Origin of the sequence: Agrobacterium cavarae, assembly GCF_004310285.1 — a bacterium.
Lineage (GTDB): Bacteria > Pseudomonadota > Alphaproteobacteria > Rhizobiales > Rhizobiaceae > Agrobacterium > Agrobacterium cavarae.
Genome location: NZ_SISF01000026.1, coordinates 1 through 112,655, shown reverse-complemented (window position 1 = coordinate 112,655; position 112,655 = coordinate 1). Strand labels below are relative to the sequence as shown.

The following is a 112,655-nucleotide window of genomic DNA, read 5'->3' as shown; positions in this document are numbered from 1 at the left end:
GTGGATCCCACTTGCTCTGAGACAATCCGCTTCGGCGTCCGTCAGCCGTGTGTAATGCCACGCGCGGATTGTCCGGTGCTCCATCGCCGGCAACACGATCTCCTCGAGGATGTGCATCCGCTCAATGGCAAATGGGTTATCTGGAAGGGGAACCCACCTGTCCGCACCTTGCTGCTCCTCGTAATTCTTCCGGTCAACAAGCTCGTAGTCGAGGAGTACATCGCCATTATTTTGCAGGACAGCCATCAAATCCGCGTCAAAGGTGGTGATGTCCCAAACGTCGATCAAACTGGTCAACGGCGCAGTTCCTTTCGCCGGTTACAGCGGGAGTGCAAGTATGACCTCTTGCATGAGGAAGAGTCCGCGCCGAGTTTCAGAATTTCAGCTCACTATCATTCACCGATTTCAGAATGGGCGGCGCACCTTCAAGGCGAAAAGTACATATGTCTAATTGCACCATCGGGCCGCGCTGCGTGTGCATCGTCAACGTGTTGACCTCTACATCCAGCCCAGACTTATGCACGTCCCGGATCGCGTCATTGAGTTGGCGCAGCGCGGCTCCCAACCTATCCTCGTAGTGCTTCCGGCGTGCGTGTATCGAATCCATCATCTGGGCTCCCGCTGTTTGGATCGGCCGTTTCCATCATAGCGGCAGACTCAGATCAAGAGTGTTGGCGAGCTCGCTGAGCCTTTGCATAGACCGGATAATGTGATGATAGGCATGCTTACAACTCAATCAGAACACAAAAAAACTCACCGCTGCGGGTTTGAATAGGCGGACCCAATGAGCTCTGTTTGTTAAAAAACGTCAGCTTCCCTTAGCTAGAGGATCTCTCGGCACGTATTCGTAGACGAGATAACGCTACCCAATCCATACGATTATTTCGGCGGTCTCTTGATCATTCCTGCGCCAGGCTCAATGAGAAGTGCGTAGTTTAGACATTTGACCAAATGGTGCAAACGGTGCATCTCGCGAAAAAGCGCGAGAAGCCGATGCATGTAGTCGAGAAGGAGGATTTCGCGCTTCTTCTCTCGCTCCATGCCTTCCATCTTGGGATAATAAGTGATCACCTGCGAAACGTCATCATAATCGATTTTGTTGTGGGCTATCGCATTTCTAAGCTCATTGTCATGAGCCAGCGGATCAACCGTATACCACGCGCTGTCTAGGTCCTGTAGCTTGTTGCCGAGCGCCACATCAGCGTAATCACTTAAAGATGCTGGCTGTAGGTGCTTCTGTTGTCTGCTAACGCGCATTGCAAAAGCATTGTGATCGCTACGCTCGATCAGATTTCCGACACCAGCTACCAACACAAGCTGACGGTTAAGCACCTCCGCCATGTCCTTATAGACCTCGCGGTAGTCCAGAAAGTCTTGAGAGCTGACCCGCATAGCGGTCTTCCTATCAATGGAAGTCTTGTCGAAGTCCAGAAACAAGGCTGGCCGAAGCGGCAGCTCCGCTTCGAAAATTGGTTTGTACAATTTGAGACAATCGCGCTGAAGGTTTGAGAGGAAGTCAGTGTCGAACAGTTCCTGCAGAAAGGCTGCGATTGCCTCCGGCTTGCTTTGCATTAAATCGATGAGAACCTTGGTTAACATTCGGACAATTTCACTGGTATCATCTGGAAGCGTAAAGGGACGAACATAGTGGCTGACTACTTTGTAGAGCGTTGCGTTAACGTCCTCCATTTTGTCTGACTTCACCTGGATCTTGAACCGCTTTTTCGCATACTCCGCAAACGGCCCGTAGTACCCTTTTGCATACTTCGAGATGAGTTCAGCGACTTGCGGATACTTCTTGTACTCTTCGTTGATAATACCAAGTCTCACTCGATGAGCGTCTGCGTTAATTGGGCCCACTCGCGTAGCAGCCTGCAAATAGGGAGTTTGCCCCGGAACGTAAGTTCCGAAAGCTACTGGGAAATCCAAGTGCAAATCCACGAAGTCGTATTGGGGGTCGAAAGGGCCCATTTGAGCAAGTTGGGTAGCATTTGTAATCGACCAGTGAACGCCTTCGTGGGGGTTGAAGCCGCGTATGCCTTTCTTCATCGCCTCCATTGCTCTGGTGTCAAGCGTGTCAGCATTCTTGGCAGTCAAGTATATACCAATTAGAGTGCCGCACCGCTTGCAGGAAAACTTCAAGGGCTGTACGTCGCGGTTACTGAGGCCCACTCTACAGTTTGTTTGGTTCGAACATTCGTTGCATCTCAATTCCATATTGATGTTCATGACAGCCCCTGGATCAACTATATGTTGCATTCGTAAATGCAGATAAAACTGAGTTCAAGTCTGCATGCGGTTCATTTTTGGACATCTCCTTTGGCGACCGCGCTCTATGCCTTCGCCACGAAGCCAGCCTCCGGCCGTCTCCGCCGATACCGGTAACGATCGCTTGTCCTGACGCTACGCTGACACGGTGATCGCCGCTTTGCGCTCTCTTTCGCGCGGTGTAGCCGCTTCGCTTGCTGCCCTTCTTCCTGTCCGTTTCCCCGCTCTACGATGGTCCGCCGGTCTCGCCAATGGGCAAGCAGGCTTCGCCTGTCCGGCCGTCAGAAAAACGGCTTTCATCGCTTACGCGCCGAACCTTCCGTTTTTCAGCCGTCCGGACCCATGACTAGCCCGACAGACCAATGGGGAGCGGGCTTCGCCCTTTCCCCTTCGTTCCGGAGGATGTGAGAGCACATCCACCGGAACGGTGGGTAAAGGCTTCGCCCACTGCGGGGCTTGCTCTCTCGGATATCGGGAACCGTTGGAGACACCACCATGAAACTTGTCTGTGAAGCTTTTAGCCTGACCGCCTTTGTGAGCGCCGCGATCATCATCGCCGCCGCCTTTGCCTGACCCCGTTGCTTTGGGAGCCTTTGTCATGACCAATCAGAACACACAGTCCGAGATCATCACCATCGCACTCGACAAACTCGACCGCGATCCCAAAAACGTCCGCAAGACCTATCGCAAGGAGGGTATCGAAGAACTCGCCGCCAATATCCGGGCGGACGGTTTTCGCCTGTTGCAGAACATCGTCGTGCGCAAGGGCGACAAGCGCGGGCGCTTCTTCGTCATCGCCGGCGAACGTCGCCGCCTTGCCCTTACGCTCTTGGCCGAGGCAGGCGAGATGCCCAAGGATTTTGCCGTGGATGCCCGTTTGCGCGATGAGGCCGACGCAACAGGCATCAGCCTTGCCGAGAACGTCATGCGCGAGGACATGCACCCGGCCGATCAATACGAGGCCTTCAAGGTGCTGGCAGAGGAAGGCGTTTCCGTCATCGATATCGCCGCCCGCTTCGCAACCACCGAAACCATCGTCAGGCGTCGTCTGGCCTTGGCGCGGGTTGCCCCTGCCCTCCTGGAACTCTACCGCAATGAGGAGATGAGTTTCGAACAGCTGTCAGCCTTCACGATCAGCGATGACCATGACGAGCAAATGCGGGTGTGGGAGAGCATTCCATCATGGAACCGCAATAGCTACACCATCAAGGCAGCGCTTCGCCGAGATGCCATTTCCGCGTCAGACAAGCGCATTCGCCTCATTGGGGGCATGGAAGCCTATGAACAGGCAGGCGGCGAGGTAAAGCGCGATCTCTTTGACGAGCGCGCCCAAGGTTATGCCCTCGATGTCGCCCTTGTCGAACGCCTTGCCGCCGAGAAGTTGGAAACGCTTGCCGCCGATCTGCGCGCCGAGGGTTGGGCATGGGTGGACATTCGCCCGGAAATCGACTGGCGTGACCTGAACGGCTTTGGCCGTGTCTATCCCGTGCAGGAGGAGAAGACGGAAGCTGAGCAGGCAGAACTCGACCGCCTGCAGGAAGAACAGGACGAGCTGGAAGCAGTGGTTGAGAGCGGTGATGGTGATGAGGGGACTGAGGCGCGCATTGCCGAAATCGCAGCCCGCATGGAAGAACTTGAGCGGGAAGTCTATGCATCCGACGATCTGGCATGGGCGGGTGCTATCGTCTCGCTAGACTACGGAGGAAGCCCCATTGTCTATCGTGGCTATGTGCGGCCCCAGGACCGTGACAGCGATGGCGAAGCTGATCAGTCCCAAGGCAACGGCGATGATGCTACGGGAGAAAATGCAGGTGCCACACCGCAGGCTCCTGCCGCCCCTGCGCTCGTGCATTCCGCAACGCTTGTCGAAGATCTGACGGCGCAGCGCACGGCAGCACTGCGTCTGGAATTTGCCAACAACCATCATGTGGCGCTGGCAAGCGTCGTCCATGCACTCCTGTTGCAGACCGTTTTGACGCATTCCCGCGATCACACTTGCCTCGATATCGTCTTGACCAGCAGATCGCTGGAAGCCAGCATGAAGGCACCGGCAACCAATCTCGCCATCGCTGGCCTTGCCGAATTGGCAGAGCGCTTTGGCGATCATGTTCCCAGCAACCCTGCCGATATCTTCGAATGGTGCTTGGAACGCGATCAGCACGAGCTTGTCGAACTGCTGGCCTTCGTCGCGTCCCATGCCATCGACGCGGTCAAGGACAAGTACGATTACCGCAAAACGCAGCGCGCTCATGCCGAGGTTCTGGCGCAGGCGCTCGATCTCGACATGACCAACTACTTCGAAGCCACGGCAGAGAGCTACTTCAACCACCTCACCCGCGATGGCATCGAAGCGGCGCTGACTGACATCAAGGGACCGGAGTTTGCCAGCGGGATCGGGCGGATGAAGAAGGCCGAAGCCGCAGCCTATGCCGAGGCCCAGACCAAAGGCAGCGCATGGCTCCCCTCCCCTATCCGTGCCGCGATCGCCAAGACCGACACGGGCAAAGGGTCATCGGCGGTGGCTGGCGTAGCGCACACCACAGACGAGGCAGACGACAGCGTGATCGATGACGCTGACATGATCGAAGACCCCGACATGGTGGGCTTCCCCGAGGCGGCTGAGTAACGCCAGCCGTCGCCGGTCGCAGACACTCCAAGCTGCGACCGGCTTTCCGTCATTGATGTTGGCGGACTTGACAACAATGAGGAATGTTGGCATTATGGACAACATGAAGGCGCAGAAGATCACAGAGCATAAGAGCATTGAGGCGGATGGAAGCATTATCCAGTTTGTGATCTGGAAAGTGCCAACACCTGTACCGCCCACTGAGCACGGGTTCAAATACCGGCTGGTCTACATAAGGAACGGTGAACGCGTTGTGGGCTTCGACAATGAGAGAGGAAAAGGCGACCATATGCATTTGGACGGCGGGGAGTATCCCTATCAGTTCCAAACCATCGACCAACTCATCGAAGACTTTCTGTCGGAAGTAGAAAAGCGGAGGCAGTCATGAGAACACTGACGATCACGACAAATCCAGATTGGAAAACCGCGTTGCGCGCAGCAGGTAAGCGTGCCGTGACCGGCCTTAGAACTGGTGAGTATCAGGGTGAGACGCTTAATTTTGAGACACCCGGTGCGTTCTTCTCTCGCTTGACCGAGCGGCGTTGGGAGTTACTGGACGCATTGTTGGGTAGCGGCACAGTCGGTGTGCGTGAACTTGCGCGCAGATTGGGACGGGATGTGAAACGCGTTCACGAAGACGCTTCGACCTTGGTCGAGTTAGGCCTGATCGAGAAGGACGAACGCGGCGCTCTAAATTGCCCCTTCGAGAACATCCATGTCGACATGATGATGGCATCGTCCAGAAGAGTGGCGTGATTTCATCGAAGTGGCGCTGAAGCTTTCATTTAGCGCTGCGTGTTTGGGAAACCGCAGCGAGGGAACCCCCTTCGGCCCCTCCCCTCGCGCTCCCCTGCCCGCCCGTATGGAATTCTTCCGTCACCGGCATGACGATGATCCCGGCTTTTGGCCATGGGCTGTCGGGATGGTGTCTTAGACATGCGGTTACGGAGCCTCAGCATTAACCCCGCTGGACTGACAGGAAGCAGGCGTCGATATGCACGACATCAAGTTGCGAGAAGTGCAGTACACCAACGCGTTTCCTGCCGGTTCGCCTTCTGCCAATACCCTACACAGACGAGAAGCGGCCGGGTGTTTGTACTATGAATTTCTTATAAACTGTTCATGTTCCTCGGCGTTTCTAGAAGCCAAGCGACAGCCCTGTCTTTCGGCATCGCGGGTGCAAAAAGGTAGCCCTGCAACAGAGCGCAATTAAGCGTCTTCATTGTTTTAAGATCCTCCTCGGTTTCCACACCCTCCGCTACAACATCGAAGCCGTACGCTTGGGAAACGAGCAAGATGGCGTCAATCAGGGACCTCGAAGCCGATACAAGTGTTGTCCCCGTGACTAAGATTTTATCGATCTTGACGCGATCAGCACGGATGTCATGGAGTGAGCCAAGTGATGAGTACCCCGTACCGAAATCATCGATCGCGATACGGACACCGGCCTTAGAGAGCCGCTCGATTTTGGACTGGACAGCCCTCAGATCGATCCCGACATCCTCGGTTATTTCCACCTCTAGCGCTGAGGGGCTTAGCCCAGCTTCATTGAGCGCCGCGAAGATCAAGTCGTCTACCGCGAGTTGTGCAAGCTCCCGGGGAGACACATTGACAGCAATCCGTACGTCACCTGCGTTCATCTCCTTCACGACTAGCGCCATTTTGACCGCCTCGCTTATGATGAAGCGGAGCAGTGCCTCGGCAAGCCCTGTCCTGGAAGCTATCTCGACGACAGTCGGCGGAGCGACCCATCCATGTTGATAATGATGCCAGCGCAGGAGCGCTTCCAATGTATCTACCCGTTTTCCGCCATCGCCAACGATTGGTTGATAGTGAACTTCCAGCGCTTCGTTGAGCAACGCCTGAGCAAGATCCCTCTCAATGTCATGAAAGAGCTCGGCCTGCGTTTGTAGTTCCTGATCGAACAGGCGCCAACAGTTGCGACCTTGTTTCTTGGCGGCATAAAGTGCAGTGTCCGCATACACGAGAGCCTTTTCGATTTCGTTTAGTGAGCCGATGTAAATACCGACACTGGCGCCCACGCGCCCGACGTTCAGTTTCGGGAATGGCACGGAGATGGCCATCATTATCTGCTCGGCAATTGTCTCTGCATTTTCCTTCGTTGCTCGATGGTTGAGCAAGATCGCAAATTCGTCGCCCCCCATGCGGGCAAGTAGCACGTCATCCGGAATGACGTCTTTCAATCTTTTCGCCACTTCGATCAGGACCTGATCACCAGCTTTGTGCCCGAACGAGTCGTTGACCGACTTGAAGCCATCTAGGTCAAGGAGCATGAGAGAGCCAAAGTTATTTTGTCCAATCTTTTCTTCAAGCACTTCCATAAATCCACGACGATTCAAAAGACCGGTCAATGGATCTTCGGCTGCTCTTCGTTGCATCTCCTCAGCATACGAAGTCTTTTGTTGATTTGCGATCTCAAGTGATCGGGATAACGCAGTGGCTTGGTGCTTCTGTTTGATATCGTTGATGACAAACGCCTGTCCATCGCGTGTGCTGCGGACTTGCGCCACTAAATAAAGCGCTACGGCTGCTGCCAGCATGTATCGATCAAAGCCACCTGCTAACACCAGACACATGACGACAGAGAGCAGGGGTGGGGTGATGAAGCACACAGGAATACGAGCATAGGCAAATCCGTGCGTCACAGCGCCCGCGGTAATGCCGCAGACCACCGTCAGGTAAAAGAGAGTGTGAGGCGATGTATACCAGTTGCACAGAACGGGGATGAAGCCCCAAACTAGACCGGATACGAAAGCGAGGGCGGTGTGGATCCGAAGATGGCTCGAAACGCCGAGGCACGGCACTCCCAAGATCGTCGCGCCCGCCTGCCGTCCGCGCCGTTGGACGGGAAGCCGGCAGAGTGCCAAACGAAAAATATTAACAATGGACGAGCAGGCAAACCAAAACGATGCGATGACCGTCTTATTGTCGTGGATCGCCACCAGCAAAGATGCTAATCCCAGGAGCATGTTCACGGGAATTGATATTGCGACCGTTTTTCTGACGGCAAACAGTTGATCCGTGAGGACCGCATCACGCAAACTAATCTCATTCATGAAAATGCTCACATTAAATCGACCGTTCAGGCCGGAGGCTCGTAGTGCTGCGGTTGAAAGTCACCTCCGACAATTCCCGAACTACCTTCTTTGATGGCAACTGCAGCCGGTCTTCTGGTCTCTGTTAGTGGTAAGGAGTTAAAGATATTTATTGGTTATCACTATGATCTTACATAATGAGGAACTTCTCCCTATTGCGAACACAAGGGGAAAATTCAGAATGCTTCTGGAAGGTTTCGCGTTTCTTCTCTGCAACGCGGAATGCGTGCCTTACGGCCTGATTAGATGAAGCGTAGTGACCTTGCGGGACTGCTCTTCGACGCTACCTAGAACAACGTGAACTAAATATTTGGGGACACCATCAAAACCTTTTCGCAAGATGAAGACTTGGTGGAGTCCATCATGGAACCGCAACAGCTATACCATCAAGGCAGCGCTCCGCCGGGACGCCATTGCCGCGTCCGACTTATCGATGAAAGCGTCTGTTGTTTTTGCTGACAACGGGCATCTCTGTTGTTATGGCCAACAACATGAAAGCAGTTCTCATTCAGAAATCTTGCGTCGCTCTTTCCGAGCGCTCATTCTACGAGATCGTGTTGTGGGAATTGCCCAAGCTGGTTCCCGGTAGTGTCCATACTCAGGAAATATCGCCTTGCTCTTGTCGTGAAGGGCGTTTGTGTTCTTCGGTATGACAATGAGCACGGGAAAGGGACCATGCCACATAGAGGGACGCGAAGAACCAATCGAGCTCAACAATCTGCGCAGCCTGCTTAAGGGCATTCAGAACAGGCATCGAAAGGATTCTGGCATGACCAAACTGACCGTACGTTTGAGTACCTTCGATGATCTGGAAACTGAGATTCTCGCCAAGGCCGATCTCGCCAAGTCTTGAAAACTGACAGACGCTGCGCCCACCCTCGGATTTGAAACTTACGAGGACATGCATCGTATTCTCGCTCCGTTGCGGCTCGATATCGTAAAGGCGCTGACCGCTCAGGGACCACTTGCGATCCGCGAAGTCGCAAGACGTGTCAATCGCGATGTACAAGCTGTTCACCGCGACATCACGACGCTCATCAACAGCGATGTTCTTGAGCGACATGAAAAGGGTGTTGAGTTTCCTTATGATGGAATTCACTTTGAATTCGATGTGACCTTTAAGTTAGCAGCGTGAGGGCCGCTGACTCGGGCGAGGGGAACCCCCTTCGGCCCTTCCCCTCGCGCACCCCTGCCCGCCCGTATGGAAATCTTCCGTCGATGGAATGACGACGCCCCCGGCTTTAGGCCAGAGGCTGTTGGAATGGTGTTTTAGACATGAGCTACGGAGGCTCAACATCAACTCGGATTGGCGGTAAGGCTGGCGTCGAAATGCACGACAATATGTTGCGAGACTGCAGCAGACCAACGCCGTTCCTACCGGTTCCTCTTCTCCAAATGCCCTCCATAATAGACGAGAAGCGGTCCCGGAGCCTGAGTGGGCAGAGAGAAAGAGCTATTGCTTGGGTCATCGCGCTGGCAAATTCTTCACCGAAGATATCGCCCTTAATGAGCGGCGGATGATCCCGGTGAGCGTGTCGTTATCATCGAAGGGGATGAGACGTGATCGAGAGAACCCGGTCTCTCCTTGGGTCGCGTTGCCTCAGTCGATGGGTCACTGCGGCCGGCCAGTCTGACAGCAACCGCACTCATCAACGAATTTCCCCTGGCGGACGCCATTCCTCGCGAAGCAAATTCCTTGCTGCCTGCGGTGCTCCGCATCCGCTCTGCCCCTTCGGGTGCAATCAGCCCGTCTTCCGGCCGCTCTGTCGTGACCATCGGCAACGCAAACCAAGGAGACACCGCCATGACCGATCTCGTCAACTTCATCCGCTTCAACGACAACAACACGCTCACCGGCAACATCGCATCGCTCGCATACGACCTCGATATTTTCGGTGAAGAATTCGACAGCACCAACGCCAAGGCTCCGGTCTATCGCCTCTTCGCCAAGACGCCCCGTGGCCGCCGTGTCGAAATCGGCGGCATCTGGCAGAAGAAGAACCAGAACGGCGGCGACTACTTCACCCTCTCCGTTAACACAGGCTATGGCAAGCTCAACGCCAATCTCGGCCGCTATCCCGGACAGGACGATGACGAGCTGATGGCCGTCATCGCGTGGGACTGACAGCTCGACAGCCCCCCGGCCAAAAGCCGGGGGCATCGTCTTATCGTCGGTCGGCCTGAAGAAGGACCGCCAGTCGGCGGACATTACTTTTGTTGATAGCCGCGCTGCGTCTTTTTGCGCGCCAGCGCTGCAAGACGCGTGAACGGATCCTCGCCTCTGCCGATCAGCTCGACCTTGATTTGGCCGCGGCTTCCGATCCGGCCCCAACGTCGCTCGAGCCAGATCGTGCCAAACAGATCCTCGCAAACCTCAAGCGCGTAGAACCGCGCCATGTTGCGGGCAGGATCGAGGCGTTCGGCGTAAAAGGGCGAAGGCTGTATCGGCATGCGGCGATTCTCGCCGTTACGGCTGCTCGTGTCCAATCAGAGTTTTGAATCAGTTCGCTGGTCATGATTCACGTAAATGATCGATAACGGCATCAGACCATGAGCCACTGAGTGGTTCCTCAGAGAGACGACCCCGAGAGCGAGCGCTCCATTAAACAAAAAAGGGAGCGTAAGAACGCTCCCTTATAATTCTCTGCCTTGCTCAGGCCATGTCAGTCGAGAAACGGATTGTCATCGTCTGATGGGACCTTTCCATCGAACATGTGAAATAGGGTCCACTCTTCAACGACCTTCTTGCCTGGAAGATAGCACAGACCAATCTCGTCGCCTGATTTCAATGTCGCGGTTTCTGATCGTCCGCCCATTTCATTGCAGAAGGCGGAAGCAGGGTTGCCCATCGCATGGGCGATGGTGGAAGCACCCGCCATAGCAACGAATGTGGCTGCAGTAAGCATACAATGAAGACGGTTCATTTTACCCTCGTGGTTGCGATTAAGGCCGTGGACAGCTTCTTCAATTAAAATCTTTTCATAACAACGACGTGACCGCCCTCCGGCGCTCTCTTCCGCACGGTGCAGCTGCTCGTGCTTGCTGCCCTTCTTCCTGTCTGTTTCCCCGCTCTATGATGGTCTCCCGGTCTCGCCAATGGGCAAGCAGGCTTCGCCTGTCCGGCCGTCAGAAAAAGCGGCTTTCACCGCTTGCGCGCCGAACCTTCCGTTTTTCAGCCGTCCGGACCCATGACTAGCCCGACAGACCAACGGGGAGCGGGCTTCGCCCTTTCCCCTTCGTTCCGGAGGATGTGAGGGCACATCCACCGAAACGGTGGCGAAAGGCTTCGCCCACTGCGGGGCTTGCTCTCTCGGATATCGGGAACCGTTGGAGATACCATCATGAGCATCTACACAGACACAGCACGTTTCGACACTGGCCGCGCCTTGACCGAGGATGAAATGCGCAAGGTCGCGCCATCCATCTTTGCCTTGTCCGCACATGAAAGCCGTTCGGAACGCTTTCAGCCTATTCCGACCATCGAGATTTTGCGTGGGCTGACGAAGGAAGGTTTTGTGCCCGTCGGCGCTCGACAGGCCACCAGTCGCACCGAGGGCAAAGCAGAGTTTACGAAACATCTTATCCGTCTTCGCCGCATCGACGATGGCAAGACCTACAATGTTGGCGATACCGTCTGCGAAATCCTTCTGAAGAACGCGAATGACGGGACAAGCGCCTATGAATTGATGGCGGGTCTGTTTCGCATCCGTTGCCTCAACTCGCTTGTCGCCAAGACCGGCAAGGTGGAGGAAATCAAGGTGCGCCATTCCGGGGACGTGCAGGGCAAGGTGATCGATGGGACCTATACTGTCCTGAAGGCTGCCGAGCAGGCACTTGTTGCCCCACAGGACTGGTCGAACATGCAGCTCAATCGCGACGAGCGGGAGATCCTCGCAAGGAGTGCCCATCTTCTGCGCTTTGGCGACAGCAGCGGCGAAGTAACGACGCCCATCAAGCCTGAGCAGCTTTTGACGCAACGCCGCTCCGGCGATCTCGGAAATGATCTTTGGAGCACATGGAACGTCGTGCAGGAGAATGCGATCAAAGGCGGGATTCGGGCAGTTGGCCGCGACGACCTTGGACGCCCTCGCCGTGTCAAATCCCGTGCTGTCACCGGGATCGATCAGGATATCAGACTCAACAAAGCGCTGTGGCTTCTTGGTGAGGAGATGGCAAAGCTGAAAGGGGCGCGCTGATGCGCCCCGATTCCGCAACCTTCGCACCTAACATTCTGTTCAACTGCTGCACGGACCTGAAAGAGCCTGATTGGAGAACATTCTCCGATCTAGAGCTTGGCGGGTGCATCGATGCTGCCGAGGATGGCGAGAGCGGAACGATGATCGAAGGTGGAATATCCCGCGACGAGGCGCAGTTTTTCACGATCTACGGGAGGCTGATCGCTGGTGGTTGCGAAGCCATCACCGATTGCATCAGTTTCCATGACGCAGAATGCATCGCCGCGCAGCTCTGCGAGCGATCGTCGTTGACGCTGGAGATCGTTTGTTAGAGAACGAAGACAGGAACGCCATCAGGCGCGGCGGACCCGATCAGGCCGGGTTTTCACGACGAACCCGGCCGCCTTCGAAGGGCTCCCCCTGTCGGCCCCGCCCCTCGAACTCCCCACCCACCCTGTCACCCGAACAGATCAAGTGGCTTGCTCTCGTTCTCGACGGGAAGCAGCACCAGGCCATCGTCAGGAAGCGGGCGCTGAAGCACCTTCGACTTTTCGCACCGAACGCCGGCGCGGGGGCAGTCGGTCCCGGCTTCCGCTTCGTGGCGCTATGCTAAGTCTCCTGCGGCTGCCCTGTCTCCGCGCCAGCGTGCGAGAATTCCCGAAATCCGCCCGTCGGTCGCCGCTATGCTGATTTCTCCGATGCTCTCATTTTTTCTTAGGAGGAGGATGGGGAACGCTGCTCCCCATCCTCCACAAGGACAAATTCCGGTTTCCCCATCCTTCCTCCCGTCGCTGCGCTCCGGTCGTGCAGGACATGCGCAGGTCCGCGCTGCCCTTCGGGTGGGCGATCCCCCTACCGACTTTCTCCTTGCCCCCCCCAACCCCCGCTGTTCCGCACGAGATCGGGGAGCAGGAGCGCAGCCCCTGCCGAGAGGGGCAAGGAAAAGCCACTGGCGCGAACAATCGGGATCGGACGAGATGACACAATATACCCAATCCATCGTGAAGCTGTTTCAAGCGATGCGCTACAGCCATGACCTCTATACGGTCTTCGGCGACTGGTGCGATTGTGCGGCGATCTCGTTCAGCAACGCTGTCGATCTCCGTCACAGAGAAAAGCGCGAGAGCCGTTATATCGAAATCATCACGCGGTATGACTGCGAGGCGCTAGACCTTTTCCCACAGATCATGGGCGAACTCATTCAGGCTTTCGAAGCAAGCCCGACCGACATCCTCGGTCCGGTGTTCCATGCTCTTGAGCTTCACAACACGGCGCGCGGCCAGTTTTTCACCCCGTGTCCGATCTACCAGATGATGGGACAGACGATCACGCAGAAACTGAAGGGGAGGGGTTTCATGTGCGCCCAGGAACCGGCGTGCGGATCTGGCACCATGATCATCGCTTTGGCCGAGCCGTCAGGGAGGCTGGCTTCAATTATCAACAATGCCTTCACGTGACGGCGGTTGATGTTGATCGCCGGGTGGTCCACATGGCCTATATTCAATTCGCGTTGATGCACATCCCCGCCCTCGTCATCAAGGGTGATATTCTCAGAATGGAGTTTCGGGAGGAATGGGCGACCTGCGCCCATGTTCTCGGCGGATGGGCTGGTAAGCTCAGAAAGATGGACGATGCGCCAGAGGCAGCAGCGCGATTTGCGATCCGAGACGCCGGCACCGGAGATACCCCAAAGCCCACATCCACTACGGTTGCGACTTACACAGCCGATATGCGCGGCCAGCTCAGTTTGTTTTTATGTCGCGTACGGTCTGGTCGCCGCGATCTCACGGCCAGCCTTCGGCCGAAGCGTTACCGAGGGGTCCCCTAACCCCACCCCTCGGACAGCCAAATGTTCAAGCTTCGCATTTTCACCCGACATCTCACCTAGGCTGAGCTGCTCTGGAGCCGTAGCCGCGCTCCCAACTAGCGCCGAGGTGATGGCGAAGGCTCCGGCCGCAAGAGCGGCCAGGGCGCTTGTCGCCTCGCTCCATCTCGTCGCCGCTGCCATTGGAGGCATTGCCAACCGCTAACGGTTGAACCGCCCGCGTCTGCCGGAGGTTCCAACTTCTGAGAGACGGGAGCCATTATTAGCAAGACAAGGAAGAAGTTTTCAGCTGAAGTCCGTGAAAGTGCCATCAGGATGGTTTTGGATCATGAAGCAGAACATCCGTCACCGGGGGCTGGAGCGCTATTGGCTCGCAACGACCATCCTTACACCGTTGGCCGACACGCGCATATCGATGACGCCGGGGATTGCCGCATTGCGGAGACCGTCACGACTACGAGTTTCTCGGCTCACTGCATTGGGTAAGAAAACTTACCGTTTCGGAACTGTGCGGAAGAGGGCCTGACCTGCCCGCCGTCATCATCTATTACCTACCGAATCCTAGTGTAACTTGCATGCCAACCACGCAGCCTTAGATGCGTATGCGCCGGTATCTTGTTGATTCCAAGATCAAGGAGGGCGCTGACTAAACCCTCCAATAAACAGAAGCGATTCTATCCGATTCTCGCGTATTGAATTTCCTTCGAATATCGGTCGGCAAAAATTGTCACCTGACAATCATTGTAAGGCATTGAAAAACAAAGATATCGGGTTGAGCGCAAAGTCGTTTAGACGCTTTAACTAAAAATAGCTTGACGATACGATACGCATGATCATCATTCACGCAAAATATCAGGAATTTTTAGGAATGGCGTGAATGGCGAATAGGGCGGCAATTTCCGTGAAAATGGAAAAAGGCAATCGTGTTTCGATCGACGAAACCATTGGGACAGATTCTGCCGTCCTGAGCTCGAAGCTACAAGAGCTTTTTGAGCGGTTGTTCTCTCCAAGCTCAAAAAAGTCGCTTCGGCGGTTCAGCAGCAGCGAGACCGCAAAGCTTCTTGGCGTCACGGACAGTTACGTCAGGCACATAGCCACTCAGGAAGATGCGGTCACCTCAGAAAAGACTGCTTCGGGCAAGAGAACATTCTCGCTCAGCGAGGTTCATACGATCCGCCAAATTCTCGGACGGACGAAGCCAACCTACCTACCTGGTCGTCGTGAAAATGACCACCTACAAGTCATCGCTGTCACGAATTTCAAAGGCGGCTCAGGGAAGACGACCACTGCCATCCATCTCGCCCAATATTTAGCTCTGCGCGGTTATCGCGTGCTTGCGGTGGACTTGGATCCACAGGCATCGATGTCGGCGATGCTGGGCTTTCAGCCGGAATTCGATGTCGATGAAAATCAGACTCTTTATGGTGCTATCCGATACGACGAGCATCGACGGTCTGTCACAGAGATCGTCAGGAAGACCTATTTCTCAGGCTTGGATCTTATCCCCGGTAACTTAGAGCTTCACGAGTTTGAGCACGACACCCCGCGTGCTCTCGCCTCACGAGACGGTGACGATACCGATATGTTCTTCATGCGTGTCAGTTCGGCACTGACGGAGGTGCAAGGCAATTATGATGTCGTCGTAATCGATTGCCCTCCGACGCTCGGGTTTCTCACCTTGTCGGCCCTCTGTGCCGCGACGGCCGTCCTGATCACCGTGCACCCGCAAATGTTGGACGTGGCTTCGATGAACCAATTTCTGTCGATGACATCGGATCTTTTGAATGTAGTGAGAGAGGCAGGCGGGAACCTCGACTACGACTGGATGCGCTATCTGGTCACGCGCTATGAGCCGAATGATGGGCCGCAGGCGCAAATCGTTGCTTTTCTCAGGAGTATTTTTGGTGAGCGCGTCCTAACCTCCATGATGGTGAAATCGACCGCTGTTTCGGACGCCGGCCTTTCCAAGCAGACGATCTACGAGGCGGGTCGGGAGACGATGAACCGGCAGACCTATGATCGAGCTGTCGAGGCGATGGACAGTGTCAACGCTGAGGTCGAAGCATTAGTGCGCGATGCATGGAGTAGAGCATGAAGGCGAGGGATGTCCTTAAAACCTTGATCAGTGAGTCCGGTCAAAGCACAGGTGGTGTCCAGGTAGCACCGCAGCCCCACAAACCAAGTGGGGCGGTTCGTGCGATGAATCTATCCATGGAGCGTCTAAGTGGAGAGGCCGCAGCGGCCAAGGAGCTGCGGCAGGTGCTCGCCGCAGGTGACAAAGTCGTCGAACTCGACCCGGCATTTGTTGATGCCGCATTTGTACAAGATCGCATCGCGGAACAGAATGATCCAGAATTCGATCGCTTGGTGTCGTCTATCTCAGAGAGCGGTCAACAGGTTCCGATCCTTGTGAGGCCGCATCCTTCTAATCCAGGACGTTACCAAGCCGCATACGGTCATCGCCGCTTGCGCGTCGCCGCCCTGACAGGCCGCCCCGTCAGGGCGGTTGTGAAAGCGTTGTCAGATGAAGAAGTGGTTTTGGCGCAAGGCCAAGAAAACGGTCCTCGTGTAGATCTGAGCTTTATCGAAAAGGCGTTGTTTGCCCAGCGGCTTGAAACGCACGGTTTCGATCGCGACACGATCGCGAAAGCTTTGTCTGTCGATAAGCCCGAAACGTCTCGCTTGCTTCAGGTAGCAGAAGGTGTGGGTCAAGATATTATTTTGGCCATTGGCCCTGCACCCAAGGTAGGCCGACCACGTTGGCTCGCAATTGTCGAACGCTTGAAGAGCGTCACTGTAGCGCAGCGGGTGCAGTCTGAAATTCGTTCTCCTGAGTTTGTCGAAGCAGATTCTAACACTCGTTTCGAGCGGCTCTGGAAAAGCGTTCAGGAGCCCGTCCCGACAAAACCGAACCGAAAAGAGCCGATACGGACCGAAGATGGCCGGGTTCTCGGATCGTTTGAGCACGGATCGCGCGCATCTAAACTCGCGGTGACGTCGAAAGAGTTTGCTGCGTTTCTTTCGAGTCGCATGCCGGATCTCGTTACAGCCTTCGAAAAAGAAATGTCCACGAAGGCAGACACTTAAGCGAATTGTCATCTGACAATTTAATTCGAAAATGGAGACAAGTCCGCAAAAGAAAAAGGCCCCCAATCGACCTAAGCCGTGGAAGCCCTTCTCGTATTCTCTAGCAAGATCGAGATTCGCATTTCCCGGAATCGCTGTCAAGCATTTAGCGCCGTTTTGGTGAGCGAATTTCTTTTGCCTTTTGAAAGGTGAAGGAAGATGCAAAGTGGAAATGTGACGACGCCGTTCGGGCGGCGGCCAGCGAAGCTTGCCTTGGTAAAAGGCCAGTTCGAAGCGGCTCGAAATCAGGATGCCAGACCTGTCGATAAGTGGCGTGTTTTCCGAGACGCATGCGAGGCGAGAGAGACTCTGGGGCTTCAGGATCGTGCCCTAGCCGTGCTTGACGCATTGCTGAGCTTTTATCCTGAGAAGGAACTGTCGGTAGAGCAGGGCCTTGTGGTCTTCCCGTCGAACCAACAGCTCTCCCTCCGCGCCCATGGGATTGCGGGGACGACCCTGCGTCGTCACCTAGCAGCGCTTGTCGAGGCCGGCCTTATCCAGCGCCGCGACAGCCCGAATGGCAAACGCTATGTCCATCGGGACGGGGCAGGGGAGATTGAGGCGGCCTACGGTTTCGATCTCTCTCCGCTCCTCGTAAGAGCTGAGGAGTTGGCTCAGCGCGCACAGGATGTGGTCGCCGAAAGGCGCCGCTACAAGCTCGCCAGAGAAGCCTTGACCATCTGCCGCCGCGACGTCCGCAAGCTGATCAGCGCTGCCATTGAGGAGGGTGCTGAGGGTGACTGGACAGCCATTGAGGCCATCTATGTCGATCTGGTTTCCCGTCTGCCGCGACATCCTTCCCGCACAGATATCGAAATTGTTCTCAACGAGATGAGCGTCCTTCGTGAGGAGATTCTCAACCAATTGGAAATTCAGCTTAAAACACAAAAAACAGACGGCAATGATGTCCAAGATGGGTGCCACATACAGAATTCAAAACCCGAATCCCTTAATGAACTTGAACCTAGCTCCGAAAAAGAGCAGGGCGTGACCGTTGCGACAAATCAGAAGCCAAAGCGTGAGACGCTGACGGCTTTCCCATTGGGGATGGTTTTGAGGGCTTGCCCGCAAATAGCCGACTACAGTCCGGACGGCAAAGTGGAGCGGTGGCGCGACCTGATGGCTGCAGCCGTTGTGGTCCGATCGATGCTGGGGGTGAGCCCGTCGGCATATCAGCTTGCCTGCGAGGTCATGGGGCCTGAAAATGCCGCCACGGCCATCGCCTGTATCCTCGAAAGGGCAGGGCATATCAACTCGGCCGGTGGATATCTCCGCGACCTGACGCGAAGGGCGGAACAAGGTGAGTTCTCACTTGGGCCGATGCTGATGGCACTGCTGCGTGCTGCTGGCGCGGACGGCCAAAGGTCGGCATCGTGAGAGAGTTCATGATGTCCAGGTACTCGGTCGCTCATTCCAGCAAGGCGTGGTATCGCTCGACAGTGCTGTCATGGACCTGAATTTTCGCCTGACCACCGTGACCACGTCTCCGCCGTTGGCTGACGACCTTTTTGAGAGTTCGCACATCGTAGCCTTTGGATCGCGCCTTCTTGTACACCCCGCCTTTTGGGTGTTAAGGTCGTGCGTGTCATCCACGATGTCTTCGATCTCCTCAACCAGTTCCTTCAAGTCCGGTTCTTTCGCCATTTAGTTTTCCAGTTCTCTCTGGGTGCCTCGAGTGCACGCGCACGCGCGAGAGACGGTCATGTTTCGAGGTTGAGATACTGCCGCAGCGCCAGCTCGACGATCTCCGAGGGGGCGACTTTTCTTTCAAGAGCGAGATGCTTGGTCGCGACGATCACGGCGGGGTCGATCATGACACGAAACCGTTCGGGGCCTGCGCCGGGGTGCGATGCGGCTTGCGGCCGCTCACGATCGACTTGTATCGGGGAGACACTGGTCGTGCTGCCATGACGCTGGTCCTGACCGACTTCGGACTGGCCGATGGAAGCGTCGATCAGGGCGTCGAGGTCATCGAGATTGCGGCGACCTCTGGGAAGGGGAGGAAATTGTGTCATTCGGAGCCGTCCTTTGATGCGGGGAGATCGATCGCCGCGGTGATGTCTGCGATAAGACCAAGGATGTTGGCCCGTGCCTTGACCACCTGCTCCGCCTTGGAGGGGTCTCGGGCGATGTGGTGGAGCGAACCGGCATCGCGGGTGAATTGCTCGTAGATCTTGCGGGCGCGGACGAAGGTCGGCAGGGCCGGAAGTCTATGCTCGCGGATCATGCGGACGGCATCCCGGAACGCTGTCGTATTGGTGTCGATACCGTCGACGCGATTGAGTACGAGGCGGAGCGGCGCGCGCTTCAGGATGGTTGCCCATTCGAAGAGCTTCACCGTTTCTATCATCTCCATGACGTTCGCCTTGGAGGGGACCAGCGTGAGATCACTCGCGACGATCGCCGCGATAAGGAGATCGTGCATGGAGCCTTGGACGTCGATGAGAACGATGTCGGCTTTGGTAGACTTGAGAATCCGTTTCAGGTCGTCGGGCTTGGAGGCAGGCTCCGTTGACAGGGTGGCCGCGAGAGAGTTCGCTGCGCGGCAGCGCTCGGTCCATTGCAGGCAGGATTGCTGCAGATGGTCTGCATCGATGATGAGCACGCGTGTTCCGCTGCGCGCGAGTTCGGAGGCAATCAACAGGCATAAGGTCGACTTGCCGACCCCGCCCTTTGAATGAGCGAAAGCAAGGATCGTCATCGGCCCTCACGATAAGCATGATAAATAGTCATATACGTAATATAACAGTAAACGGACAGGCTGCCAAGGCTGATAAGTCACGCGTGGCCCACGAGCCAACGCGGCCCGTTATTGACTAGGCCTTCTTGGCGCGCGTAGAGACTGGTAGGTATTCCCCGCATGGACCCTCGAATGGGGCTGCCCTCAACTCTGGTCGAAGACTGACGAACTCACTAACAATTATTCATATATGTCATATTAAATCATCCGATCGGTGTGCCAATGCGGTCGAACAAGCCCGTTGGGCCATTGCGGCCAGACGAGCCACAGATGGCCGAACAGCCACGCTAATTGCCGGAAATCCCTGCATTTGGGCGGCAGGGCTCCGGCTATGCCGGCAACGGCCCTGCAATAAGGCTGCACTATCGCAAGGCCGTCATTTAGCCTCGACGGTCGCAACCGCCACGACGAGCAGCACTAGGTTATACGGCCACTCAAGTCGTTGGAAACTCGGTCATTGGTTGAACATTTAGCTGTCAGCGCGTCGGCCGCGCCTACAAAGACCCGAAATCCGACGACTTCGTTCCAGGGCACGCCCTGAGCCTCATGAGCCACTACAGCCAGGCGGGCCGCACATGGCTATAGAGCCACTTAACCCACGGAAATAATTGAATTTTTCTCTATTTTTGGATGGCAGGATAGCAGTTTTGGTGATACAAAACTGGCGTGTGCCCGAAACGGGCGAAAAGATCCTCCCGGCAGTCGCGGAAGCCGCGACCAGGAGAGAAGAAGAGGCGGTGAGCAAGGATCATGGCGAGGCATTCCACCCGACAGAAAGTCGTGCATGTGCGCCTGAGCGAGGCAGAGTTTCTCGCTCTTCGGACGTTCAGCGTGGATGTCGGGTTGAGTGTCAGCGAGGTCCTGCGGCGGCTGTCCCGCCGGGCCGGTGGCTTTGGGGCGACACTGGACGGGGAGGGTGGTTTCGCTGTTCGCGTCCATGCCGAGGAGCTCCGGCAGGTTGGTGGCAGCCTCGACCGGATTGCGCGCGGCTTGAGCGGCAAGGACGATCCCGCCTTCGAAGTGTTGATCGATGGGATTGGCCGTCTGGCACGGCTGGTAAACGACCAGGCATCCGAGATCCGCGCGATGTGCGATGAGGAGCAGCGTGTCGCCCGCCAGAGGGTGACCGGCGATGTTTGATCTCGGCGGCTTTCTGGCATTGCTGGATGAGGCGGAGCGCAAGAAGCGGCCTCTGGCAAGCCTGCCAGGTCTCGATGCAGGCAAGGCCGACGGGATCCGAAAGCGCGGGCGTCCGCCAGTGACGTACGAGGGGCGACCGCAATCGGGTGGCCGCCCCTGGACCGGTCCAACGTCGCAGCCAGTGCTGTTCGACGATGAGTTGCGCCGGCGCCCCGGCAGTGGTTCCGGTGGCCGGAAAGCCACTTCACGCCGTGTTGGACAGAGGAGCCAGGATGAGGCGGGGGCAAGTGCGACTGCCCTGTCGGATAGGCCTGCGGTTTTCCGGCGGTCCATTGCACGAGTCTCTCAGCCCGCCGTGGTCAAGCTCGTCAGCTTTGCGGCTGGGAAGACGCGGGTTGGCAAGTTGCTCGGCTATCAGAGCCGCGATGGTGAACTCCCCGTCGAGAACGAAGCCGGCGAGTTGCTCGAGGGGCGCGACTGGATCAAGGCGTTGGCGAACGATTGGGCCGAAGAGGATGGCCGCAAGCCCTCAAAGGACGTGCTGCGCCTATCACTCACCCTGCCTTCGTCGGAAGATTTATCGCATGATGTAGTCGGTGAGAGACTGAAAGGCGCCCTTACCGGTCACAGGATCGCCTGGCAAAGCGATGTTGGCGGGGATGGCCGGCGTGTCGAGCTGGTGATCAGTGCCGCGCGGCGGCGCCTGGAGGGGGAGACGCGAGCTGGCCGGATATTCGATAACCGCAAATCGCTGCGGGACCTTGAAGCGCGGTTGAAAGGTGCTTTTGGGGCGGAGGCGCGTGTCGACGTGCATGGCTTCAGTCACGGGGTCGAGGGCGTCGCACGCGCGCTCGGCCAGCTGCAGAAGGCTGGCCGCCACACGATCACCGCGGTCCGAATGGACAAGGCCGGCGCTTTTGTTGGGCAGCACGAGGTCGGCGGCGAATACTCGATTCTGGATGAGGCACGGGACTGGAAGCGGGATTTGCGCTCGCAGCAGCGGCGCGATGTCGCCCATATCGTGCTCAGCGCCAAGCCGGGGACGTCGAAGGAGGCTTTTGTCGGCGCCGCCCGCGCCATGCTCGCCAGGGAGTTTGCCGACCATCGCTTTCTGTTCACGCTGCACGAAGATCGCAATCACCTCCATATCCATGCGGTGGTAAAGATGGTGTCGGAGACCGGCAAGCAACTGCATCCGAAGATCGAGGATCTCAGGCGCTGGCGTGCGGCCCTGGCGCAGGAGGCACGCGAACGAAACATCCCGATGGACGCTGTCAGTCGCTTCGAACGCGCCAATCCGCCGGGCTTCAAGATGAAGGATATTCGGCGCGTTGAGAGGGGTGATGCTTCCGAGACGGTTCGTCGCCGCGTCGAGGCTGTCCGCCAGCAGGTCGTCCACATCCCGACACGGCAGGAGGGGCTGAGACATGCCGTGGAAAGTGCTGCTGGCTGGAGTGGTCAGTTGCAGATCGCAGAGTCCGGTCATGCGGGTCCCCCGGACACCATACGCCATTTCCAGCGGCGGACCCTTGAGGCCGTCCTGAGCGGTGTGGTGGCAGCGACCGAACGATACTTCCATAAATTTACGACAGCAAAGGAGCCTGACATGGCGGACCTGGAGACGATGTCCTCGGCATTTGCCGAGATGGAGACCAATCTCGATACCTTGGCGAAGAACCTGCCGCCAAAGCGGCTTGCGGAGTTCGATGGCCTGCGTCAGAAGCTGAATGTGAGCCAGACGAAGATGATCGAGGCTCTGACCGCAATCGAGGCGAAACGCGGCCGGATCGAAGGGGAAACCTGGGTTCAGCCTGTCCCGCAGAGCTTTGTCGGCTTCGTTGCAGAAAAGCGCGGTGAGGATATCCGCTACAGCCAGCGAGCGCCGGAGGGTCGGATCGGCGCTGTCGCGTTTACCGATCATGGCGATCGCGTGGAGGTCAGCCGCTCTCGGGATCGTGAGGCCGTGCTCGCAGCTCTCCAACTCGGCGCGGAAAAGTGGGGAGCCGTGCGTGTCGGCGGTCCCGATCGCTACAAGATACTGGCTGTCGAACTGGCCGCGGAACACGGTTTCCAGCTGACCAATCCGGAGCTCCAGGAGAAGCTTGCCGCCGCCCAGGATCGGATCGCGCGCGAACGTCCGGAGCAGGCAAGCGTCCTTCCGGGCGTGACGCAGACACAGACGCGGCAGACAGACCGGCGAGATGCCGAGGGTGCTGGCGGTGCGCATCTTGATCGGACTCAGACTCCCAACCTTCGGGACGCTGTACTGGCATTCACGCCTGCCGCCGCAGCGCGACAGAAGCGGGAGGAACAAGTGATCCAGCCAGAGGCGGGTGCGAAAGTCGAGCTGGCGTCCACCCAGACGCCGGACGGGCCAAAGACGCCGCTCGATACAGGCGATAAGGTGAAGCCGACAGATCGTGAGCGCGCTTCGATCCTCGAGGCGATGCGGGTGGCGTCGGAAAAGTGGGGTATTGTCGCTGTCAATGGCTCCGAGCGTGACAAGGCGATCGCCGTCGAACTCGCCGCAGAGCATGGCTTCAGGCTGTCCAACCCCGAGCTTCAGGAGAAACTCACAGCAGCCCGCGCGAAGGTCGAGGAGCGGCAGGAGAAAGAGCGCGCCCGCGAGCGCAAGCAGCTCGGCTTCGTCGATGGCGCTGAAGCGGCGCCAGCTGTCCGCCGGACCGACGCGGAAATCGGGATGGCGCTCCAAACGGTGAAGGAGAAAACAGAGGCTGAGGCCGCTCGTGAGGTGAAGCAGGCAAAACGCACCGCAAAGACCGGAGAACGACCGATCGATGGCGGTGGCGACGATCATGCCTACCGGACGAAAGCAGAAGCCTCAGCCGCTGTTCGAGCCGAAAAGGCTATCGAACAGAACCCCACCAAACCGATCCCGGCAGATGCCGCTCAGTCGCCTGAAATCGAGCGTCAGCGCCTCGATCAAAAGGAGCTTCTCTCCGAGAAGGAGGCAAACCGCCAGACGCAGGCTCGAAAGCAGAAGCCGAGGCAGCGCCATTGAGGATTTAGAGTCCCCGATAGGGGATCCGTAAACCCCACGGCTTTAGCCGGCATGGGATTGAAGATCGCATTTATGCGCTTGAGTACAGAAATTCGGTTGAGCTGATTTACGTGCTCGGCGGTGCCGGTAATTCGATAAGAACCGCATAGGTTTTTGTTTTGCACCCCGTACGCCGGACGGCGGACCGATCCGGCTTCGAGCCGTAACCGGAAGCCACCGGCTTCAGCCGGTGGAGTATTCACAACAGGGCTAAGTAAATCGCACGAAAAGGCATTTGGTCCACGCCCATATTGCCAGACACTCGTGGGGGTCGTGGGAAAGCGGAGCGTGTCAAGGAAGAATAAGACTGACAAACGACGATAGGTCTCGGAGCCCACGCTTCGTCGGAAGAAACTTCCGCAAAACTCCCACAGACCGTGTGAGAAGTCGATTATATAAACCGGATCAGCTATTCATTGGCAATTATCGAGCCTACCGCGAATTATGGTCCGTCTCCTCGTCACATATATGGAACAAGTTGAGCCCCCGCACGGTGCTGCTTTGTCACCGCCAGTTGCTGGTGCCCGCATCGCGAAGGAAAGCCCTGACGCTGAAGATTATCTTCAGCTCTATCATTGCGTAGGTGCAACCCTGCAATGGGATGAGCGTCTCCGAATGCCAATGAATGAGCTTTCGACGTTCTTGCGCAGCCCTTCCACCGCTCTCTATATTTTGCGGCACGACGGGCAAGCACTTTGGCTGTGCGAGTTCGATGGTTTTGGTGAGAGGGAGGTAGAGCTAAAACACTTTGGCCTGATCCCAGCTGCTCAAGGCCGCCGTCTGGGACCGTATCTGTTGGATTGGTCCCTCCGAGCTATATGGAGCGACCGACCTGACCGCATATGGCTTCACACGGACACCAATGACCATCCGAAAGCAAAATCCACCTATGAACGCATCGGGTTCAAATCCTATGCCGAAGCGTGGGAAGAATTTCCGGACTGATGCCGCATCCAGAAACGGTATCCGGCAGGGATTCTCCCAAGCGGCACATCATGGTAGGATCTGCCATCGCGCATCTCTTCGGAACACACTGCTCGCAGATTTTGCTCTTGCCCGAGGCAGTGGACGATTATGTCGGGCCGGAGAATCCAGTCCGTTTCGGCGAAGCTTTTGTAGACCAACTTGACCTGACGTCGGCCGAGCTCATCCGTGTGGTGGCGAAGGCGACGGGTCGACCCGGATCCAATCCGGCTGACCTTCTGAAGCTTTATATCTATGGCTATCTCAACCTGGTGCGGTCGAGCCGGCGGCTCGAAGCCGAGACGCATCGCGACATCGAGGTAATCTGGCTGCTTCGGCATCTGAAGCCTGACTTCAACGATCGCTGATTTCCGTAGCAACAACCGCATGGCCTTCCGTCAGGTGTTTCGCGAGTTGGTGCTGCTGTGCCGGCAAGTAGACCTTTTCGGGCGTGAGCTTCTGGCGGTCGATGGCACACGTATCAAGGCGGTGAACAACAAGGACAAGAACTTCACGCGAGGCGCGCTTTCAAAGTTCATCCGAGAGGCCGAAGAGAAGCGAGTCGGCTATATGAAGCGGCTCGGCGAGGGCGATGCCGGCGCGCAGCGAGTGGCCTGAGAACTTTTCAGCCCTCTCGGTCTGGGTAAGGTCCGGGCGTACACCGGCGGCCAAGACCGCCTTCTTGACGAGACGCGCCACTTCCCTGATCGAACAGACGGTCCGGGCAGATTGCGGCCTGCCGATTTACAGGCCGCGCCCAACACTGGCTAGTGGTTCTGCCATCCCAGGTCGGTGTGGACGAAATCGTCGCCCTTAAAGGCAATCTTCAGCCCGTAGGCTTCGGCGCAGGCATAGGCGAAGCAGTCGCCCATATTGAGCTTGGCCGGATGGTTCATGATCTTGCCGTATCGTTGAGCAGCATCGAGAGTTCTGCTCCCCACATCAGCGGATATGACCGCGTCCTTGCAATCGAGATCGGCCGCAAACTGGTCGACCATGCGGCTGGCAGCTTCCATCATGTCGGGCGTTGCGGGTTTGTCCTTACCGCGGGCCTCGGCCAATCGGCGCGTGAGCGAAAGCGTTGCTTCGACGCGCACGACGGGTGAGACGTAGAACGGGCCACCGGCCTGCTCGAGCCGGTCGATCAGAAAGGCAGCATCGTCTTCCTGGGCAAGGATGGCGACGATGACCGAGGCATCCACGAAAAGCATTACTCCTCGCCCCACATGTCATCCATCTCGCGCTTGTGGTCGCCGGGTGCGAACGGCCCGGCCTCACGCGCCAATGCCAGAGATTTCGCCAAGCGGTCGCGGATCGGCAATGCCGCCTTACGGGTCGCAATCTCGCGCTTCAGAGCGTTCTTCACCGCATCGACCTTGCTGGTGTGGGTAAGGCCGATCAGCTCCTCGGTGAGGCGATCCACCTCCGGGTCCTTGATATAGAGAGGCATGGCATATCCTTTCGAGGATATAATCATATCCCATTTTGCATATCCTCGCCAGCAAAAAGACCAAGCAGCGGTTTGGATATGGGTTTATCAGGCTGATGTCGGCAGTATGTTGAATTACAGCAGGATTTTACGCTCTTTTATGTTTCACCTTGAGCTGGCGAACGGGATTTACCGCTTCGACCATCAAACGTGTTCGGGTCGTTCTGCGGGCCTATGTGGGTTCGCCCTTTTTATCTCGCAAAAACAGATGGCCGCGGTCGCCGAGACAATCGTAGGCGACCGCAATGAGAAGGAAGCCGATCGATTCCTCCGCCTTGAGGATCTCGACCGGTACTCAATCGCGGCGATCCTAAACTCGCCCGTGCTCCATCTACGCTAAGATGGAGCCAAGTTCGCTGGGCGGGTCGATCATGCAGTGCGAGGCGAAGCGCAGTCCGCTGGCTGCCAGCTGAGCCGAGCCGTGGATTCCAATGCCGATTTCGACGGCACCCCTTATATGTCCCGCATCCCCAATAGGGAATGTGTGGCGGTCTATAACAGCGCTGTCGACCATTGCATTGAGGCAGAGATGCCTACTCTGAACTCGCCACGTTCGCCGTTTTGACCAACATTTTCGACAGCCTTTTCATCACGCGGCTCGCGCAACTCTGACATAGGCCGTGATGGTCTGGTTAATGAGTCAGAGCTACTCCAGCCGTGCGCGTCGCGGACCAGCGCCTACAGCTCAAGGGTGTCCTGTGATGACCGTCTCTGTTCATGCAGTATGATAAAATGGTGTCGCTCTGAGTGGAACGGCAACTTAAGACTATGATTTTGTAGCTCGCTCTTTCAGGCTCTGGTAGTATTCTTGGGAAGTTTTTTAATTCAGGATTGAATGTATGCCCAATTTGGAAAGCGCATTTTACCGTGTCGTTGATTCTCTCGATGACGAAACCGCGTCGTTCGAATCCGTCCCGGACTTATTACGGACTGTCTGCTCTCTGTATGATCTCAAATCAGCAGCCTATTTCGGTGTGAACCTTTCCGGCGAGGGATCAGAAGAACCGCTTCTCGCCGTGACCTATTCGTCCGAATGGGTCGCTCACTATAAAATCCAGAGTTTTGTCGATATCGATCCTGTCATTTCTAAAGGCTTTTCGAGCTTGCTCCCGATTGTGTGGAGCGCATACGATGCGCGGACTACGCGACTGAAGCGCTTCTTCGGGGAGGCGGCGGAGTTTGGTATCGGCAAGCGCGGCCTGACCATACCGATCCGCGGGCGAAACGGCGACCGTGCTTTGTTCACAATCACCAGTGACCAAAACCTTGTCGATTGGAGCGGCTCCCAGAAGCGCTTCGAAAGGGATTTTCAGATGCTGGCGTTCCATTTGCATCAGCGCATTCTGAAGGCTCGGGGCGTAGAGAGGCCTGCGCCCAAGCTTGCCCCGCGTGAGCTGGAATGTCTCAAATGGCGAGCGGCGGGAAAGTGTAACTGGTCCACCGCCCAGATCATGGGGATTTCGGCCAAGACCGTCGCCTGTTATCTCGAGACCGCCAGGGTTAAGCTCAACGCGTCGAATACAACGCACGCGATTGCAAAAGCTATGAGCTATAATCTGTTTGCGATTGCACATTGAACCCGGTCGAACGACCGGGTTTGCGGCGGTCGATCAGGCGAATATCCCTTGTCGTGTAGCAACCACGCACAACCAGGGATAATCAGCTATGCTGCATATCGTCGAAACTCATAACAGACCCAACTACGCCTCTCTGCTCGAAGAGATGTTCAAGCTCAGAGCGCGCGTATTCAAGGACCGGCTTCAATGGGATGTTCATGTCGAGGACGGCAAGGAGATCGACGTTTTTGACGACGCGGACCCGCTCTACATTCTGTCGGTGAACAATACGACCGGTCATTTGGAGGGAAGCGTCCGGCTGTTGCCCACGACCGGACCCAACATGCTGCGCGACGTTTTCTCAGTCCTCCTTCCGGATGGCATGGTCGTGGAAAGTCCCATCATCTGGGAGAGCTCGCGGTTCTGTATCGAGCCTGACACGGCAAGGCTCGTGGAGGGGCGCATCCATCGGGTGACGACGGAGCTCCTCTGCGGTCTGGTGGAGGTTGGGCTTCGCGCGGGATTAAGCCACATCGTCTCTGTCTACGACGCCCGTATGGCACGGATATTCAAGGCATCGAACTGTCCCGCCGATGTCATCGGTGTTCCAACCCGGATCGGACGCGTCATGACCTATGCCGGTCTTTTCGAGATCAACGAGGAGATGTGGAGTAATATCGCCGCCACTGGGGCGATCGATCAGCCTCTACTGGGACATTCTGGTGAGATGCGAGACTTATGCGTTGCCTGATCGCACCGGTCAAACCGGATCGCGGCATGATCGCGGGAATCCTGTATTGCAAACGGAAATCGACGATTAATGATTGAAGAGTTGACGACATTCATGGAGCAGATCCCAAATCACGGACTGACGGCACTGTCCGGTCTTGGATTTGCACTTGACCAGTTCGCCAGAAAGCAGGGCTTACCGACGTTCGCAGAATGGGCCGCATCGCATTTCCTGCAAGGCAAATCCATCGCCGGCTACGTTGAAGCGGTCGACGATCTCGACGCAGCCGAGCAACAGGAGCCGGGCGTCTGTGCAACGACATTCGGATACGAGCTGTCGATATCGGTGATTTCGACCAGGGACAGAGGCGTGTAGGAGTGACGTGCGGGTCGCAAAGGCGTTATGGTCGCCCCGACTTCGCGAGAGGTCAGGCTTCTTCCACGGTATCCGGATCGGTCCGTGGAATTGGCTGGCCGGTAGCTGCGACATGAGCGGCCTCAAGCGCCTCGAGCGCGTCCGGACGAACGCGTAGCACCTTGGCGGACTTGCCGCTGTTGACCGCGGACATTCGTGTCCGGGTCAACACGCCGCGATCCTCGAGCGGCTTGGCAAGGAGGATCATCTGCGATGGACGGTTGCCGGTGATCCGCCCGATGCTCGATGTCGTCGGTTTCCGCCCGGCCGCAGTTTCTTTGGCGACAGTCATCACGAGGGCGGCCTGGCGCATACGAATGGCGCCATTGTCTTCGGGAAACCGTGAGGAGACGATCGCAAAGCAGAGGTCGAAAATATCGCTGTCTAGAAGGACCGGTGTTTCTGTTCGATTGGGGGAAGCTGAAGCCGTCTCGCCGGACACGTCGAACCTCGGGGGTTCCATGGTTCCTTTATCGAACATGGAGAGGCTCGCCATTACGAACTTTCCGAGAAGGATCGGAATTCTCTCGCCGAGCTGCTCGGCGAGAACCCTGATGCGATTGTGACCTTCGCGGGGCAGGATCGTTCGTGAATCCACCAGGTTTTCGCCAAGGCTCTCTTTCCACCATTTCCTCTGTTGGTCGGAATATCGTGAGCCCTGCGTCATAGCGATCCATCTGTTCGGCCATTCGGAGGTTTCGTTTTAATGCGCAAATTTCGTCCACGCCATGTTAAATGGCGTGGACGGGGCAGATTCTTATTGCAAATTCGCTGCGAAGCGGTTGGCGCTTATTTGAACAGGCGAGAATTGGGGTGAGGCACGTCGCTGAACTTCCAGAGACCAGCCCGAGCTTTCCCGGCCAGCAATTCAAGTGCGAGGTAGGGCGGATAGACCGGCCGCTGCGTGCTGTCGAGAGCGGCAAAGGCAAAGCCTTGACTGATCATGATCGAACCGAGATCGAGCACGTTCGAGCTGATCTGCGCCGAACAGACGACCAGCGTCGTCGAGGGTGCGGAGATCGACGAAGCAACCTGTGCGACAGCCCTGCATCGCGGTCTGGTATCGCGAAGCAGGGCTGCGAGCATCGATGCGGACACCGCACCGCAATCTTGCGGCTTTCCTGCATCATCGGTGTAGGACGTGTCGCGCATGCAGGCCTGAATTCCGTAAAGGCGGACCAACTGGGCTCCCTGCCGCCAACTGTCGCCGGTCAGGACGGTGACACCCGATTGCGGAACATCGAAAGAGGGTGTCGATCCCTGCTGCGCCGTAGCTGATGACGACATCAGGCAGCAAGCCGCGAACACGGCGCTGCTTTTCAACCGGCGTGCCATCATCGGGTCATCCACCTTTCGGTGAGGCCGGGAGGCAATCGATCCCGTCGTTCGAGTTGGTAACACAGGCGACGTTGTAGCCTGCGCCGGAGATCAGGTAGGAGCAGACGCTCGTGCCAGCTCCGTCGCGCGTGCCAGCCGCACTGCAATCGAGCCCGGACTGCATGAGATTGTAGAGCTTGCCGCCTTTTCCGCAACCGAACTGGCAGGCCTTCAGAATGCTGGATTGGGATATGACCGCGCAGGTTCCCTTGTAACAGACCTGCTGTCCGATCAGGCTCGTCATCCCCAGCCGGCCGGCCTTGCTCCATTCGTCCTGTTGATACTGGCGCCATGCCGCGACCTGAGCCGAGGGATCGGCCAGAAATCCTTCTCTCGTCCCGGACCAGTAGGCTTGCAGTGTGCCGCTGTCGCAGAACTGGAATGCGCCGTAGCAGCGCACACCATTGACGGACGGGGAAATGCTACCGAAGCTGCCCTCGCTCGCCGTGACATTCGAAGCATATTCTGCACAGTCGGCCGGCATGCCGGCCATGATGAGGCTGACGGCAGACTCTCCGGCGAAAGCGAGCGTCGCTGTGAAACCGAGGACAAGGCCGATGTTTGCACCGACATCGCGCCGGTTCGGCCGCAACCGGGATAGGGTGGAGGTGAACGCCGCGGTCATCACGGGATCGGCGCCACGTCATAGGAACCGTCGAACGGCTTGCCGTTCTGGTCGATCTCCTCGGTGGTGAGCTTCCTGTAGTTTAGTGACAGGGTAGCCGTCCCTCCGAGCGGAAGCTGGGGGTTGGCCATCGTGACCGGCTCTGCTCCCTGTTTGCGCAGCACAAGCAGTGCTGTACACATGCCCTGCATGTTGCAGTCGCCATTGGTTTGTGAGAGCAGCCATTCCCCCTTGGGGGTCGTTAGCCGTGCGGTATAGATCGCAGGCGTCTTTCCGGATTGCCGGATGAATGCGAGATCATTGTCGGACCAGACGTCATCGGGATCGTGCCGCGCGTCCGGACCGGTCAAGGTAAGCTTGAGCCTGTAGCCATCCTGCGCCGAGGCCGGACCTGACGGCAGGACGATCGAGACGATCGCGAGAAGCAGGAAGGCATGGTGAGGCTTCATCGGCGCGACCGCCAGGCTTTGGCAAGTGCGTAACGCAGGCTGCCGCAGCGATCGGAGATTGCCCAACCGAGATCGCTGACGAACAATCCCAAAGCGCACACGATCTTCCAGACGACCTTCAGAACCCGCCAGAGACCCCAGAGCATCAGGCCGTTGACGGTGAGCCAGATGGCGCCGATCGTCAGGGTGTGCAGGGGGGCGGCAAAGGGGTGTCTGGCGACGGCAGCAGCTTCGATCCACATCCAATGCATCGCCCCCGCGACAATCGCGAAGAGAAACGGCGTGAACACGAAATTCCAGAAAGCGATCTCTTCCGGATCGGTTTTGCGGACGGGTTCATAGATGACGATCGGCGATTGTCGCATACGCGCGGCTCTTCCTAATGTTATTTATATAGATAATTTAACACACCTATTCGTTCAAGTCGAACCAAAAGCGCTCCGCTTTCCCGGAGGATTGTCGGATATCGAAAAAATAGGGCTTGGCCCTGAGTGGGCGAGGTTGCGTGACCGTTTCGATGCATTCGTTGCGTTCATAGTTGAACCCCCGGCTGCAGCGATCGACTCTCTTGATGCAGACGTCGGGCTCGCGGTTCCAGTTGTGGTCGCTTCCTTGCGAACTGTAGCCAATCGAAAAACCTGTGGGACACGCCTCGTAACGCTCAAACCCGGGCGCTTCCGTACCTGCGCCATGGCAGAGCGGCCAGGAATAATGCGGTCGCGCCATGGCCGTGATCAGCTTCATCATCGGTGGGACACAATAGGGAACCTGATGCCAGGACGGAGCCGACGATGCCGCGCATAGCAGAACCTGGCAGCCCCAATCGGCGTCCGCGGCCTTGGCGACCGGACTGCTGCCTGCCGCGGCGACGAGGGCGGCGAGGCCGAGCACGATGGATCTTAACCTTAACACGATCTGAGCTCCCGCAATTTTTCTTTAACGATTGCGTAGGCATAATAATGATGTATATGAGTTATTCAAGTGCAGGTGAACATCATGAATGCACGACCTCTTATCTTCGCCTGGATGGCAATTTCGATGGGTGTGGTTCCTCTTTCAGCAGCAGAGACAGGCGCAGGTCAGCCGCCGACCTGCGTGGATGGCGCCATGGCCGTGGACGTCGTGCAGAACCTCATCCGCAAGGAAAGTCAGCGGCAAGGCTTCGACGTGAAGTTGGCGCTTGCGGTGTCCGGGCAGGAGTCGGGCTTCGGCCAGCGCGTCAACTCGCCCGCCGGCGCGCGCGGGGTCATGCAGTTGATGCCGGAAACCGCAGCCCATTACGGCGTCGCCGATATCTGCGACGCCTCGCAGAACATCCGCGGCGGCGTCAGCTATCTGAAGGATCTGAGCGACCGCTTCGGCGGCAACATCTTCCTCGTCGTCGCTGCCTATAATGCGGGCGAGGACAGGGTTCTTCGGGCTCGTGGCGTGCCGCCGATAGCGGAGACCGTGAACTACGTCGCGCTCGTGGCGAACGCCTATTTCGGCTTCGACAACGCGCTTCAGCGGGCGCGACGGGTTGCGACGCCCGCGACTGCGCCAATGACGGCGGAGACGGGCGTCGATCTTCTGACGACCGGATCCGTCGGTGACAAGCCCATCCCCACCAATCCCAACACCCCGAGATCCTCCGACCGGACCTGGATCGGAGGGTCAGTTCTGTATGTCGAGTAAAGAGGAGTTCCCGATGACCATCACTCACCGCCTCAAGGAGATCGCCGGCTCCAGCCGCAACCGTCAGATCGCAATCCATGGCATGGCGCTTGCTGTCATGCTCATCGGCCAGGCCGATCTCGCCCTTGCCGCCGGTGACGTCTTCCAGCCGATCCAGTCGGTGTTCACCACACTTCTCAACTTCATGACCGGGACCTTCGCGACCACAGCCGCGACGATCGCCTGTGCGGCCGTCGGCTATCTCGCGCTGACGTCGCGGATCCCGTGGAGCTGGTGCTTCTCGATCATCGTCGGCATCGCCTTCATCTTCGGCGGATCTCAACTGGTCGCGTCCATGCAGTCGGGGCTCGGTGGTTGATGGCTGAACAGGAGAAGCCGCAGGTCGCGCCGCTCGTGGTCGCTCTGACGCGTCCCCGGATGATGTGGGGCGTTCCGATCGGCCTGTTCGTCGGGGAATTGATGATCGTCGTCATGACCTTCCTCAACACCAAGCAGCTCGCAACATTCCTGCTTTTCCTGCCGCTGCATGCCGCAGCCTATGTCATGACCGTACGCGATCCGCACATGGCGGACGTGGTGCGGTTGCGTTTCGCCAAATGCCCCTGGGTCCGCAACCGGCATTTCTGGGGCGGTAACTCCTACCGCGCCTGAGGATTAAGAGAATGCAGCATGCCGTTCGCAAGGACCTGAAGTTCGGCTCGCAAATCGCGCGGGAAAAGCCGGTTTCCCATCACATTCCTTATTTGCGTCATGTGGATGAGGCGACCCTGCGCACCCGCGACGGCATGCTGCTCTCGATCGTGCGGCTCGATGGTTTCTGCCATCAGACCGCCGATCAGGCGGTCATCGACGCCGAGGCTGCCAACCGCAACACGCTTTTACGCGCTCTCTCCGATAGCCGCTTCGCTGTCTATTCTCACATCATACGCCGGCGCATTCTGCCACCGATCAAGGGCTCCTTTTCCATCGATTTCTGCAAGGCGCTCAACGAGCGTTACATGGATGCCCTGTCTGAGAACAGGATGTATTCGAACGAGCTCTATCTGACCCTCATCCGGCGTGGGTTTCAGGGAAAGGTGGGGCTGGCGGACAGCGTTTTCTCACGGTTTCGCAAGGCTGGCGGGGTGTCGGAAAGATCGCTCGATCTCGAAGCGCGCCAGGAACTGCGCGATCACGCCGCCAATATCGTCAAAGGGCTGGAAGGCTACGGCGCCCGCCTGCTGACGGTTGCCATGCGGGACGGCAGTGCCTTTTCCGAACCCCTCGAATTTTTAGGTCAGCTTCTGAACGGCGCAATGCCGGTCTGGATGCTGTTGCCGCGCATGCCGCTCAACGAATATCTTCCCACCCGGCGCATCACCTTCGGCCGCCGCCTCCTGGAAATGCGCGGAAACGCCGAGACGGACGTGCGCTTTGGCGCGATGCTGTCGGTGCGCGAATATCCGTCCTTCACGGCTGCCGGCATGGTCGATGGCCTTCTTAAAGTTCCGGGCGAGTTCGTCCTGACGCAGAGTTTCGCGCTTCAGGATCGTGCTCCTATCCTTTCCGAGATGGACAGGATCGAGCGCCAGATCAGCGTTTCCGACGAACGCGGCACCAGTCTGGAGAGTGCGATTACGACTGCCAAGGACGAGCTCGTCAGCGGCCGCGCCGTCATGGGCTACCACCACCTCTCGGTCATGGCGCTCGGTGATAGTATCCGCGAGACCGAGTCCTGCTCGCAGGCGATCACCAAGGAATTGCAGAATGCCGGCCTCGTCGTGGTGCGCGAGGATCTCAATGCCGAACCGGTCTTCTGGGCGCAGCTTCCGGGAAATTTCAGCTATATCGCACGGCGTGCGCTGATTTCGTCCCGGAATTTCTGCGGCATGGCCTCCGGCCATAATTTCGCGCTCGGCCGCCCGACCGGCAATCGATGGGGACCGGCGATCGCGCTCCTCCAGACCACCTCGATGACACCCTACTTCTTCAACTTCCACAAAGGGGAGGTGGGCAATTTCATTGTCACAGGGCCGACCGGATCGGGCAAGACCGTCAGTCTCCTCTTCCTTCTGTCGCAGGCGATGCGCACCAGCCCGCAACCCCGTTGCGCGCTGTTCGACAAGGACAGGGGCGGAGAAATCTTCATCCGCGCCTGTGGTGGCCAATACGAAGTGCTGAAGCCCGGTGTCGCCACCGGCTTCAATCCTCTTCAGATCGAGGACACACCGGGAAGCCGGACTTTCCTGTATGACCTGCTGAGCTTCCTCGTCAGGCCGCGGAGCGACGGCGACAAGCTCTCGGCCGAGCAGGACAGGATCCTGACGACGGCGGTGGAGCAGATCTTTGCCGTGCCGCTCCGTGAGCGACGGTTTCGCGACGTGATCCATCTTCTGCGTGGCGCAGAGGCTGCCGGCCGGGACGATCTCGCCTCACGCTTCGAGGTCTGGTGCGACACCCATGGCTGGCTGTTCGATAATCCGGTCGATGCGTGGGATGCGGACCGTGGTATCTTCGGTTTCGACCTGACCGCGCTCCTCGACGATCCCGATATTCGCACTGCGGCGCTTGGATATATCTTCCACCGGATCGGCGACATGCTCGACGGTGTGCGTCCGATGATGCTGTTCATCGACGAGGGCTGGAAACTGCTCGGCGACGAGAAGGCCGGCGCATTCCTGAACGATCAGCTGAAGACCATCCGCAAGAAGAACGGGATCGTCGGGCTCGGCACGCAGTCGCCGCGCGATATCACCACGGCCAAGATTTCCCATACCCTGCTGGAGCAGAGCCCGACCACGCTCTTCTTTCCGAACCCGAAGGCGGACCGCGAAAGCTATGTCGGCGCCTTCGGCCTGTCCGAAACCGAATTCGACTGGGTGAAGTCGACATCCTCCACCAGCCGACAGTTCTTGGTGAAACACGACCACGATAGCGTCATCGCGAAACTCGATCTCTCACAGCTCCCCGAGTTCATCAAGGTCCTGTCCGGGCGCACGGAAACCGTCGCTGAATGCGAACGCCTTCGCGAGAGATTTGGCGACGCTCCCGAAGGATGGCTTCCCTATTTCTGCGGCTGGAAGGAGGAGCGGTGATGCGTCTCGTGGCTCTCTCTTTTGTCGTGACGTTGCTTTCTCTTGCTGCCACCCCCGCCTTCGCCCAAGTGCCGGTCAATGATGCCGAGCGGACGGGCACGGAGACCAACACTGCCGTCTGCATGCGGCGCGCCCGCACCTTCAAACAATCGACCGTATCACCAACCCGCGACATCCATGGCAGCGTCACAGGAAGCAATGACACCGGCGGCATGCGCGCCGTGGCCGGTGGAACTGTTGTGGGTGCGCCGCTGTCCGGCTCGACGATCAGCGGCAATGATTTTGCGGTGCTGATGGCTGTTGCGAGCACCGTGCAGGCCATCAAGTCGAAGAATGTCGGTCAGGCGATCAGTGCGCTGGCCGCCGTCGCCTCTGCGATTTCGGCAAATGGACAGACGCTATCGGCGCAGTCGCAGACAATCGGGCAGGCGAACACCCTGAAGGGCGCCTTCGAGCAGAACGGCATTACGCGGCTCACCAACGCGCAGATCTGGAACCAGGCCATTCAGGCCATTTCGACCACCGTTCAGCTGCGCAATCAGCGCCTTCTCGACATGAGCGCAGCGGCAAGCGCAACAGCAAAAACAGGGGCCTACGATCCGTCGAAGACGATGCTGACAGAGCCTGAGCACAAGGAGAGACAATAGATGTCGATGCTATCCAATCATTGCGGGCGATGGGCAATCCGGTTTGCATTTTTTCCGATCGTGTTTACCACACCAGCTTTTGCCCAGGTTCCAGTCATCGATGATGCGACGCTGGCGCAAGCCAAGCAGACGGCTGAGCACACGGCCGAGATCATGAACAGCAACGGCCAGATCCTGCAGACGGTCAACAAGACTCTTGCCGCCGTGACAGGAAATCGCTCGACAGCCGAGATTGCTGGCGCAGCGCTGGGTGGAGGCTTCTCCATCGGGGCGGCCCCGGATTTCTCGTCGCTTATGGCCGGGCAGATGGCCTGGGGCCAGTTGGGCGCATATGGCAATGCCGCGACAAAGTTCCTGAACGGGCTCAATCTGGTCAAGACGCTGTCCGGCCAGACCGACAAGGCGAGGCTCACGCGCGGCGACAAGTCCTATCAGGCACTCGTCAACACGGCGACGGCGCTGACCGCGACGATCTCCGGCCTGCAGGCCAGCACGCAGCAGCGTTCACAGGCATTCCAAGCTGTCGAAGGCCAGATCGGCACGGCGCCCGATATCAAAGGCTCGATCGATCAGAATTCGCAGGTCCAGACCCAAACTGCACAGACCGTCAACGAACTGGTCGGCGCGGTCAATGCCGGTAACGCAGCCCTCAACGCCCAGCAGATGCAGGAGCTGGCCGCCCAGGCCGCCACGGCTGAGTTCATGGCCTATGACCCCGGCAATGTCAGCCTGACGGGAGGTCGATGAAGGATGCGGCGTTCACTCTCGATCCTCATGCTGAGCCTGCTGTTGCTCACCGCTTCCGGATGCGCCGGTCACAAGGAGCTGAAAGCGCCCTGTGGGCCGGAGGAGACGGCAGAAATCCCGTTCTCGTCGGCCTATGCCGCGTCGACGCCTTGCGGTCCGCTCATCCGCCAAAACGGCGTCAGCGTCTTCTGAGGAGAAGGTCATGAACGACATCTTCGACGTCCTGTTCGGGAAAGTCGACGCCATGGGCACGTCGGCGGTCCAGAACATGTATCAGGCGCTCTCCAACTATCTCGGTCCACTGTTTCTGGCCGGTCTTGCGGTCTACGTCGTCTGGTGGGGCTATGAGATGCTGTTCGGCCGGGCGCCGATGACGGCAGGCGCATTCGTCTGGAAGTTCGGCCGCGTTTTCCTCTGCTACAGCATGATCGTTTCCTGGGCGACCTACCAGCCGCTGATCGTCACGCCGCTGGTGCAAGCGCCGGATGCGGTTGCAACGGTCGTTTGCGAGGCGGCGGGCGGCCAGGGATGCGGGGCCAACGGCGCCTCGATAGGGCAGGGGCTCTCCGACATCTGGCATGCCGGGATGCAGGGCGCTTCATCTATGGTCGCACAAGGTGGCGTCTTCGGCTGGTTTCTCTATCTGCTGGCGGGCGGTGTTTTGCTCTTCACGCTGATCCTCTGCGTCACGGCCGCCGTCATCCTGATCATGGGCAAGATGACGATGTTCGTTCTCTTGGGGATCGGCCCGATCGTGATGTGCTGCGCGCTGTTCAACGTCACGTCCGGCGTGGTCGACGGCTGGATCCGATCTCTTGCGACCTACGCCTTGCTGCCGGTGCTCGTCTACACCGTGCTTGGCCTGATGACCAGCCTGCTTGGCAATACGGTAAGCGCGCTGCAGGCGGGAGAGCCGAGCCTGAGCACCGTTATGCCGTTTCTGTTCATGTGCGCGGCGACGACGCTGCTCCTGAAGGAGGTGGTCGGCCTTGCCGCGGCGATCGCGGGTGGTGGCCCGCGCATCGAATCCGCCACTAGCCTCGCGCTGTTCAATGCACGGCGTTTCGGAATCGTGGGTGCGCGCGGCGCCTACAGAGGCGGTCGGTACGCCCTGTCGAGGATGATGGCCGGAGGGACCGGGACCGTCACGGACGGAAGCGCGGACAGGGCATTGGTGACATCAGCCGCACTCAACGGCCGACGGTAGTTTCAGGGGAATAGGGTGAATGCAGGCAGGAAATGACATCGCCGCCATGGGGACGGCGGAACGCGCCAGAACAGACGCCGGAATTGATCCCCGCTATTATCAGGAAGGGGAGCGCTGGGAAAAATCGGTCTATCGTTCCGTCGCCGCGTCCCGTGGGGTTTGGCGGACGGTCGCCGTCCTGCTTGCTGCGGCGCTGATCGCCATGGTCGGGCTCCTGTGGGCAACGCTACCGCTCAGAACCTTCGATGTCGTCGTGCTCGAGGTTGACCGGACGACCGGCTACGTCGAGGCGAGCCGGCCTCTCCGGGAAGCTGGCAATCTCACCCAGAACGAAGCGGTGACGCGCGCCAATATCGTGCGCTTCCTGCGCGCCCGCGAAACCTATGACCCGAAGAGCCTGCGCGACAATTTCGATCTCGCCTCGCTCTATTCGACCGGCAAGGCGGCGGACGATCTCGCCAACACCTTCTCGGGCGCCAACCCGAACAACCCCGTCAAGCTCTATGGCGCCGACACCATCGTTTCGGTCGCCGTGAAGAGCATCATCTTCCTCAACGAGCAGACGGCAGCCGTCCGCTTTTCCACCACCCGAACGAGCCGAGGGGCTTCGACCGAGACGAGACACTGGGTCGCCAACGTCCGGTTCAGATACACCTCCGAGCCGATGCGCAACGACTGGCGCTTCGACAACCCGCTCGGGTTTCAAGTGACCGAGTATCGCCGGGATCAGGAAACCGTCATCACCGGGGAGAGCCAATGATGCGTCTCGACAAGGCATTCCTTCTGGCCTGCGTTCTCACGGCAGTCGCTGGAGCCGCCCGCTCGGAAATCCAGCCCCGCTCGGTCCAGACCGACGAGCGGATCCGTACCGTGCCGTTCCAGCGGGACAACATCGTCTATCTCGCTGGCATGATGGGTGTGTCGACCATGATCGTCTTCAATGAAGACGAGCGCATTGCAACCGTCGCCATGGGCGACACCGTCGGCTGGCAGGCCGTCCCCGACCAATCCAAACAGTTTCTGTTCATCAAGCCGCTCGAACCCAACGCCGTCACCAATATGAATGTTGTGACCACGAAGCGGGTCTACACGTTCATGCTGACGGGCGCGAAACCGGGCAACACCCGCACCGCCGTGATCAAGCTGCGCTTCTCCTATCCGGAAGATGCCGGCAACGCAAAGCTCCTGGCGGCGGCAAAGGAAAACGCCGCCATGCCGAACCTGAAGGCGGCACTCGCGAACCCCAATGGGCTTAATTACGACTATGGCTATAGAGGCGCGGTCGACAATCGTCCGACCTCGGTTTTCGACGACGGCAAGAAGACCTTTTTCCAGTTTTCTGGCGAGCTTCCCGCTTTCTTCGCCGTCAAGGCCGATGGCAGAGAGACCTTGGTCAATTTTCGGCAGGAAGGCGATTACATCGTCATCGACAAGGTGTCGGCCCAATGGACGCTGCGCAACGGTGATGTCGTGACCTGTGTCTTCAAAATGAAGAAGACGACGCAAAACCCCGTCGTCATGGTCGGCTCCGATCATCATGGAGCCTCCCATGAGCGTTGATTTTGAAGAGGAAGCCAGGATCACCGAAACCGTCGCCCGTCCTCGGAGCGGAGCAAGCGGGCGGCTGGTGCCGATCCTGCTTGGATCGGCGGCGCTCTGCGTTCTGGCCTACGCCGCCTATGTCTCATTCGGAAAAGCGCCATCCCAAGGTGCTGGCAAGGAGCATGAGGAATTCAAGACTGCGAGCCGCTCGGCGCATCTGCATTTCGATCCGGGAGAACCCGTCGAACCGCCGGACAACAAGCTGGTGATCGCACCGCCCCCTGTCCCCGTCGAGCAACCGGCGGTCCAGCCGGTCGTCGTCACGGCCCCGCCGGTGGATGATACCGCGGCGCGTCTCGCGGCAGAAGAGGCGGAACGGGCCCGCAAGGCGGAGGAACTCAGGCAGGCGCGTCTGCGCTCCAGCATGATTATTGTCGATCAGGGGCAACAGGGCAGCATGCCTGGCAGCTTCACGGCTATGTCGTCTTCAGCCGCGTCCGGGTTTCCGGCCGATGATGACCCGAACCGGAAATTTGCAGCCGCCGTGTCGGCGCAGGATGTCGAGACCGTCAAGGCAACCCGTAACGACCGGATCGATGCGCTGATCCCGCAAGGCACGATGATCCGAGGCGTTCTGGAGACCGCGATCCAATCCGATCTACCGGGCATGGTCCGCGCCGTGATCACCACGGATGTCTACTCCTTCGACGGTCGAAGGGTTCTGCTGCCGAAAGGCACGATGCTGACCGGCGAATATAAGAGCGGGCTTGCTCGCGGCCAGACGCGGGTCCTGATCATCTGGACGCGGGCACTGCGGTCTGATGGCACCTCCGTTGCCCTCGGTTCTTACGGGACCGACGATCTCGGCCGATCCGGCCTGGACGGTGTCATCGATAAGCATTTCCTTGAGCGCTTCGTGGCCGCCTCGATGCTGAGCCTCGTCGGGGGTGTGTCCTCCTTCATCGCGGGGTTGAACGCCGACGGTAGCTCGTCGGCCGGATCGTCCTCGTCCTCGCAGATTGGAATGAATGCCCAGACCCAGGCCCAGCAGACCGTCTCGCAGACCATGGCCGAGATGGCGAACATGGCGCTCAAGGATAGCATCAACATTCCGCCGACCATCCATGTCGATCAGGGCAAACAGATCATGGTGTTCGTCCGGCGCGACCTCGATTTCTCCTCCCTCTATCCCGATCCCGTCAAGGAGGCACTTTATGAACTCCGCCATGCGCCACCAGACAAACCGCGGCGCTGATGTCGTCTCGCTGTGGGACAATCTGCCGGTCTTCTTTCGGCAGATGGCGCAGCCGCTCCGTTTTTTGCTGGAAGATCCCGCTGTCATCGAAATCATGTGCAACCGCCCTGGCGAAATCTGGGTCGAGCGGATGGACAGCGCCAGGATGGTCCGCCACGAAGTATCGTCCCTCGATGAACGGGCGATCCGTTCGCTCGCCCAGATGATCGCCGGCTCGACACAGCAGAACGTCAACGAGGAAACCCCATTGCTGTCGGCGGCCATGCCGCATGGCGAAAGGTTCCAGGCCGTGCTGGCGCCGGTTGCCGCGTCCGGTTCAGCCTTTGCCATTCGAAAGCAGGTCATCCGTGACATGAGCCTCGACGATTACGCCGAGCTCGGCGGGTTCGACCGCATTAAAGTCATCGGCCCAAGAGCGGTCGATGGGGAGCTCTCGGAGCTCGAACGTGAGCTGATCGATCGTCTACGCGATCCCTCACCCAAGGCCTGCCGCGAATGGTGCCGTTTTGCGGTCGAGAACCGGGTGACGATGCTGATCTCCGGCGGCACATCGTCGGGCAAGACGACATTCTTCAATGGCCTTCTCAAGGATATTCCGGAATGGGAGCGGTTGATCACCATCGAGGACACCCGCGAACTCAGGCCGCCGCAGCCCAACCATCTGGCGCTCGTCGCCTCGAAAGGCGGGCAGGGGAGGGCAAGAATTACCATCCAGGACTGCCTCGAAGCCGCACTTCGCCTGCGACCCGATCGTATCTTCATGGGCGAGATCCGCGGCGCTGAAGCGTTCTCGTTTCTGCAGGCCGTCAACACCGGCCACCCGGGATCGATGTCGACCTTACACGCCGACAATCCGCACGGCGCTTACGAACGGCTCGCCATGGCGACGATGCAGGCGGGATTGGGCCTGTCGAAAGCCGAGCTCCTGGAGTTCGTGCGCTTCGTGGTGCCCGTGATCGTGCAGGTTCGCCGTGATCCGCTGACAATGAAGCGCGGCGTGAGTGAGATCTACGTCAACAAGTGGCCGGGTGCATGAAGCGGTACGAGAAAATCGCGCTCGTCTTCCTCGGACCCGTCGTCGTCGCCGCTGGGCTGTTCTTCGCATGGTCTGCGAACTACGCGGCGGCTTCCTTCTTCCTTCTGAAGTCCAGCGCGATGTGGAACGCCTTCACCGGCGACGATCTGCTGATGCCCGCCAGGCAGGCGTGGGTGTATTTTGGCAACACAACTGTGAGACGGCTGATCGTCATCGCATCCGTGGCGACAGGCATTGAAGCGGTTGCCGTGACAGGCGGCATTTTGTTGCTCGTCTTCCGTCCCTGGGAGGTTCGCCCGCCAAAGGACGGCTCGCGTTTCGCCACACTCAAGGACCTCGAACAAGTCGGCCTGATCGGCGGAGAACCGGGCCGGTCCATCCTGCTTGGCACGTTTGGCGAGGGGCGCTCGGCAGTTGATGTGCGCTACAGTGGCGACAGCCATTTCTACGTCAACGGCCCCTCTCGCTCCGGCAAGGGCCGTGGCTTCGTCATGACCAACCTTCTTGAGTTCCAGGGCTCGGCCATCGTTCTCGATGTGAAGCTCGAGAACTTTGTCTTGACCGGAGCCGCGCGTCTGGCCATGGGCCAGAAATGTTTCGTCTTCGCACCGGGCTCGGCCAAGTCTCACCGTTGGAATCCCCTGGACTTCGTGCGCAGCTGGCCTGAGCGAGCGACCGATCTTCTCAATCTTGCGACAAGCCTCCTGCCGATCGGCGAGAAGGAGGATGCCTACTGGAAACAGACAGCGCGCGGCCTGATGGCGACCCTTCTGGGCTATGTGACGGACTCCGCCACGATGGAGGGCCGCCGCACCCTGCGTTCTGTTCTGCGCCTGCTATCGACGGGGGAGAAGTTTTCCGATGTGGTGACGAGGGTCCTCGCTGAAGAGCCAGATCTCAACGACTTCGTTCTGGCCGGTTTCCGCCAGCACCTCGCACGAGACGAGGAGCAGCGCCCCTCTTTCGAGAGCCACGTCATCACAGCGCTTGCACCCTTCAACAACCGCTTGTTGGCGGAAGCCTGCGCGGTAAGTGACTTCGATATTCGCGACTTGCGGCGCAAGCCCTTCTCGCTGTTCATCGCAAGTCCGGTCTCCGATTTTGGAACGGTCGAACCGCTGATCCGCCTGCTGATCCAGCAGATCCACGACATCATGCTGCGCCAGCTTCCAGGGCCTGACGAGCCAAATCGTGTGCTGATGATGCTCGACGAGTTCTACCAGTTCGAGCGCCTGCCCGAGATCGTCAAGCGCGCACCGCTCGTTGCCGGCTATGGCTTGACCATCGCCCTGATCGCCCAGAACCTGCCGCAGATCGACGAGCGCTATGGGACGAAGGCACGGGATGCCCTGATCGGCAACATGGACGTCAAACTCTACATCGGCGTTGGTGATGAAGCGACAGCACGCTTTGTCTCGGGCAGCCTGGGCAAGACGTATGAGGAGCGTGAGGGGTGGGGACGGAACAGAGGCGTCCTGACGGCAAAAACGGCGTCCCAGGGTCGCTTCGAGCTCGTGCCTCTGATGGATCCGGATGCGGTTCAACGCCTGGAGGACACCAGGACGATCCTGCAAGTGCGCAGCGGCTATGGCGCAATCCTGAACAAACTCAACTTTTACACCGACGACCGTTTTGTCGCCCGGCGGCGAGCGGTCGCACCGCATTCAAAAGATCTCCATATTCCTGATCTCACGCCGCAAGCGGAATGGCCGTTGTTTACGCCTTGCCCGGTAGGGCTTGTTGAGCCTGCTATTGAGATGACCGTCGAAGCGAAACCAGGCTACGACCACGATGCTGCCGTCGCATTGCGCGCCCGGGACGTGTTCGCCGATCCTGCTCCCTTCATTCACGCCTACCGCCTGGCCGTCGAGGCGACTGGCGACGAAGCGATGACCGAGCTGCTGCTTCGCTTGCGGACGGCACCCGACACGATTGGGAGACTGAGATGGGATCGAAGCCTGTTCGGTCGGGAGGGGAGAAGGGAGCGGAAAGCAGCCCTCGAGGCGGTGTGGCCATTGCGCGAGGCAATGGTTGCCGCCCGCTGGAATGTGGCGCGGAGGCGGCTCGATGCCGCTTCGCCATCGCCTGTTCTCTATTTTGCGCCGGGGACTACGCCGGTGACAGAGACGGAAATCGCTGACGAAGCGGCACAGATGGACGAAGAGGCGCAGATGGACCAAGAGGAGGACAATCGTCTCGAGCTATCGTTCGAGGACGGCGGTCGTGTGCTTGGCGAGATTTCCGATTTGGTTGGCGAGGAGATCGGCAGCGACCGTGTCGCCGATGCCTCCGCTTTGGTGCGTGCGCTAGAAGACATTCGAGCGGGCTTTGACCGCTCGATGGTGGAAGCGACTGATGACTTGCTGCCGGCAGGCATCCTCACTGCCGAGGAGGATAGCGGCAAGCACGCAGGGTTAGTGATTGGCGGCGGCTAGTCCGAAAGGTCCTGAGATCATTGCTCCATTACCAGTTTCAGTACTTTACGTGTGATTTTCCCATGTCCACATTTAAGCGTCTAGATGTCATACGCGGGCTTCTCGATCGTTGCGACGACGCAATTGCTATCCGGAGTGTGCTTTCGGATATCTGCCGATATTATGGCGTGGATCATGCCGCCTTCCTCCACCAAGCGTGCAATGGTTGCCAGCCTTCCTGCGTGTCCACCTATCCGACGGTCTGGTGCGAGCGATACAACTTGAGGAGCTACATCGATATTGATCCCACCATCAAGCTGATGACGCGAGGAGTTTTGCCTGCAGATTGGGATTCACTTCGCCGAGATTGCAAAGACGCACAATACTTCTTTGACGACGCGCTCTCTTTTGGTGTCGGTGGACAGGGATTAAGCGTGCCCACTTGGGGTCCGTTTGGTCAGAGAGGGTTATTTAGTGTGGCGTCTGGCCTGACTCTCAATGAGTGGCAATACTTGAAGCTCTCCATAAATTACGAGCTTCAGATTCTCGCCTTGCATCTGCACGACCGAATATTTCGATTCGGGGGGGCGGACCCCTCGTTAAAAACTTTGTCGAGACGCGAGACGGAATGCTTGGAGCTTCTTGGTCGCGGAAAAATACCAAAGCAGATAGCTGCGACGTTAAAAATTTCCGAGAGCGCCATCCGACATTACCTAAAATCGGCGAAGCATAAACTCAAAGCAACCACCACTTATCAGGCCATAGCGATAGCAAACGCGCTCGGGCTAATTAATGTGTTGGAATAATAGCGATAAATATCGGCTGCCCCGGGAGATAAAAGTTCTGGAGAGGCAGTCAATCTGTCAACTTTGGCAAGTTGTTAGCTGATCGATTACTGCCGACAATAAGCCCATTCGGCACGCTGCCAGCCGAAAACTGATGCATCTACCATGCTTCTATTCACATCCGATGTCGATGGCGGCAATCGTGAGAGGACCATTGCTATGCCAAACAGGTCAACCTTCCAAGGCTGGAGAACCGGCCCGCGGCTTAATGCGTTCGCGTCGTTTTTCGAGGAAACCGCCAGGGGCATGACAGGGAAACCTGATCTCGGCGACGTCTGGCCTGATACTGAGCTCATTGGGGAAGACCTTGACTGTCAGCTATTCCTCGACACCCAACGACGGTTATGGGGTGCGTTCGATCATCACTATTTTGCTAGTATTCCGTTCCGGCTCGAAGAAGAGGCCCGTTTGGGCTCGGCGATCCTGCGCTATGTTCAGAATTTGTGGGGGCGTGACCAACGCGCTGCATCCGTCTATACATTGGGCGCTGGGACAGGTTGCCTCGCCAGAACTCTAGCGAAGATAGGCGACGGGCGGATCCTCACGCTTAACTGTAGCCCAACGCCTGCCAACCAGGCCAGCTTCAACGCCAAGCGCGGCAGCGAGTACGCGCATTTTTTCCTGGGAGCGTTTTTTGAATTGGACGCAGCGCGGTATGCCGCTGATCCGTCGCTTCAGATATTCCAAGATGGTTTCGATCTCTTAATGGAGGACACGACGTTTCAGATGTATGGACCAGACCGCGCTGCTCAGCTCGCGTTCATTGCTCCTCGCGTCCGCCCTGGCGGAATTCTCATTCAGGTGGAGAAGCTGTCGCATCCAGAGCCGAGCGCTTACGCCCTTCGGGAGCGACAGAAAGATGAGCAATTTAAGTCGCGGTTTTTCTCAAGCTCACAGATTGATTTGAAGAGAAGCGAAATTCTGAGAACGATGGAAGAGTGCGAGGTGAGCTTGAAATCCACCATCGCGGCCTTGTCGCTTGAGTTCTCGTTTTCCGTTCTCACGTGGAATTGCGGGAACTTCTATACAATCATGTCGTCGAACTCCCTCGAGGCGCTGGGGCACATTGTTAGGCTTATGATCCCTCCAGCAGTTCCCCCAGAATTTTGCTACGAGAACATCGTCCGTTTCTGGAGCGACGGTTCGGAGAGACCTGTCCCCTTGAACTGGGTCTGGCGTTCGTCCAGCCCGCCGTTTCAAATCTGAGAATTAGCGTTCAGAGACGGCAATGAGCACGGGAATATCTGTGATATGGCAAACCAGCATCAACGTGGCAGTGAGCTCTCCGCTGATAACATAAAATCGACGCTTACATCACTCTTCCCGCACTTACGCACATTTTGGCAGCGGCCATTGGGAGACTATGCGAGAGCCGTCTACGACGTCGACCCAATTCGATTACAGGCAATCGACCGAAATGATGCTCTTCTGCGACTTTGCACCCTTCTAACAAGGGTTGCTATCAGAACAGGTGTCACGGACGACGACGCGAACGATGCTGGCTCTCAGTTCATGGGCGCGCCGATCATTCAGACCGGCCCGCATTGCCATCTGATTATGGAGCCGGATGCATTTTACACCCATCTGTTCAGCCTGCTGGGCATTCGAAGTCAACGGCTCCGCTGGCATTTCTGGTATGGCGCGTCGACTGTCAAGTTCATAGAGAAGCCAGGGAAAGGCCCGGGATGGCTTACACTCGAAGGTGAACTCATAAACGTCTTCGGTCTGCCACGCAGCCGTATGGACTCTTTCAACGTTTGCGGTGAACGCGGGCCTTATCGCTTCACTCTGCGTCCGCATGGCGACGATAAACGCGTCAACCTCATGGCTGAGCGTCTTAAATTGATTTTGCCTGAGCTGCAGTACCGGTCGGCTGCCGATGCGATCAAAGCCGGAAACGACTCACTCTGGAAGACGTTCTTTCCGCCTGATATACGCCTCGTCCAGCTCGACGACATCGACGTTGCCGAACTGGTCGCCGACCATTTCGAGGATCCAGACTCTTGGCTTTGTCGACGGTTTATCGAGGGCGGCATCGCCTGCGAGATGTTGCAGATTGCCGCGGAACTCAACCAAGGACCATGGGCTGGATGGATACGCTGCACGACTGACTTGTTCTGGCGATTGGAGAACGGCCGTCTCTACCCGCTCCGTCTGAATGACGGTGTTCTCGTCACGGAAGGCAAGAGTTCGGCCGAACTCCGTTTCACCCCGGCCGCATTGTCTGAGTCTCTACGTCTGCGACAGATCGTGCCGAGCCTTTTGCTATCGTTCATCGTTATGTCGATCCTCCCTGGGACGAGGGTTCTTGGCGGCTGTCGTCAGACTGTCTACTATCCGCTCATGCGATACGTCTTTGCCTGCGCACTCGAAAGGGCAGGCGAGCGCGAACTGTTGGCTTCACTTCGGAAAGATGTGCTGCCGGGGATGTGGGGGCATCGGGTGCTGCGACCTGCCGACGGCCGACCTTTCGCCGCGCTCAACGAGGTTGGATCTGCTGCCGCTTTGCTTTCAGAATTCGGCGAGCGCTCACTGGAGCGGGCCTGCGGCGATCTCACTTGCTTCACCAGCGATCCCATATGGGGTCAAATCGGTCGGCATGTTGCTTTGGGAGATACCCTTTTGGACTCCGTCGAATGGCAATGGGCTTGATCCTCGAGAGATGGTTGGGGACACCAATTTGGTGTCGGTGCTGGCTCCGGCCGGTACTTGATAGATCCGGAATAAGGTCCACGGTGAGAATAGTTTTAGGAGGCAAACTCGGGCATTTTAGATGCGGAATGACTATCCTGGGTATTGTCAAACGCCTCGGCACGTTCATTCTGGCCCGAGAGCAAGGTTTGGCGAATGAGAAGATGAAGTGCAAGCAAGCGGTCACAATATGGAGAAACGGACATCTTGATCAGGCGGTTCGATGGAGGAGGTCGATGCCTATCGATGGCTTCGTCTTGAGGCGCTGGCGTGCAAGCCAGCCGCGTTCGCGAGCACATTTGATGACCCTACGGGAACCGTCCTACTTGTCCGCAAGTCCACATGACGAAGAGCTGCCGGAATGGCTGCTTCTGTGTTGCGTGCCTCGGAAGATTGTGATCGCCTTTTGACCCTTCCCAGCCATTCTCAACGAAACCGGTGATCAAACAGCGGACACTCGCTGCCTCGGTTATACGAGATGCTCAGGCGAAGCGCGTCCGAATCGTGGATGAGGATACGGGAGGAGGGTTTTCGCCGCCTACGTTCCCGCGAACAGCCTTCGGCGGAGGCATGTTTGTTCCGATGATAAAGAGCGCAGCACTTGGCAGCTCTGCAAAAAGTTGTTGCCGGAAGCTGACAGGCAGGAAACCACCCGCCTCGGCTATGATGCGGACGTCCCGACCGATAAAAAAGTCAACGGCCCGACTGCGATCAATGCGCAGCAGTCCATTTCATCCCGACCCAAACATCACCCTTTCATCGACCTCATGTCAGGCATCTCGAGCGAAAACGGATCGATCTCGCGGATCGTTAGCTTTGCATTGATCAAGCGAGCGCCATAACCGGCTCTGAGCCACTTCGCGGCATTCGCGATGTCGAAACGCGGCCGGCGCTTCCCGTCCTCGGGCTTGGTCGCTTTCTCCAGGGCGGAGGCAAGTTCATCGATACGGTACAATCCACCAACACTGGGCAGAGGCATCTCGCGCTGCTGCAGCGCCTGGCGCTTGATGTTCAGCTTCTCGGCCACGTCGGCAAGACTAACCAGGTCGGGACGTACCTCGCGGAGCTGTGTGCCTGCGGGAAGATGCTTCAGAAGTGCACGCGCCGTTGCGAGAATAGCACTCTCCGCATCCTCGCCGTCCGCTTCGACCTCAACGCCGAGAAGTCCGGGGATTCCTGTGCCGACCAATGAATCTTCAAAGCCAGCCTCGAAGACGGCGTTGGACAGTTCCAAAGCGTCGTGCTGCCCGGCGGGAAGAGCGAAAACCAGTTCGAATTCGAATTGTTCAGTCATCTTCTTCACTTTTTTCGTCCTGTTTCGTGCAGGCAAGCGCTTTCTGCCTCAGCTTCTTCGCGTGTCTCTCGGGATCCTTGGGCGTCGACCAGACCGACATCTGGCAGAACTCTCCACATCTGCAGTCGCTGCTGTTGATCGGGCAACGCAAAAGACCCCATGCGTGCCCCTGGCCTTCCACGACACTCCAGCCAAGCGCTTCCAGCTCTTTAAGGACGGCCTCGATTTCCTTCGATTTGTGTTTCTTACGTGCCAATTTAGGTTCCGGCAATTAAGTTGTCAATGGACAAGTTATTGTTGGTTGCCCCTCGGCGGCGATGTTGAAAAATAAAAGCAGCTTCAAACTATTTCGTAGTCAGGCTGTCCGAGTAGCCACGGTCAGCCTGGTTTCCTGAAACGAACGCCAACTCCGCCGCCATTCTCGGGGATGAACTCAATACCGCCGTCCTCCAGCACTTTCCGAATTCGCGCGAGCGTCGAAGCCCGTAACTCCTCACCTCTCTCAAGGCGAGTCACGGTTTGAGTTGACACCTGCGCCGCATTTGCGAGCTGGATAACGCTCCAATTGAGCGCCACCCGGGCGAGTTTACATTGGATCCCGTTCATTTCACCATGTCATGGTGATTTGTGTTGCACATGTCGCGTTTACTCTGTACGTTTCCGGTTGTCATAGTTGACGGCTGCGCTCAGTGTTTGCACCACCAAGCACAGCCTGACCACAATCAAGCTTTCGGGAGCTCGGATCATGGCTGATTCCGATAATAGCAGAACTTTGCCTTCAGGCATCCAAAGAAACCTCTTCGCCGTTGCATCAACCTTTCTGACCGCGGAGCTCGAGGAGAGGGCGCGTGACGACGCTGCAGCCGTCGACCCTGCGCTACGGGTTTGGCATGAATGGCTGACCGCCTTCGACGATTATGCGCGGCTCACCGATGTCCAACAGAGGCTTGAGAAGGCGCTCCTTCAAACGATCGGATTTCCACAGGTTCTGGTTCCGGTCGGTAGTGGGGCTGCGCCGGTTCAAGCGAAAACCGAGGCGGAGATCGACGCGCTTCTCCCCGGCGAGGATCGGAGTGGACAGCGCGATGCCTTGAAACGAGATCTGGCGGTGCGGGTAGCTGCGTGGCAGCAGGCCGATGAAGCAGAAGGGTTCAGTCGGGCCAAGGCCCTGTCGCATGAGGCCGGAGAACGGCAAGCCGAGCTTTTGAAATCGCTCTGGTTGACACCTGCTCTATCGATGGCTGGGTTGGCGGCCAAGGTGCACGCTGTTCTGCGGCATGGCGAACCCGGTCCCGGCTATGGCTTCCCGTGGACACCTTTACGCGGGGTCATCGCCGATTTTCTCGTCCTCAACGGGGTGTCTATCGGCGATCTTTCGCCAACGGAGGCGGGTCGGACAGGAGGTCGATCGCGGTGACGCCGAGCGCTTCGGCGATGTCGTAGATCGTGTAGAGCCTCGGCTGTGAGATGCCGGTCTCGAGATTGCTGACGGCGGTCCGATGGAGGTTGGCACGCTCCCCCAGCTCCTCCTGCGACCAGCCCAGGTTGGTTCTCCTAACGATCAGATTTCTTCGAAAATTTGCTCGGTTTTCCATTTCCAAAGTTATTGCGGAATGAATAGTATTTCACTACAGAGTATACTCTGAAATCAGCGGTTGCCCGGGTCGGGACATCAGCGGGAGGGACAGCATTCCTCGCGAAGGGCACCGCTTTGTCAAAAAAGAAGGGAACAAGAGAATGAGTTTACATAATGATCCCAGAGCGATCCGCTATGCAGCCGTCTTCGGCCTTATGGTTTCCGCGCTTTTCGCGTCGCCGCTCGCCGCACAGGAATTGCGAGTCGCAACCTCCTACAAGCTGATGACACTCGATCCTCAATTCGCCGATCTCAACGAGAACACGTCGCTGCTATCGCACATCTACGAGCGGCTGGTTTATCAGGACGAGAAACTCAATCCGAAACCCGGCCTGGCCGTGTCGTGGAAACGGCTTTCGGATACGCAATGGACGTTCAGCCTGCGCGAGAACGTCCATTTCCATGACGGTTCGCCATTCACCGCCGAGGATGTCATCTACTCCCTCGAACGGATACGCAGCTTCCTCAAGCCGCCGAGCGGGGGCTTCCAGTCCTATACGCAGGCGATCAAGTCCGTCACCGCCCCGGATCCGTTGACCGTCGTCATCGAGACGAACACGAACGCACCGACATTACCGCTGGCGCTGTCGTCCATCTTCATCATGCCGCATCTGGCATCGGAGTTCCGCTCCACCGAAGATCTGAACGGCGGCGCGGCCGCACCGAACGGCACGGGCCCTTACAAGTTCGACAGCTGGCAGTCCGGCGAGCGACTGAAGCTCGTGCGCAATGACAGCTACTGGGGTGGAAAGCCTGCCTGGTCGCAGGTGGAGTTCCGGGTGATCGAGAGCCCCGCCGCCCGCGTCGCGGCGCTTTCGACCGGCGACGTCGACCTCGCCGACTACATTCCAGCGCGCGACGTTGAATCGTTGAAGACCCGCGGCCTCTCTGTCGCCAGCGCGCCCGCCGCCCGGTCGAACTTTTTGCAGTTCGATCTCGACAAGGACACGTTGCCCACCGTGACAGACCGCGCCGGCAAGCCGATCGCCAACCCGTTCAAGAACAAACTGGTTCGGGAGGCACTGGCGATTGCGACAGACCGGTCGCTTCTGGCCGACAAAATCCTGCTCGGCTATGGCACCGCGGCGGCCCAGCTTTTTCCGAACGGCCTTCCCGGCACATCCGCCAAGTTGACACCCACGCCGCCCGACTACGCAAGGGCCAAGGCGCTTTTGGCCGAGGCGGGTCTGGCCGACGGCTTCAATGTCGTTGTCGCGGGACCGACAGGCCGCTATCCCGGCGACGGGGAATCCCTTCAGGCGATCACCCAGAACTGGGCTCGGATCGGCGTTCGTGTGCAGCCGGTCGTCGCTCCGTTTTCGACGTTCGCGACCAAGCGGTCAGCAGGCGAGTATCCTGTGTGGTACGGCGGTTGCTCAGGCGACTCCGTCTCTGTGTGCCTGGGCGCTGTTCTTGCCTCGCCCAATGCCGAGCGCAAGACAGGTTCCCTGAACTACGGCCACTATCGGAACCCGGCGTTCGATGCAGCGCTCGACAAAGCGCAAGGGATTGACGAGGGTCCGGAGCGAGACGCTGCAATGGCAGCTGCGACGGAGTTGGTCATGGCGGACTATCCGATCGTGCCGCTGTACCATTTTCACCTGATCGCAGGTTACGGCAGGAACGTTGCCTCCTACACCGTGCATGCGCGTGCGTGGACGACTGCCATGCAAGCCGTACCTGCGGGGGAATGAACGCCATGACCCTGCTCACCACCGCTGGCGGAAGGCTGGGACAAGCCCTCCTCCTGTTGTTCGTCATGTCTCTGATCGGCTTTATCGGCATTCAAAGCGTCGGCAATCCGGTCTTCAACATCGTCAACGTCGAAACGGCGACTGCGGAGGACATTCGCCAAGCGACCATCGCCCTTGGACTGGATCAGCCAGTCTGGCGGCAATACCTCCTCTTTGCCGGAAACGTCCTCGCCGGTAATTTTGGCACGTCCTACGTCTATCATCTACCGGCCTTCTCCTTGGTGCTGAGCAAACTGCCAGCGACGCTTGAGCTGGCAGTCCTTGCCATGGTTCTTGCGGCAACGCTTGGGACTCTGGTCGGGCTTCTGGCCGGTCGGCGGCAGGGAACATTTCTCGATCGGATCGTTCTGAAGGCAAGCGTCTTCGCGCTCAGCGTTCCGTCCTTCTGGCTCAGCATGATGCTGATCCTCGGCGGAGCCATCCTGTCAGGCTGGTTTCCGTCGGGAGGGCGCGGGACGACAACGGCGCTTTTCGGGGTGGAGTGGAGCTTTTTGACGAGCGACGGCCTTGCGCATCTTGTCCTTCCGGCACTGGCACTGGCGATCCCGAATGTGGCACTCATCGCACGCCTCGCGCGGGCAGGAGCAATCGAAGTCGAGAGGCTTGATTTCATCCGGTTCTGCCGGGCGAAGGGTCTATCACCGCGGCGTATCCTTTTCAGCCATACCCTGCCGAATATCAGCGTGCCGATCGTGACGGTGATCGGGCTTCAGTTCGGCGGTATGCTGGCCTTCGCCGTGGTGGTGGAGACGATCTTTGCCTGGCCAGGAGTCGGCAAGCTCCTGATCGACTCGATCCAGCTTCTCGACCGGCCGGTGGTAATGGCAACGCTGACGTTCATCTCGGTGGCCTTCGTCACGCTCAATGCGCTCGTCGATCTGTTCTACGCCGTGCTCGATCCGCGTGTGCGTCTTTCGCAGGGAGGTTGATGTGATGATTGCCGAAACGCTTCGATCAATCCGCAATCGCACCTTTGGATGGGTTGACCTCCCGAAACTTCTGCTTTGCGCCTACGTTCTGCTAGCCGTTGCTGCTCCAGTCCTGGCACCGCAGAACCCCTACGATCCCGTGCAGATCTTCGCCTGGGAGGCATCGTCCAGGCCCGGCTCAATGGGCAGCGGCGGCTTCGTTTACTGGCTCGGGACCGATGGTCTCGGGCGCGATATCGCAAGCACGATCCTCTACGGCTTGCGCATCAGCCTGCATGTATCGGTCGTCAGCTCCGCCATCGCCGCCCTTATCGGTTTGACTGCGGGTGTAAGCGCCGCCTTCTTCGGGCGGTGGGTGGATGCGGTCATCATGCGCGTGGTCGATCTGCAACTGAGCCTGCCGACGATGCTGGTGGCACTCATCGCCATCGTGACGCTCGGGCCGGGCATCGACCGCATTGTTCTCGCTTTGGTGATTGTACAGTGGGCCGCATACGCGCGCATCGTGCGCGGAGTGGCGCTCAGTGAGAGGAACAAACCCTACGTCGATGCCGCCCGTCTTCTCAGACTTCCAACCTATCGGCTCCTCTTCCGGCATGTGCTGCCGAACAGCATTGCGCCTGTCGTCACACTCATACCGATCGAGGTCGGCCATGCCATCGCACTCGAGGCGACGTTGTCGTTCCTTGGCCTCGGCGTGCCGATCGATAAGCCTTCACTCGGCTCGACTGTCGCCAGCGGGTTTCAGTATCTGCTGACCGGTCAATACTGGATCAGCCTTTTCCCGGGCCTCGCGCTTTTCGGGCTGATCGCCACCATCAACTTCGTCGGTGAGGACCTGCGCCGGCACCTAGACCCACGGAGCCGATCCCTATGACCGATCCAGCATCCAAGACGCATCTGCTTGAAGTGCAGAACCTCTCTCTTCACTATCGTACGAGCTCCGGAACGACCCCGATCCTCCACGACATCGCATTCTCTCTTGATAGGGGTGAGGTGGTGGGTCTCATCGGCGAATCCGGCGCCGGAAAATCCACCGTTGGAAACGCCATCCTCGATCTGCTTGCGCCGGAGCTCGAGCGAACCAGCGGCGCAATCCTGATTGCTGGCGAGGATCTAAAGCTTGTTGATCGTCGGGATCGCGACGCCATCAGGCGCCGGAGGATCTCGGCGATTTTTCAGGACCACACGAGCTCACTTGACCCCTTGATGACTATCGGCGCGCAGATCGAGGAAACGATCAGGGCCGCACACCTTAAGCTCCCTCGCAAAGACGTCAAACACCGCGCTATCGAACTTCTGGAGCGTGTCGGAATCGACGATCCGGCAGGGAGGCTTCGGGACTACCCGCATCAATTTTCCGGCGGCCAGCGCCAGAGGGTCGTTATCGCTATCGCGCTCGCCGGATCGCCGGACATCATCATTGCGGATGAACCGACCTCGGCACTCGACGCCACTGTCCAGAAACAGATCCTCGAGCTGCTGCGCAAACTCGTGGATGAAACAGGCATTTCCATCATCCTCGTCACTCATGACATGGGCGTCATCGCCCAGATCGCCGACAGGGTCGTGGTCATGCGGCACGGCCAGGTCGCCGAGCAGAATGTGGTATCGGAAGTGCTCGAGCGACCGCAGAGCGACTACACCCGCAAACTGCTGGCCGCCGTCCCGAAGTTGCGAATATCCGGTTCTGCTGACGTGGCTTCCTGCTCGAATAGATCGATGGACCCGGAGACGACCATTGCCGGAGAGGGGATCGCAAAGACCTTTCCGTCACGCGGTCCGCTGTTCTTTATCGGCAAATCCCAGGGAAAATGCGCGCTTCGCGATATATCCGTCCGGTTGGAAAGGGGTGCGATCACAGGCGTGGTCGGAGAGAGTGGAAGCGGAAAGTCCACCCTCGGGAGGCTGCTCGCGGGGCTGGATCGCGCCAGCGCCGGCGAATTCAGGATCGGGGAAGATGCGTTCGACGCCTCACGATCGGGCGCTAGGAGCGGTCTGCTCGGACGTGTCCAAATGATCTTTCAGGATCCGGCGGTATCGCTCAATCCCCGCATGACCATTGAGAAAACCCTGCTTGAAAGCGCCCGCTATGGAGGGCGGGCGGTGAGGGGAGAACGGGACGATGTCGGAGCCATGATGGACCGCGTCGGGCTGACGCGGGGCCTGTTGGGGCGTTACCCGCACCAACTATCCGGCGGCCAGAAGCAGCGGGTAGCCATCGCTCGCGCGCTTCTCGCCAAACCGGAGATCGTCGTTGCGGACGAGCCGACCTCAGCTCTTGACGTCTCCGTACAGGCGGAAGTCATCCATCTGTTGAAGGAAGTCGTCGCGGAGCAGCATGTCACCATGATGTTCATCTCGCACGATCTGGCCGTCGTGCAGGACCTCTGCAGCTTTGTCTATGTCCTGAAGGACGGGCAGATGGTCGATTCCGGCTCCTCGGACTTCATCTTCATGCACTCGCAACACCCCTATACGCGCAGCCTTATCGAAGCCCGGCCGCGCCACTTCATCCACTGAATTGATAGGCCGGCCCATCCTGCAAGGGCCGCCCCGTCCACATTTCCAACCCGCAAGTGCTCCGGCGTCACCGCCGGGCGAGGTGTCCTATGTCCTCAAATTTTACATTGGCTTTAACAGGTCAATCACTCATCAAGCGCGACACGCGCGACGTCAGTGCTCCCGGTTTTGAACAGGTGAAGTCGATCCTGCGATCGGCGGATCTGTCCTTCACCAATTTCGAGGGAACGATCCTGGGCCGCAACGGTGGATGGCCTCTGAAGGGTTCGTTCTACGGAAGCAGCGAACCGATCGTGCTGGACGCGCTGAAAGACATCGGCTTTCAGGCGGTTGCCCTTTCCAACAACCACGCCTTCGATCTCGGTCCATCCGGGGTGCTATCGACATTGGAGGAGGTGGAGGGGAGGGGCTTCCTCCATTCAGGTATCGGCAGAGACGAGGCTGATGCTGGCACGGCCGGCCTCGGAGAAGTGGCGGGCCGACCCGTATCGATCGTCGCAATGGATGGTGGACCTGGACCCGACTTCATGTATGCGGCGAATGCGGGCAGCGGGCGTCCCGCGCGCCCGGGCGTGAACCGTCTCCGACTGACCCAGGTCCTGGAGGTCGACGAGCCGGCATTCGAGAGTCTTCGCGAGATGCAAACCCGGATCGGCTACACCCGCATCGATCTCACCAACGATAGCCAGCCCGACGATCCTCCTTTTATCGCTGACGACGAGATCGGAATAGCGCGCGCGATCTTCAAACGCTCCGATCGCTTTGGCCGCAGCGTGAAGATCGACGAGGAGGATTTGAGGAGAAATCTCGAAGCGATTACCACATCCGCGGACGAGGGCCGGCTCGTCGTCGCCTATCTGCATCACCATCACTGGGCGTCGGACTGGTATCAGATGCCGGGTTGGGTCAGCGCCGTCGCCAAGCGCTGCATCGACGCTGGCGCAAGCATGTTCGTCAGCCACGGTGCCCCTGTCCTGCAGCCGGTTGAGCTTTATCGGGGTCGGCCGATCTTCTACAGCCTAGGAAACTTCATTTTTCATGTCAAATCGGAGAAGTCGCTTTGGACGGCACCCGAAGTGTGGGAAAGCGTTATACCCGTATGCACCTTCGGCGAAGACAATTGCCTGAAAGGGGTGAGGTTCTTTCCGGTCATTATTGGGGGCGAGGAAGCGTTGAGGGACGGCAAGCTCGAACGTCGCATTGTGCCGGAGCTGGTGACAGGCGCTGCTGCTCACCGCATCTTGCAGCGGTTTGCCGATCAATCGCGGAAACTGGGCTCTAACATCCGCATCTGCGATGACGTTGGTATTCTTCGGCTCGAATAATGTCTGCTTTGCCGAGGAAGAATGGCCCAAAGAATGGGACGGCGCGAAGACCCTTCACAGACACGGAGATCAAATGATTCAGAGTGACGCCAAAAGCGAGTTGATCGAGCGTTTTTTCCGTTATGCGGCGATCGAAAGCCAAAGTGATGCGGCGGAAGTGCCCCTTCCATCTTCGACCGGGCAATTGAAACTCGCTCGCCTTCTTGCTGAGGAGTTACTGGCACTTGGCGTCGAAGACGTCGTAGTCGACGATCAGGCAATTGTGACAGGCGTCAAGCGCGGCAAGACAGCGGCTCCGCGTGTCGGCTTCATTGCCCATCTCGATACCGTCGACGTTGGGCTTTCGCCGACGGTTCATCCTCAAATCCTGCGGTATGAGGGCCAAGACCTGTGCTTGAATGCCGAGCACGACATCTGGCTGCGGACAGATGAACATCCCGAACTGATCAGATGGAAAGGGGAAGACATCATTGTCGGGGATGGTACGAGCGTGCTCGGAGCCGACAATAAGGCGGCGATTGCCGTCATCATGACGCTTCTTGCGAGATCGAGTGGTGAGGAGGATCACGGCGACATCGTCGTCGCTTTCGTCCCTGACGAGGAAATCGGCCTTCGAGGATCTAGGGTGCTGGATCTCGAACGGTTTCCCTGCGATTTCGCCTATACGATCGACTGCTGCGAACTCGGCGAGGTCATGATCGAGAACTTCAACGCTGCCTCCGGCAAGATCACCTTTCGCGGCGTCAGCGCTCACCCGATGTCAGCAAGAGGCGTGATGGTCAATCCGCTGATGATGGCAATGGATTTCATCGATCAGTTCGATCGAAATGACACGCCCGAATGCACCGACGGTCGTGATGGCTTCTTCTGGTGCAAAGATCTCGTGACCGACGAAAGCGAAGGCCGGCTCAGCATACTGATCCGCGACTTCGATCGCGAGCGGTTCGACGATCGAAAACGGCGTATTCTGGATGCCGCCGAGACCATACGGCTGAAATATCCGACCGGTGAGGTCCGTGTCGACCTTGTCGACACCTATCAGAACATGAACCACGCACTGCAGCAGGATCCACGTGCAGAACGGCTTTTGTTCCAGGCACTTGAAGACCTCGAGATAGCGCGGAAACTGGTGCCAATGCGGGGCGGGACCGACGGTGCGATCCTCTCCGCGAAGGGAATACCAACACCAAACTTCTTCACGGGCGCTTACAAGTTCCACTCCCGATATGAGTTCCTGCCCGTTCCGGCATTCGAAAAATCATATCTGGTCGCTGCAGAGATTTGTAGACTGGTGGCCATGGGCGGAGGACTTCTCAAGCACCGTCCGCGGCCGATCGGTTGAAATTTTTCGAGCTACCGCAACGCAGTTATTCGCTGGAGCTTCCGCTCTTTCTGGGATCGCGCAACAACTCAGCTACCTCAATTTGAAGAATGTTCGCGATCGTTTCGATCGTGTCGAGGGAAGCGCTGTACTGGCAGCGTTCCAACGAACTCACATAGGTTCGGTGGATGCCCGCTCTCAGTGCGAGATCTTCCTGGGAAAGGCCAGCGGCCTGCCGCGTCTTTCGGAGATTGGCGGCAAAAATTTCTCTAATGTTCATCTCCGAGATTGATGCGCATTGCAGCGCATTCATCTACAGAGTATACAATTCATGCGGTTGGAAGATCACCGATAGTGGCACCGTAACGTTAAAGGGCTGCGGCCAAGACTGGCAAGCGCCGTTTCCTCTTACGCAGCTCGCGCCACCAACCTGACCTTCAGCGAATGGGCTAGCGTCTACGGGGATGCCAACATGACCACCGCACTCCTCGACCGGTTCACTCATCATTGTCATATCCTCGAGACCGGCAATGATAGCTTTCGCATCAAAAACGGCTTGCCCTACGAGCCCAAAACGGCGAAGGGAAAACGCAGGAACTTGACCACAACAACCAACATAAACCATATCTAAGGCGGGTCGCTTCTCGGTGGAAATACCGGGTCGGCTCCCAGGGGAAGTCAATAATCGGGCGCGGCCCAATTTCGCTTAGCCTCGGTTTTGCTTCAGAGGACTATGGCTATGCGGTCGATAGGTCCGCCAATCCCGGACCCGGTGTTAGTAGGGAGGATGCGTCGCTCTTCAGCGACGACCCAGTAGTAAGACGATGAAGCCGTCGGCGGCACCGTCATCGGAACGGTGCAGCACGCGGGCGGCAGATTCGTCACTGCGAAACCTATCACGAGTTCACGCTGGTTTCCGGAGCCCGGTCATCGATCGGTGGCTCGGACGGGAGGTACCCGTATCGGTCCTGAGTGGCTAGATCTCCTGGGTGCGAAGGCAAAGGCGGCACACTAGGCTTGGAGACGCGATACGTGCGTTTCAGGTAGCGCTGGAGAGTGCGGATCGATACGCCGGACTGTCCGGCGACTTCTCGCATACAACGGCCCTCGAAATGCACGGCGTGACAGGCGTCACGAACGCGATCCTCGTCCATGGCTTTCGGTCGTCCTATTACGCTTCCCCGGGCCCTTGCTTCCGCCAAGCCCGCCCGCGTCCTCTCCACTATAACTGCCCGCTCGAATTCTGCTAGTGCTGCCATCATATGGAACATTAAACGACCGCCCGGTGAGGTGGTGTCAATGTTTTCCATCACTGAACGGAAATGGACTTGTCGCTTTCCAAGTTGATCAATTAACTGCACAAGTCCGGATAATGAACGACCGAGGCGATCCAAACGCCAAACCACAAGTGTACCGCCTGGCGTTAGACTTTCAAGAGCGGCTTCCAGACCCTCTCGAGCAAAACTGTAGCCTGACCGACCTTGATCTTCGTAGATCCGATTGCACCCGGCGCCTCGAAGCGCTGTAAGCTGGAGATCAAGTTTTTGTTCCTCCGTCGAAACGCGTGCGTACCCAACTATCATAAAATATTTGTCCATCACCATATTAAGCTTGAGGACGAAATCTTACTCTGTTCGCCCACGCAACGGCTTGGTTGCCACGTTCCACGCTCCCTTTTTGTCATTGCTGCATGAAGCGGGGCCAGGTACCGTAATACCGCTGCGGCGGGCACAATTCCGCAAGCCGATTAATATTGGTTGGAGTTGTGTGTTAAAACTTTAGTGGTCGCGTTTATCCCTCTTCCGTTGTACTTTTCTCCTTAAATAACAATCCCAGATCGCGAAAATTCCAAGTTGTTGTGGCGGAAACCTTTGTTTCCTCCCGCTACACAGCAGAGAACCCTCACAATTCCGCAAGTGAGTTAACTGTTAACTTACCCAAGTGCCGGCTAAGCGTTCTTCGGCAGACATTCAACTCTTTCGCAACCTCTGAAGGACATCGGTGCAGCCGCTCGATTGCGTGCTGAGCTCCAACTATCTGATCCATTGTTAGTGCGCTCGGGCGGCCAAGCCGTGCACCCCTGACCTTCGCGGCCGCCATCCCGGCCCGTGTCCGTTCGCTGATAAGCGAGCGCTCGAACTCGGCAAGAGCTGCCATCATATGAAACATTAGCTTGCCGCCTGAAGACGCCGTGTCGATATTTTCGCTAAGCGATCGGAAATGTACGTGACGTTTTCCGAGCTGCTCCAAAAGTCCGACCAATCCGACGAGTGAGCGTCCGAGCCGATCCAGCCGCCAGACTACAAGCATATCACCTGGTACAACCGCGTCCAAGGCTGCTTCCAGGCCAGCGCGCTCGAAATCGGAACCGGATTGCCCGTGATCGCTAAAGACTTGGTCACATCCCATCCTTTCCAGAGCTTGTATTTGAAGGTCGATCTTCTGCTCTCCAGTTGATACACGCGCGTATCCTACGATCATTTGACACTCACTTTCCGGAACAAGACGGGCGACGAGGCGCGAGCGGACAATTTTCTGTCCTGAAAATCCTTTTAACCAGCTGATTCACACGCCGAGGCGCTTGACAAAAAGGGTCCTTTCTGTCGCGCGCCGGCGACGGAGTAGTGCACGTCAAAATTCGTTAATGATTTCAGTTCGTAGTTTCCGTAGAATTGTAAAATAGTACATTCGACCCCATGTGGTCAGAATCGACCAATTTTGTCGCGTGTATCTCATGAGACGAGGCCTGCCGAAACCAGCGCCACGCCTCAATTGATGGGTTTCTCTCTTCGGTCTCTGCCTCGGTGCTCCGATGTCTTGGGCGCCGCTGGCATTCCGAGTTATCTAGCGGAAACGATTTCGGGTCAGCTTATCATTCTGCCGCCTTCGGGTTTCTGGGGCATGCATTGATGCGCGGCAACCTGGATGTATCGGACATCAATCTAGCTGCGGGGGAGGCGAGTGAGGCCCCGGCGTCCAGTTCCTTTCCTGTCGTCACGTGGAGGATCACGCGGGATGCTTTGTCGAATGTCTTGATGCTGTCGCACGGCATTGCGATTGTCGGATGCGGTGGACTGACAGATTTGCTTCTGTGGCGAGAGCCGCCGTTTCGCCCCGATTATAGCCAAGTCTCGATCGCCTCTATGGTGTTTTACGTTCTCGTCTCTGTGGGCATCGGGAACTTTCCAGCAGCTTCGGGTACGAAGGTCTCTGTTGGCTATTTGAAGTCAGCGATAGCGTGGCTCGCTGCCGTTCTCCTTCTTGCGTTGGTGATTTTGACGGTTAGGAGTGGCGGTCTATACTCTCGACTTGGCTTAACCGCTTTTGCTCTGGCAGGGCTGGTTGCAGTTACGGCTGTCAATGGGCTTGCATCACGGTTCATAGCGGTGCGCCTTAAAAAGGGCTCCATCGCGTTTGCGCGCGTGCATGTGGTGACCTTACAGACGCACCCGACCCAGTTTGACGTTGTTTGGGTGCCTCCGCCTGGGATCGAAGTCGTCGAGAGACATTTCATTCCTGTATCTTCTCCTGAATTCCTGGAGCAATGCCGTGACGTTCGGGCCATCCTTCAGCGGTCGGTGGCGAAAGGGTGCTGCGATCAGATCCTGCTGGCGGCCTCGTGGCAGGACGCCGGGCGGATCTCATCCCTTCTGCGGGAAATCGGGCCGTTGCCAGCGCCGGTCGTTCTCCTGGCAGATCCAGCGTTTGTTGGACTGAGCCAGCATCGTCGCATCATCTTAGGGGATGATGTCGGCTTCGAACTGCAGTCCGCCCCATTGGGATTGAGTGCGCGGTGGGCCAAGCGTGCGTTAGACGTTGTAGCTGCAACTGCGTTGATCGTTCCTCTTGGCCCGGTGATGCTTCTGGCTATTTTGGCGATATGGCTCGAAACGGGTTCCCCGATCCTTTTTCGCCAGGACAGACGCGGTTTCGGCGGGGTGCCATTCAAGATCCTGAAATTCCGAAGCATGACGGTTACCGAAAATGGCGCCGATATTCCGCAGGCGCAGCGCCAAGACCCACGCATCACACGGGTTGGGCACTTTCTGCGACGCACAAGCATCGATGAGTTACCGCAGCTGTTCAACGTCCTGAACGGCGAGATGTCGCTTGTCGGACCAAGGCCGCATGCGATGGCTCATGACGACTACTATGACCGATTCATCGAGCACTATGCGTTCCGTCATCATGTGAAACCAGGAATCACCGGCTGGGCTCAGGTGAATGGCCTGCGAGGCGCAACAGAGACGTCCGAACTCATGCGGTCTCGTATCGAACATGACCTCTGGTACATCAACCATTGGTCGATCTGGCTAGACGCGAAGATTATTTTCCTCACCGCTTTAAAGGTCTTCCGCGATGACAACGCCTATTGATGTCAATGTGCGGCCGGCCGCCGGAAGAGGCTGGTACGTATTTCGCTCTGTGGCACGCGGGGAGGGGTTGGCTGAGGCTAATCTCACTAAGCAGGGTTTCGTTCATTTCCTGCCAAAGGTCATAGTCACGAAGCGGCATGCCCGTCGGTATATTACCCAAAAGGAATGGTTGTTCCCGCGGTACGGGTTCCTTCTGATGGATCTGTCCCGTGACAGATGGCGAAGCGTCAATGGGACTTACGGTGTCGATCAGTTGGTCATGGGGCTTGATGGTCCTCAACGCGTTCCAACCAGAGTGATCGAAAACCTGCAAGCAGCGACCGGTCCAGACGGTCTGTTCTCTCCCGATGCTGAATTGCTCCCTGGTGTGACAGTGCGAGTGAGGCAGGGCCCCTTAACGGGAACGCTGGGGGTTTTGCAAAACCTGGATGGTCGGGGGCGTGTCGAACTTCTCCTTGATCTCATGAATAGCCAGGTGCGGACCACGGTTGCCCGCGAGTGGATTGAAATCAAAGCATAGGGTCCCGCAGCTGTGGGATTTGTTTGGGAAATAACCCGGTTGGAGCATGGCTTCACCCGGATGGCGGTAGCGTGGAAACCGCCGGAATATCATTCCGAAGGAAGAGAGACGTTGAAGATAGTGGTAATTGGTGCGGGCTATGTCGGTTTGGTCTCCGGGGTCTGTTTCGCCGACTTTGGCCATGACGTTGTTTGTGTAGAAAGTGATGTGTCCAAGATTGAAGCTCTCCTTGCGGGAAGAGTTCCAATCTACGAGCCCGGTCTTGAGGAACTCGTTGCCAATAACAGGCGTGCTGGGCGGCTTTCATTCAGCAATAATCTCTCCGATGCTCTGGACGGTGCAGATGCGGTGTTTATCGCTGTAGGCACGCCATCGCGCCACGGTGATGGGCATGCGGATCTCTCCTATGTCTACGGGGCGGCCAGGGACATAGCTCGATCCGTGAAGCGGTTCACAGTCGTGGTAACGAAATCGACGGTTCCCGTAGGTACCGGTGACGAGGTCGAGCGCATCATCCGCTCGGAAAACCCGGCCGCCGAGGTGGTCGTCGCATCCAATCCTGAATTTTTACGTGAAGGTGCGGCAATCACCGATTTCAAGCGGCCTGATCGCATTGTGGTCGGGACGCAAGACGAGCGTGCCCAAGCTGTCCTTACGGAAATCTACCGGCCCCTCTTCCTCAATAAGTCTCCGATAATATTCACGGACATACGGACCGCAGAACTGATCAAATATGCCTCCAACGCATTTTTGGCCATGAAGATCACTTTCATCAACGAGATCGCCGATCTCTGCGAGCGTGTCGGCGCGAATGTACAGCACGTGGCGCGGGGGATAGGCGCTGATGGACGTATAGGTTCAAAGTTCCTTCATGCTGGCGCCGGTTACGGTGGGTCCTGCTTTCCGAAGGACACGCTGGCACTGGTGAAGACAGCGCAGGACCATGGTAGCCCCGTTCGCCTGATCGAGACGACCGTCACCGTCAACGATGAACGTAAACGGGCGATGGCGCGCAAGATCATTCTGGCCTGTGACGGTGACGTGCGGGGTAAAACCATTGCAATTCTTGGGTTAACCTTCAAGCCAAACACTGATGACATGCGCGAGGCGCCGTCTCTGTCGATTATCAAGGCGCTTGAAGAGGCGGGTGCTACGGTACGCGCTTATGATCCCGAGGGTGTCAAGTCAGCGCGCGCAATGCTGCCCAACGTAGTGTTTTGCGACAATGCCTATGAGGCTGCGGAAGGTGCCTGCGGAATTTCACTGGTGACTGAATGGGATCAGTTTCGAGCACTCGACTGGTCGCGGCTTCGCCTGCTGATGTCCGAGCCGGTCTTCATTGATTTGCGCAATGTCTACACGCCGGAAGAAGTCACCAGACACGGCTTTTCATACCATTCCATCGGGCGACCGGTCTCTCCGGGCAATTGACCCTTTCTCATCCAGCTCTGCGACCCACCTCAACGGCACGGACCATCCCCGGCTTGCCGCTCCCGGGCAACTTAATGATAGGAGCTTTCGCATGAAGCGAAGACAGTTTTGTTATTCGGTCTTATCGCTCGTTGGCGTTTCGAGTTGCTCGTCGCTTCCAGGCAGCGGCCCGGGCGCGCGTGACGTTGCGTCCAAAGCCACGGCATCCTTAAGGGAAACTGCTACGAGCGCGTTCAAATACGTGTCAGTCGACCTTACTCAACAGGTTCTTGCTGTTTTGGGAGATCCTGGTCCGGGCTCTTTTTTGCGAAGTTTTGGCAAGGGACGGAGTGGCCCGCCAGAACTGATGGTCGGCGTCGGAGATACCGTGTCCATCACCATATTTGAATCGCAGTCGGGTGGATTGTTTGTTCCCAATGACGCGGGTTCTCGGCCCGGCAACTATGTGACACTTCCTTCGCAAACCGTAGATCAAAAAGGCTATATTTCCATCCCTTATGCTGGGGCGGTTCTTGCAAAAGGTCGCACGCTGGGTGTGATCCAGGCAGATATCGTCAAGAGGCTGTCGTCACGGGCCATCGAGCCTCAAGTGGTTATCTCGGTGACGAGTCAAGCCTCTAACGAGGTAACCGTGATCGGTCAGGTTGGGTCGCCCGGCAAGCTCAATATCAATTCCGGCGGAGATCGCGTGCTCGATATTCTGTCGCGCGCCGGGGGTATTACCAATGCAGGTTATGAGACGTTTGTGACTCTGCAGCGGCGCGGCACCAAGGCAACGATCTATTTCTTGAACTTGGTGGATGACTCGAAAGAAAATATATATGTAGCGCCAGACGACACGCTCTATGTCTATCAGGAGCAACGGTCGTTCACCGCCTTCGGGGCTTCTGGCAACAGCGGGCAGTTCAAGTTCGAGCAGGAGCATGTATTGCTCTCGGATGCCGTGGGCAAGGCCGGGGGACTTCTCGATTCTCAAGCCGATCCCGGCCAAGTGCTGCTGTATCGACTGGAGCATCGCGCAAACCTCGAAAAGATGAAGGTGAATCTCTCGGCATTTGCTCCAGACGTTCTGGAGGTGCCGACAATCTATCGCGCCAATTTCCGCGATCCCTCTTCATTCTTCGTGGCCAAGAAATTCTTCGTACATGATCGTGACGTGCTTTACGTCACAAACGCCGACCAGGTCGAATTGTTCAAGTTCCTCACACTCATCACCGGCATTGTCGGCGCGGCAGCCTCGACGGCCGCAGACGCCGCTACAACCAGAAATGCGGGCCGGTATCTCAGCCAATGAACTCTAACAGAGAAGTGAGTTCCATAACTTGCCCCCATTGTCAGCTCATGGAGATCTTGGACATGAAACGTCTTTTGCTGTTGTTGGGAATATCTGCATCAGTCCTCACGCAGGCATTCTCTTTCCCTGCCGTTGCACAGAATGCTTCCACGGCGGTAAGTGGCGGGGCCTGCGGCGGATCATATAATCTGCCGGACAAGCTCCCTGGCCAGCAACTTTCGGATTTTAAGTCCAATCCGGAAGCGCTGCTGAAGAGCAATCCGGTCGGTGGGCTGCAATTGAGCGGTAAAGTCAAGGCGCTGACGGAAACGGACCCGTCAGCCGCAGTTGATGCGCTCCTCGAGATCGCACGCTCGGCAAATTCGACGCAAGCAGCCGCCATCGGATCAGGCTTGGGGCAGGCGGCCACGGCAATCATGGCGGTTGACAAGCTGTGCGGTGACGACATTGCGCGCAGGATTGCCAGCTCCGGCTTGAGTGACGTGCTGATTGGCTACAACATGGCGACGACAGAAACATTGATGCTGTCTGCCAGTGGCGCAGATGTTGGTGCTGGTGTCGGAGGGGGAGTTGGTGTTGGAGGGGGAGTTGGTGGCGTCGTGAACGGAAGCAGAGGTGCTCCTTCAGTCGGTGCGACAACAAGTGCGAGCGGCAGCTCAAGTCATACCAACACCGCCGATACGTTCAGTTTTTCGGGCTCGACCATTACCTGCTCGACATCAGTTAGTCCCCGGCGGACATGTTGAGTATCTCCTGTCAAGTTGGGAGCCGTTGAGACCCCGCTGATACGGTACAAGAAGCATCCGGTCGATAGATATCGGATTCGAGAGTTTGTCAGGGACAGCCTGAAACTGAATCCTGAAAAATCAATGAAAACAAAGCAGTCGAGTGTGTGTCTCGCTTAATCGCTATTTGACAGACATCAGAGTGCTTTCATAAGGATCCGGCATGTCCGATCGCGCAGTAGACAATCGCCTTGAAACTATTCCGCCTAAAGAGAATCCAACAGGAGTACAAACAACAATTGACGTCGTCGGGCTCATAGCTGCTTTACGTCGACAAAAGATGGTCGTTGTCATCGCGACATGTTCAGTCCTCTTGCTCGGCGCGGTCTACTGCGTTTCAGCGGTGCCTCGTTACACGGCTACGAATGAGATTATTATCGATAGCCACAAGAACCTTTCGGACCTGACGGCAAGCCTGGCCGACGCGACGCTAGATACGGCTGCCATTGACAGCCAGGTCGAGGTTATCAAATCGGATAACGTCGCAGCGTTGGTGAGCCAAGAGTTGCAGCTTGATCAGAACGAGTTGTTTTTGAATGGCGGTGGTTTGTTGTCCGCCGTCAGAAGCACATTTTCGCGTATCGTCAACTTCGGGTCATGGTTTGTCTCGCCGTCGGTCAACGAGGAGGAAAGGCGGCAGGCTGTCCGAGAGGCCATCATCGCAAAGCTTGAGAGCAATCTTGAGGTCAAGCGCGTTGCGCGAACCTATATTCTGACCGTCAGCTATACATCGCCCAATCCCAAGTTATCCGTCGATATCGCCAACGCCTACGCGGATGCCTACTTCACGGATCAATTGAATGCCCGCTATGAGCAGGTCAAGCGCGCCAGTGGCTGGCTTCGGGATCGCCTGACCGAACTCAAGTCAAGTTCAATTCAGGCCGATATGGCGATCCAGCAGTTCAAGGCGAAGCACGGGCTGGTGTCTTCAGGTGATGGCAAGTTTATCGGTGACCAACAGGTTACTGAACTGACCTCGCAACTGTCTGCTGCGCATGATCAAACCGCTAATGCTGAAGCCCGCCTGAAGCAGATTACGGATATTATTCAATCGGGTAGAACCGACGTCGCCGTCACGGATCAATTGGGCAGCGCTGTTATCAATGATCTGCGCACCAAATATCTCAAGGCAGCCAAGACGGCGCAAGAGCTGACCAGCAAACTCGGCCCAACGCACTACCAAGTGGTCAGTCTTCATAAGGATATGGATGAGTACCAGCGGCTAATATTCGTAGAGTTAAAGCGTATCGCGATGACCTATACTTCAGACCTTGAGGTCGCACGGACGCGCGAGAAAACGCTGAACGATTCAATGAACACCCTCGCGGGGGAGCAGACGTCGTCCAACGAGGTCATGGTGCAATTGCGTCAATTGATCCGGGAATCGGACAGCTACCAAAACCTGTATACGACATTCTTGCAGCGCTATCAGGATGCACTTCAGCAGCAATCGTTTCCGACGACAGAGGCGCGAACCATCACCAGCGCCACCCTGCCCAGCAAGCCAAGTTGGCCCAATATACCGTTTGTGATGGTCTGGTCGTGCTTGGTGGGTCTTATGCTTGGCGGTGGTCTGGCGGCATGGCGGGAATATAATGATCAAGGCTTCCGTACGCCCGATCAGGTGCGGGAGAGCACCGGACTTCATTTCATTGGCATGCTTGAGAAACTGCCTAGCAAAAAAAATGAGCCCGAACAGTCAGAGAGCCCTGATGCCCGCCATGTGCTTATACGTGAGCCTATTATGCGGCACGTGCTTGAAATGCCTCTGTCAGGCTTTGCCGAAACGTTGCGGTCAGCGAAGGTCGAGGTCGATCTTCAGATCAATGCGGGGCGGAAAGTCATTGGCATCGTCTCTGTGATGCCCGGCGAAGGCAAGACAACAACGGCGAAGAACCTGGCAAGTCTCATTGCTTTGCAGGGCGCTCGTGTTCTCCTTATCGATGCGGACTTTCGTAATCCCGGAATGACGCGACGCATGGCCCCCCATGTTACGGCCGGGTTGATCGAGGTACTTCGGAGAGAACGGCCACTGGAGGAACTTTTGTTGCGGGAGCCGGAAAGCGGCCTCCTGTTCTTGCCAAGCGTCACGAAGAAACGGATTCTCGACAGTCAGGTTCTCCTTGCCTCAAATGAGATGGAGAAATTGCTCGAGGAAGCCGCTGCCAATTTTGATTATGTGATCGTTGATCTACCGCCACTGGGACCCGTCATCGATGTCCGCGGGATCAGCCGCTTCTTCAATGCCTTCGTCTTCGTGGTCGAATGGGGCACCACGCCGCGCCGTGTCGTTCGGCGAGTGCTGGAAGAAAACAGGGATATCTACGAAAAAACCGTTGGCCTGATCTTCAACAGTGTCATCAGCGCACGGATGAAGAAATACAATTACGGTGAATCGCGCGGATACTATTACGGAAAGTATGCGTACTATTACACGGATAGCGGAACCGGTAAGGAGAGGGCGGGTGGCAAGAAAACGCGCTTGTGAGACGCTTTCTCTATTTTGTCCTGACGATCGGGGCCAGCAGCCTTCTCTTTCTGACGGCCGGCAACGTGCTGCTGGATATCTTGCCGACCAGTGATGTTCGCCGTCTCGGTCGCGCAGCTGAACTCGCAGCACTCAGTCGTCAGTCGGTTACCCAGCGGGCAGGGCTATTCGATGCCAACAGTTGGATAGACCCCAAGGTTCTGACAGAGGTGGCAGACTCGAAAGAGATGAAAGCCGCAGAGAGCAGCTGTCTGGACGAGGTGTCGCGTGGTGTATTGGCAGTCCGGCTGGGCGCGCTCGATCAGGCAATTTGGTCCGAAGCCAGGGATCGGGACATCCAGAGCCTTCTTGTTGCTGCAAATCGGGCTGTGAAACATCGGCTTCAATGCACGCCGACCGATGGCAACGCATGGATGCTTCTTGCCCAAATTATGGTGCAGCAAGGCGGTGACAAGGCGAGCCTCACTCGCTTGCTAGATCTTTCGTATTTTTACGCCCCAGCGGAAAAATGGATTATGATTCCTCGCTTGCGACTGGTGGGAACTTTGGTGGATACAGGGAGGATCACCCTGCCGCCACAGCACGGACTTGACATTGAGCGCGTCATCAGGCTGGGCGAACCTCGCGAGATCGCCTCGCTCTATAGTGAGGCTGGAGAACGATCGCGACAGTTGATGCGAACCGTGATTGACCGGCAACGTCTCGATCGCCAGGTGCGGATCTTGAAGATCATTGATGCGCTCGGGGTTTCCTATCCTGTGCCTTTAAACTGTCGACCGCCAGCTTTGAACGGTCCACCGGGGACGGAGCTTGATCTGAAGCGTCCGGCGGAACTCGTCGTCGCCTGTGCAAGATAGGGTTTACGGAATTCTCAAAGATCCACACAGTCATCCGGCAGGGACGGAGTATCAGGCCAATGCGATGAGGAGAGCGGGGGCATGGCAGCAGCCGTTTTTCACGGGAATGCGTGCCGTCTTTTTTCTCGTCCTTGTCTTCCCGATGCTGACATTCGGTGCGGTGGATTTCGAACCGCTGGCCGTTATCACCATGGTGGTCGCGGTGAGCGCGGCGATCATGTGCTGGCGTCCGTTTCCATATCCGCGTGTGTCCTTCATTGCGGGGGTGGCGCTTGTCTGCCTCGTCGTTCTCGCGTTGACCCAATATGGGCAATCGTTACGGCTCCTCGACAACCCGTGGGAGCATCCCGCCTGGAGTTATATCAGGTCGCTTGTCGGACCGGTCGAGGGGGCCCTGTCCGTGACACCGGAGCAGACCAAAGCTGATATCATCGTATGGTCACCGCTCCTGACTTTTGTCGTGGCGCTTCATCTCTTCAACTGTAGAGGTGAGGCCTTCCTGCTCCTGTCGATATTGTCGTATCTCGTAGCGGCGGTGGCAGCGATCAGTCTTTGCCAGTTCCTGCTTGCCCCTATGACGGTCGGGTTTGAGACGAAAACCGCCTATATCGGCAGTCTTACCGGCTTTTACATCAACAGGAATTCCGCTGGCACCTATTTTGGCATCGGTATCGTTATCAATGCCGGTTTGCTGGGTTTCTACTTGCAGAGTAGTAGCCTCAGGGCCCTTGCCAGCAAGGTCTTGAACCCCGGTCGCCTGACCAATGTGGAAAAAGCGACGTTTTACATGATAGTTGGTCTGCTCATGGACGTATTGGCGCTCGCGGCTACCCAGTCGCGTGGTGCAACGGCGTCGGTCTTCATCGGGCTGATCTGTCTCGTGTGGCTCTTCAATGGAGGGAAGAGGCGCCGTCGCCGTTCCGCTCCGAGATCAATTGCTCGAGGGTGGCGGTTGGCGCTCATCGTCAGTTTGATGTCGACAGCGGCAGTGGTTGTTGCACAAGAAGCGATCTACCGCATGGGGGCTCAATCGGTCGATCAGGCACGGCTGTGCGCATTTTCATCGACGGCGCAGGCGGTGCGAGACAATTGGCCGCTTGGCTCCGGTTTCGGCAGTTTCCCGGATGTGTTCCCCGCCTATCGCTCACCGCAATGTTCCGGTATCGAGGGAGTCTGGGATGCTGCCCATAACTCCTACCTTGAGGGAGCGCTTGGGCTGGGCATCGTTTTCTTGGTCGTTCTAGGGGTCGCGCTGACAGCGCTCGGATGGGCGCTTGTGACAGGCCTGCTCGAGCGGTCCCGCTACCGCTTCGCGCCGGTCATTGGCCTGACAAGCCTTCTCGTTGTCGCCTTGCATTCACTCGTAGATTTCTCCCTGCAAATCCCCGGAAACGCGCTCCTTCTTGCAGCCCTTCTTGCTGGCTGCGTGACGATCTCACTGGGAGAAAGACCATCGTTCGATCCGCTCGCGGACACAGCAGTCCAGCGCAGGCCGGCGGCAGATCAATCCTGATGCGAAAGTTGGTTGATTTCTTCTTGAAGCTCCTGCCTGAGCGGGAAGAGGTGACAATCGCGCGCGCCGCTGCAAGAGTTCCCGATGGTGTGCGTGTGTACGTGATCGGCGATATCCATGGTCGCGCGGACCTGCTTGCGCAAGCCTTTGCCAAAATCGATGCCAATGAGGCCGCACACCCCTTCAAGCGTAATGTCACGGTGCTTCTGGGTGACTATGTTGACCGCGGTTTGCGGTCCCGCGAGGTCATTGATCAGTTGATCGAACGGCAGATGACACGGCGTGTGGTGACGCTGCGTGGCAATCATGATGACAGCATGCTGCGTGCGCTGAACGATATGGACATCGCACTGCGGTGGCTGGCTGCGGGAGGCCGCGAAACACTCCATGCCTACGGTATTACTGTTCCCGCCAATATCGACCGTGATATCGTTCATACCGTGATGGCTCTGGCCGTGAAGCAAATTCCCGCCGAACATAAAAGCTTTCTCGAAAGACTCCGCCTCTACGTAACGATCGGTGACTACGCCTTTGTTCACGCAGGCATCCGACCAGGAATCGCGCTTGAAAACCAATCAGCGGTGGATCTTATGTCGATCCGACAACCCTTTCTCGACTGTGTCCTGCCGCATGATTTCATGATCGTGCATGGGCACACGCCGGTCACTAGCCCGGTTTTCAGGTCGAACCGGATCAATGTCGATACGGGCGCCTATATTACCGGGAATCTCACCTGTCTGGTTTTGGAAGAGGACAGGCAGTTTATTTTAGAACCCCGGAATGAAACTTGCCAAACTGTGCCAGGAAAAATCAGATGCGGCACAGAGAGCTGAGAGCATCGCACGGCTTCTTTATCGCTGGGCGACACGGTGGCTCCCTAAGCCGGTATTGTTACCCGATCACAGGCCCGACGGGCATCACCCGGGTATAAGGCTGAGAAACGTCAGGTTATGAATCGAAGAGATCGCGACAGCGTCAAGTACGCCCCCCACGCGTTTTTTGCGATGTTAGCATTGCGACTGGTCTCTGCGGTATGCCCTGCCTTGCTTCCGGCTTGATCAAAATCACGGTCTTGAGAACGGCGCTCTCCTTGATTGGCTTGCAGGCAGCCTATGTCCCGTTGGTTATTTACTGTGTGCTTTGTTCAGTGAAACGAAGTCAGACGAAGTCGATGCCCAACCGCCTATCTGACGAGGCACCGCCTGCGCCCGCTTCGTCTCAAACAAACGCTGTTCCGTAGCGCCTACGGGCACGCAGAGCTTCAATCAAAAGGATGGAATATGACAAGTAAAATTGTCCCTGTGATCATGGCAGGGGGCAAGGGCACTCGGCTGTGGCCGTTGTCACGTGCCACGGCAGCCAAGCAGTTTTTGGCATTGACTGGCGAAGAGACACTTTTTCAGTCCACTCTCGCGCGCGTGGCCGACAAAACTGTCTATGAGGCACCCTTGGTGGTGACCAATGAAGACTTCAGATTTCTGGTTGCCGAGCAGGCGCGCGCCAGGGATATCGCGCTGTCTGGTATCGTGCTGGAACCTGTGGCGCGAAACACCGCGCCCGCCTTGGCCGCGGCAGCGCGTATTGTCGCGGATAGGTTTGGTGAAGACACCATGCTATTTGTGCTGCCGTCGGACCACGCGATCACGATGGATGACAATTACCAAGCCGCCACCTCTGCCGCTTTGAGGGCGGCCGCGAAGGGAGAGCTGGTGACCTTCGGCATCACGCCGTTAGAGCCGGCAACAGGCTATGGCTATATCGAACTGGGCAGTCAGCTGGAGAACGGCGCCTATGCGGTTGGTCGGTTTGTGGAGAAACCGAATGCCGAGACCGCCCAGGCGCTGATCGATACCGGCAACTACTACTGGAACTCAGGCATGTTCCTGTTTTCGGCAGCCGCAATTATCGCTGAATTGGAGCTTTATTCGCCTGACGTTGTGACGGCTGTGGATCGCGCGGTTGCGGAGGCAACGCTGGACGCTGATTTTATTCGTCTTGATCGGGATGCATTTGCGCAAGCACCTTCGATTTCGATCGACTACGGGGTGATGGAAAAGACCGCCAATGCCGCCGTTGTCCCATCCGCCATCCAATGGTCGGATCTGGGAAGTTGGGATGCGGTCTGGAAAATCGGAGAAGTGGACGGCGACGGTAACGTGGTGCACGGCAATGTCACTGTACGTGATACCACAAACTCGCTGGTAATTTCCCGCAATGCCCATATGGCCGTGCAGGGCATGGATGGCGTGGCCGTGATCGCCTCGGAGGATGCGGTTTTGATCGGGCGTCTGGACAATGCGCAGGATGTGGGCAATCTGGTGAAGTTACTGGCCGCCGACCGGAAAACGGCAAGCCTGACCGAAACACATCCAACATCGCTGCGTCCCTGGGGTGGGTATACGTCGATCCTTAACGGTGATCGCTTCCAAGTGAAGCGATTGTTCGTTCATCCCGCCAAGAAGTTGTCCTTGCAAAAGCACCATCATCGGGCGGAGCATTGGATCTGCGTGAAGGGAACCGCGGAGGTCACCATCGGCGATCAGGTCACCATCTTGCACGAAAACCAGTCCGTCTACATCCCGCAGGGAGCCGTGCACCGGCTTGGCAATCCTGGTAAAATTCTGCTGGAAATGATCGAGATCCAGACTGGGTCTTATCTGGGCGAGGATGACATTGTCCGTCTTGTCGATGAATTCGGCAGGACCTGATCGGGGAGCTGAGAAGCAGCCCGATACTGGACGCAAAACCTCATGAGAAACATACTCTTTCACATTTGCGCGACCCTGCTGGGTCTGGCGCTGGCTTTCTTCGCCCTGCGATATACCACTGACCTGTGGGCGCCGGCTGTCGTTTTCTCCCTCCAGCTGCATGCCGGTGTCGCAATGATGCTGTTGGCGCTGTTTTGTCTGGCTCTGCGACCCGGTGCAGTCTCGATGGCTATGTTGTGCGCAACCATGTTGGTTGTTTGCCATGCTGTTCTGATGATTTGGAATTCGCTGCCGCCAACATTTTCGGCCGGGACCACCAGCACGCAAAGTCTGCGTGTGCTGTCCTTTAACGTCCTGGGCGAAAATCTTGAAAACGGTGGTGCGATCGCCGACTACATCCTGCAATCGGGCGCAGACATCGCCTATGTCATGGAAGCTGCCCCGGTTGGCTTACATCTCGATCGCCTGTCAAAAACCTTCCCGTATCGCATCGGCTGCGGAGACCATACGAGCACATGCGATCTGCTGTTGTTGTCAAAGTATCCGCTGGAGATGGTTTATGTCGGCAATCTCAGTGATTTGCGCAAGGATCGATTTGCAACGGCCCGAATTCATCTGGGCAGCGTCACGCTGTCTCTGGCCGCAGCGCATCTGAGCAAACCTTATTTTGACAAATACCATACAAATGAGCTGGCGGGACTTGGTGAAGCCCTCAGTAAGATCGACGGTCCTTTGGTGCTCGCGGGTGATTTCAACGCGGCAACCATAGCCCCCGACATGCAAGGCCTTTTGAAGCGCACTGGATTGACGACGGCTGGCTTGGAGCCAGCGACGTGGCCGATCGGCGCAGGAATTCTGGGCGTTCCCATCGACCATATTTTCATTCGTATGCCAGTGATGGCGCAAAAATTGTCCCGCATCCCGTCGAGTTTTGGTTCCAACCATCATGGGTTGATCGCAGACCTCACCGTTCCGAACGGTGGCCTCTTGCCCGGACTCTGATCGGCTCTGCCCCTTCATTCAACAAAACCTTTTGGAAGGCGTTCTCACCATGAAGAATGGGAACTTAAAGGCACCCCCGCTGCCGGTGGTGATCCTCTCTACGGCTGATATTGATGCGCCGATCTGGACCAATAAACAGCATATAGCGGCGCGCCTCGTGGCCGAGCGTGAGGTCCATTATATTGAATCCCTTGGTCTGCGGGCACCGAGATTGAGCATCAAGGATCTGCGCCGGATCTTGGCGCGGATTTCGACAATCCTTTTGAAAAGACACAATCCTCCAAACATCAACGCATCTGGCAAGCGCCGTGAAGGCGTCGAGGCTTTACATAGACATCTGCCCATGGTTATCCCATTTCACGCCTGCGCGCCGGTGCGAGCGTTCAATCGGTGGATGATCAAGCGCCGTATCCAGCCGCGCTTGCCGGAGCGCTATGCGCTTTGGAGCTTCTCACCCCTGACCTATGGGCTGGAGGAACGAGCGGAGATGGTCGTGTATCATTCGGTCGACCTGTTGCACACGATTGACGGTATCCCGCGCAAAGCGTTGCTTCAAGCCGAGCGTCGGCTGATTACGCGGGCTGACGTGCTGGTTGCATCAAGTACAGGTGTCGCAAACCATCTGCGGGCCCTCCATGCAAACCCGATGGTGTGGGAAAATGTTGCCGACATCGATCTGTTTCAGGGGCTGCGCGCACCGGCATCGGATCGTGAGCGGCGCGCTATTTTCGTCGGCAACCTCACACCCAGCAAAATCGACTTCGCAATATTTGAGGCCATCATCGCCAAGGGGGTACGGCTTGCGCTGGCAGGACCGTTCAGCATTGATGGCACGAAACGCGACCCTGCGCTTGGCCGGCTGCTGGCCTCGCCACATGTTACCTATCTTGGCACGCTGAATCAGCAGGAAATGGCGGCAGAAATTGGCAAGAGCTGGGTCGGGATCATCCCCTATCACCTCAACCAATACACAACGGGCGTGTTTCCAATGAAGGTCTACGAGTATCTGGCTGCTGGTTTGCCGGTTGTCGCAACGGCATTACCAAGTATATCGGGCCGTGCGATCCCCGGGGTCACGATCGCCTCACCACAAGATTTTGCCGAGGTCGTTGCTCGCGCCTGCGCAGGCGAATACGCTTCCCCGCCGGGTGATTTCAGCAAAAACAGTTGGGATGCGCGCCTTGAACAGATCCGGACATTACTCGATTCCGGCCAACAACAGCCCGTGGAAGCTGCGCTTTAGGATGCCGATGCGCTATGTTCGCGACGCGCTACCGCTTATGCGCAGTCTCATTGCTTATGCGGCGATGCCGGCAGCCGGGATAATCACGGCCCCGATCCTGGCGCACGCCCTGGGCGCCACCGGGCGAGGGCAGTTAGCGGGTATTCTTCAGCCCATGACCCTGGCCGCTGCCGTGGCAGCGCTCGGTGTACCTTCTGCCGTTACTTATTTCATCGGCCGGCAGTCTCCGCCGGGCAAGGTCATTCGGCTGGCGGTGATCATAGCACTGATCATGACTTTTCTCGTGGGTTTGGCGTTGTTCTGGTACTCTGCGAGAATTGCCGAGCAACTCGATATAAGCCGTACTTTCTTGCTGCTGATTTGGGCGGCGTTCTTGCCGAGTGCCTTTATCGCCATACGACGTGGGCACATTCAGGGGTTGCGGCGATATGGTGCGCTTGATCTCGAGCGGATGCTGGGGTCAGGTTTGCGCGTGGGCGCCATCGTCCTGCTCTGGATAATCGGCGTGAAATCCGTGATCGCATTTGCCGCCATCTATATGATTGCCGGACTCAGCGCATCGGCGGTGCTTCGGCTTCCGGGGAATGCGAATGCCGCAAACACATTGAGACGCCAAAGCGGCAACATAATCCCGGAATTTACAAGCGCGCCTTTTTTCTCATACGCGATACTGTCCGCCTTCGGGACGATTGCGGCTACAGTGTCAGCCCGCCTCGACCAGGCGATCATGCCTGCAATTGTCGCGACCAATGATCTGGGATACTATTCTGTTGCCGTCACGGTTGCAGAAGTGCCTGGAATTATTACGGCAGTGCTTACGCGCAACGTACTGGCCGAAGTGGCTGGCGGCATCCACAGACAATCAGTGCTTCGCTCGATACTGCTCGGCGGATTTGCGCAGGTGGCCTTGACCATCGTAATCCTCGTAATCCTCCCCTATGCCGTTCCTATCGTGTTCGGTGGGGATTTTGCGCCTGCTGTGGCATTAATCCGGATTCTGCTGCTGGGTACCTTTATCGGTTACTGGGCCAATGTCGTCGCCGCGTATCTCGGTGGCCTGGGCAGGCCCGGCTACAATTCTTTGGGGCAGGCCGCCGCCGCGTTCACGACGATCATTCTGTTTTGGGCTGCCTGGCAGCGAATGGACGCCGCGACAGCTGCATGGATCAGCGTCTGGTCGCAGGCCGCTGCACTCGCCACGGCGCTTGTTCTGGTTACTCGGCTAAGTCCGCGCGGACAAAGCCGGAATGTTTCAAACCCAAATGCGGAAGACGCAAACTAATATGCTTCTCACAGAACCGGCTCGTCTCTGGCTCCTGTCCACCCGGTACCATCGCGAAGGTAAACGCCGAAGGGCACGGCTGATTAAAGCCTATCTTTTCCTTGTTTTTCGTGCCGCTCTCCCGCCGGAAGCGGTACTTGCGGGGCTTCCATCTCTTGGTCATTTTGCGATGAATATCGTTGTTCATCCCAACGTATCCCTGGGTCGCGATGTGAGGCTGTGGCATTGCGTTACGCTGTCAGTCAACGATTCTCCCGGGACCAAATCGCGATTGACCATCGGCGACAGAGTAGAGATCGGCACGGGTGCGGTGATCATCGCCCCCCTGCGCAGCAGCATGTCCATTTGCAACGATGTCAGGATTGGGGCGAACTCGGTTGTGACCCGTTCGATTACACAGCCTGGCACCTATGCCGGCGCCCCCGCGGTGCGCGTCGTACCACGCGAAAAGGTTGAATAATGCGTATCCTCTTCGTCACGCTTGAGGTCTTCGGCGGCGCGAAAAAAGGCGGCGGTGAACGCTATGTAACGGAACTGGCCCGTGCCGCGCGAAACCGGGGGTTGACTGTCGATGTCGTTGTTGTGCGGTCCTTGCGCGAATTTGCAGAACTTGGCGATCTCGATGAGCCGGCGCATGCCATTTCTCTACGCCGTTTTTTCGACTTGGCGTATCGATGTGACATTGTCCATGTTCACCAGCTCAACACGCCTGGTTTTGACTATGCAGCGCTGATGGCCAAGTTGCTGCGCAAACCACTGGTCTTGACCGACCATGGCGGAGGCGCGCTCGCCCCTGGCCGGGCTCTGGGACGCTTGCGGCTGCGTCTCATCGATGCCGCAGGCTATGTGAGCGCCTGGAGCAGGCAGGACCTGGATCCAACGGGTATTATCAAACAGAATGTGATCATTATGGGAGGTGGCGATCATTTGCCAGACGCAGATCCACTTGAGCAGTGCTATGACTTTGGCTTCATTGGCCGCTTGGTGCCTCACAAGGGCGCCCATATCGCGGTTGAGGCTCTACCCGTAGGACGTCGTTTGGTTTTGGCGGGGCAACCTAGAGACCAAGCCTATTTCGCTTCTCTGAAACAACTGGCGCGCAACAAGGATGTCACCTTCGTTTCGGACGCGACTGATGAAGTTGTCGCCAGTCTCCATAAGTCCATAGGGTTTCTTCTCGTCCCCTCCGTCGAGCATTATCAGCGCCGTGATTTTTCCCGCCCTGAACTTTTGGGTCTTGTCGCGCTAGAGGCGCTGGCGGCCGGGACGCCTGTCATCGGCTCGGATGTCGGTGGGCTTGGGGAACTTCTCAAAATGGCAGGCCAAATCACTGTTCAGCCGGGCGATGTTCCTAAATGGCATCAGGCCCTTTCAAAGGCAGCGGGCAGTCGTTTTCCATCTGTGACCAGTTCCGCCTTCACATGGGATGCCGTCGCGGGGAAATGCATCGAACTCTATAGATCTCTTTAGATCGAATTTTGTACTGCGCATCGTTGATCGTGTGTGCTTAGCTGAGGGGCAATTGCGTGCAACTGAAGACCTATAACGATTTACAGAAGGATATTGTCGGGAATTTATGGAAGATCCCGAATGATGTTGATTTAATTGTCGGTATTCCTCGCAGTGGCATTCTGGCAGCGAGTTTCATTGCGCTTTCGCTGAACCTGCCTCTCGTCGATCTCGATGGATTTTGTGCGGGCCGCGTGTTTGAAACAGGGACGACACGGCGGCGGGGAAATGCGTCGAAGCACTATCGTCGTGCTCTCATTGTCGACGATAGTAGCCGCACTGGAGAAGCGTTGGCCAAGGCGGTTGAAAAGCTGGACACCGCAAGCGTCGACTTGCCGCCCATCACCACCTGTGTGGTTTACGGAACATCGTCTATTCGGGGCCGTGTCGATGTGGTGATGGAAATCATTGATAAGCCGCGGATTTTTGAGTGGAATGTGTTGCATCATCCGGGAATTTTGAAAGACGCATGCCTCGATATTGATGGCGTTCTTTGCCACGATCCCAGTTACGCAGAAAATGATGACGGACCGGCTTACCTCGATTTTCTACAGCAAGCCCGCCCGCTTTACCTGCCGAGCCATCCGATCAAGGCGCTCGTGACCAGCCGTTTGGAGAAATACCGTCCGGAAACGGAGGAATGGTTGCGGCGCCACGGCGTTGTGTACGAGCAATTGATCATGCTCGATCTTCCAAGCGCCGCAGAGCGACGCCAGGCGGGCGTGCATGGATCGCACAAGGCGGCCTATTATCGGACGAGTTCGGCAAGGCTGTTCGTCGAGAGCGAACTGCATCAAGCCAATGAAATTGCGAGAATGAGCGGCAAACCTGTTCTATCCATTGAAGGGCCGAGGCTATGTCTGCCAAACGGCTTTTCTCCTCAGGCCCTGAAGCAACGGATCACCAATGTGCGTCTTTTGGCGCGGTGGTTGCGTGGCTGTATTGGCGACAAATGGGTTGATCGTCTTCGCGTTGTTTATATGCGGCTGTCGCGCGCTAAATCCAAAAAGCTGTAATCCCGATGAAACTTTTATTTGTGTCGAGATCGACACCATTTCATCGACTTGGCGGCATGGAAATACTGTCCTGGGCTCTTGCCAAGGCCATCGTTCTACGCGGGCATCAGGTTGAATTTCTGACCACCGGCATAACGGGCTTTCTTCCGGGCGCATCTGTTGATGGTATTACCGTCCATGCACTGGATTGCGCAGCAGGGCGCTATTCAAAAGCCTGGTGGAGCAAGTCACGTTCTGTCTTTCTGGACCAATATGCCGACAACGTCGATCTGGTGATGGGCGTTGGGGGAGGCGCGCATGGCGTTCTGGATGCCAAAATAAGAGGAAAATGTCGGACGCCGGTCATCTTGCAGTCGCATGGCACGCCTTGGGGGGAAATTGTCTCGAAGCTGGCCGTCCGGTCGCCCATTTCCTGGGCGGGGGCAGCCCGGAACATTCCCTATCTGGTGCGAGACTGGCGGCTTGGACACTATTCCGGGATCGTCTCCATCGGTCCCGCCGTCGATGAGGCACTCCGGCGCAAACCCATGTCGAAGCTTGTGCACCACACGCCCGTCACCATGATTGAGAATGGTGTGAACGAAGGGGAGTTGAGATTTGACCCGGCAGCTCGCAGCCGCCTTCGGCAGAGATTGGGCATAGGTCCGTCCACGGCGATCGTTGTTTCCCTAAGCCGCGTGATCTTGCAAAAGGGGGTTCGTGAGTCACTGGTTGGCTTTGCGCGCCTTGTGTCGAAACGCCCGGATGTTGCCTATCTGATCGCGGGGGAGGGCGATGCGGAACCTATGCTCCGAGCCTTGGCAAAAGACTTGAATATTGCCGACAAGGTGCATTTCCTTGGGCCGGTCTCTCGTGCCGATGTTCCAATGGTTTTAAGCGCCGCAGACGTTTTCCTGTTCACGTCGCTGAGACAGGAAGGTCTGGCGATTGCACCGCTTGAGGCGGCGGCGTCCGGGTTGCCCGCCGTTCTGTCCAGCCACCTGAGGCTTCCGGAACTCGTGGCCAGATATGCGCCACCAACAGAACCAGACGCCGTGGCTGATGCGCTCCAAGCCACCTTGGATAGTGCGCCACCTCGCAACACAACTCTTTTGCCCAAGCGTTATTCTCTTGAGCACGCGACCACCCGATACCTTCAGCTTTTTGAAGAGACCATTTCACGCCGCTGACATCCGTCTCGCGCGCATAGACAGGTTGCTCCTCCCACTCCTTATCACCGTCCGCGCACCTGCTGCGACACGTCGCTGACGGCTGCCCAAACACCATAACATCACGACACCCGTCGATCTTTGAACCTTGATCTCACGCTGGTCACACCAATGGCGCGAGCGGGCGCGGCCATGCGCACGTGCCGCCATGATTTTCCCACCTGCCCAATTTTCCCCGAGCCACCCCCATTGATGAAGGTTAAAATCGTGCGACATCTCGACGTAGTATTGGCCCATGACTATCTCACCCAGCGTGGCGGAGCGGAACGGGTCACCGTGGAACTCGCGCGGGCGCTCAACCCGCGTTATTTGATAACCGCGATTTACTCCCCGGAAGATGCATTCCCGGAAATGAACCGGATTTCGATACGATCGACTGCGTTGAGCAGAGTGAAGTTGTTCCGCCGAGATTCTCGTCTGGCGCTGCCATTGCTGGCTTCTACATGGAATTTTATCAGGCCCGTGCGCGCGGATGCCGTGGTGTGCAGTTCATCTGGTTGGGCGCACGCGCTGCGGACTGCGGGGGCAACCCGAAAGATCGTCTATTGTCACAACCCGGCACGATGGCTTTATCAGGCGGATGATTATCTGCTGGATCGCCCATGGCCAGTGCGGGTGGCGTTGGGCCTCTTGCGAGCGGGTCTGTTGAAATGGGATCGCAAGGCGGCGGCCTCCGCGGATGTCTATATCGCGAATTCCACCTCGGTTGCAGAGCGCATTCGGCAAGTTTACGGCCGCGAAGCCCGCGTGGTTTTCCCGCCGGTTTCGGTTGATCCAACCTTGCCGGCAGAGCCAGTTCCGACGCTCGCGGGTAAAACCTTCTTCCTCATGGTGGGACGGTCACGTGGATACAAGGGAGCGCAGCCGTTGGTGGAGGCGTTCAGGGGTATGCCCGAGCATGTGCTTGCCGTTGCCGGTGGCGGCAAGATTCTGGATGCGCCTGCCAATGTTGTGTCGACCGGTTACGTCAGCGAGGCGAAGTTGCGTTGGCTCTATGCCAATGCGCGGGCATTGATCTCGGTGTCACGAGAAGACTTTGGATTGACGCCAATTGAAGCGAACGCGTTCGGCACGCCGGTTCTGCTCTTACGGGCAGGTGGATTTCTCGATTCGACGGATGAAGGCACGAGCGGTCTTTTCATCGACGACGCGACACCAGAGGCGATCCGTAGTGCTGTGCGTGCTTTCCCGGACACATGGGATACCGACGCCATCAAGCGTCATGCGGAGAAATTCAGCCCTCATCGGTTTCACGAGGCCATCCGTCGCATCGTTGCGGAAACATGCAACGCCGGGTGAAATGCTCGCGGCTCCAGGTACGGACTGAAGGAGGAACTATGCGCCGAAGACGTCTGCTGAAAGCCTCACTACTGTTCGCCACAGGCTGTGCCGCGTGGCCGGTCAGCGATGTTCACGCCGCCATCGAAAGAGAAATCTATGACGTTAGCGATTTCGGCGCAAAGGGTGATGGACGCAATGATGATACCGATGCGATCCGGACCGCAATGGCGCAGGCGGCGGCATCCAGAACATCTGCGACTGTCCATTTCCCCAAAGGCCGATATATCTTCAGCACCCTGGAAGAGCAGTTTGACGACATCGAGTTCAGCGGCGATGGGGCGGTCCTTGTATCGACATTGCCAGTCGGCACTCCTCAGCCGGCAATCTGGTTGCACGCCAGGAAGCTTTGGATCCACGATCTATCGCTTGATTATACCGATGCGATTGATGTGCGCCGACCCGGCGTCGTCGAGAGCCGCAAGCCCAACGCCTACGGTTTGCGCCTTGGCGGCGCGCGTGACCCGCATTTGTGGAATGCAGAGCTGGTCCGGGTCGAACGCGTTCAGGTCACCAATGCGCGGGGCGGCGGAATCCAAGTCTCCCATGCCAGTAACGTTACGGTTCGCGGCTGCCGCATACGCCAGGTTTTGGGCAACGGATTGGGTTTTGACGGTTGCGTGGCCAATGTTCTTGCCGAAGACAATGACATTGCCCTGACGGGTGACGATTTGCTGGTGATTGTCACGGACTTCCGTGTTCCCAACGGCACGCGAAACGTGATCTTTCGCCGTAACACTGTGGCGAAAGGCTACGCCAAGGGCATTGCGTCCAGCGGAGTTGACGGCATGGTCATCGAGGAAAACACCGTGAGTGACACGTTCGCGGGCGGAATTGTGGTGTTTTCCGATAGCTATTATCGGCTGGGTCGATCGATAGACGTGACTGTCAGTGGCAACACCGTTAAGGCGGCAGGCCGCTTCTTTGGCGAAGGACAGTTTCGTAGAGAGGCATCACCCGTTGGCAACTCGATTTATGTTGCCGGTGGATCGGCAAACGTGGCCATTCGCGGCAACACGCTCATCGGATCTGTGCGCGACGGCATCGTCGTGACGACAATTAAAGGCCTGTCGATCGTCAAAAACAATGTGCTCGACCATCCGGGAGTGGGCATACTGGTTGGTGATCCAAGCGATATAGACACGAAGCGGGTCAGTCATTTTCAAATCGCATTCAATTCCGTCCGGGACAATCGTGATGGCATCATCGTCGGATCGGCAACAGACGGCACAATCACGGACAACGTGATCACGCTGGCTCCCCCGGGTAGGGGGCAAGCACTTGTTGTGGCTAACAGCAGCGCAGTCATCGTCCAGAAGTGAACGATTGGCACATGATTGCCGTGGAATGCATCTTCCACAGCTGCTCATAAAGGTGAAATTTGGATACGTTGAACCAAATTCTATTCATCGGGATCTGCTTTTTTATCCTGTTGCGCTTCTACTGGCTGGCCTTGCGGAACACGCCATGGAAAGGCTTGCTGTCTGCGCTGGCATGTATTTTATATATATTTTGCTTGTATGGCTCGGCCTTGATGCAAGTAGCAGGTCTCAGCAGCACGAAGCTTCTGGGGCCCCATATTTTGCCGCCTGCCCAGGCCTATGAGCTGGGTGGACTGGCAGGCAAATGGGCGATCGAATTATGTGTGATTTTGCTGGGTGAGGTTATGGCGGGGTTTCTCGTGCCACAGCGTAACCCCCTTATTTCTCAACGCTCCATTTCCAGAGCGTCTGGCGAATTCAATTTTGTTATGCGCAACGCCGCCCTTGCGTTGATCGTAGTCGGTTCCATTTCAACACTGGCGTTTCATTCCGACCTGTCCAGCCGTGCGGATGGAGGGCAGGGAGTGGTGACCATTCTCAAGACCTGCCTGGCGGTGGGGTTGTGCGTGTTTGCCTTCCATAACTTCTTCAATCAGAGGATTTATTATCTGGTCAGTGCTTGCGGGATGATCCTGCTGGTCACGGGGGCGGTCAGAAGTCCGGTTCTCTCCGTGGCCCTGGCGTTTTTCGCGGGCAAGATTGCGCGCGGAGAAGTCACTGCGGCGATGCTGATGCGATACGCCGTGTACGGGCTTGTGCTTGCGGTTGTAGGCGGGGCCATGTCGAACTTCCGGGGCGACGTTGTTTCAGGAAGGGGGGCTGATCTTTATACCGCGTTTGCGGAGTCGATCGAAAACCCTTTTACCGCCGTATATGGGGGAGGTATCGATACGCTTGATGGCTATCGCCTGGCACAATTCGTCCAGCCTAACGAACCGGCTCGTCCTGCGAATATTCTTGTGGCCATCACGACTTTTGTCCCTCGCGCTCTCTGGCCCGACAAGCCACAGGATCTGAGCCTCGACATCACCAACCGGTATCTACGGTGGGACCAAGGGGGTATTTTCCTGTCTTTGGTCGGTTACCTCTCTATCGCATTCGGCGGTTACATTCAGGCACTGCTTGCACTTTTCATATTGATGACCGGATTGTGCGGACTATACCGAAAGGTGTTTGCAACCTTTTACGGATTTATAGTTCTGCTGATGACCTTCCGCCTATTCCTGGGCGGGTCTCCATTCGATATCTATTTCTGCCTAGTATACCTGCTCATTTACACTCTCGCTCAAATCCCCTTCAAGCTGATTTGGGTTGGTTATTCTCGGAAAACGTACTCAGATGGTTGGCCTGTATAACGTTATGGCGCTCCGTCTCTTAACCAAACCGTTAAGGACAGCGCGAGGTTAAGGAGGTCGATAGGCACGCAGGTGATCTCGGCCATTCCACCGGTTCGCGTGCCGATCGAGCGAAGATGCTCAAGGGTGAGCCAACAGCTTGATCACCTCCAGGGAAGTGCCTTCTTCCGCTATTCATAAAGGCGCTGGAAAGTTTTGCCGCCATTGCTCCGGCCGAAGCACGAGCCGGTACGATATGCGCCACTGCGCCTTCTGAACATGATCGGTGTACGCCGCGACGATCTCAGGGGCGGAGCCTACGAGACGTCTTCAGCGCGTGAATGCCCATACGCCTCTTAACACCTGTAATGGGCAATTTCGGCTCCGACCCTCTGACTGGCCGAAAGCGACGCGGATGCCACCGTCTTACCCTTAAGACCGCCAGCAACACCAAAGAGGAGTTTCCCATGCGAGAGCCCATGCTGAATGAACTATCGTTGATCCGATCTGTCTGCATGCAGAGGAGCGGTGAAATTCGTGATCTTCTTTTCCGTGGTCAGATTTTCGCTCGGAGGCAGGTCGCATGAGACGACTTCCACGATCCTTTGATGTGGTCATCGATAATCTCTCTCACGTCGCGGCCGCATATTCTGATGGCGTAGCCGCGCGGGTACAGCACGAAATCTGGAGACGCCTCTCCAACATTTTTAAAACGGAGGACTGGGAGGTATCCGAGAGCCCTTCGGGTGTAAAAATTTCTTCTCGTGCCAGCGACGCGATAGCATATCCCCGGGCAGAACTTGTGGAGGCAGCGCTTGTCGCAGCCGCGCGACGCCCGGTTACGATCAAGACTCAACAGATCGTACCGAGTTTGAGCGCTCATTTTGGAGAGACCGAGAAGATCGCTCCGCTTGTCGAACTCGACCCTGGACAATACCGGATGGATATGTGTGCCGCAGCGCTCGCCTATGATGCGTTGAATGTCGGTGAGATGCGTTTTGCCGAGCAGGCCGTTGTGGGTGGAGAACGCTACGACCGACCGCTTTACCACGAGTGCCTTGCCCGACTGTTGGATCCAGACGGTGCCGTCGTTCTTCCCGGAACCTATATCGCCGCCCTGGAACGCCTCGGATTGATGCGGGTCTTTGACTGGCACGTCGTTCGGGAGATCTTCCGTCAGCTCGAGTATCGGCACGACGTCGTTATGGGCTGCAATGTTTCGGCGCTCTCTGCTGTGGATGACATTTGGTGGACATCCGCTTTTGCACAGTTGCGCCGACGACCCGATATTGCCAAACGGCTTGTGATTGAAATCACTGAAACTGCAATACTGCCAAGCGTAACCGATGCCATGGCCTTTATTTCGGCCGTCCAGGGGGTCGGCGCACGTGTCGCTATCGATGATTTCGGCGTGGGCCACTGTTGCCCCAATTTTGCCTGCGAAGCCAACGCTGACATCGTTAAAATTGATGGGTCACATGTGCGCAACCGGCTTTCCAACGAGGGGCAGCTTAAGCTCCGGAATTTGGTAAGCCTCGTCGGCGAGTTCGCGCCGATCGTTGTGGTGGAGGGGATAGAAAGTGCTGATGACCTGCACGCTGCGAAGGCAGCCGGTGCGAAATATTTTCAAGGCTATTATTTTCAGGCTCCGACATTTCCCGACCGTTTGGTCAATCGATCTCAGACGATAGGATGGGAGAAAGTCCGTTGAACGGCGAAGAGAGAAAGCCGCTTGGCTGGATGTTGGTAAAGGGCAAGGTTCAAATACGTGCCGGAAAAACCTTGGCGAGTCTCTCGATGGACGGTGCGCAGGCAGGATGCGGGCGGACTAGCGCTCTACTTGCCCGGCTGGCCAGATTCCGGCCTCTCGATGACCGGCCGGAGCATGCCTGGGCACATGCTCATATCTGTGATCAGAAAATTCAACGAATTGTTAGCGATCCGTCGTTCGGCTTCAGCACGGACGATGTTCGTACCATTATGTCGAGCTACCAAGCGGGTTTGATCGCAGGGCTGGACGGTCTGAGCTTTTCCTTTGACGATCGGATGCACGCACCATTTAGCCGCGACGAACTTCGCGACGTCAGCGCGATGGGTTTTAGGCACGGAGATGCGATACGGCAATGGTGGGCTAGCTACACGGCGTTGGTAACGGCCTATTTCGATGGGAAGTGGGTATGAAGAAAACCTCCAAGACCGCTCAATCTGAAGACACTCTCCCGCTTTGATTCACATCAGCACCTTGAATATCGGGTCGATCGTTTTGCATTCGTTTTGATTTTGCGAAGTTGATGCCGGTTTTCTTACTATTGCTGGAAGTGCTCACGCAGTTATCGTCGTTGAGGACACCTTCGACGCTATAATAGAGGCTCCAGGCGATCGCTTCGCGGTGGCAAATCGCGCCAATGCAGTCTTCTCACCGTTAGACGTGACACTGTGTAACTTTATGTCGATAATGGTAATCGACTGCTGAAGCGTTTCGCGCGCACCTTGATGAAGGCAGCCGCCCTTGCCTTGCCCTGATCTGGGCAGCACTACAGAGCGCGACAATTGCTACTATGAGGGAACCCGCGAAGAATGAATAATGGCAGCTTCGCCCAACTGGACGCAGAGGGAATTGGTCTCCAACTTCTTCGTTGCCCCAAAAATTTGGTGGTAACATTGATGCCTGTGTCTATCCCGTCTTGATCAGGAAGGCCAACGTCTCCCGCCGCCGGCTGAGCCACGAGTTCAACTGAACTTGCTTCCTCCAGCCTCCGCTATCCCGTTCATGGATGACAGGGAACGTCGCCGTTTTTGACACCGACCGTTCATGGCGTCATAGCCCGCTTCTCCGGCAGTCTCTGTCTCGGCGCATCGTATAAGTGCGGGAACAACACGTGCTCGCTTCACGCAGAAGCTTCTGCAAAGGCCAGCCTGATCAATCGTGCTTACAGTTAATCCTAAAAAGCAAAATAAGGGTGAATATCAAGTGGTGAAGAAGCCAGCCGTGACTAAAAACCTGACAAAGCAGATAGAAACCGCGCTTCAACCATCAGGGTTGACGACGTGTCTTCCCTCAGTTGAAGCGACCGCGAAGATTGTAAGCGCGTGGGTGAAGAAGAACCACATACCGGCAGCGGCGCTACCCGGACTGATAACTATCGTGTCGAGCAGCCTTAGGAAGGCAGCTTCAGTCAGCCCCACAGACGTCATCGCATCCACTCGCTCGCCAGCTGTTCCACGCCATGAGTCGGTTACCGATGAATGGATTATCTGCTTGGAAGACGGGCTGAAATTCAAGTCCTTGAAAAGGCATCTGCGGGTCAAGTACGGGCTGGCTCCTCAGGAATATCGTTCAAAGTGGGGGCTACCGTCGTCTTACCCAATGGTGGCACCCGCTTATTCTCGCCGACGGTCTGCACTGGTCCGTCGGTTAGTATGGAAGGATAAAGCAGAAGGAAAAAAGTAAACAAGGGCCGGTTGATTGAGACGATCGGATGAAGTGCTTGGCCTCCGGCGACATACACATCTGTCATCGGCGATGTCGGAAAGACATAACATCAACTAGACGATCACTCGATCTATCCCTTGCGTGATATTTTCCTTCTGGCTGGACATCGTCAACAATTGCGGCGCTACGTGGTCAAAACCACCAGGAGCGACTTGGGGTTCCAAACTTTAAACTGGCCCCGCCCAGCATTTTGACGGGGCCCTTCTATCAATTCTTCACCATCTTCCGGAAGAAATTCATTTGGGGTTTGTTTGGCAAGTCTACGACGGTGGTCTTGTCACCGATTTCCAGAACCTTCTCGGCAGTATTATCGAAGGTTGGCCACTCAGGCAGACCTGTCCCATTTGGATTTCCTGTTTCCACGAAGTTGGCGATGTAAGCCTGCCAGAGGCTCGACAGCTCCCTATCGCGTGCTGTGAATTCGCGATCAAGCACATCGAGCGTGCCGAACACGTAAGGCACCTGCGAGCCGTGATACGCGCCCAGAAGCGAAGCGGGAGAGTTTTCCTGGAACGACTGTCCTTCCCAGAATGGGCTTAGCCGAGTCCAGTAATAAAGGTAGGTTGGCGACTTTCCCTTTGCCTGGTTTGACGCCGCGTTCCAGGTGTTGAGACCAAAATTGGCATCGCGCGAGAATCCCACGCGCGCTGCTGTCGCTGTCGCGTTGTCCTTTACACCATAGAGCGTCCGCATCTCCGCCACGCGTTCCTGACCCACCTCTCTGGCCGCCTGTTTGACAAACTCGTCCTCGGTCCGGTTATAGATGTTCTCGTAGAACTCATCCCTGCTCCACCCGACAAGGTACGGCACCTGGGCCTGTTCGCCCGCCGCCCATACATCGCCGACCGACTTATTGAGGAAATATCCGTCGACCACCGGACCCGCAAAGCGGGTTTTCGTATCCGACCATAGTGAAAGTACGACTTCGGCGGGCATTGCCCTGAGGTCTTTGATCGACTGATCGCCGAGCATGTCCGTGAACTTGCGCCCTTCATCCTCGGCAGCCTTGAGAGTTTTCGTCTGAGTGGCAGCCACACCTCCGCTCTGCGCCAGGGCCCCGTCGATCAGTCCTCGTGCCAGGGGAGATGCCATGAGGTTGTTCACGCTGGTACTGCCCGCGGACTGACCGCCGATTGTCACTTTGCTGGGATCCCCTCCAAACGAAGAGATATTCTTCTCGACCCACTTCAATGCGGCAACCTGATCAAGAGCACCATAGTTGCCGGAACTGTGGTTCGGTGACTGCGCAGTCAGGTCGGGATGGGCAAAATAACCGAATATGTTCAGGCGATAATTTATCGATACGACGATTATACCCCGTTTCGCCAAGCGCTCGCCGTTGAACTCAGGTTTCGCCGCTGAGCCAGAAGTGAACGCGCCGCCGTGTATCCAGACGAAGACCGGAAGTTTTGACGACGAAGATGCATCTGCGGGCGCCCAGACATTAAGGTGGAGGCAATCTTCGCTCATCGGGAGGTTCTGATTGCCGTATACCTCTATACTAATGGTCCCCGGCGTTCGGAGCGTCTGCATGCACATCGCCGGCTGCTTGTCGGCCTTCCGCACTCCGCTCCAGGGAACAACTGGGCCTGGTTCCGCCCACCGCAACTCGCCGACTGGGGGCGCGGCATAGGGGATTCCCAGGTAGGCCTTTACCTCTGTGTTTTGAGCCCATTGGCCCTCGACCTTACCTCCTTCAATTTGAAGCGGATCACCTGTAACCCGAGCGAGTGCATTGGACGACGATGCCGCGAAGGCCACGGCGAATATAACTGCGAGATATTTGTCCAAAATGTTCCTCCAACACTGAATAGACGACAGCTAAAATGTTCTATATAAAGATATATTACAATGATATTTTTTCGTCGTCCTTGAAATAAATTTTCGTAGCAAACCGCTTGAAATGCGATGCTTCTGTGCCTCGAAAACTATTCAGGTCTAATCGAGGCCGAGAGAGCTTACCCACCGGCCTGAAGCAAACCAGCCGCCCCGCCAAATGCGTTGCCTCGAAGAACACTGCCGGCGCCCGAAGATTGTTAAATAATTTAAATTATGACAATTAAATGAGCATTGGTGCTCGGGAGACTTCATGCTGTGGTTGTACGAACATTATCCAAATATTGATAAAGCTGCTGCGGTTCCGGCTTAACTCCTTGGCCGAAAGGCTCGCGCCAAACGCGCCGACTCGGGTAAGCACGCGCACCGCAGCAATCGCCTTCGCCCGTGAAGATGTTCATGTCGCATCACGTTCCCCCGACGGGGTCATAACTGAAACCTCAGAGTCGTTCCGCCTCGGCAGATCAGCCGCCCCCAGCGATTTGCCTATGCCGTCTTAATGAGCGCGCCCGAGAAGCAAAATCCAGATACCAATAACGGATATCCGTCCCTCGGTGTGAGATCGAAAGCGAGAATGCTCGACTACTGTGGGGTTGGCCCGTTCCATTCCATACTGAAGAACTGTTGCCACCGGAGGTAACGCCGGAGTCACGACAGCATCTGACAAACGAGGTTGGTGAATTCGGTGGTAGAGCCTCGGCCACCTACGTCTGGTGTCCGCAGGTCGGGATCGAGCAAGGCCTTATCGACGGCGGCTTCGATCCCAGAAGCTGCTTGTTCGAGCTTGCTGTTTCCACCGTGGCGACCTCGCCACGCCAGGAGCATTGCTGCGGACAGGATAAGCGACGTAGGGTTCGCGACGCCCTTTCCAGCGACGTCCGGCGCTGAACCGTGCTGTGCTTGCGCGACGCAGACACCTTCGCCCATGTTGATCGCCCCGCCCAATCCGAGGCTGCCGCAGAGCTCGGACGCTTCGTCAGACAGTATGTCTCCGAACATGTTGGTGGTGACGATGACGTCGAACTGATCTGGCTTGCGGATCAGCATGGCCGCTGCCGCATCGACGATCAGTTCCTCCAGTTCAACGTCGGGGTAGTCTCTTGCGACCCTGCGGACTTCACGGAGGAACAGGCCATCGGACAGCTTGACTACGTTTGCCTTGTGAACGACTGTAACCTTGTTACGCCGAAAACTGGCGATATCGAATGCGACCCTGGCTATGCGGGCAGAAGCGCGAGCCGTGACCTTCCGTATTGAAAGCGCCATGTCGGGATCGGGCATGAACTCTCCGTCACCGGCATGCATGTTGCGGTCGGAGTAAAAGCCTTCGGTGTTCTCCCGGACGATGACCAGATCCATCGGCTTGCGAAGAATGGTCAGTTCCGGACGGGACCGGCAGGGCCTAATATTCGCGAAGAGTTCGAGGCCGACGCGCAAAGCGCCGGATGGATTGACGCCGCCTTCCTGCTTGCTGGGATATTCGTAATGAGACACTGGCCCAAGCACCACGCCGTCGTGGTCGGGGATCGCCGAGAGCACCTCTGGCGGCAGCGTCGTGCCGCGAGACTTTAGTGCCGCGAGGCCGATTTCCATATCTGAGAACTCAAGCCCGAGGTCGAACCGGCGGTCGGCGGCTTTAAGCACCGACTTCGTTGCCGCCGCTATCTCCGGGCCGATACCGTCTCCGCTGAGAAAAAGGATTTTCATGACTGCTCTCAGACGATCAGGCGAATGCAATGGAGACCGGGCTACCGGTCGCAGCTGTTTCAGTAGGGTTCGTCATCATTCCTTCTGCCCTCAAGTCATATGCGACCACGGTATCGGTCAGTTCGTTTGCCACAAACAACGTTTTCCCTGTCGGAGAGAGACTCGCGAACCTGGGTCCTTTGCCAAGGGTCTGGTGCCATCTCGGGTCGGAGATCTTGCCGGAGGCGGCATCGATGTTGAACTGTACCACTGTGTTTTGACCGCGATTGGTTGCAAACAGCTGGCTGCCGTCGGTTGAAGCACCGATGGCAGCGGCGCGATTATCGCCCAGGAAGCTGGTAGGCACGCTCGGAACAATTTCGATCGGAGTGAGGGCACCGCTGGTGCTGTCGAATCCATAGGTGGTGATCGACGAATCCAGTTCGTTTACGACATGTACGATATCGCCTTGTGGGTTGAATACCGCGTGTCTTGGGCCGGCGCCCCGCCGGGTAGCGATCGATGTCACGATCTCAAGCTTTCCGCGCTCATCGACGGCGATGGTGAAGATGCGGTCGAGACCCTTGTCGGGCACCAGAAAAAAGCGGCCCGAACGATCCGCGACGATCTGGTGGGGATGGGACATCGTCTGCTCGGTTCGATGCGGACCCGATTCTCCAGGCAGAAAAATAGGGTCTCCTGCCTGGCTGAGAGTGCCGTCGGTCGAAATCGGTATCGTCACGATGGAGCCCGTCGCATAGTTTGCAACGAGCATCGTCTGGGAGCTCGGATGTATGACCAGATGAACCGGGTTCTTGCCTCGGGTCGATGCCGTCGCGATCTTTCGAAGCTTCCCGATGTCGGCATCGATTGCGAAGGATGTAATCTCGGACTCGTCACCATGGACCGTGTAGAGGAAGCGGCGCTCGGCGTCGGTGATAAGGAAGGACGGGTTCGTCAGTCCATCGAGAAGTTGGATGTGCTCCCACTCACTTTCATTTTGACCGATACGATACACTTCTATGCCCTTGCCGCGGGCCTTCCGTTCCTTTGTTGTCCGCGAGCCAACATAGGCAAAGCGGGGCCGAAATGGTTTCAATGTCGACTCCTTGGCCGCAACAGCTATAGGCAAAACGGCTACTGCTGCAGCCGACATTCCGATGCCCTTAACAAAGGCTCTTCTGTTGATCACTTTCATTCTCTCCTCCCATGTTTCGTCTTCCCGACGGACGGCTGTTGCTCGACGCCTAGCCCCGGTCGGTGATCCAGGGCATGGACGTCCAGAAGTCGCATTGATGGTCCTTGGAGATCTCTTCGCTGGTCACGATTCCGCTCTTGCCTGCGGGCCGGAGCATCATTGCCTTTTGCTCCTTGCCGAACTGCGGCCAATCGGGGAGACCATCGACCCGCGGCGCCCCGCTGCGCACGAAGGCACCCCAGTAGCGGATCATATCGTCGGAGAGTTGGCGCTGCCCGGCATCGAACTTCCTCGACGCTTCGTCGATGCCGTCATGGCGCGGGAAAAGGTATGGGACTTCGGCGCCATGAGCAGCGCCGAATTTCCAACCTTCGACCTCATTGGTAACCGGAGCCCCCGGGTCATCGAACTGGTAATAATAGGTCGGCGCGATCCGGGAGAGCTTGATTGCCGCATCGCGCACCGTGCAGCCGCCAAGGCCGCGCATACCGCTGTCCGTGATAACATCGGTCACGACTTCGGCGATCGGGTGCTTTTTGTCGGTATGTAAATTCGCCGGATATTTTTCAAGAATGCGCTCGGCGCGGTCCGGGGCGCCAATTTGCTCGACCCATTTCAGGTAGTCGGACTGCGTGAACTTGAAATAGCTCGGCCCAGCGTTGCGGCCTTCCTCTCGATTGGAGCCAATGATCGTCGGGATCTTCAAAAAGTTGCCAGACGCAATGCCATCCACACCGTATTCGGTCAGAAGACCTTTGGCGTCGACCTGAGGAAACCAGCGTCCTCCGGCGGCGATAATCTCGTCCACCGACTTTTTGCGCAGGCATGATGCCGCGTCTTCTGACGCTTTACAGCCCATCTGCTCCGACCATTTTACGGCTTTAACTTCAGAGCTCTCGGCCGTCTCCATGTCATGGAAGCAGTCGTCGCTCTCGATGATTTGGCCGCGGTAGAGGCCCTGCACCCCAGCAGACGTTACCGCCATGGCGCAGATGTTGGTCGCGCCGGAGGATTCACCAAAGACGGTGACCTTCTTGGGATCCCCGCCAAATCCGGAGATCTTGTCCGTCACCCAGATAAGCGCCGCTTTGATGTCGGCTATGCCGTAGTTGCCCGCCAGCCCATCCTTCGCTTCCTTCTGAAGTGCAGGGTGGTTGAGGAAGCCCAGCGCCCCAAGGCGATGGTTTAAGGTCAAGACGACTATGCCATTCCGCTCGGCCATCGCGCCGCCGTCGTGATTGCTGCCTGAGCCATTGGTATTGCCACCACCGTGAAGCCAGACAGCAACGGGAAGGTTTTTCCCTGCACTATCCTTCGGACGATAGATGTTGAGGAACAGGCAATCCTCGCTCTGTGATAACGAGACGCGCTGGTCGGCGTTGAACTTTTGGGGACAGGCAGGCGGCAGGGTCTTGGCATCGCGAGCGCCTTGCCACGTTGCCATCTTCTCCGGCGCCTTCCAGCGCAGATCGCCGACAGGCGCTTTGGCGTATGGCACCCCCAGGAATTCCTCTCCTCGCTCTGTTACTAATCCGACAAACGTCCCCTCTGCGGTCTGTGCGATCGGCTCATCTGCGGCCGCACAAATGGCGAACTGCGACACCAGCATCACAAAACTGGTAGCGTTCAATAACGTCGATTTCACGTACATCCTCCCCGATGATCGCAAAGACTCTCAACCTAAGGATTATCATTTATATATAGATAAGACAATCCAAAGGTTATTTGGGCGCCGGCGTTCAAATGAGAATTCACAGGTCGGGCATGGGAGAGGGCCGATTTCCGGCTGAGGATGCGCCACTGAGGCGGTGCCTCTACTCAATCGCGGACTCGAAAATCGCGCTACGCGCTTTCCTGTTCTTGGCGTTGCCGAGGTGGTGAGCGAGGATTTGCGAGGCTTCAAAGCGAAGCCCTTTTTCGAGCGTGTCCAGAATATCAAGATGTTCGTTATTCTGGCCACGCACCTGCTCGCGATTCAGCGTTTGCCGATACTCAACCAGCCTTCGTAGCTGGTTTTGTCGCTCTATCGTCCCGAGCAGGAAGCGGTTTCCGGACATCTGCGCGAGGCCTTCGTGAAACTGCGCATTGGTCTCGAAAAGCTCAATTTGACTGAGAGATTTCCAGCCTCCGTCGCGTACCATCACCTGTTGCTGGCGTAATCTACTGAGGATGGTTTCATCCAGCTTGAACGAGTCGTTGATGAGACCGGCTGGCTCCAGCATTTGCCGCAATTCATAGGACTCGCGGTAGGCTTCGACGGAGTCGATCAATTGCACGAAGGACCAGCCGCGGCCCTCGCGGCGCTCTATCCAGCCTTCTGTAGCAATCCGCGTCAGAATACGCCTCAGGCGAGGGCGCGAGATGTCGTAGCGGCGCATTAGATCTGGCTCCGACACCGTACGCGCAATATTACCCATAAGACGGTCATCAGCGATCGACAGGTAAAGCGCTTCATCGTCGCTGGATGCGTCCTGCTCGGCCGCCGGTAAAGTCGGCTCGGCGATGACATTACCGAGGAAAAAGCCGCGGTTTGGCATTTGCTGAACGTAGCCATCTTCAATCAACAAGGCCAGCGCTGCACGGATAGGGCCGCGCGATGTGCCTAACACGTCAGACAGCGACGCTTCGGTAAGGTGGTGACCGGCCTGGAGCCCGCTCGTCCTGACATATCGAAGTATTTTGGCGGCGAGCGCCCTGTGCAGCTGATTGGCCATGTTCATTCCTGTTGCCTGTCTTTCATTACAATAACTCAGGATGTTCGCACCAGATACTTGCAAACCGCTCGAAATTGTCTTAAGTCATTATTTACAACAATGACCGCAAGGAGGCGACGTTGTTGTTAGGGGCGTTGGAGGTCTCGCGCCCTGGCTTACTCTTGGGAGGATTCCATGAAACTGAATAGCGTATTCGGCGCTGTAATTGCGTTCGTCGTCATGACTGCACCTGCAATGGCCGATCCAGCCGTCGTGCTTGCGCCGGGAAGCACGGGCGGTGGTTACGATGCAATGGCCCGTCTGCCTTTTGAAGCCATGCGCAAGGAAAAGATTTTCACCGACGGTGCTCAGTTCACCAACCGCGGCGGTGCTGGCGGAACGATCGGTCTTGCGGAGTTCGTCAACACGTCGAAGGGCAACGACAATGCGGTCATGTCCATGGGTGCGATCCTGATCGGAGGCATCATTCTCAATAATTCCCCGGTTTCGCTAAAAGATGTTACACCGCTCGTTCGCCTGACCAACGATACAGGCGCAATTGCCGTACCGACAAATTCCGACATCAAGACGATCAATGATCTCGTCGCAAAGATGAAGGAAAACATCGGCGGCGTTGCCATCGGCGGCGGTTCCGCAGGCGGTGTAGACCACATCGCCATGGCACTTCTGGCGAAATCCAACGGCCTCGAAGCTTCCAAACTGAACTACATCCCTTATGCCGGCGGCGCCGAAGTGGTGACCGCACTCGCCGGGGGCAGCACCACGGCTGCGATCTCAGGCCTTTCAGAATTCCGCTCCCTGGCACAGGCTGGTCGCATCCGCATCATAGCCGTCACTTCCAAGGAGCGCGTCGAAGGCATCGATGCGCCGAGCCTGACCGAAGCAGGGTATCCCGTCGTCATCGGCAACTGGCGCGGCATTGTCGGCGCACCCGGCATGAGCGAGGAAGCAAAGAAGACATGGCTCGACCGTTTCCAGAAGATGCATGGCACAGAAACCTGGAAGGCAACGCTCAAAAAGCAGAATTGGGAAGACGCTTATCTTTCCGGCGATGATTTCGTGAAGTTTCTCGACCAGGAAGTAACAAACCAGACCGCGACGCTCAAAGACGTTGGCCTGACGAAGTGATCTAGAGCCGGAGGCGATGAACATGGTCGAACGTCCGTATTGGATTGCCGCAGGCGTCATCGCCTTCGGCCTGGTCTGGCTCTACCAGGCTTCTCTACTACCGCAATTTGCCCAATATGCAGAGCTTGGGCCTGGCTTTACCGTCACCCTTATCGGTGCCGGTCTGGTCGTCTTCGGCGCAATTTTAGCGTTCCAGATTTATCGTGGCGTGCCTTTTGAGGCGCAGGAGGCGGAAGATGTCGCAAGTGACCTTCCTCCATCTCGTAGCTCACTCGCCTTCGCCGCAGCTGGCGCAGGAATTCCGATCCTGACGATGACGACGCTTGGCTTCGTCATCACTGCGACGGCGAGTTTCGTCTTGACCACGCGTGCCTTCCAATCGCGTCGCTACGTGTTCAACACGGTCATCGGGGCAACCTTTGCCCTCATCTGCTGGTACGGTTTCCGGCTGCTGGGCGTTCCGCTTGGTGGCCTGCTGCCTGTGGCGGGGGTCTGATCATGGATTCCTTCTACTCACTCGCACAAGGTTTCTCGACCGCACTTGAGCCGCACAATTTGATGTGGGCCTTCGTCGGCACATTTCTTGGAACAGCAATCGGGGTTCTCCCGGGTATCGGCCCGGCGCTTACCATCGCGCTCCTGCTACCCGTCACAGTAAACGTCGATCCGACCGGTGCCTTCATCATGTTCGCCGGTATCTTCTACGGCGCAATGTATGGCGGCTCGACGACGTCCATCCTTTTGAATACACCGGGCGAGAGCGGTTCGATGATGACCGCGCTCGAGGGTAACAAGATGGCCCGTAACGGTCGAGGGGCCGCAGCCCTTGCAACCGCCGCCATCGGATCCTTCGTTGCAGGAACCATCGCGACGGTTGGCGTCACCTTCCTCGCGCCGCCAATCGCCGAGCTTGCCTTCATTTTCAAGCCGCAGGACTACTTCGCGCTGATGGTACTGGCATTCATGTCGGTGTCGGTCGTCATGGGCACGTCCAGGCTGCGGGGCTTCATTGCGCTGTTCCTGGGTCTTGCTCTCGGCCTTATCGGCATTGATGGGCAGACGGGTGTCTCCCGCCTTGCGTTCGGCCTGCCGGATTTGCTTGACGGCGTCGATATGACGGTGGTTCTCGTCTCGCTTTTTGCGGTCGGTGAAGCGCTCTACGTCGCAAGCCGTTTTGCATTCGCGCCGCCTCATCTCAATCCCATCTCCGGCGGTCTGTGGATGACCCGCGAAGACTGGAAGCGGTCGTGGAAGCCATGGCTCCGGGGAACCGCACTCGGCTTCCCTATCGGTGCCCTGCCTGCCGGTGGTGCTGAAATCCCGACCTTCCTGTCCTACACAATCGAGCGCAAGCTAACGCGTCACCCGGAAGATTTCGGCACTGGTGCCATCGAGGGTGTCGCCGGACCGGAGGCTGCCAACAATGCCGCTGCCGCCGGCGTTCTTGTTCCGCTTTTGACACTGGGCCTTCCAACATCTGCGACCGCCGCCATTCTTCTCGCCGCGTTCCAGAACTACGGTTTGCAGCCCGGTCCGCTCCTGTTCATCAACAGCGGCGATCTCGTCTGGGGGCTTATCGCCTCGCTCTATGTCGGCAACATCATGCTGCTGATCCTCAACCTACCATTGGTCGGCCTATGGGTGCGTCTGCTGCTGATCCCGCGGCCCTATCTCTATGCGGGCATCCTCATCTTCTCGCTGGTCGGCATCTGGGGTGTTTCCAACTCCTGGCTCGATTTGGTCCTGATGTTCACCATTGGATGCCTCGGCTACGTCATGCGCGTCTATGATTTCCCGATCGCGCCAGTGCTGATCGGCCTCATCCTCGGACCCATGGCAGAAACCCAGTTCCGCCGCGCCCTCGCTATCGGTCAGGGCGACCCACTTACCCTTGTTTCAACCCCTCTCTCTGCCGTTCTCATCGCCATCTCTTTCGCAATCCTGATCGTTCCTTATCTGCTGCGGAAAATGAATGCGAGAACGCACGAAACCCGGACTTCTAGCGTCGACAGCGTCGGCGAGAAGAATTCTGATGGAGCTGCTTCGTGATTACCATACTTGCCTACACAATGATTGCGATCTTCATGACCGCAATCATGACCCGCACCCTGTCTGCGCTGATTGCGCTGATCCTCGTGCCATTCCTCTTTGGCCTTCTTGGCGGATTTGGACACGAGCTTCCAGCAATGATGGTTGATGGCATAAAGTCCATCGCGCCGACAGCGGTACTGCTGCTCTTCGCCATCATGTATTTCGGTCTGATGATTGATGTGGGCCTGTTCGACCCGATCGTTCGGTTGGTGGTGAAGATCTGCCACGGCGATCCGCTACGCGTCATCGTGGGCACGACGATCCTCTCTGCCATCATTTCGCTCGATGGAGATGGCTCTACAACTTACATGCTTTGCGTTTCCGCAATGATGCCGCTGCACCGTCGTCTCGGGATCAACCCGCTCATCCTGCCCCTGGCCATCCTGATGCCGAACAGCATCATGAACATCATGCCTTGGGGCGGCCCCACGGCCCGCGTGCTTGCATCTTTGCATCTCGAGGCAAATCAGGTTTTCCTGGCGATGCTGCCTTCGATCGTTGCGGCGACTTTGGGTTCTGTGGCTATCTGCTGCTATTTCGGTCTTAAGGAACGGAAGCGTCTGGGTACCTTGACGCTGCCCACCGATCGTCCGCAACCGGAGTTCCGCGATGAGGACTATGCGGAACGCCCGGAAGGCATGAAGGTCGCAACCGGCTGGCGCGCTGCCTTCAACATCGTCCTGACTGTTCTTCTGATGGTCTTCCTCGTTGCCGATGTTGCGCCACTGGTTGTACTCTTTATCATCGCATTTGCACTTGCCATTACAGTCAACTTCCCCTCGCTTCCCGAACAACGCCTGCGCATTTCGGCTCACGCGCCAAGCGTTCTCGCCGTCGTCTCGGTTATTTTCGCTGCTGGCGTCTTCACAGGGATTCTCAAGGGTACGGGCATGACGGATGCCCTCGCGCAGAGTATTGTTTGGATGATCCCGGAAGGGCACGGTAACCTGCTTCCGCTTATCACAGCCTTGATAAGCGCACCTTTCACCTTCTTCCTTTCCAACGATGCGTTCTATTTCGGCGTCGTGCCGGTGCTAGCCGAAGCGGCTGCGAAATATGGCATCCCTCCGGAAGTCATCGCCCGCGCCTCGCTGATCGGTCAGCCGGTCCACCAGCTCAGCCCGCTCGTCGCCGCTCTCTACGTTCTGTTGGGACTGTCGAAGGTTGAGATGGGAGACTTCCAACGTTTCGCGCTCAAGTGGACACTCGTCTTGACCGCTCTGATGCTCTTCGCCGCGCTTATAACCGGCGCCGTCACACTTTCTTAAATATCAAAGAGGACTCTTGAAAATGACTGAAACCCGGTATTTCGAGACAGCCGAGCTCATTGAGTTCGCAACCAAAATATTCGAGAAAACGGGCATGACGGCTGCCGACGCTGGCGTCATCGGCCACGATCTCATCAAGGCAAACCTCCGCGGCATCGACTCGCACGGTATTTCCCGCATCCCCATGTATGTGGAGCGTTTGTCCAAGGGCTTGGTCAATCCCAAGCCCAACATCACCGTCAAGAAAGTTGCTGGCGCCGTCTCCCTCGTGGACGGCGACAACGGCATGGGCTTCATACCGTCGCATCGCGCGACGGATGAAGCTGTAGCGCTTGCGGAGAAGAACGGCATCGGGCTCGTTGGCGTTCATCGCAGCACGCATTTCGGCATGGGCGCACTTTACGCACTTCAGGCCATCAAGGCCGGCTACATCTCGATGATCTTCACCAACTCGTCGCCAGCCATCCCCATGTGGGGCGGGAGAACGACCTTCCTCGGTGCAAGCCCGATCGCGGCTGGCATTCCGGGTGGCAAGCACGCGCCTTACGTGATGGACATGGCGATGACGGTCATCGCGCGTGGCAAGATCAGACTGGCGGCAATGAAGGGCGAGCCGATCCCGGAAGGCCTGGCACTTGATGTCGATGGCAATCCCACGACCGACGCCGAGAAAGCCTTCGAAGGCGTCTGCCTTCCATTCGGTGGCGTCAAGGGTTCCGTTCTCGCCACCCTGATGGATCTGATGTCCGGCGTTCTGACCGGCGCCAACTTCGGCGGTGACGTCAAGAGCCTCTATTTCGATCACAGCGAACCGCAGAATGTCGGCCACTTGTTCTTCGCCATCAAGCCGGACCTTTTCATGTCGCTTGAGGACTTCGATGCACGCATGGACGAGTTCTATGAACGCATTAAGAAGCTGCCAAAGGCGGCCAACGTCGATGAAATTATGATGCCGGGCGAACCGGAAGAGCGCCGCGAGACACAGCGCCGTGCCGAAGGCATTCCAATCACAGGCAACGTTATCGAAGACCTGCAAAAGGAAGGCAGCACTTATGGTATCACCTTCCCGGTCGGGCGCGCGTCTCCCTTGGGAGCGGCAGCATGACCGTGAACAGGTTGTCGGCGCATATCGGCTACCTCTTCACTGAGCTGCCGCTTGAGGAGCGTGTGGCTGCAGCGGCGGCTGCGGGCTTCACGGCCATCGAGCATCCTCAGCCTTTCGCAATCCCACCGAAGCGGATGAGGGAGTTGCTGGCCGAGAACAACCTCGTCTTCACCCAGCTAGCCGCCGCAACCGGCGATGCCAGCAAGGGGGAGAAGGGGATCTCGGCACTTGCGGGACGGGACGCGGATTTCAGGGCCTCGTTCGACAAGTCGCTGGACTATGCTCTCGAAGTGGGTGTGCCACTCGTCCACCCCATGGCGGGTGTTCCAGAGGTCAGCGCAACGGAGGTGTGCTGGGACATTTACATGTCCAACATCGCCTATGCGGTGGAGCAGACCGCAGCGACTTCTGCCCGGGTTCTAATCGAGGCAATCGGTCATGCCGCAGTTCCGGGCTACGCCGTTTCACGACTTGAAGATGCCGTGCGCATTCAGGATGCTTTCGGTCCCGGCAATGTCACCCTCCTGGTCGATACATTCCATGCGGCAAGCAACGGCCAGGATGTCATTTCCTGGATCGATGAGAATGCCTACCGTATCGGCCATGTCCACATCGCAGACTATCCCGGGCGCCATGAGCCGGGGACCGGAACCATTGACTTCGACGGCGTTCTGGATGTGCTCGCCAAACATAAATTCAGCGGCGCAATCGGCTTCGAATATGTGCCCTCAACCAACACACTCGAAAGCGCTCAGTTCCTGGCCCGGTGGAAAGCCCGGCCTGGCAACAGCGCGGCTCGCTAAAGAATTCCAAAGGAGAAGACGATGATCGTTTCAATTAATCCGGCGAACGGCAAGGAACTTGCCCGCTACGAACTGCATGACGACGCCTTCGTGGACAATGCGCTCACGGCCGCTGCCAACGCGCAAAAGGCTTGGCGGAAGGTTCCGGTGGAGGAACGTGTCGGCCTTTTGAAGAACATGGCAAAGGCACTGCGCAGCGGGAAGTCGCGGTATGCGGAGATGATTACCCGAGAGATGGGCAAGCCGATCGCTGAATCCGAGGGCGAAATCGAGAAGTGCGCATACAATTGCGACTTCTACGCCGAACATGCCGCCAACTACTTGGCGGACGAAGCTGTACCCTCCAATGCGACGGAGAGTGTTGTCGAGTTCGATCCGCTCGGCGTGGTGCTGGCGATCATGCCTTGGAACTACCCTTTCTGGCAGTTCTTCCGGTTCGCGGCGCCAGCATTCGCAGCGGGTAACGGCGCTATCCTCAAGCACGCCAACAACGTGCCGGAATGCGCCCTCGCAATTCAGGACATCATGAAGGAGGCCGGCTGCCCGGAGGGACTGTTCGCCACCCTCATTATCGATGCCTCAAAGGTCGCGGGAATCATTGCTGATGATCGCATCGCTGCCGTCACCTTGACGGGTTCCACGGAGGTCGGCGCCATCGTTGCCGCGCAAGCCGGCAAGGCCTTGAAGAAGCAGGTTCTCGAGCTTGGCGGTTCCGACCCCTTCATCGTTCTCGCCGATGCCGACCTGGAAGAGGCGGCAAAGGTAGCGGTCAAGGCTCGCTACATCAACGTCGGCCAGTCGTGCGTGAATGCCAAGCGCTTCATCGTCGAAGAAAGCATCGCCGACCGTTTTGTCGAGCTATTCCTGGAAGGTGTCGCCAAGCTGAAGATCGGCGACCCGATGGAACGTGACACCAACATCGGCCCGATGGCTCGCGAAAATCTGATGACAGGGCTTCACAGCCAGGTCGAGCGGACGCTGGCCTCCGGTGCGGTTCTCAAGACAGGCGGCAAGCCGATCGAAGGTGCCGGCTACTACTACCCGCCGACCGTTCTCGACAACGTCAAGCCCGACATGGTGGCATTCTGCGAGGAAACCTTTGGTCCGGTTGCCGCAATCATCCGCGTCAAGGATGCGGATGAGGCCGTCCGTCTCGCCAACCAGACCGAGTTCGGTCTCGGCTCCGCGCTCTGGTCGACAGACCTGGAGCGTGCCCGCAACCTCGCTCGCGATATCGACGCTGGCGCCGTCTTCATCAACGGAATGGTGGCTTCCGATCCGCGCTACCCGTTCGGCGGCATCAAGCGTTCCGGTTACGGCCGCGAGCTCGGCGTCTACGGCATCAGGGAATTCGTGAACATCAAGACGGTGTGGGTCGGCCCGGCCAAGTAACCGCATTACGAAGAACAAGGATACGACAATGTCTGAAGCAGCAATCCTTCGTCCCAAGGAACTCAAGACCAACGACCGGGGTGGTGGCGCGCGGACGACGCCGCTCGTCACCCGCAAGTGCGGCTCAACCAGCATGATCAATGGCATCACCGCCTTCGACCCCGGCGCTGCCATCGGTCTCCACAAGCATAATTGCGAAGAGAGCGTCATGGTCATCGAAGGCCAGGCGATTGCCGAGATCGACGGCGTCCAGCATCATATGGACACCAATGACACGACCTGGATTCCGGCGAACGTTCCGCACCGCTTCATCAACGCGTCCGACAAACCTATGCGCATCTTCTGGACCTACGCGTCCATAGATGCCACGCGAACAATGATCGCGACAGGCGAAGAGCGCACGATCGATGCAGAGCACGTACAGAAGGCGGGGTGAATCCATGATCTATGAAGTTGCCGAGATCACGGTGAAGCCGGGCGAGGAAGCCAGTTTCGAAGATGGTGTGGCGCGAGCCGCCCCGCTTTTCCTCCGCGCGAAAGGATGCCATGGCCTTAATCTGCAGCGCGTGGTGGAAGACCCGTCTGTCTACCGTCTGGTGGTGCAGTGGGAAACGGTCGAGTATCACACCGTGGATTTCAGGGACTCCGACGACTTTCAGGAGTGGCGCCGGCTGGTCGGCTCGTTCTTCGCCAACCCGCCTGTGGTGACACATACTGCAGTCACTGCGAGCTACCAGGTGTCGTGATGGCCATGCCTGCATTCGCCAAGTTCCTGCTGACCATTTCGGTCGGCAGCCTTGGCGGCTGGGTGATGTGGCATTTTCATATGCCACTTGCCTGGCTACTTGGCGCCATGATTTTCTGCGGGGCAGGGGCGCTGCTTCGCATGCCGCTTGCCATGCCAAAGTTTGCTCGTCCGCCGATGACGGCGACGATCGGCGCAATGCTCGGCACGTCGTTTTCGCCGGCTGTGTTCGAGCACTTCCGGATATGGATGGTTTCGCTCGGCGGACTGGTATTCTTCATCGCAGCGGCAGCCTCTGTAACCTACGTCTATTTCCGAAAAGTGGGCAAGTTCGATCATCCGACCGCCTTCTTTTCGGCGATGCCGGGTGGACTGGTCGAGATGGTCACGCTGGGCGCCGAACGCGGTGGCGACGAGCGCATGATCTCGCTCATCCATGCCGCCCGCATTTTCCTCGTGGTTCTCTGCTTGCCATTCCTAATCCAGTCTGTGACCGGGCACGCGATCAGCCGAAGTGGTTCGAGCTACGTGCCGCTGGACGCCATCGATCTACGCGATCTCGGCTGGTTCGTCGCGGCTGTCGTAGTTGGGGTAGGGATCGGCGTCGCTCTGCGCCTGCCAGCTCGATATCTGCTCGGCCCGATGGTCGTGAGCGCGGGCCTTCATCTTAGTGGCATCACCGACTTTCTGCTGCCGAGCGTGTTCCTAGGAGCGGCGCAGGTCATAATCGGCTCCATCGTTGGATGCAGGTTCGTGAACACTCCTCCGGCACTGATCCTGAGGGTGCTGAAGTTGTCGTTCGGTTCGACTGTCCTGCTGTTGTCAGTGTCGATGGCATTCGCATTCATGATCTCGCGGATCACAGGGGACCAGTTCGTTGGCACTTTGCTTGCGTACTCCCCTGGCGGCGTGGCGGAGATGAGCTTGATTGCTCTTTCGCTCGGCATCGAAGTGCCTTTCGTTGTCTTGCACCATATCGTACGCGTGCTGCTGGTCGTCGCGGGCTCCGCAGCGGTATTCGCACTCAAATACGATCCATTTAAATCGGAGTAGCGCGGTGCGTCCCTCCTCCCGTATCAATTGGAGTTGCCCACGATTGAAACATTCACGGCGGTCGGCTGAGCGCGTTCTTGCAGGTTATAGCGATCGACGTGGTCCTCGCTGGCGACAATGCAGTCGTGATGGGCCTCGCTGCCGTCGGGTGACGGATTTTACATTGACTTTATAGCGGAATTTTATCGCCAAGTCGTCTTATGTATCGTCAAACTGTTCAAGAGCAAACTCTCGCTTATGGATCCCACGCCATGTCGCCGGCAACGGCGGCACGACATACGGCATTTGCATTCGATTTGGATGGCACGAGCACCAGAGCTGAGCTTTTACCGGTGAAAGCGCCGGAGTTGGGTTTGGAGGCGGAGATGCGTCTCTTGACCAGCCTGACCATGGCGGAAAAAAATTCGTTCAAAGATTCTTTCATCGCCAGCGCTCGCTCTGGCGGGCACAATGTTAACCCTCAATTGTGTCTTTGATCGGTGGATTTCGAGCGCCCGGATGCGCATGAACCTTGTCGATAGATTTCGTGGTTTCCGTAAGCGAACTCGCCTGTCATGTTCCCGGGTTCCCGCCCAAGGGAACGGTTGTGCTGATGATGCTCGGAGGTCAGACAGTCCAGGTGCCGATCCATAAGGCAATATTTGAAGGGGAAAAGGACGACATCGGACGAGCCATCCGGCAAAAGCCTTTCTACACTTTCTGACGTGTCCTGAGTGTCGCCGCTGAAGGCGATCGCATTGATAACGAACTACGTGCTCCAGATGAGCTTTACTCTCGAATGGTTTGCGCAGACTATGGGGCTTGCCGCTTCGCGAGTTGGCTTCTTTTGTTGCGTTCTTTTTATTCTTACCAGCTATCTTAGCTTCAATTCGAATTCAAGATTTATGACAAAAATCAATGGTTTAGTTCCATAATGCTGATTATCTGATTGTGGCTCGTAACTGGGGTTAATCCGACGGTTTCGTTTCCCTGAAACAGTGCCTGCCCACATGGCGATATATTTCGAGTTACATCATCTCGTGCCACGCTTTTCCTTGCGGCCGTTAATGTCCTGCTCCCTATCGCCGTGTAGGGACTTTCGAACGATATCAGATCTCTTCCTCGAGTAGGCTGGTGCTACCATAGGATAGGATGTAGGCAAGCCCCAGCGATGCCGATACTCATCAGGAGTAGGATTGTATTTGTGGCGCAGATGCTTTTTCAGCGTCTTAAATCTCAAACCGTCCTCAAGGCACACAATCACATCGTCTGTAACGGATTTCTCGATGGGCACCGCAGGGCGGCGTGTTGACTTAACATCCGCTGCTTGGATGATTTGCGGGCAGCCGGCGAGGCTATCGGAAACCATTTTAATAACATGTGGGAGCTCAGAAAAATGAATATAGTTGTTCGATAGCCAGGCGCAGACTATTTTCGTGGTCAACGTTACGTGCGACATACGCCTGTTCTCTCGGTTGTTACTCTGTTCAACTAAAAAAGGCGACCGACTTGACTTTTCTACACGCAAAAAGATCTACGACCTACTTCCCGACCTTTGCGGTGTTTCGCCAAACCCTTGGTCCGCCAAGCTGCAACTCACGGGGGTTCCTGGTCACGGGAACTGGAGCCAGATTTCGCGTGAGCTGCAGACCAGGTGTCTTACTTTGTAAGTGCCGCCACTCGCGCGGCTGCAGCCGCGAAGCCCTTAAGCGAGACGGAGAATGGCGTTTCAGCACCTCCGTCGGAAACTGCCTTGATCCTAAGGGAAGTGCCCTTTTGGAGGACGGCAACATAGCTGCTGTCAAAAGTTAGGGGCACAATACAACCGGCTGGGAGGCATGTCTGGAAACGATAGGAATTGCTAGGTTGACCTTCGTCGATCTGCAACGTCACGCCTTTGTCCAACGCCAGACCGAACGGCAGGAAGAGTGCGGCTTCAAATGCCGTACCTGTTGGTTTCATCTCTATTGCCAAAACCCGTTGGCCACCTTGCTGGCTGGCCTGTTGCTGACTCATTGCGCAACGTTTGATCACCGGTTGCCCCTCAGCCGCGGGCTGGGTGGCACACATGACCATCCAGTCCTGATAGCTTTCCCGTAGCGATGACGCTCCTCCTGGTAAAGAGCAACGTTGACTAGCTGCGAGCTGTGGCGCTGCCTGCGCCACTTTAAAACGCGATGTGGTGTCAGAGGCTGCAGGGTGCAGAATGCCTTTTCCACTGTCTGCGTTGGTTCCAGCGTTTGCTACGTTCCAAGGAACGTCGACCGAAAAGGCGGCAGCCGCCAAACTGAAGGCAGCCAGTGCTACGGTTCCGATTGCGATTTTTGTCATGGTTTTCATATCGCTCCCTGTTCGGTGTGTTTCTCTGCATTCAGGAGAAGAAGGGCCTGCCAATTGTTGGCCGAGGCGAGGTGAAGTTCGACTGCGGCGAGCCAACCCTTCTGATGCCAGTCGACGACCGAAGCGGAGTCCGAGATCGCCCGAAACTTCAGCGGATCTACAACCATGAAACCGTTGAGAACATAACGGTTGTCATCCGGAAAGTGCATGTCAGCCTGGCGCTCGACAAGAAGCCCAAGATCCATCAACTTCCTGCCAAGGTCGTCGCCAGCTAGATACGGATGAGCCTGGCGAACTGAGACGAGATGTTGTGTTTTCACCTTGAAGGGAGATGAACCAGTGTTGGGCGATCAATAGCGCATGTATGAGGGGCTAGGTGTCGTCGCGTTCAAGTTTGTCGTCACCCGTCTTGCCCTTGCGCCAATAGGATACCACGAGGTGTTGGTTCTTCTTCAGTCCCCGCTCCTTGCGCAGATGGGACCGGATCGCTTTGAAGCCGTCGAGTTCGCAGGCAACCCAAGCGAAGATCGGCGTGTCATCTTCGGGAAACGCTGTTTCGCGAACCGCGTCGGCGAGGAGCGTGGTCGTGCCTGCCGCCGCGCCGTTGCGGTGCAGCCAGCGGATGGGCATGTCGGCGGGAGTGGTGATCGGCTGCTCTTCGGCTGCATCGGCAACTTCGATAAAAGCGATGCCGCGCGCGCTGGGTGGAAGCGCCTCCAGGATGCGGGTGATTGCCGGCAGGGCCGTCTCGTCGCCCGCAAGCAGATACCAATCGGCCTTGAACCTTATGCCGCCGCCGCCCGGTCCGAGAAGACCGACAATGTCGCCGGTTTTCGCGCGCAGGGCAAAGGCCGAACCCGGCCCGGCATCCTCATGAACGACGAAATCGATATCGAGCGATCCGGCCGCCGCATCGTATCGCCGGATCGTATAGCGGCGCATCGTGGGGCGGCCTGCCCCATCGTGCCATTGAATGAGTCCATCCTTGCCCACGGTCGGCCAGACGGGATCCTGTCCCTCGGGAGGGATGACAAGGCCGACGTGAATATTGTCATCGGCTGCATAACGCGTGAGGTCGCCACCGGAAAATGTCACGCGGCGCATATGCGGCGTCACATCCTGAACGGCGATCACGCGGGCAAGATTGAAGTTCGGCGGCGTCACCAGATCGCTGCCTGCCCCGCTCCAGACGATCTCCGGCTCCGGGTCAGCGAACTCCTTCACATGCCCTGCAAGGACCATGCGAAGGAAATAAAGCTCGTTGATGCTCTTCGCCTGCGCCCGCAGGGTCAACTTATCCGACTGCACCTGCAGGGTGCCGACGCCGAAATCGAACGTTACGGTATGGGTGTCGCCGTCCACGGCAATGTGGGCATCGTGATCCAGGAAGTGCTCGCACACGTCCTTTATGACCGAGAGGGCATCGGGAAGACGGGTGTGGGCCTCGGCGACGAGAAGTGTCATGACAATGTTCCAGTATGTTGTTCCAGCGGCTGCCTTCGTCGACGCAACGCGTGCGAACAGCGGGGCCGGTTGCAGGGATAGATCAGGTTCTTTCCGATACCGGGCCGTGCACCAGCCCGAAGACGACGATCAGCCCGACCGCGCCGAGCCCGTAGAACAGGGGCCAGCCGAGATGCGCGATGAACTGCGCTGCGGCGATGATGACGATCGTGCTGGCGAGCCGGCCGGCGCCGTAGAAAACGGCATAGTCGGTCGCAGGTTGCTGGCCTGATGCCCATCCGAGTATCCTTGCGGTCAGCGCGACATAGATGCCGCTCACGGCCGCCCCTATCAGGATCGTGCCTGTAAGGGCCGCCACCGAAACTTCGAACTGGAAACCCGCCGCCATGGCCGTGAGGGCCGCCAAGCCTAGCGCGGTAAAGGCGATGAGCGAACCGGCCAGTCCTGTCCGTTGCATCAGCGGCATCGATATCAAGGCGGTCACGAACATGGCGACCGGCCCCAATGTGCCGACGACCCAGCCGATTGTCTCGACCGACAGGCCGAGATCGACGAGCATCAGGCGGTTAAGGCCGGAAAGCGGAAAGATCACGCAGCACGCAAACGTCAGCAACATCAGGCGTTTTCGCTGGAGCGGCTCAGCCAGGACTCTGGTCAGGCTGGCCTTGCCCGAGCGCGCATCGCCGCCTTCGCGCCTTGGAAGCGTTCTCTCCGAGGGGATCAATGCCAGGACCGGCAGGGTCAGCAGCAGGAGAACCCCTCCGAAGCCCAGGAAAATCGGCAACCAGCCTAGATGTTGGAACAGGGCCACGAAGGCACCGGTCCCGATCATGGCCCCCATGGAAAGCGCGGCGAGCTTGGCCGCCGCCGCATTCGGACGCCAGACTGGCATGACCAGATCGACCGCCAGCCCATCGAGTGCGATGTCCATGGTGGCCATGGCGCAAGCCACGAGGAAGCCCAGGGCAAAGAGCAGGACGATCGGAGCGCCTTCCATGAAGGCGACGCCGCAGACGATCAGCGCCGCCAAAATTTGCAGCGGCACGATCCAGCCGATGCGAGGCGTCAACACCGGCGGTCGCCATCGATCGATGAGCGGCGACCAGAGAAAGGCGACACCGAACGGCAGATAGAGCGCATAGAGCCAGCCCGCCGACCCGATGCTCATACCGGCGGCCCGCATGACGGTGGGAAACCCGCCCTGGATGACCCCCATCGTCATACCGAAGCCGACATAGAGGGCGCTGAGCCCGGCAAGGGTGGTAAACTGCCCTTTGTCTACCGTACCGGGTTGCATGCTGACAGCGGTCTCGCTGGATGTCGGGATCGTAGACATGGCTTTACCAGCGATACTTGAGGCTTCCGTACACCGCACGGCCGTTGCCATAGTTGCAGAAGTTGTTGGAAAGGCAGGTCACATAGGTCTTGTCGAACAGATTGCTGACATTGAGCTGTGCGGTCAGGCCCTTCAGTTCCGACGTCTTCGCGCCGAAATCATAGGTCAGCGCCGCATCGAAGACCGTGTAGCCGGGTACATCGA

Annotated in this window: 113 protein-coding genes and 3 pseudogenes (1 of these 116 running past the window's edge); 79 read left to right on the top strand and 37 right to left on the bottom strand. The window is 57.4% G+C overall.

Annotated elements, in window-relative coordinates; translation table 11 throughout:
- The 3 genes from EYC79_RS07470 to EYC79_RS07460 all read right to left on the bottom strand — a co-directional run.
- Positions 1 to 297, bottom strand: the start of a protein-coding gene (locus tag EYC79_RS07470) for a hypothetical protein (protein ID WP_113175493.1). 507 nt of this gene lie to the left of the window's left edge; 297 of the gene's 804 nt are visible here — the first part of the coding sequence; its start codon is at positions 295 to 297; its stop codon lies beyond the left edge, outside the window.
- Between the two features lie 76 nt (positions 298 to 373).
- Positions 374 to 610: a hypothetical protein gene (locus EYC79_RS07465; RefSeq protein ID WP_245495214.1), complete on the bottom strand. Its 237-nt coding sequence runs from the start codon at positions 608 to 610 to the stop codon at positions 374 to 376.
- 269 nt (positions 611 to 879) lie between these two features.
- Positions 880 to 2,097, bottom strand: coding sequence for a hypothetical protein (locus EYC79_RS07460; protein WP_130977570.1), 1,218 nt, complete (start codon positions 2,095 to 2,097; stop codon positions 880 to 882).
- Positions 2,098 to 2,866: 769 nt separating this feature from the next.
- On the opposite strand from EYC79_RS07460, the gene EYC79_RS07455 reads away from it, so the two are divergent.
- The 3 genes from EYC79_RS07455 (at position 2,867) to EYC79_RS07445 (ending at position 5,650) form a co-directional block, all read left to right on the top strand.
- A complete protein-coding gene (locus EYC79_RS07455; protein ID WP_113175491.1) occupies positions 2,867 to 4,894 on the top strand; it encodes a ParB/RepB/Spo0J family partition protein in 2,028 nt (675 codons plus the stop codon).
- A gap of 94 nt (positions 4,895 to 4,988) precedes the next feature.
- The gene (locus tag EYC79_RS07450) at positions 4,989 to 5,282 is read left to right on the top strand and encodes a toxin-antitoxin system TumE family protein (RefSeq protein ID WP_207774166.1); all 294 of its coding nucleotides are present in this window, start codon (positions 4,989 to 4,991) and stop codon (positions 5,280 to 5,282) included.
- Positions 5,279 to 5,650: an HVO_A0114 family putative DNA-binding protein gene (locus EYC79_RS07445; protein WP_112360467.1), complete on the top strand. Its 372-nt coding sequence runs from the start codon at positions 5,279 to 5,281 to the stop codon at positions 5,648 to 5,650. Before EYC79_RS07450 ends, EYC79_RS07445 begins: the two co-directional genes overlap by 4 nt.
- 353 nt (positions 5,651 to 6,003) lie before the next feature.
- Here the strand turns inward: EYC79_RS07445 and EYC79_RS07440 are convergent, their stop codons facing one another.
- Positions 6,004 to 7,971 carry a putative bifunctional diguanylate cyclase/phosphodiesterase gene (locus EYC79_RS07440; RefSeq protein ID WP_207774167.1) on the bottom strand — a complete coding sequence of 656 codons (1,968 nt, stop codon included), beginning with the start codon at positions 7,969 to 7,971 and terminating at the stop codon, positions 6,004 to 6,006.
- Positions 7,972 to 8,608: 637 nt separating this feature from the next.
- The gene (locus EYC79_RS24020) at positions 8,609 to 8,917 is read right to left on the bottom strand and encodes a hypothetical protein (protein WP_404944093.1); all 309 of its coding nucleotides are present in this window, start codon (positions 8,915 to 8,917) and stop codon (positions 8,609 to 8,611) included.
- Between EYC79_RS24020 and EYC79_RS23725 the strand changes: the two genes are divergently transcribed.
- Positions 8,912 to 9,145, top strand: a complete 234-nt coding sequence (locus tag EYC79_RS23725; protein ID WP_404944092.1) for an HVO_A0114 family putative DNA-binding protein — start codon at positions 8,912 to 8,914, stop codon at positions 9,143 to 9,145. The genes EYC79_RS24020 and EYC79_RS23725 overlap by 6 nt on opposite strands.
- Positions 9,146 to 9,814: 669 nt before the next feature.
- Positions 9,815 to 10,135, top strand: a complete 321-nt coding sequence (locus tag EYC79_RS07425) for a DUF736 family protein (RefSeq protein ID WP_165456974.1) — start codon at positions 9,815 to 9,817, stop codon at positions 10,133 to 10,135.
- Positions 10,136 to 10,218: 83 nt separating this feature from the next.
- On the opposite strand, the gene EYC79_RS07420 is transcribed toward EYC79_RS07425, so the two are convergent.
- Together EYC79_RS07420 and EYC79_RS07415 are read right to left on the bottom strand one after the other, a co-directional pair.
- Positions 10,219 to 10,461 carry a WGR domain-containing protein gene (locus EYC79_RS07420; RefSeq protein ID WP_111850490.1) on the bottom strand — a complete coding sequence of 81 codons (243 nt, stop codon included), beginning with the start codon at positions 10,459 to 10,461 and terminating at the stop codon, positions 10,219 to 10,221.
- 212 nt (positions 10,462 to 10,673) lie between these two features.
- Positions 10,674 to 10,934 carry a putative hemolysin gene (locus tag EYC79_RS07415; RefSeq protein WP_111850481.1) on the bottom strand — a complete coding sequence of 87 codons (261 nt, stop codon included), beginning with the start codon at positions 10,932 to 10,934 and terminating at the stop codon, positions 10,674 to 10,676.
- 417 nt (positions 10,935 to 11,351) lie between these two features.
- Between EYC79_RS07415 and EYC79_RS07405 the strand changes: the two genes are divergently transcribed.
- The 7 genes from EYC79_RS07405 (at position 11,352) to repC (ending at position 18,513) form a co-directional block, all read left to right on the top strand.
- On the top strand, positions 11,352 to 12,206 hold the full coding sequence (locus EYC79_RS07405) for a DUF932 domain-containing protein (RefSeq protein ID WP_111850482.1): 855 nt from the start codon (positions 11,352 to 11,354) through the stop codon (positions 12,204 to 12,206).
- A complete protein-coding gene (locus EYC79_RS07400; protein WP_111850483.1) occupies positions 12,206 to 12,517 on the top strand; it encodes a hypothetical protein in 312 nt (103 codons plus the stop codon). The genes EYC79_RS07405 and EYC79_RS07400 overlap by 1 nt, the downstream gene beginning before the upstream one ends.
- Before the next feature lie 645 nt (positions 12,518 to 13,162).
- Positions 13,163 to 13,642, top strand: coding sequence for a DNA methyltransferase family protein (locus tag EYC79_RS07390; RefSeq protein ID WP_111850878.1), 480 nt, complete (start codon positions 13,163 to 13,165; stop codon positions 13,640 to 13,642).
- Between the two features lie 32 nt (positions 13,643 to 13,674).
- Positions 13,675 to 14,013, top strand: a complete 339-nt coding sequence (locus EYC79_RS07385; protein ID WP_130977568.1) for a hypothetical protein — start codon at positions 13,675 to 13,677, stop codon at positions 14,011 to 14,013.
- A gap of 874 nt (positions 14,014 to 14,887) precedes the next feature.
- Positions 14,888 to 16,105 carry a plasmid partitioning protein RepA gene (gene repA / locus EYC79_RS07380; protein WP_111850880.1) on the top strand — a complete coding sequence of 406 codons (1,218 nt, stop codon included), beginning with the start codon at positions 14,888 to 14,890 and terminating at the stop codon, positions 16,103 to 16,105.
- Entirely contained in the window at positions 16,102 to 17,097 is a 996-nt protein-coding gene (gene repB / locus EYC79_RS07375) for a plasmid partitioning protein RepB (RefSeq protein WP_111850881.1), read from the top strand. Before repA ends, repB begins: the two co-directional genes overlap by 4 nt.
- A gap of 198 nt (positions 17,098 to 17,295) precedes the next feature.
- Entirely contained in the window at positions 17,296 to 18,513 is a 1,218-nt protein-coding gene (gene repC, locus EYC79_RS07370; RefSeq protein ID WP_130977567.1) for a plasmid replication protein RepC, read from the top strand.
- 31 nt (positions 18,514 to 18,544) lie between these two features.
- Here the strand turns inward: repC and EYC79_RS24015 are convergent, their stop codons facing one another.
- The 3 genes from EYC79_RS24015 to EYC79_RS07355 all read right to left on the bottom strand — a co-directional run bounded on the left by EYC79_RS24015 (position 18,545) and on the right by EYC79_RS07355 (position 19,837).
- Positions 18,545 to 18,691 (bottom strand): GapR family DNA-binding domain-containing protein, encoded by a 147-nt coding sequence (locus EYC79_RS24015; protein WP_111850883.1) that lies wholly within the window; start codon positions 18,689 to 18,691, stop codon positions 18,545 to 18,547.
- Between the two features lie 145 nt (positions 18,692 to 18,836).
- Positions 18,837 to 19,151 (bottom strand): ribbon-helix-helix domain-containing protein, encoded by a 315-nt coding sequence (locus EYC79_RS07360; RefSeq protein ID WP_111850884.1) that lies wholly within the window; start codon positions 19,149 to 19,151, stop codon positions 18,837 to 18,839.
- Positions 19,148 to 19,837, bottom strand: coding sequence for a ParA family protein (locus EYC79_RS07355; RefSeq protein ID WP_130977566.1), 690 nt, complete (start codon positions 19,835 to 19,837; stop codon positions 19,148 to 19,150). The genes EYC79_RS07360 and EYC79_RS07355 overlap by 4 nt, the downstream gene beginning before the upstream one ends.
- 789 nt (positions 19,838 to 20,626) lie before the next feature.
- Here EYC79_RS07355 and EYC79_RS07350 point away from each other — a divergent pair.
- The 5 genes from EYC79_RS07350 (at position 20,627) to EYC79_RS23710 (ending at position 25,658) form a co-directional block, all read left to right on the top strand.
- Positions 20,627 to 21,016 carry a plasmid mobilization relaxosome protein MobC gene (locus EYC79_RS07350; RefSeq protein WP_111850886.1) on the top strand — a complete coding sequence of 130 codons (390 nt, stop codon included), beginning with the start codon at positions 20,627 to 20,629 and terminating at the stop codon, positions 21,014 to 21,016.
- Positions 21,009 to 24,038 (top strand): LPD7 domain-containing protein, encoded by a 3,030-nt coding sequence (locus EYC79_RS23720; protein WP_245495213.1) that lies wholly within the window; start codon positions 21,009 to 21,011, stop codon positions 24,036 to 24,038. The genes EYC79_RS07350 and EYC79_RS23720 overlap by 8 nt, the downstream gene beginning before the upstream one ends.
- A 507-nt stretch (positions 24,039 to 24,545) precedes the next feature.
- Positions 24,546 to 25,022: a GNAT family N-acetyltransferase gene (locus EYC79_RS07340; RefSeq protein WP_207774169.1), complete on the top strand. Its 477-nt coding sequence runs from the start codon at positions 24,546 to 24,548 to the stop codon at positions 25,020 to 25,022.
- Positions 25,023 to 25,072: 50 nt separating this feature from the next.
- Positions 25,073 to 25,408: a transposase gene (locus tag EYC79_RS23715; protein ID WP_207774170.1), complete on the top strand. Its 336-nt coding sequence runs from the start codon at positions 25,073 to 25,075 to the stop codon at positions 25,406 to 25,408.
- A 19-nt stretch (positions 25,409 to 25,427) separates the two neighbouring features.
- The gene (locus EYC79_RS23710) at positions 25,428 to 25,658 is read left to right on the top strand and encodes a transposase (protein WP_207774171.1); all 231 of its coding nucleotides are present in this window, start codon (positions 25,428 to 25,430) and stop codon (positions 25,656 to 25,658) included.
- Here EYC79_RS23710 and EYC79_RS23705 read toward each other — a convergent pair.
- The 3 genes and pseudogenes from EYC79_RS23705 to EYC79_RS07325 all read right to left on the bottom strand — a co-directional run.
- A pseudogene (locus EYC79_RS23705) lies at positions 25,629 to 25,764 on the bottom strand (integrase); the annotation flags it as partial. The gene EYC79_RS23710 and the pseudogene EYC79_RS23705 overlap by 30 nt on opposite strands.
- Before the next feature lie 43 nt (positions 25,765 to 25,807).
- Complete coding sequence (locus EYC79_RS07330; RefSeq protein ID WP_111850888.1) at positions 25,808 to 26,251, bottom strand: type II toxin-antitoxin system VapC family toxin; 444 nt, start codon at positions 26,249 to 26,251, stop codon at positions 25,808 to 25,810.
- Entirely contained in the window at positions 26,251 to 26,490 is a 240-nt protein-coding gene (locus EYC79_RS07325) for a type II toxin-antitoxin system VapB family antitoxin (RefSeq protein ID WP_111850889.1), read from the bottom strand. The genes EYC79_RS07330 and EYC79_RS07325 overlap by 1 nt, the downstream gene beginning before the upstream one ends.
- A gap of 878 nt (positions 26,491 to 27,368) precedes the next feature.
- On the opposite strand from EYC79_RS07325, the gene EYC79_RS07320 reads away from it, so the two are divergent.
- From EYC79_RS07320 to EYC79_RS07310, 3 genes are all read left to right on the top strand, one after another.
- Complete coding sequence (locus EYC79_RS07320; protein ID WP_111850892.1) at positions 27,369 to 28,106, top strand: LuxR family transcriptional regulator; 738 nt, start codon at positions 27,369 to 27,371, stop codon at positions 28,104 to 28,106.
- Positions 28,107 to 28,194: 88 nt separating this feature from the next.
- Complete coding sequence (locus EYC79_RS07315; RefSeq protein ID WP_111850893.1) at positions 28,195 to 28,836, top strand: acyl-homoserine-lactone synthase; 642 nt, start codon at positions 28,195 to 28,197, stop codon at positions 28,834 to 28,836.
- A gap of 69 nt (positions 28,837 to 28,905) precedes the next feature.
- Entirely contained in the window at positions 28,906 to 29,190 is a 285-nt protein-coding gene (locus tag EYC79_RS07310) for a hypothetical protein (protein WP_111850894.1), read from the top strand.
- Positions 29,191 to 29,242: 52 nt separating this feature from the next.
- On the opposite strand, the gene EYC79_RS07305 is transcribed toward EYC79_RS07310, so the two are convergent.
- The 6 genes from EYC79_RS07305 to EYC79_RS07280 all read right to left on the bottom strand — a co-directional run bounded on the left by EYC79_RS07305 (position 29,243) and on the right by EYC79_RS07280 (position 32,571).
- Entirely contained in the window at positions 29,243 to 29,827 is a 585-nt protein-coding gene (locus EYC79_RS07305; RefSeq protein ID WP_113189995.1) for a hypothetical protein, read from the bottom strand.
- Positions 29,828 to 30,018: 191 nt separating this feature from the next.
- On the bottom strand, positions 30,019 to 30,516 hold the full coding sequence (locus tag EYC79_RS07300; protein WP_130977565.1) for a thermonuclease family protein: 498 nt from the start codon (positions 30,514 to 30,516) through the stop codon (positions 30,019 to 30,021).
- A 55-nt stretch (positions 30,517 to 30,571) separates the two neighbouring features.
- Entirely contained in the window at positions 30,572 to 31,231 is a 660-nt protein-coding gene (locus EYC79_RS07295; protein ID WP_207774172.1) for a hypothetical protein, read from the bottom strand.
- Complete coding sequence (locus EYC79_RS07290; RefSeq protein ID WP_111850898.1) at positions 31,231 to 31,680, bottom strand: hypothetical protein; 450 nt, start codon at positions 31,678 to 31,680, stop codon at positions 31,231 to 31,233. Before EYC79_RS07290 ends, EYC79_RS07295 begins: the two co-directional genes overlap by 1 nt.
- Positions 31,677 to 32,045: a hypothetical protein gene (locus EYC79_RS07285; protein WP_111850899.1), complete on the bottom strand. Its 369-nt coding sequence runs from the start codon at positions 32,043 to 32,045 to the stop codon at positions 31,677 to 31,679. Before EYC79_RS07285 ends, EYC79_RS07290 begins: the two co-directional genes overlap by 4 nt.
- 46 nt (positions 32,046 to 32,091) lie before the next feature.
- Positions 32,092 to 32,571 (bottom strand): hypothetical protein, encoded by a 480-nt coding sequence (locus EYC79_RS07280; protein WP_245495212.1) that lies wholly within the window; start codon positions 32,569 to 32,571, stop codon positions 32,092 to 32,094.
- Between the two features lie 105 nt (positions 32,572 to 32,676).
- Between EYC79_RS07280 and EYC79_RS07275 the strand changes: the two genes are divergently transcribed.
- The 16 genes from EYC79_RS07275 (at position 32,677) to EYC79_RS07205 (ending at position 48,773) form a co-directional block, all read left to right on the top strand.
- Positions 32,677 to 33,354, top strand: a complete 678-nt coding sequence (locus tag EYC79_RS07275) for a lytic transglycosylase domain-containing protein (RefSeq protein ID WP_111850901.1) — start codon at positions 32,677 to 32,679, stop codon at positions 33,352 to 33,354.
- 13 nt (positions 33,355 to 33,367) lie between these two features.
- Complete coding sequence (locus tag EYC79_RS07270) at positions 33,368 to 33,712, top strand: TrbC/VirB2 family protein (protein ID WP_111850902.1); 345 nt, start codon at positions 33,368 to 33,370, stop codon at positions 33,710 to 33,712.
- A complete protein-coding gene (locus EYC79_RS07265) occupies positions 33,712 to 34,005 on the top strand; it encodes a VirB3 family type IV secretion system protein (RefSeq protein ID WP_111850903.1) in 294 nt (97 codons plus the stop codon). Before EYC79_RS07270 ends, EYC79_RS07265 begins: the two co-directional genes overlap by 1 nt.
- A gap of 11 nt (positions 34,006 to 34,016) precedes the next feature.
- A complete protein-coding gene (locus EYC79_RS07260) occupies positions 34,017 to 36,428 on the top strand; it encodes a VirB4 family type IV secretion/conjugal transfer ATPase (protein WP_111850904.1) in 2,412 nt (803 codons plus the stop codon).
- Positions 36,428 to 37,075 (top strand): hypothetical protein, encoded by a 648-nt coding sequence (locus tag EYC79_RS07255; RefSeq protein ID WP_111850905.1) that lies wholly within the window; start codon positions 36,428 to 36,430, stop codon positions 37,073 to 37,075. Before EYC79_RS07260 ends, EYC79_RS07255 begins: the two co-directional genes overlap by 1 nt.
- Positions 37,076 to 37,822, top strand: a complete 747-nt coding sequence (locus tag EYC79_RS07250) for a type IV secretion system protein (protein ID WP_130977564.1) — start codon at positions 37,076 to 37,078, stop codon at positions 37,820 to 37,822.
- 3 nt (positions 37,823 to 37,825) lie between these two features.
- Positions 37,826 to 38,014, top strand: coding sequence for a hypothetical protein (locus EYC79_RS23395; RefSeq protein WP_133178068.1), 189 nt, complete (start codon positions 37,826 to 37,828; stop codon positions 38,012 to 38,014).
- A gap of 10 nt (positions 38,015 to 38,024) precedes the next feature.
- Entirely contained in the window at positions 38,025 to 39,029 is a 1,005-nt protein-coding gene (locus EYC79_RS07245) for a TrbL/VirB6 family protein (protein WP_207774177.1), read from the top strand.
- 19 nt (positions 39,030 to 39,048) lie between these two features.
- Entirely contained in the window at positions 39,049 to 39,789 is a 741-nt protein-coding gene (locus EYC79_RS07240; protein WP_111850908.1) for a VirB8 family type IV secretion system protein, read from the top strand.
- On the top strand, positions 39,786 to 40,589 hold the full coding sequence (locus EYC79_RS07235) for a TrbG/VirB9 family P-type conjugative transfer protein (protein ID WP_111850909.1): 804 nt from the start codon (positions 39,786 to 39,788) through the stop codon (positions 40,587 to 40,589). Before EYC79_RS07240 ends, EYC79_RS07235 begins: the two co-directional genes overlap by 4 nt.
- Positions 40,579 to 41,826 (top strand): type IV secretion system protein VirB10, encoded by a 1,248-nt coding sequence (gene virB10 / locus EYC79_RS07230; protein ID WP_111851012.1) that lies wholly within the window; start codon positions 40,579 to 40,581, stop codon positions 41,824 to 41,826. The genes EYC79_RS07235 and virB10 overlap by 11 nt, the downstream gene beginning before the upstream one ends.
- Complete coding sequence (gene virB11, locus EYC79_RS07225; RefSeq protein WP_111850910.1) at positions 41,786 to 42,862, top strand: P-type DNA transfer ATPase VirB11; 1,077 nt, start codon at positions 41,786 to 41,788, stop codon at positions 42,860 to 42,862. The genes virB10 and virB11 overlap by 41 nt, the downstream gene beginning before the upstream one ends.
- Positions 42,859 to 45,297, top strand: coding sequence for a type IV secretory system conjugative DNA transfer family protein (locus tag EYC79_RS07220; RefSeq protein ID WP_111850911.1), 2,439 nt, complete (start codon positions 42,859 to 42,861; stop codon positions 45,295 to 45,297). The genes virB11 and EYC79_RS07220 overlap by 4 nt, the downstream gene beginning before the upstream one ends.
- Before the next feature lie 62 nt (positions 45,298 to 45,359).
- Positions 45,360 to 46,082, top strand: coding sequence for a helix-turn-helix transcriptional regulator (locus EYC79_RS07215; RefSeq protein ID WP_130977563.1), 723 nt, complete (start codon positions 45,360 to 45,362; stop codon positions 46,080 to 46,082).
- Between the two features lie 198 nt (positions 46,083 to 46,280).
- A complete protein-coding gene (locus EYC79_RS07210) occupies positions 46,281 to 47,327 on the top strand; it encodes a class I SAM-dependent methyltransferase (protein WP_111851013.1) in 1,047 nt (348 codons plus the stop codon).
- Between the two features lie 45 nt (positions 47,328 to 47,372).
- On the top strand, positions 47,373 to 48,773 hold the full coding sequence (locus EYC79_RS07205) for a hypothetical protein (RefSeq protein WP_207774179.1): 1,401 nt from the start codon (positions 47,373 to 47,375) through the stop codon (positions 48,771 to 48,773).
- A 787-nt stretch (positions 48,774 to 49,560) separates the two neighbouring features.
- Here the strand turns inward: EYC79_RS07205 and EYC79_RS07200 are convergent.
- The 3 genes from EYC79_RS07200 to EYC79_RS07190 all read right to left on the bottom strand — a co-directional run bounded on the left by EYC79_RS07200 (position 49,561) and on the right by EYC79_RS07190 (position 50,712).
- Complete coding sequence (locus tag EYC79_RS07200) at positions 49,561 to 50,106, bottom strand: hypothetical protein (RefSeq protein WP_111850915.1); 546 nt, start codon at positions 50,104 to 50,106, stop codon at positions 49,561 to 49,563.
- Complete coding sequence (locus EYC79_RS07195) at positions 50,099 to 50,362, bottom strand: hypothetical protein (RefSeq protein ID WP_111851014.1); 264 nt, start codon at positions 50,360 to 50,362, stop codon at positions 50,099 to 50,101. The genes EYC79_RS07200 and EYC79_RS07195 overlap by 8 nt, the downstream gene beginning before the upstream one ends.
- Positions 50,363 to 50,484: 122 nt before the next feature.
- On the bottom strand, positions 50,485 to 50,712 hold the full coding sequence (locus EYC79_RS07190; RefSeq protein WP_111850916.1) for a helix-turn-helix domain-containing protein: 228 nt from the start codon (positions 50,710 to 50,712) through the stop codon (positions 50,485 to 50,487).
- Between the two features lie 67 nt (positions 50,713 to 50,779).
- Here EYC79_RS07190 and EYC79_RS07185 point away from each other — a divergent pair, with 67 nt between their 5' ends.
- Positions 50,780 to 51,523 (top strand): cyclin family protein, encoded by a 744-nt coding sequence (locus tag EYC79_RS07185; RefSeq protein ID WP_130977562.1) that lies wholly within the window; start codon positions 50,780 to 50,782, stop codon positions 51,521 to 51,523.
- Here the strand turns inward: EYC79_RS07185 and EYC79_RS07180 are convergent.
- Positions 51,468 to 51,701, bottom strand: coding sequence for a helix-turn-helix transcriptional regulator (locus tag EYC79_RS07180; protein WP_111850918.1), 234 nt, complete (start codon positions 51,699 to 51,701; stop codon positions 51,468 to 51,470). The genes EYC79_RS07185 and EYC79_RS07180 overlap by 56 nt on opposite strands.
- Positions 51,702 to 51,897: 196 nt before the next feature.
- Between EYC79_RS07180 and EYC79_RS07175 the strand changes: the two genes are divergently transcribed.
- The 6 genes from EYC79_RS07175 to pepT all read left to right on the top strand — a co-directional run bounded on the left by EYC79_RS07175 (position 51,898) and on the right by pepT (position 59,615).
- The gene (locus EYC79_RS07175; RefSeq protein ID WP_236760390.1) at positions 51,898 to 53,436 is read left to right on the top strand and encodes an ABC transporter substrate-binding protein; all 1,539 of its coding nucleotides are present in this window, start codon (positions 51,898 to 51,900) and stop codon (positions 53,434 to 53,436) included.
- A 5-nt stretch (positions 53,437 to 53,441) separates the two neighbouring features.
- A complete protein-coding gene (locus EYC79_RS07170) occupies positions 53,442 to 54,425 on the top strand; it encodes an ABC transporter permease (RefSeq protein ID WP_111851015.1) in 984 nt (327 codons plus the stop codon).
- A gap of 4 nt (positions 54,426 to 54,429) precedes the next feature.
- The gene (locus tag EYC79_RS07165) at positions 54,430 to 55,302 is read left to right on the top strand and encodes an ABC transporter permease (protein WP_130977586.1); all 873 of its coding nucleotides are present in this window, start codon (positions 54,430 to 54,432) and stop codon (positions 55,300 to 55,302) included.
- Complete coding sequence (locus tag EYC79_RS07160; protein WP_111850921.1) at positions 55,299 to 56,948, top strand: dipeptide ABC transporter ATP-binding protein; 1,650 nt, start codon at positions 55,299 to 55,301, stop codon at positions 56,946 to 56,948. The genes EYC79_RS07165 and EYC79_RS07160 overlap by 4 nt, the downstream gene beginning before the upstream one ends.
- A gap of 89 nt (positions 56,949 to 57,037) precedes the next feature.
- Positions 57,038 to 58,273, top strand: coding sequence for a CapA family protein (locus EYC79_RS07155; protein WP_111850922.1), 1,236 nt, complete (start codon positions 57,038 to 57,040; stop codon positions 58,271 to 58,273).
- Between the two features lie 73 nt (positions 58,274 to 58,346).
- Positions 58,347 to 59,615: a peptidase T gene (gene pepT / locus EYC79_RS07150; RefSeq protein ID WP_111851016.1), complete on the top strand. Its 1,269-nt coding sequence runs from the start codon at positions 58,347 to 58,349 to the stop codon at positions 59,613 to 59,615.
- Between the two features lie 25 nt (positions 59,616 to 59,640).
- Here pepT and EYC79_RS07145 read toward each other — a convergent pair whose 3' ends face one another.
- Positions 59,641 to 59,907 carry a helix-turn-helix domain-containing protein gene (locus EYC79_RS07145; protein ID WP_321191324.1) on the bottom strand — a complete coding sequence of 89 codons (267 nt, stop codon included), beginning with the start codon at positions 59,905 to 59,907 and terminating at the stop codon, positions 59,641 to 59,643.
- 111 nt (positions 59,908 to 60,018) lie between these two features.
- Here EYC79_RS07145 and EYC79_RS07140 point away from each other — a divergent pair.
- A pseudogene (locus EYC79_RS07140) lies at positions 60,019 to 60,225 on the top strand (ATP-binding protein); the annotation flags it as partial.
- Positions 60,226 to 60,490: 265 nt separating this feature from the next.
- Here EYC79_RS07140 and EYC79_RS07135 read toward each other — a convergent pair.
- Both EYC79_RS07135 and EYC79_RS07130 read right to left on the bottom strand, forming a co-directional pair.
- The gene (locus EYC79_RS07135) at positions 60,491 to 61,177 is read right to left on the bottom strand and encodes a recombinase family protein (protein ID WP_111851018.1); all 687 of its coding nucleotides are present in this window, start codon (positions 61,175 to 61,177) and stop codon (positions 60,491 to 60,493) included.
- 319 nt (positions 61,178 to 61,496) lie between these two features.
- Positions 61,497 to 62,075, bottom strand: a complete 579-nt coding sequence (locus EYC79_RS07130) for a recombinase family protein (protein WP_025590885.1) — start codon at positions 62,073 to 62,075, stop codon at positions 61,497 to 61,499.
- A gap of 428 nt (positions 62,076 to 62,503) precedes the next feature.
- Between EYC79_RS07130 and EYC79_RS07125 the strand changes: the two genes are divergently transcribed.
- The 23 genes from EYC79_RS07125 (at position 62,504) to EYC79_RS07015 (ending at position 90,271) form a co-directional block, all read left to right on the top strand.
- Positions 62,504 to 63,970 carry an exopolysaccharide biosynthesis polyprenyl glycosylphosphotransferase gene (locus EYC79_RS07125; RefSeq protein ID WP_111850923.1) on the top strand — a complete coding sequence of 489 codons (1,467 nt, stop codon included), beginning with the start codon at positions 62,504 to 62,506 and terminating at the stop codon, positions 63,968 to 63,970.
- Complete coding sequence (locus EYC79_RS07120; protein ID WP_080670334.1) at positions 63,954 to 64,490, top strand: transcription termination/antitermination NusG family protein; 537 nt, start codon at positions 63,954 to 63,956, stop codon at positions 64,488 to 64,490. The genes EYC79_RS07125 and EYC79_RS07120 overlap by 17 nt, the downstream gene beginning before the upstream one ends.
- A gap of 111 nt (positions 64,491 to 64,601) precedes the next feature.
- Entirely contained in the window at positions 64,602 to 65,921 is a 1,320-nt protein-coding gene (locus EYC79_RS07115) for a UDP-glucose dehydrogenase family protein (RefSeq protein ID WP_111851019.1), read from the top strand.
- A gap of 91 nt (positions 65,922 to 66,012) precedes the next feature.
- The gene (locus EYC79_RS07110) at positions 66,013 to 67,215 is read left to right on the top strand and encodes a polysaccharide biosynthesis/export family protein (protein ID WP_029658604.1); all 1,203 of its coding nucleotides are present in this window, start codon (positions 66,013 to 66,015) and stop codon (positions 67,213 to 67,215) included.
- Between the two features lie 62 nt (positions 67,216 to 67,277).
- Complete coding sequence (locus EYC79_RS07105) at positions 67,278 to 67,961, top strand: hypothetical protein (protein WP_111784173.1); 684 nt, start codon at positions 67,278 to 67,280, stop codon at positions 67,959 to 67,961.
- A 202-nt stretch (positions 67,962 to 68,163) separates the two neighbouring features.
- Positions 68,164 to 70,488: an AAA family ATPase gene (locus tag EYC79_RS07100; RefSeq protein WP_025590894.1), complete on the top strand. Its 2,325-nt coding sequence runs from the start codon at positions 68,164 to 68,166 to the stop codon at positions 70,486 to 70,488.
- Positions 70,485 to 71,345, top strand: coding sequence for a hypothetical protein (locus EYC79_RS07095; RefSeq protein ID WP_111850924.1), 861 nt, complete (start codon positions 70,485 to 70,487; stop codon positions 71,343 to 71,345). Before EYC79_RS07100 ends, EYC79_RS07095 begins: the two co-directional genes overlap by 4 nt.
- Before the next feature lie 106 nt (positions 71,346 to 71,451).
- Complete coding sequence (locus EYC79_RS07090) at positions 71,452 to 72,858, top strand: O-antigen ligase family protein (RefSeq protein WP_162693090.1); 1,407 nt, start codon at positions 71,452 to 71,454, stop codon at positions 72,856 to 72,858.
- Positions 72,858 to 73,691, top strand: a complete 834-nt coding sequence (locus EYC79_RS07085) for a metallophosphoesterase (protein WP_162693089.1) — start codon at positions 72,858 to 72,860, stop codon at positions 73,689 to 73,691. Before EYC79_RS07090 ends, EYC79_RS07085 begins: the two co-directional genes overlap by 1 nt.
- 447 nt (positions 73,692 to 74,138) lie before the next feature.
- The gene (locus EYC79_RS07080; protein ID WP_111850927.1) at positions 74,139 to 75,566 is read left to right on the top strand and encodes a mannose-1-phosphate guanylyltransferase/mannose-6-phosphate isomerase; all 1,428 of its coding nucleotides are present in this window, start codon (positions 74,139 to 74,141) and stop codon (positions 75,564 to 75,566) included.
- 42 nt (positions 75,567 to 75,608) lie between these two features.
- Positions 75,609 to 76,568 (top strand): endonuclease/exonuclease/phosphatase family protein, encoded by a 960-nt coding sequence (locus EYC79_RS07075; RefSeq protein ID WP_025590903.1) that lies wholly within the window; start codon positions 75,609 to 75,611, stop codon positions 76,566 to 76,568.
- A gap of 49 nt (positions 76,569 to 76,617) precedes the next feature.
- Positions 76,618 to 77,811: a glycosyltransferase gene (locus EYC79_RS07070; protein WP_025590904.1), complete on the top strand. Its 1,194-nt coding sequence runs from the start codon at positions 76,618 to 76,620 to the stop codon at positions 77,809 to 77,811.
- Positions 77,750 to 79,093, top strand: coding sequence for a lipopolysaccharide biosynthesis protein (locus EYC79_RS07065; RefSeq protein ID WP_162693088.1), 1,344 nt, complete (start codon positions 77,750 to 77,752; stop codon positions 79,091 to 79,093). Before EYC79_RS07070 ends, EYC79_RS07065 begins: the two co-directional genes overlap by 62 nt.
- 1 nt (position 79,094) lies before the next feature.
- On the top strand, positions 79,095 to 79,553 hold the full coding sequence (locus EYC79_RS07060) for an LbetaH domain-containing protein (protein WP_111850930.1): 459 nt from the start codon (positions 79,095 to 79,097) through the stop codon (positions 79,551 to 79,553).
- A complete protein-coding gene (locus EYC79_RS07055; protein ID WP_025590910.1) occupies positions 79,553 to 80,563 on the top strand; it encodes a glycosyltransferase family 4 protein in 1,011 nt (336 codons plus the stop codon). The genes EYC79_RS07060 and EYC79_RS07055 overlap by 1 nt, the downstream gene beginning before the upstream one ends.
- Before the next feature lie 56 nt (positions 80,564 to 80,619).
- Complete coding sequence (locus EYC79_RS07050) at positions 80,620 to 81,618, top strand: phosphoribosyltransferase family protein (RefSeq protein WP_111850931.1); 999 nt, start codon at positions 80,620 to 80,622, stop codon at positions 81,616 to 81,618.
- A gap of 56 nt (positions 81,619 to 81,674) precedes the next feature.
- Complete coding sequence (locus EYC79_RS07045) at positions 81,675 to 82,787, top strand: glycosyltransferase family 4 protein (RefSeq protein ID WP_162694033.1); 1,113 nt, start codon at positions 81,675 to 81,677, stop codon at positions 82,785 to 82,787.
- 120 nt (positions 82,788 to 82,907) lie between these two features.
- Positions 82,908 to 84,125 (top strand): glycosyltransferase, encoded by a 1,218-nt coding sequence (locus tag EYC79_RS07040; protein WP_202961864.1) that lies wholly within the window; start codon positions 82,908 to 82,910, stop codon positions 84,123 to 84,125.
- Positions 84,110 to 85,486, top strand: a complete 1,377-nt coding sequence (locus tag EYC79_RS07035; protein ID WP_162686531.1) for a right-handed parallel beta-helix repeat-containing protein — start codon at positions 84,110 to 84,112, stop codon at positions 85,484 to 85,486. Before EYC79_RS07040 ends, EYC79_RS07035 begins: the two co-directional genes overlap by 16 nt.
- Positions 85,487 to 85,545: 59 nt before the next feature.
- Positions 85,546 to 86,841 (top strand): hypothetical protein, encoded by a 1,296-nt coding sequence (locus EYC79_RS07030; protein WP_113488661.1) that lies wholly within the window; start codon positions 85,546 to 85,548, stop codon positions 86,839 to 86,841.
- Between the two features lie 562 nt (positions 86,842 to 87,403).
- Positions 87,404 to 88,531 carry an EAL domain-containing protein gene (locus tag EYC79_RS07025; protein WP_025590921.1) on the top strand — a complete coding sequence of 376 codons (1,128 nt, stop codon included), beginning with the start codon at positions 87,404 to 87,406 and terminating at the stop codon, positions 88,529 to 88,531.
- Positions 88,528 to 89,001 (top strand): hypothetical protein, encoded by a 474-nt coding sequence (locus tag EYC79_RS07020; protein WP_025590924.1) that lies wholly within the window; start codon positions 88,528 to 88,530, stop codon positions 88,999 to 89,001. Before EYC79_RS07025 ends, EYC79_RS07020 begins: the two co-directional genes overlap by 4 nt.
- 745 nt (positions 89,002 to 89,746) lie before the next feature.
- Positions 89,747 to 90,271, top strand: coding sequence for a Ros/MucR family transcriptional regulator (locus tag EYC79_RS07015; RefSeq protein WP_335625456.1), 525 nt, complete (start codon positions 89,747 to 89,749; stop codon positions 90,269 to 90,271).
- 249 nt (positions 90,272 to 90,520) lie between these two features.
- On the opposite strand, the gene EYC79_RS07010 is transcribed toward EYC79_RS07015, so the two are convergent.
- The 5 genes from EYC79_RS07010 to EYC79_RS06990 all read right to left on the bottom strand — a co-directional run bounded on the left by EYC79_RS07010 (position 90,521) and on the right by EYC79_RS06990 (position 97,747).
- Positions 90,521 to 92,104 carry a carboxylesterase/lipase family protein gene (locus EYC79_RS07010; RefSeq protein WP_162686530.1) on the bottom strand — a complete coding sequence of 528 codons (1,584 nt, stop codon included), beginning with the start codon at positions 92,102 to 92,104 and terminating at the stop codon, positions 90,521 to 90,523.
- A 693-nt stretch (positions 92,105 to 92,797) separates the two neighbouring features.
- Positions 92,798 to 93,856 carry an isocitrate/isopropylmalate dehydrogenase family protein gene (locus EYC79_RS07005; protein ID WP_111850935.1) on the bottom strand — a complete coding sequence of 353 codons (1,059 nt, stop codon included), beginning with the start codon at positions 93,854 to 93,856 and terminating at the stop codon, positions 92,798 to 92,800.
- A 16-nt stretch (positions 93,857 to 93,872) separates the two neighbouring features.
- Positions 93,873 to 95,033: a lactonase family protein gene (locus EYC79_RS07000; RefSeq protein ID WP_111850936.1), complete on the bottom strand. Its 1,161-nt coding sequence runs from the start codon at positions 95,031 to 95,033 to the stop codon at positions 93,873 to 93,875.
- Between the two features lie 49 nt (positions 95,034 to 95,082).
- On the bottom strand, positions 95,083 to 96,678 hold the full coding sequence (locus tag EYC79_RS06995; RefSeq protein WP_162734150.1) for a carboxylesterase/lipase family protein: 1,596 nt from the start codon (positions 96,676 to 96,678) through the stop codon (positions 95,083 to 95,085).
- A 169-nt stretch (positions 96,679 to 96,847) separates the two neighbouring features.
- Entirely contained in the window at positions 96,848 to 97,747 is a 900-nt protein-coding gene (locus tag EYC79_RS06990; RefSeq protein WP_162686528.1) for a GntR family transcriptional regulator, read from the bottom strand.
- A 174-nt stretch (positions 97,748 to 97,921) separates the two neighbouring features.
- On the opposite strand from EYC79_RS06990, the gene EYC79_RS06985 reads away from it, so the two are divergent.
- The 12 genes and pseudogenes from EYC79_RS06985 (at position 97,922) to EYC79_RS06930 (ending at position 107,808) form a co-directional block, all read left to right on the top strand.
- On the top strand, positions 97,922 to 98,875 hold the full coding sequence (locus EYC79_RS06985; protein WP_111850940.1) for a Bug family tripartite tricarboxylate transporter substrate binding protein: 954 nt from the start codon (positions 97,922 to 97,924) through the stop codon (positions 98,873 to 98,875).
- Between the two features lie 22 nt (positions 98,876 to 98,897).
- Positions 98,898 to 99,371 (top strand): tripartite tricarboxylate transporter TctB family protein, encoded by a 474-nt coding sequence (locus tag EYC79_RS06980; RefSeq protein ID WP_205654325.1) that lies wholly within the window; start codon positions 98,898 to 98,900, stop codon positions 99,369 to 99,371.
- A gap of 2 nt (positions 99,372 to 99,373) precedes the next feature.
- Positions 99,374 to 100,924 (top strand): tripartite tricarboxylate transporter permease, encoded by a 1,551-nt coding sequence (locus tag EYC79_RS06975; protein ID WP_111850942.1) that lies wholly within the window; start codon positions 99,374 to 99,376, stop codon positions 100,922 to 100,924.
- Positions 100,921 to 102,234, top strand: coding sequence for a CitMHS family transporter (locus EYC79_RS06970; RefSeq protein ID WP_111850943.1), 1,314 nt, complete (start codon positions 100,921 to 100,923; stop codon positions 102,232 to 102,234). The genes EYC79_RS06975 and EYC79_RS06970 overlap by 4 nt, the downstream gene beginning before the upstream one ends.
- Positions 102,235 to 102,256: 22 nt before the next feature.
- Positions 102,257 to 103,339 (top strand): Ldh family oxidoreductase, encoded by a 1,083-nt coding sequence (locus tag EYC79_RS06965; RefSeq protein WP_111850944.1) that lies wholly within the window; start codon positions 102,257 to 102,259, stop codon positions 103,337 to 103,339.
- Positions 103,336 to 104,142, top strand: coding sequence for a hydroxypyruvate isomerase family protein (locus tag EYC79_RS06960; RefSeq protein ID WP_111850945.1), 807 nt, complete (start codon positions 103,336 to 103,338; stop codon positions 104,140 to 104,142). The genes EYC79_RS06965 and EYC79_RS06960 overlap by 4 nt, the downstream gene beginning before the upstream one ends.
- A 21-nt stretch (positions 104,143 to 104,163) precedes the next feature.
- Positions 104,164 to 105,534 carry an NAD-dependent succinate-semialdehyde dehydrogenase gene (locus EYC79_RS06955; protein ID WP_111850946.1) on the top strand — a complete coding sequence of 457 codons (1,371 nt, stop codon included), beginning with the start codon at positions 104,164 to 104,166 and terminating at the stop codon, positions 105,532 to 105,534.
- Between the two features lie 28 nt (positions 105,535 to 105,562).
- Positions 105,563 to 105,970, top strand: a complete 408-nt coding sequence (locus EYC79_RS06950; protein ID WP_111850947.1) for a cupin domain-containing protein — start codon at positions 105,563 to 105,565, stop codon at positions 105,968 to 105,970.
- Positions 105,971 to 105,974: 4 nt separating this feature from the next.
- Entirely contained in the window at positions 105,975 to 106,280 is a 306-nt protein-coding gene (locus EYC79_RS06945) for an antibiotic biosynthesis monooxygenase family protein (RefSeq protein ID WP_111850948.1), read from the top strand.
- Positions 106,280 to 107,332 carry an AbrB family transcriptional regulator gene (locus EYC79_RS06940; protein WP_111850949.1) on the top strand — a complete coding sequence of 351 codons (1,053 nt, stop codon included), beginning with the start codon at positions 106,280 to 106,282 and terminating at the stop codon, positions 107,330 to 107,332. The genes EYC79_RS06945 and EYC79_RS06940 overlap by 1 nt, the downstream gene beginning before the upstream one ends.
- Before the next feature lie 42 nt (positions 107,333 to 107,374).
- Positions 107,375 to 107,481 (top strand): annotated as a pseudogene (locus tag EYC79_RS24010) (TerC family protein); the annotation flags it as partial.
- A gap of 102 nt (positions 107,482 to 107,583) precedes the next feature.
- Positions 107,584 to 107,808: an HAD family hydrolase gene (locus EYC79_RS06930; protein WP_205654323.1), complete on the top strand. Its 225-nt coding sequence runs from the start codon at positions 107,584 to 107,586 to the stop codon at positions 107,806 to 107,808.
- A 536-nt stretch (positions 107,809 to 108,344) separates the two neighbouring features.
- Here the strand turns inward: EYC79_RS06930 and EYC79_RS06925 are convergent.
- The 6 genes from EYC79_RS06925 to EYC79_RS06900 all read right to left on the bottom strand — a co-directional run.
- A complete protein-coding gene (locus EYC79_RS06925; RefSeq protein ID WP_111850950.1) occupies positions 108,345 to 108,770 on the bottom strand; it encodes a Ros/MucR family transcriptional regulator in 426 nt (141 codons plus the stop codon).
- A 200-nt stretch (positions 108,771 to 108,970) separates the two neighbouring features.
- Positions 108,971 to 109,651, bottom strand: a complete 681-nt coding sequence (locus tag EYC79_RS06920) for an invasion associated locus B family protein (protein ID WP_245495211.1) — start codon at positions 109,649 to 109,651, stop codon at positions 108,971 to 108,973.
- The gene (locus EYC79_RS06915) at positions 109,648 to 109,971 is read right to left on the bottom strand and encodes a SapC family protein (protein WP_272865817.1); all 324 of its coding nucleotides are present in this window, start codon (positions 109,969 to 109,971) and stop codon (positions 109,648 to 109,650) included. The genes EYC79_RS06920 and EYC79_RS06915 overlap by 4 nt, the downstream gene beginning before the upstream one ends.
- A 52-nt stretch (positions 109,972 to 110,023) precedes the next feature.
- The gene (locus tag EYC79_RS06910) at positions 110,024 to 111,115 is read right to left on the bottom strand and encodes a siderophore-interacting protein (RefSeq protein ID WP_111850952.1); all 1,092 of its coding nucleotides are present in this window, start codon (positions 111,113 to 111,115) and stop codon (positions 110,024 to 110,026) included.
- A gap of 82 nt (positions 111,116 to 111,197) precedes the next feature.
- Entirely contained in the window at positions 111,198 to 112,451 is a 1,254-nt protein-coding gene (locus EYC79_RS06905; RefSeq protein ID WP_162693080.1) for an MFS transporter, read from the bottom strand.
- Positions 112,452 to 112,455: 4 nt separating this feature from the next.
- Positions 112,456 to 112,655 (bottom strand): TonB-dependent receptor (locus EYC79_RS06900; RefSeq protein ID WP_130977560.1); only part of this gene is annotated, 200 nt, incomplete at its 5' end.

What these genes read in the sequence shown, in the direction of transcription:
- EYC79_RS07465 (WP_245495214.1), bottom strand. Translation starts at nt 610, where the DNA reads ATGATGGATTCGATACACGCACGCCGGAAGCACTACGAGGATAGGTTG.
- EYC79_RS07455 (WP_113175491.1), top strand. Translation starts at nt 2,867, where the DNA reads ATGACCAATCAGAACACACAGTCCGAGATCATCACCATCGCACTCGAC.
- EYC79_RS07450 (WP_207774166.1), top strand. Translation starts at nt 4,989, where the DNA reads ATGGACAACATGAAGGCGCAGAAGATCACAGAGCATAAGAGCATTGAG.
- EYC79_RS07445 (WP_112360467.1), top strand. Translation starts at nt 5,279, where the DNA reads ATGAGAACACTGACGATCACGACAAATCCAGATTGGAAAACCGCGTTG.
- EYC79_RS07440 (WP_207774167.1), bottom strand. Translation starts at nt 7,971, where the DNA reads ATGAATGAGATTAGTTTGCGTGATGCGGTCCTCACGGATCAACTGTTT.
- EYC79_RS23725 (WP_404944092.1), top strand. Translation starts at nt 8,912, where the DNA reads ATGCATCGTATTCTCGCTCCGTTGCGGCTCGATATCGTAAAGGCGCTG.
- EYC79_RS24020 (WP_404944093.1), bottom strand. Translation starts at nt 8,917, where the DNA reads ATGCATGTCCTCGTAAGTTTCAAATCCGAGGGTGGGCGCAGCGTCTGT.
- EYC79_RS07425 (WP_165456974.1), top strand. Translation starts at nt 9,815, where the DNA reads ATGACCGATCTCGTCAACTTCATCCGCTTCAACGACAACAACACGCTC.
- EYC79_RS07420 (WP_111850490.1), bottom strand. Translation starts at nt 10,461, where the DNA reads ATGCCGATACAGCCTTCGCCCTTTTACGCCGAACGCCTCGATCCTGCC.
- EYC79_RS07415 (WP_111850481.1), bottom strand. Translation starts at nt 10,934, where the DNA reads ATGAACCGTCTTCATTGTATGCTTACTGCAGCCACATTCGTTGCTATG.
- EYC79_RS07405 (WP_111850482.1), top strand. Translation starts at nt 11,352, where the DNA reads ATGAGCATCTACACAGACACAGCACGTTTCGACACTGGCCGCGCCTTG.
- EYC79_RS07400 (WP_111850483.1), top strand. Translation starts at nt 12,206, where the DNA reads ATGCGCCCCGATTCCGCAACCTTCGCACCTAACATTCTGTTCAACTGC.
- EYC79_RS07390 (WP_111850878.1), top strand. Translation starts at nt 13,163, where the DNA reads ATGACACAATATACCCAATCCATCGTGAAGCTGTTTCAAGCGATGCGC.
- EYC79_RS07385 (WP_130977568.1), top strand. Translation starts at nt 13,675, where the DNA reads ATGGCCTATATTCAATTCGCGTTGATGCACATCCCCGCCCTCGTCATC.
- repA (WP_111850880.1), top strand. Translation starts at nt 14,888, where the DNA reads ATGGCGAATAGGGCGGCAATTTCCGTGAAAATGGAAAAAGGCAATCGT.
- repB (WP_111850881.1), top strand. Translation starts at nt 16,102, where the DNA reads ATGAAGGCGAGGGATGTCCTTAAAACCTTGATCAGTGAGTCCGGTCAA.
- repC (WP_130977567.1), top strand. Translation starts at nt 17,296, where the DNA reads ATGCAAAGTGGAAATGTGACGACGCCGTTCGGGCGGCGGCCAGCGAAG.
- EYC79_RS07360 (WP_111850884.1), bottom strand. Translation starts at nt 19,151, where the DNA reads ATGACACAATTTCCTCCCCTTCCCAGAGGTCGCCGCAATCTCGATGAC.
- EYC79_RS07355 (WP_130977566.1), bottom strand. Translation starts at nt 19,837, where the DNA reads ATGACGATCCTTGCTTTCGCTCATTCAAAGGGCGGGGTCGGCAAGTCG.
- EYC79_RS07350 (WP_111850886.1), top strand. Translation starts at nt 20,627, where the DNA reads ATGGCGAGGCATTCCACCCGACAGAAAGTCGTGCATGTGCGCCTGAGC.
- EYC79_RS23720 (WP_245495213.1), top strand. Translation starts at nt 21,009, where the DNA reads ATGTTTGATCTCGGCGGCTTTCTGGCATTGCTGGATGAGGCGGAGCGC.
- EYC79_RS07340 (WP_207774169.1), top strand. Translation starts at nt 24,546, where the DNA reads ATGGAACAAGTTGAGCCCCCGCACGGTGCTGCTTTGTCACCGCCAGTT.
- EYC79_RS23715 (WP_207774170.1), top strand. Translation starts at nt 25,073, where the DNA reads ATGGTAGGATCTGCCATCGCGCATCTCTTCGGAACACACTGCTCGCAG.
- EYC79_RS23710 (WP_207774171.1), top strand. Translation starts at nt 25,428, where the DNA reads ATGGCCTTCCGTCAGGTGTTTCGCGAGTTGGTGCTGCTGTGCCGGCAA.
- EYC79_RS07330 (WP_111850888.1), bottom strand. Translation starts at nt 26,251, where the DNA reads ATGCTTTTCGTGGATGCCTCGGTCATCGTCGCCATCCTTGCCCAGGAA.
- EYC79_RS07325 (WP_111850889.1), bottom strand. Translation starts at nt 26,490, where the DNA reads ATGCCTCTCTATATCAAGGACCCGGAGGTGGATCGCCTCACCGAGGAG.
- EYC79_RS07320 (WP_111850892.1), top strand. Translation starts at nt 27,369, where the DNA reads ATGCCCAATTTGGAAAGCGCATTTTACCGTGTCGTTGATTCTCTCGAT.
- EYC79_RS07315 (WP_111850893.1), top strand. Translation starts at nt 28,195, where the DNA reads ATGCTGCATATCGTCGAAACTCATAACAGACCCAACTACGCCTCTCTG.
- EYC79_RS07310 (WP_111850894.1), top strand. Translation starts at nt 28,906, where the DNA reads ATGATTGAAGAGTTGACGACATTCATGGAGCAGATCCCAAATCACGGA.
- EYC79_RS07300 (WP_130977565.1), bottom strand. Translation starts at nt 30,516, where the DNA reads ATGTCGTCATCAGCTACGGCGCAGCAGGGATCGACACCCTCTTTCGAT.
- EYC79_RS07295 (WP_207774172.1), bottom strand. Translation starts at nt 31,231, where the DNA reads ATGACCGCGGCGTTCACCTCCACCCTATCCCGGTTGCGGCCGAACCGG.
- EYC79_RS07290 (WP_111850898.1), bottom strand. Translation starts at nt 31,680, where the DNA reads ATGAAGCCTCACCATGCCTTCCTGCTTCTCGCGATCGTCTCGATCGTC.
- EYC79_RS07285 (WP_111850899.1), bottom strand. Translation starts at nt 32,045, where the DNA reads ATGCGACAATCGCCGATCGTCATCTATGAACCCGTCCGCAAAACCGAT.
- EYC79_RS07275 (WP_111850901.1), top strand. Translation starts at nt 32,677, where the DNA reads ATGAATGCACGACCTCTTATCTTCGCCTGGATGGCAATTTCGATGGGT.
- EYC79_RS07270 (WP_111850902.1), top strand. Translation starts at nt 33,368, where the DNA reads ATGACCATCACTCACCGCCTCAAGGAGATCGCCGGCTCCAGCCGCAAC.
- EYC79_RS07265 (WP_111850903.1), top strand. Translation starts at nt 33,712, where the DNA reads ATGGCTGAACAGGAGAAGCCGCAGGTCGCGCCGCTCGTGGTCGCTCTG.
- EYC79_RS07260 (WP_111850904.1), top strand. Translation starts at nt 34,017, where the DNA reads ATGCAGCATGCCGTTCGCAAGGACCTGAAGTTCGGCTCGCAAATCGCG.
- EYC79_RS07255 (WP_111850905.1), top strand. Translation starts at nt 36,428, where the DNA reads ATGCGTCTCGTGGCTCTCTCTTTTGTCGTGACGTTGCTTTCTCTTGCT.
- EYC79_RS07250 (WP_130977564.1), top strand. Translation starts at nt 37,076, where the DNA reads ATGTCGATGCTATCCAATCATTGCGGGCGATGGGCAATCCGGTTTGCA.
- EYC79_RS23395 (WP_133178068.1), top strand. Translation starts at nt 37,826, where the DNA reads ATGCGGCGTTCACTCTCGATCCTCATGCTGAGCCTGCTGTTGCTCACC.
- EYC79_RS07245 (WP_207774177.1), top strand. Translation starts at nt 38,025, where the DNA reads ATGAACGACATCTTCGACGTCCTGTTCGGGAAAGTCGACGCCATGGGC.
- EYC79_RS07240 (WP_111850908.1), top strand. Translation starts at nt 39,049, where the DNA reads ATGCAGGCAGGAAATGACATCGCCGCCATGGGGACGGCGGAACGCGCC.
- EYC79_RS07235 (WP_111850909.1), top strand. Translation starts at nt 39,786, where the DNA reads ATGATGCGTCTCGACAAGGCATTCCTTCTGGCCTGCGTTCTCACGGCA.
- virB10 (WP_111851012.1), top strand. Translation starts at nt 40,579, where the DNA reads ATGAGCGTTGATTTTGAAGAGGAAGCCAGGATCACCGAAACCGTCGCC.
- virB11 (WP_111850910.1), top strand. Translation starts at nt 41,786, where the DNA reads ATGAACTCCGCCATGCGCCACCAGACAAACCGCGGCGCTGATGTCGTC.
- EYC79_RS07220 (WP_111850911.1), top strand. Translation starts at nt 42,859, where the DNA reads ATGAAGCGGTACGAGAAAATCGCGCTCGTCTTCCTCGGACCCGTCGTC.
- EYC79_RS07215 (WP_130977563.1), top strand. Translation starts at nt 45,360, where the DNA reads ATGTCCACATTTAAGCGTCTAGATGTCATACGCGGGCTTCTCGATCGT.
- EYC79_RS07210 (WP_111851013.1), top strand. Translation starts at nt 46,281, where the DNA reads ATGCCAAACAGGTCAACCTTCCAAGGCTGGAGAACCGGCCCGCGGCTT.
- EYC79_RS07205 (WP_207774179.1), top strand. Translation starts at nt 47,373, where the DNA reads ATGGCAAACCAGCATCAACGTGGCAGTGAGCTCTCCGCTGATAACATA.
- EYC79_RS07200 (WP_111850915.1), bottom strand. Translation starts at nt 50,106, where the DNA reads ATGACTGAACAATTCGAATTCGAACTGGTTTTCGCTCTTCCCGCCGGG.
- EYC79_RS07190 (WP_111850916.1), bottom strand. Translation starts at nt 50,712, where the DNA reads ATGAACGGGATCCAATGTAAACTCGCCCGGGTGGCGCTCAATTGGAGC.
- EYC79_RS07180 (WP_111850918.1), bottom strand. Translation starts at nt 51,701, where the DNA reads ATGGAAAACCGAGCAAATTTTCGAAGAAATCTGATCGTTAGGAGAACC.
- EYC79_RS07175 (WP_236760390.1), top strand. Translation starts at nt 51,898, where the DNA reads ATGGTTTCCGCGCTTTTCGCGTCGCCGCTCGCCGCACAGGAATTGCGA.
- EYC79_RS07170 (WP_111851015.1), top strand. Translation starts at nt 53,442, where the DNA reads ATGACCCTGCTCACCACCGCTGGCGGAAGGCTGGGACAAGCCCTCCTC.
- EYC79_RS07165 (WP_130977586.1), top strand. Translation starts at nt 54,430, where the DNA reads ATGATTGCCGAAACGCTTCGATCAATCCGCAATCGCACCTTTGGATGG.
- EYC79_RS07160 (WP_111850921.1), top strand. Translation starts at nt 55,299, where the DNA reads ATGACCGATCCAGCATCCAAGACGCATCTGCTTGAAGTGCAGAACCTC.
- EYC79_RS07155 (WP_111850922.1), top strand. Translation starts at nt 57,038, where the DNA reads ATGTCCTCAAATTTTACATTGGCTTTAACAGGTCAATCACTCATCAAG.
- pepT (WP_111851016.1), top strand. Translation starts at nt 58,347, where the DNA reads ATGATTCAGAGTGACGCCAAAAGCGAGTTGATCGAGCGTTTTTTCCGT.
- EYC79_RS07145 (WP_321191324.1), bottom strand. Translation starts at nt 59,907, where the DNA reads ATGAATGCGCTGCAATGCGCATCAATCTCGGAGATGAACATTAGAGAA.
- EYC79_RS07135 (WP_111851018.1), bottom strand. Translation starts at nt 61,177, where the DNA reads ATGATAGTTGGGTACGCACGCGTTTCGACGGAGGAACAAAAACTTGAT.
- EYC79_RS07130 (WP_025590885.1), bottom strand. Translation starts at nt 62,075, where the DNA reads ATGATCGTAGGATACGCGCGTGTATCAACTGGAGAGCAGAAGATCGAC.
- EYC79_RS07125 (WP_111850923.1), top strand. Translation starts at nt 62,504, where the DNA reads ATGCGCGGCAACCTGGATGTATCGGACATCAATCTAGCTGCGGGGGAG.
- EYC79_RS07120 (WP_080670334.1), top strand. Translation starts at nt 63,954, where the DNA reads ATGACAACGCCTATTGATGTCAATGTGCGGCCGGCCGCCGGAAGAGGC.
- EYC79_RS07110 (WP_029658604.1), top strand. Translation starts at nt 66,013, where the DNA reads ATGAAGCGAAGACAGTTTTGTTATTCGGTCTTATCGCTCGTTGGCGTT.
- EYC79_RS07105 (WP_111784173.1), top strand. Translation starts at nt 67,278, where the DNA reads ATGAAACGTCTTTTGCTGTTGTTGGGAATATCTGCATCAGTCCTCACG.
- EYC79_RS07100 (WP_025590894.1), top strand. Translation starts at nt 68,164, where the DNA reads ATGTCCGATCGCGCAGTAGACAATCGCCTTGAAACTATTCCGCCTAAA.
- EYC79_RS07090 (WP_162693090.1), top strand. Translation starts at nt 71,452, where the DNA reads ATGCGTGCCGTCTTTTTTCTCGTCCTTGTCTTCCCGATGCTGACATTC.
- EYC79_RS07085 (WP_162693089.1), top strand. Translation starts at nt 72,858, where the DNA reads ATGCGAAAGTTGGTTGATTTCTTCTTGAAGCTCCTGCCTGAGCGGGAA.
- EYC79_RS07080 (WP_111850927.1), top strand. Translation starts at nt 74,139, where the DNA reads ATGACAAGTAAAATTGTCCCTGTGATCATGGCAGGGGGCAAGGGCACT.
- EYC79_RS07075 (WP_025590903.1), top strand. Translation starts at nt 75,609, where the DNA reads ATGAGAAACATACTCTTTCACATTTGCGCGACCCTGCTGGGTCTGGCG.
- EYC79_RS07070 (WP_025590904.1), top strand. Translation starts at nt 76,618, where the DNA reads ATGAAGAATGGGAACTTAAAGGCACCCCCGCTGCCGGTGGTGATCCTC.
- EYC79_RS07060 (WP_111850930.1), top strand. Translation starts at nt 79,095, where the DNA reads ATGCTTCTCACAGAACCGGCTCGTCTCTGGCTCCTGTCCACCCGGTAC.
- EYC79_RS07055 (WP_025590910.1), top strand. Translation starts at nt 79,553, where the DNA reads ATGCGTATCCTCTTCGTCACGCTTGAGGTCTTCGGCGGCGCGAAAAAA.
- EYC79_RS07045 (WP_162694033.1), top strand. Translation starts at nt 81,675, where the DNA reads ATGGAAATACTGTCCTGGGCTCTTGCCAAGGCCATCGTTCTACGCGGG.
- EYC79_RS07035 (WP_162686531.1), top strand. Translation starts at nt 84,110, where the DNA reads ATGCAACGCCGGGTGAAATGCTCGCGGCTCCAGGTACGGACTGAAGGA.
- EYC79_RS07025 (WP_025590921.1), top strand. Translation starts at nt 87,404, where the DNA reads ATGAGACGACTTCCACGATCCTTTGATGTGGTCATCGATAATCTCTCT.
- EYC79_RS07005 (WP_111850935.1), bottom strand. Translation starts at nt 93,856, where the DNA reads ATGAAAATCCTTTTTCTCAGCGGAGACGGTATCGGCCCGGAGATAGCG.
- EYC79_RS07000 (WP_111850936.1), bottom strand. Translation starts at nt 95,033, where the DNA reads ATGAAAGTGATCAACAGAAGAGCCTTTGTTAAGGGCATCGGAATGTCG.
- EYC79_RS06990 (WP_162686528.1), bottom strand. Translation starts at nt 97,747, where the DNA reads ATGGCCAATCAGCTGCACAGGGCGCTCGCCGCCAAAATACTTCGATAT.
- EYC79_RS06985 (WP_111850940.1), top strand. Translation starts at nt 97,922, where the DNA reads ATGAAACTGAATAGCGTATTCGGCGCTGTAATTGCGTTCGTCGTCATG.
- EYC79_RS06980 (WP_205654325.1), top strand. Translation starts at nt 98,898, where the DNA reads ATGGTCGAACGTCCGTATTGGATTGCCGCAGGCGTCATCGCCTTCGGC.
- EYC79_RS06975 (WP_111850942.1), top strand. Translation starts at nt 99,374, where the DNA reads ATGGATTCCTTCTACTCACTCGCACAAGGTTTCTCGACCGCACTTGAG.
- EYC79_RS06965 (WP_111850944.1), top strand. Translation starts at nt 102,257, where the DNA reads ATGACTGAAACCCGGTATTTCGAGACAGCCGAGCTCATTGAGTTCGCA.
- EYC79_RS06960 (WP_111850945.1), top strand. Translation starts at nt 103,336, where the DNA reads ATGACCGTGAACAGGTTGTCGGCGCATATCGGCTACCTCTTCACTGAG.
- EYC79_RS06955 (WP_111850946.1), top strand. Translation starts at nt 104,164, where the DNA reads ATGATCGTTTCAATTAATCCGGCGAACGGCAAGGAACTTGCCCGCTAC.
- EYC79_RS06950 (WP_111850947.1), top strand. Translation starts at nt 105,563, where the DNA reads ATGTCTGAAGCAGCAATCCTTCGTCCCAAGGAACTCAAGACCAACGAC.
- EYC79_RS06945 (WP_111850948.1), top strand. Translation starts at nt 105,975, where the DNA reads ATGATCTATGAAGTTGCCGAGATCACGGTGAAGCCGGGCGAGGAAGCC.
- EYC79_RS06940 (WP_111850949.1), top strand. Translation starts at nt 106,280, where the DNA reads ATGGCCATGCCTGCATTCGCCAAGTTCCTGCTGACCATTTCGGTCGGC.
- EYC79_RS06930 (WP_205654323.1), top strand. Translation starts at nt 107,584, where the DNA reads ATGTCGCCGGCAACGGCGGCACGACATACGGCATTTGCATTCGATTTG.
- EYC79_RS06925 (WP_111850950.1), bottom strand. Translation starts at nt 108,770, where the DNA reads ATGTCGCACGTAACGTTGACCACGAAAATAGTCTGCGCCTGGCTATCG.
- EYC79_RS06920 (WP_245495211.1), bottom strand. Translation starts at nt 109,651, where the DNA reads ATGAAAACCATGACAAAAATCGCAATCGGAACCGTAGCACTGGCTGCC.
- EYC79_RS06910 (WP_111850952.1), bottom strand. Translation starts at nt 111,115, where the DNA reads ATGACACTTCTCGTCGCCGAGGCCCACACCCGTCTTCCCGATGCCCTC.
- EYC79_RS06905 (WP_162693080.1), bottom strand. Translation starts at nt 112,451, where the DNA reads ATGTCTACGATCCCGACATCCAGCGAGACCGCTGTCAGCATGCAACCC.